This is a genomic window from Bacillus atrophaeus (genome assembly GCF_001584335.1).
GTDB classification, from domain to species: domain Bacteria; phylum Bacillota; class Bacilli; order Bacillales; family Bacillaceae; genus Bacillus; species Bacillus atrophaeus.
On record NZ_LSBB01000020.1, the window covers coordinates 572,575 to 687,917 of the forward strand.

115 protein-coding genes, 1 pseudogene, 2 riboswitches and 1 other annotated feature (2 of these 119 only partly in view) are annotated in these 115,343 nt (G+C 43.8%); of the genes and pseudogenes, 96 read left to right on the forward strand and 20 right to left on the reverse strand.

Going from position 1 to position 115,343, the window contains the following annotated elements:
• Positions 1–425: the 5' end (the start) of a ribonuclease J1 gene (gene rnjA / locus AXI57_RS16565; RefSeq protein WP_003329141.1), read on the reverse strand. Its footprint begins 1,243 nt before the window's first position; the window shows 425 of its 1,668 coding nt (coding positions 1–425); its start codon is at positions 423–425; the stop codon falls past the left edge of the window.
• A gap of 5 nt (positions 426–430) precedes the next feature.
• Positions 431–640, reverse strand: a complete 210-nt coding sequence (locus tag AXI57_RS16570; protein ID WP_003329140.1) for a DNA-dependent RNA polymerase subunit epsilon — start codon at positions 638–640, stop codon at positions 431–433.
• A 390-nt stretch (positions 641–1,030) separates the two neighbouring features.
• Here AXI57_RS16570 and AXI57_RS16575 point away from each other — a divergent pair, with 390 nt between their 5' ends.
• Positions 1,031–1,804 (forward strand): Cof-type HAD-IIB family hydrolase, encoded by a 774-nt coding sequence (locus AXI57_RS16575; RefSeq protein WP_003329138.1) that lies wholly within the window; start codon positions 1,031–1,033, stop codon positions 1,802–1,804.
• Positions 1,805–1,845: 41 nt separating this feature from the next.
• Here the strand turns inward: AXI57_RS16575 and def are convergent, their stop codons facing one another.
• The gene (gene def, locus AXI57_RS16580; RefSeq protein ID WP_003329137.1) at positions 1,846–2,400 is read right to left on the reverse strand and encodes a peptide deformylase; all 555 of its coding nucleotides are present in this window, start codon (positions 2,398–2,400) and stop codon (positions 1,846–1,848) included.
• Between the two features lie 107 nt (positions 2,401–2,507).
• Positions 2,508–2,675, reverse strand: coding sequence for a YjcZ family sporulation protein (locus AXI57_RS16585; RefSeq protein ID WP_061670710.1), 168 nt, complete (start codon positions 2,673–2,675; stop codon positions 2,508–2,510).
• Positions 2,676–2,901: 226 nt separating this feature from the next.
• Between AXI57_RS16585 and AXI57_RS16590 the strand changes: the two genes are divergently transcribed.
• The 5 genes from AXI57_RS16590 (at position 2,902) to lpdA (ending at position 8,991) form a co-directional block, all read left to right on the forward strand.
• A complete protein-coding gene (locus AXI57_RS16590; RefSeq protein ID WP_061670711.1) occupies positions 2,902–3,594 on the forward strand; it encodes a YkyA family protein in 693 nt (230 codons plus the stop codon).
• A gap of 417 nt (positions 3,595–4,011) precedes the next feature.
• Complete coding sequence (gene pdhA / locus AXI57_RS16595) at positions 4,012–5,127, forward strand: pyruvate dehydrogenase (acetyl-transferring) E1 component subunit alpha (protein ID WP_061670712.1); 1,116 nt, start codon at positions 4,012–4,014, stop codon at positions 5,125–5,127.
• Positions 5,128–5,130: 3 nt separating this feature from the next.
• Positions 5,131–6,108, forward strand: coding sequence for a pyruvate dehydrogenase complex E1 component subunit beta (pdhB, locus tag AXI57_RS16600; protein ID WP_003329133.1), 978 nt, complete (start codon positions 5,131–5,133; stop codon positions 6,106–6,108).
• 131 nt (positions 6,109–6,239) lie between these two features.
• On the forward strand, positions 6,240–7,574 hold the full coding sequence (gene pdhC / locus AXI57_RS16605) for a pyruvate dehydrogenase complex dihydrolipoyllysine-residue acetyltransferase (protein WP_003329132.1): 1,335 nt from the start codon (positions 6,240–6,242) through the stop codon (positions 7,572–7,574).
• A gap of 4 nt (positions 7,575–7,578) precedes the next feature.
• Positions 7,579–8,991, forward strand: coding sequence for a dihydrolipoyl dehydrogenase (gene lpdA / locus AXI57_RS16610; RefSeq protein WP_003329131.1), 1,413 nt, complete (start codon positions 7,579–7,581; stop codon positions 8,989–8,991).
• Positions 8,992–9,041: 50 nt separating this feature from the next.
• Here lpdA and AXI57_RS16615 read toward each other — a convergent pair whose 3' ends face one another.
• A complete protein-coding gene (locus tag AXI57_RS16615; protein WP_003329130.1) occupies positions 9,042–9,416 on the reverse strand; it encodes a hypothetical protein in 375 nt (124 codons plus the stop codon).
• 259 nt (positions 9,417–9,675) lie between these two features.
• On the opposite strand from AXI57_RS16615, the gene AXI57_RS16620 reads away from it, so the two are divergent.
• Together AXI57_RS16620 and AXI57_RS21055 are read left to right on the forward strand one after the other, a co-directional pair.
• Positions 9,676–10,500, forward strand: coding sequence for a polysaccharide deacetylase family protein (locus tag AXI57_RS16620; protein ID WP_061670713.1), 825 nt, complete (start codon positions 9,676–9,678; stop codon positions 10,498–10,500).
• A 139-nt stretch (positions 10,501–10,639) separates the two neighbouring features.
• A complete protein-coding gene (locus AXI57_RS21055) occupies positions 10,640–10,759 on the forward strand; it encodes a GapA-binding peptide SR1P (RefSeq protein WP_003329127.1) in 120 nt (39 codons plus the stop codon).
• Positions 10,760–10,804: 45 nt separating this feature from the next.
• Here AXI57_RS21055 and AXI57_RS16625 read toward each other — a convergent pair whose 3' ends face one another.
• Positions 10,805–12,277 carry an aminotransferase class I/II-fold pyridoxal phosphate-dependent enzyme gene (locus tag AXI57_RS16625; protein WP_003329126.1) on the reverse strand — a complete coding sequence of 491 codons (1,473 nt, stop codon included), beginning with the start codon at positions 12,275–12,277 and terminating at the stop codon, positions 10,805–10,807.
• A 180-nt stretch (positions 12,278–12,457) separates the two neighbouring features.
• Between AXI57_RS16625 and AXI57_RS16630 the strand changes: the two genes are divergently transcribed.
• Positions 12,458–12,724: a UPF0223 family protein gene (locus AXI57_RS16630; protein ID WP_003329125.1), complete on the forward strand. Its 267-nt coding sequence runs from the start codon at positions 12,458–12,460 to the stop codon at positions 12,722–12,724.
• A 36-nt stretch (positions 12,725–12,760) separates the two neighbouring features.
• Here AXI57_RS16630 and AXI57_RS16635 read toward each other — a convergent pair whose 3' ends face one another.
• On the reverse strand, positions 12,761–13,399 hold the full coding sequence (locus AXI57_RS16635; RefSeq protein WP_003329124.1) for a YktB family protein: 639 nt from the start codon (positions 13,397–13,399) through the stop codon (positions 12,761–12,763).
• 238 nt (positions 13,400–13,637) lie between these two features.
• Between AXI57_RS16635 and AXI57_RS16640 the strand changes: the two genes are divergently transcribed.
• The 3 genes from AXI57_RS16640 (at position 13,638) to AXI57_RS16650 (ending at position 15,223) form a co-directional block, all read left to right on the forward strand.
• Positions 13,638–13,826 carry a hypothetical protein gene (locus AXI57_RS16640; protein ID WP_003329123.1) on the forward strand — a complete coding sequence of 63 codons (189 nt, stop codon included), beginning with the start codon at positions 13,638–13,640 and terminating at the stop codon, positions 13,824–13,826.
• Between the two features lie 142 nt (positions 13,827–13,968).
• The gene (gene suhB, locus AXI57_RS16645; RefSeq protein ID WP_061670714.1) at positions 13,969–14,766 is read left to right on the forward strand and encodes an inositol-1-monophosphatase; all 798 of its coding nucleotides are present in this window, start codon (positions 13,969–13,971) and stop codon (positions 14,764–14,766) included.
• A 25-nt stretch (positions 14,767–14,791) separates the two neighbouring features.
• Positions 14,792–15,223 carry a GNAT family N-acetyltransferase gene (locus AXI57_RS16650; protein ID WP_141292138.1) on the forward strand — a complete coding sequence of 144 codons (432 nt, stop codon included), beginning with the start codon at positions 14,792–14,794 and terminating at the stop codon, positions 15,221–15,223.
• A 170-nt stretch (positions 15,224–15,393) separates the two neighbouring features.
• Here the strand turns inward: AXI57_RS16650 and AXI57_RS16655 are convergent, their stop codons facing one another.
• Positions 15,394–16,308: a class I SAM-dependent methyltransferase gene (locus AXI57_RS16655; protein ID WP_061670716.1), complete on the reverse strand. Its 915-nt coding sequence runs from the start codon at positions 16,306–16,308 to the stop codon at positions 15,394–15,396.
• Positions 16,309–16,691: 383 nt separating this feature from the next.
• Positions 16,692–18,257: a M4 family metallopeptidase gene (locus AXI57_RS16660; protein WP_061670717.1), complete on the reverse strand. Its 1,566-nt coding sequence runs from the start codon at positions 18,255–18,257 to the stop codon at positions 16,692–16,694.
• A 365-nt stretch (positions 18,258–18,622) separates the two neighbouring features.
• Between AXI57_RS16660 and AXI57_RS21480 the strand changes: the two are divergent.
• Positions 18,623–18,748 (forward strand): annotated as a pseudogene (locus AXI57_RS21480) (hypothetical protein); the annotation flags it as partial.
• A gap of 96 nt (positions 18,749–18,844) precedes the next feature.
• Positions 18,845–19,162 carry a zf-HC2 domain-containing protein gene (locus AXI57_RS16665; protein WP_061670718.1) on the forward strand — a complete coding sequence of 106 codons (318 nt, stop codon included), beginning with the start codon at positions 18,845–18,847 and terminating at the stop codon, positions 19,160–19,162.
• A 45-nt stretch (positions 19,163–19,207) separates the two neighbouring features.
• Here the strand turns inward: AXI57_RS16665 and AXI57_RS16670 are convergent, their stop codons facing one another.
• Together AXI57_RS16670 and AXI57_RS16675 are read right to left on the reverse strand one after the other, a co-directional pair.
• Positions 19,208–19,819, reverse strand: coding sequence for a hypothetical protein (locus AXI57_RS16670; protein ID WP_061670719.1), 612 nt, complete (start codon positions 19,817–19,819; stop codon positions 19,208–19,210).
• A gap of 277 nt (positions 19,820–20,096) precedes the next feature.
• Positions 20,097–20,285 (reverse strand): YlaF family protein, encoded by a 189-nt coding sequence (locus AXI57_RS16675; RefSeq protein WP_003329112.1) that lies wholly within the window; start codon positions 20,283–20,285, stop codon positions 20,097–20,099.
• Between the two features lie 115 nt (positions 20,286–20,400).
• On the opposite strand from AXI57_RS16675, the gene typA reads away from it, so the two are divergent.
• Complete coding sequence (typA, locus tag AXI57_RS16680) at positions 20,401–22,239, forward strand: translational GTPase TypA (protein ID WP_003329111.1); 1,839 nt, start codon at positions 20,401–20,403, stop codon at positions 22,237–22,239.
• Between the two features lie 55 nt (positions 22,240–22,294).
• The gene (locus tag AXI57_RS16685) at positions 22,295–22,612 is read left to right on the forward strand and encodes a YlaH-like family protein (RefSeq protein ID WP_003329109.1); all 318 of its coding nucleotides are present in this window, start codon (positions 22,295–22,297) and stop codon (positions 22,610–22,612) included.
• 166 nt (positions 22,613–22,778) lie between these two features.
• On the opposite strand, the gene AXI57_RS16690 is transcribed toward AXI57_RS16685, so the two are convergent.
• Both AXI57_RS16690 and AXI57_RS16695 read right to left on the reverse strand, forming a co-directional pair.
• Positions 22,779–22,985, reverse strand: coding sequence for a YlaI family protein (locus AXI57_RS16690; protein ID WP_003329108.1), 207 nt, complete (start codon positions 22,983–22,985; stop codon positions 22,779–22,781).
• 92 nt (positions 22,986–23,077) lie between these two features.
• Complete coding sequence (locus tag AXI57_RS16695; RefSeq protein ID WP_003329107.1) at positions 23,078–23,707, reverse strand: YhcN/YlaJ family sporulation lipoprotein; 630 nt, start codon at positions 23,705–23,707, stop codon at positions 23,078–23,080.
• A gap of 155 nt (positions 23,708–23,862) precedes the next feature.
• On the opposite strand from AXI57_RS16695, the gene AXI57_RS16700 reads away from it, so the two are divergent.
• Entirely contained in the window at positions 23,863–25,191 is a 1,329-nt protein-coding gene (locus tag AXI57_RS16700) for a PhoH family protein (protein ID WP_010788502.1), read from the forward strand.
• A gap of 8 nt (positions 25,192–25,199) precedes the next feature.
• On the opposite strand, the gene AXI57_RS16705 is transcribed toward AXI57_RS16700, so the two are convergent.
• Positions 25,200–25,685 carry a hypothetical protein gene (locus tag AXI57_RS16705; protein ID WP_061670720.1) on the reverse strand — a complete coding sequence of 162 codons (486 nt, stop codon included), beginning with the start codon at positions 25,683–25,685 and terminating at the stop codon, positions 25,200–25,202.
• A 103-nt stretch (positions 25,686–25,788) separates the two neighbouring features.
• Here AXI57_RS16705 and glsA point away from each other — a divergent pair, with 103 nt between their 5' ends.
• From glsA to pyc, 4 genes are all read left to right on the forward strand, one after another.
• Positions 25,789–26,718: a glutaminase A gene (gene glsA / locus AXI57_RS16710; protein WP_061670721.1), complete on the forward strand. Its 930-nt coding sequence runs from the start codon at positions 25,789–25,791 to the stop codon at positions 26,716–26,718.
• Between the two features lie 107 nt (positions 26,719–26,825).
• Positions 26,826–27,107 (forward strand): Fpa/YlaN family protein, encoded by a 282-nt coding sequence (locus AXI57_RS16715; protein ID WP_003329103.1) that lies wholly within the window; start codon positions 26,826–26,828, stop codon positions 27,105–27,107.
• A 205-nt stretch (positions 27,108–27,312) separates the two neighbouring features.
• Positions 27,313–28,524, forward strand: a complete 1,212-nt coding sequence (locus tag AXI57_RS16720; protein ID WP_013390500.1) for an FtsW/RodA/SpoVE family cell cycle protein — start codon at positions 27,313–27,315, stop codon at positions 28,522–28,524.
• Positions 28,525–28,595: 71 nt separating this feature from the next.
• On the forward strand, positions 28,596–32,045 hold the full coding sequence (gene pyc, locus AXI57_RS16725; RefSeq protein ID WP_061670722.1) for a pyruvate carboxylase: 3,450 nt from the start codon (positions 28,596–28,598) through the stop codon (positions 32,043–32,045).
• A gap of 279 nt (positions 32,046–32,324) precedes the next feature.
• Here the strand turns inward: pyc and ctaA are convergent, their stop codons facing one another.
• Positions 32,325–33,251 carry a heme A synthase CtaA gene (gene ctaA / locus AXI57_RS16730; protein WP_013390501.1) on the reverse strand — a complete coding sequence of 309 codons (927 nt, stop codon included), beginning with the start codon at positions 33,249–33,251 and terminating at the stop codon, positions 32,325–32,327.
• Between the two features lie 359 nt (positions 33,252–33,610).
• Here ctaA and cyoE point away from each other — a divergent pair, with 359 nt between their 5' ends.
• The 6 genes from cyoE to ctaG all read left to right on the forward strand — a co-directional run bounded on the left by cyoE (position 33,611) and on the right by ctaG (position 39,629).
• Positions 33,611–34,528, forward strand: a complete 918-nt coding sequence (gene cyoE / locus AXI57_RS16735) for a heme o synthase (RefSeq protein WP_003329098.1) — start codon at positions 33,611–33,613, stop codon at positions 34,526–34,528.
• A 249-nt stretch (positions 34,529–34,777) separates the two neighbouring features.
• Positions 34,778–35,848: a cytochrome c oxidase subunit II gene (gene coxB, locus AXI57_RS16740; protein ID WP_003329097.1), complete on the forward strand. Its 1,071-nt coding sequence runs from the start codon at positions 34,778–34,780 to the stop codon at positions 35,846–35,848.
• A gap of 33 nt (positions 35,849–35,881) precedes the next feature.
• Positions 35,882–37,750, forward strand: a complete 1,869-nt coding sequence (gene ctaD / locus AXI57_RS16745) for a cytochrome c oxidase subunit I (RefSeq protein ID WP_010788510.1) — start codon at positions 35,882–35,884, stop codon at positions 37,748–37,750.
• On the forward strand, positions 37,750–38,373 hold the full coding sequence (ctaE, locus tag AXI57_RS16750; RefSeq protein ID WP_003329095.1) for a cytochrome c oxidase subunit III: 624 nt from the start codon (positions 37,750–37,752) through the stop codon (positions 38,371–38,373). The genes ctaD and ctaE overlap by 1 nt, the downstream gene beginning before the upstream one ends.
• A 2-nt stretch (positions 38,374–38,375) precedes the next feature.
• Positions 38,376–38,708 carry a cytochrome c oxidase subunit IVB gene (ctaF, locus tag AXI57_RS16755; protein ID WP_003329094.1) on the forward strand — a complete coding sequence of 111 codons (333 nt, stop codon included), beginning with the start codon at positions 38,376–38,378 and terminating at the stop codon, positions 38,706–38,708.
• A gap of 27 nt (positions 38,709–38,735) precedes the next feature.
• Positions 38,736–39,629, forward strand: coding sequence for a cytochrome c oxidase assembly factor CtaG (gene ctaG / locus AXI57_RS16760; RefSeq protein ID WP_061670907.1), 894 nt, complete (start codon positions 38,736–38,738; stop codon positions 39,627–39,629).
• Between the two features lie 38 nt (positions 39,630–39,667).
• Here the strand turns inward: ctaG and AXI57_RS16765 are convergent, their stop codons facing one another.
• Positions 39,668–40,027: a YugN family protein gene (locus tag AXI57_RS16765; RefSeq protein ID WP_061670723.1), complete on the reverse strand. Its 360-nt coding sequence runs from the start codon at positions 40,025–40,027 to the stop codon at positions 39,668–39,670.
• A 145-nt stretch (positions 40,028–40,172) separates the two neighbouring features.
• Between AXI57_RS16765 and AXI57_RS16770 the strand changes: the two genes are divergently transcribed.
• The 10 genes from AXI57_RS16770 (at position 40,173) to coaD (ending at position 45,309) form a co-directional block, all read left to right on the forward strand.
• Complete coding sequence (locus AXI57_RS16770; protein ID WP_003329091.1) at positions 40,173–40,622, forward strand: CBS domain-containing protein; 450 nt, start codon at positions 40,173–40,175, stop codon at positions 40,620–40,622.
• A 96-nt stretch (positions 40,623–40,718) separates the two neighbouring features.
• The gene (locus tag AXI57_RS16775; protein ID WP_061670724.1) at positions 40,719–41,756 is read left to right on the forward strand and encodes a CAP domain-containing protein; all 1,038 of its coding nucleotides are present in this window, start codon (positions 40,719–40,721) and stop codon (positions 41,754–41,756) included.
• Positions 41,757–41,947: 191 nt separating this feature from the next.
• Positions 41,948–42,349, forward strand: coding sequence for a YlbD family protein (gene ylbD / locus AXI57_RS16780; RefSeq protein WP_003329088.1), 402 nt, complete (start codon positions 41,948–41,950; stop codon positions 42,347–42,349).
• 15 nt (positions 42,350–42,364) lie between these two features.
• Positions 42,365–42,604 carry a YlbE-like family protein gene (locus AXI57_RS16785; protein WP_003329087.1) on the forward strand — a complete coding sequence of 80 codons (240 nt, stop codon included), beginning with the start codon at positions 42,365–42,367 and terminating at the stop codon, positions 42,602–42,604.
• Between the two features lie 84 nt (positions 42,605–42,688).
• Positions 42,689–43,093 (forward strand): hypothetical protein, encoded by a 405-nt coding sequence (locus tag AXI57_RS16790; protein WP_003329086.1) that lies wholly within the window; start codon positions 42,689–42,691, stop codon positions 43,091–43,093.
• A gap of 53 nt (positions 43,094–43,146) precedes the next feature.
• A complete protein-coding gene (gene ricF / locus AXI57_RS16795) occupies positions 43,147–43,596 on the forward strand; it encodes a regulatory iron-sulfur-containing complex subunit RicF (protein WP_061670725.1) in 450 nt (149 codons plus the stop codon).
• A gap of 60 nt (positions 43,597–43,656) precedes the next feature.
• Positions 43,657–43,929, forward strand: a complete 273-nt coding sequence (locus AXI57_RS16800) for a YlbG family protein (protein ID WP_035175113.1) — start codon at positions 43,657–43,659, stop codon at positions 43,927–43,929.
• Between the two features lie 97 nt (positions 43,930–44,026).
• Positions 44,027–44,176 (forward strand): hypothetical protein, encoded by a 150-nt coding sequence (locus AXI57_RS21800; RefSeq protein WP_003329083.1) that lies wholly within the window; start codon positions 44,027–44,029, stop codon positions 44,174–44,176.
• Positions 44,177–44,264: 88 nt separating this feature from the next.
• A complete protein-coding gene (rsmD, locus tag AXI57_RS16805; protein ID WP_003329082.1) occupies positions 44,265–44,822 on the forward strand; it encodes a 16S rRNA (guanine(966)-N(2))-methyltransferase RsmD in 558 nt (185 codons plus the stop codon).
• A gap of 1 nt (position 44,823) precedes the next feature.
• Complete coding sequence (gene coaD, locus AXI57_RS16810; protein WP_061670726.1) at positions 44,824–45,309, forward strand: pantetheine-phosphate adenylyltransferase; 486 nt, start codon at positions 44,824–44,826, stop codon at positions 45,307–45,309.
• 16 nt (positions 45,310–45,325) lie between these two features.
• Here coaD and ylbJ read toward each other — a convergent pair whose 3' ends face one another.
• A complete protein-coding gene (gene ylbJ / locus AXI57_RS16815) occupies positions 45,326–46,552 on the reverse strand; it encodes a sporulation integral membrane protein YlbJ (RefSeq protein WP_061670727.1) in 1,227 nt (408 codons plus the stop codon).
• 176 nt (positions 46,553–46,728) lie between these two features.
• On the opposite strand from ylbJ, the gene AXI57_RS16820 reads away from it, so the two are divergent.
• Entirely contained in the window at positions 46,729–47,508 is a 780-nt protein-coding gene (locus tag AXI57_RS16820; protein WP_003329078.1) for a patatin family protein, read from the forward strand.
• A gap of 12 nt (positions 47,509–47,520) precedes the next feature.
• A complete protein-coding gene (locus AXI57_RS16825; protein ID WP_061670908.1) occupies positions 47,521–48,543 on the forward strand; it encodes a SepM family pheromone-processing serine protease in 1,023 nt (340 codons plus the stop codon).
• A gap of 16 nt (positions 48,544–48,559) precedes the next feature.
• Here AXI57_RS16825 and AXI57_RS16830 read toward each other — a convergent pair whose 3' ends face one another.
• Positions 48,560–49,807, reverse strand: coding sequence for a nucleotidyltransferase (locus tag AXI57_RS16830; RefSeq protein ID WP_061670728.1), 1,248 nt, complete (start codon positions 49,805–49,807; stop codon positions 48,560–48,562).
• Positions 49,808–50,013: 206 nt separating this feature from the next.
• Between AXI57_RS16830 and AXI57_RS16835 the strand changes: the two genes are divergently transcribed.
• From AXI57_RS16835 to gerR, 3 genes are all read left to right on the forward strand, one after another.
• Positions 50,014–50,532 carry a YceD family protein gene (locus AXI57_RS16835; protein ID WP_003329074.1) on the forward strand — a complete coding sequence of 173 codons (519 nt, stop codon included), beginning with the start codon at positions 50,014–50,016 and terminating at the stop codon, positions 50,530–50,532.
• A 21-nt stretch (positions 50,533–50,553) separates the two neighbouring features.
• Entirely contained in the window at positions 50,554–50,733 is a 180-nt protein-coding gene (gene rpmF / locus AXI57_RS16840) for a 50S ribosomal protein L32 (protein WP_003154457.1), read from the forward strand.
• A 151-nt stretch (positions 50,734–50,884) separates the two neighbouring features.
• On the forward strand, positions 50,885–51,478 hold the full coding sequence (gene gerR, locus AXI57_RS16845) for a sporulation-specific transcriptional regulator GerR (RefSeq protein ID WP_010788523.1): 594 nt from the start codon (positions 50,885–50,887) through the stop codon (positions 51,476–51,478).
• A 44-nt stretch (positions 51,479–51,522) separates the two neighbouring features.
• On the opposite strand, the gene AXI57_RS16850 is transcribed toward gerR, so the two are convergent.
• Positions 51,523–52,005: an N-acetyltransferase gene (locus tag AXI57_RS16850; RefSeq protein WP_010788524.1), complete on the reverse strand. Its 483-nt coding sequence runs from the start codon at positions 52,003–52,005 to the stop codon at positions 51,523–51,525.
• 165 nt (positions 52,006–52,170) lie between these two features.
• Between AXI57_RS16850 and AXI57_RS16855 the strand changes: the two genes are divergently transcribed.
• The 53 genes from AXI57_RS16855 to AXI57_RS17115 all read left to right on the forward strand — a co-directional run bounded on the left by AXI57_RS16855 (position 52,171) and on the right by AXI57_RS17115 (position 111,170).
• Entirely contained in the window at positions 52,171–53,067 is an 897-nt protein-coding gene (locus tag AXI57_RS16855) for a 2-dehydropantoate 2-reductase (RefSeq protein WP_061670729.1), read from the forward strand.
• Positions 53,068–53,137: 70 nt separating this feature from the next.
• A complete protein-coding gene (gene bshC / locus AXI57_RS16860; protein ID WP_061670730.1) occupies positions 53,138–54,757 on the forward strand; it encodes a bacillithiol biosynthesis cysteine-adding enzyme BshC in 1,620 nt (539 codons plus the stop codon).
• Positions 54,758–54,882: 125 nt separating this feature from the next.
• Positions 54,883–55,314 carry a division/cell wall cluster transcriptional repressor MraZ gene (mraZ, locus tag AXI57_RS16865; protein ID WP_003329068.1) on the forward strand — a complete coding sequence of 144 codons (432 nt, stop codon included), beginning with the start codon at positions 54,883–54,885 and terminating at the stop codon, positions 55,312–55,314.
• A gap of 68 nt (positions 55,315–55,382) precedes the next feature.
• Entirely contained in the window at positions 55,383–56,318 is a 936-nt protein-coding gene (rsmH, locus tag AXI57_RS16870; RefSeq protein WP_010788527.1) for a 16S rRNA (cytosine(1402)-N(4))-methyltransferase RsmH, read from the forward strand.
• A 39-nt stretch (positions 56,319–56,357) separates the two neighbouring features.
• A complete protein-coding gene (gene ftsL, locus AXI57_RS16875) occupies positions 56,358–56,711 on the forward strand; it encodes a cell division protein FtsL (RefSeq protein WP_003329063.1) in 354 nt (117 codons plus the stop codon).
• A 5-nt stretch (positions 56,712–56,716) separates the two neighbouring features.
• Positions 56,717–58,858 (forward strand): penicillin-binding protein 2B, encoded by a 2,142-nt coding sequence (pbpB, locus tag AXI57_RS16880; RefSeq protein ID WP_061670731.1) that lies wholly within the window; start codon positions 56,717–56,719, stop codon positions 58,856–58,858.
• Positions 58,859–58,995: 137 nt separating this feature from the next.
• Positions 58,996–60,915: a stage V sporulation protein D gene (locus tag AXI57_RS16885; RefSeq protein ID WP_013390506.1), complete on the forward strand. Its 1,920-nt coding sequence runs from the start codon at positions 58,996–58,998 to the stop codon at positions 60,913–60,915.
• Positions 60,916–61,100: 185 nt separating this feature from the next.
• Positions 61,101–62,573, forward strand: coding sequence for a UDP-N-acetylmuramoyl-L-alanyl-D-glutamate--2,6-diaminopimelate ligase (locus AXI57_RS16890; RefSeq protein WP_003329060.1), 1,473 nt, complete (start codon positions 61,101–61,103; stop codon positions 62,571–62,573).
• A gap of 122 nt (positions 62,574–62,695) precedes the next feature.
• Positions 62,696–63,670 (forward strand): phospho-N-acetylmuramoyl-pentapeptide-transferase, encoded by a 975-nt coding sequence (gene mraY / locus AXI57_RS16895; RefSeq protein WP_003329057.1) that lies wholly within the window; start codon positions 62,696–62,698, stop codon positions 63,668–63,670.
• A complete protein-coding gene (gene murD, locus AXI57_RS16900; RefSeq protein WP_013390507.1) occupies positions 63,671–65,026 on the forward strand; it encodes a UDP-N-acetylmuramoyl-L-alanine--D-glutamate ligase in 1,356 nt (451 codons plus the stop codon).
• Positions 65,027–65,085: 59 nt separating this feature from the next.
• Positions 65,086–66,186: a stage V sporulation protein E gene (spoVE, locus tag AXI57_RS16905; protein ID WP_003329052.1), complete on the forward strand. Its 1,101-nt coding sequence runs from the start codon at positions 65,086–65,088 to the stop codon at positions 66,184–66,186.
• A gap of 128 nt (positions 66,187–66,314) precedes the next feature.
• Positions 66,315–67,409, forward strand: coding sequence for an undecaprenyldiphospho-muramoylpentapeptide beta-N-acetylglucosaminyltransferase (gene murG / locus AXI57_RS16910; protein WP_061670732.1), 1,095 nt, complete (start codon positions 66,315–66,317; stop codon positions 67,407–67,409).
• Positions 67,410–67,441: 32 nt separating this feature from the next.
• Positions 67,442–68,353: a UDP-N-acetylmuramate dehydrogenase gene (gene murB / locus AXI57_RS16915; protein WP_010788534.1), complete on the forward strand. Its 912-nt coding sequence runs from the start codon at positions 67,442–67,444 to the stop codon at positions 68,351–68,353.
• Between the two features lie 126 nt (positions 68,354–68,479).
• Positions 68,480–69,265 (forward strand): cell division protein FtsQ/DivIB, encoded by a 786-nt coding sequence (locus tag AXI57_RS16920; RefSeq protein ID WP_003329049.1) that lies wholly within the window; start codon positions 68,480–68,482, stop codon positions 69,263–69,265.
• Positions 69,266–69,267: 2 nt separating this feature from the next.
• Entirely contained in the window at positions 69,268–69,963 is a 696-nt protein-coding gene (locus AXI57_RS16925) for a DUF881 domain-containing protein (RefSeq protein WP_061670733.1), read from the forward strand.
• Between the two features lie 22 nt (positions 69,964–69,985).
• Positions 69,986–70,693 (forward strand): DUF881 domain-containing protein, encoded by a 708-nt coding sequence (locus AXI57_RS16930; RefSeq protein WP_010788536.1) that lies wholly within the window; start codon positions 69,986–69,988, stop codon positions 70,691–70,693.
• A gap of 18 nt (positions 70,694–70,711) precedes the next feature.
• Positions 70,712–71,077, forward strand: a complete 366-nt coding sequence (locus AXI57_RS16935; RefSeq protein WP_003329046.1) for a small basic family protein — start codon at positions 70,712–70,714, stop codon at positions 71,075–71,077.
• A gap of 177 nt (positions 71,078–71,254) precedes the next feature.
• A complete protein-coding gene (gene ftsA, locus AXI57_RS16940) occupies positions 71,255–72,568 on the forward strand; it encodes a cell division protein FtsA (protein ID WP_003329045.1) in 1,314 nt (437 codons plus the stop codon).
• A gap of 35 nt (positions 72,569–72,603) precedes the next feature.
• A complete protein-coding gene (gene ftsZ / locus AXI57_RS16945) occupies positions 72,604–73,749 on the forward strand; it encodes a cell division protein FtsZ (RefSeq protein ID WP_003329044.1) in 1,146 nt (381 codons plus the stop codon).
• 327 nt (positions 73,750–74,076) lie between these two features.
• Complete coding sequence (locus AXI57_RS16950; protein ID WP_061670734.1) at positions 74,077–78,387, forward strand: S8 family peptidase; 4,311 nt, start codon at positions 74,077–74,079, stop codon at positions 78,385–78,387.
• A 224-nt stretch (positions 78,388–78,611) separates the two neighbouring features.
• A complete protein-coding gene (gene spoIIGA / locus AXI57_RS16955; protein ID WP_061670909.1) occupies positions 78,612–79,541 on the forward strand; it encodes a sigma-E processing peptidase SpoIIGA in 930 nt (309 codons plus the stop codon).
• A 62-nt stretch (positions 79,542–79,603) separates the two neighbouring features.
• Positions 79,604–80,323, forward strand: coding sequence for an RNA polymerase sporulation sigma factor SigE (gene sigE / locus AXI57_RS16960; protein WP_003329041.1), 720 nt, complete (start codon positions 79,604–79,606; stop codon positions 80,321–80,323).
• A 138-nt stretch (positions 80,324–80,461) separates the two neighbouring features.
• Positions 80,462–81,244 (forward strand): RNA polymerase sporulation sigma factor SigG, encoded by a 783-nt coding sequence (gene sigG, locus AXI57_RS16965; protein WP_003329040.1) that lies wholly within the window; start codon positions 80,462–80,464, stop codon positions 81,242–81,244.
• A 157-nt stretch (positions 81,245–81,401) separates the two neighbouring features.
• Complete coding sequence (locus AXI57_RS16970) at positions 81,402–82,196, forward strand: ABC transporter ATP-binding protein (protein ID WP_061670735.1); 795 nt, start codon at positions 81,402–81,404, stop codon at positions 82,194–82,196.
• Between the two features lie 10 nt (positions 82,197–82,206).
• A riboswitch (TPP riboswitch) is annotated at positions 82,207–82,312 on the forward strand.
• Between the two features lie 87 nt (positions 82,313–82,399).
• Positions 82,400–83,683 (forward strand): acetylornithine deacetylase, encoded by a 1,284-nt coding sequence (locus AXI57_RS16975; protein WP_371845781.1) that lies wholly within the window; start codon positions 82,400–82,402, stop codon positions 83,681–83,683.
• 76 nt (positions 83,684–83,759) lie between these two features.
• Positions 83,760–84,005: a YlmC/YmxH family sporulation protein gene (locus AXI57_RS16980; protein WP_010788542.1), complete on the forward strand. Its 246-nt coding sequence runs from the start codon at positions 83,760–83,762 to the stop codon at positions 84,003–84,005.
• A gap of 164 nt (positions 84,006–84,169) precedes the next feature.
• Positions 84,170–85,006, forward strand: a complete 837-nt coding sequence (gene pgeF / locus AXI57_RS16985; RefSeq protein ID WP_061670736.1) for a peptidoglycan editing factor PgeF — start codon at positions 84,170–84,172, stop codon at positions 85,004–85,006.
• Between the two features lie 6 nt (positions 85,007–85,012).
• Positions 85,013–85,705, forward strand: coding sequence for a YggS family pyridoxal phosphate-dependent enzyme (locus tag AXI57_RS16990; protein ID WP_061670737.1), 693 nt, complete (start codon positions 85,013–85,015; stop codon positions 85,703–85,705).
• A complete protein-coding gene (gene sepF / locus AXI57_RS16995; RefSeq protein WP_061670738.1) occupies positions 85,702–86,154 on the forward strand; it encodes a cell division protein SepF in 453 nt (150 codons plus the stop codon). The genes AXI57_RS16990 and sepF overlap by 4 nt, the downstream gene beginning before the upstream one ends.
• Positions 86,155–86,161: 7 nt before the next feature.
• Entirely contained in the window at positions 86,162–86,440 is a 279-nt protein-coding gene (locus tag AXI57_RS17000) for a YggT family protein (protein ID WP_003329033.1), read from the forward strand.
• A 59-nt stretch (positions 86,441–86,499) separates the two neighbouring features.
• Complete coding sequence (locus tag AXI57_RS17005; protein WP_003329032.1) at positions 86,500–87,276, forward strand: YlmH family RNA-binding protein; 777 nt, start codon at positions 86,500–86,502, stop codon at positions 87,274–87,276.
• Positions 87,277–87,370: 94 nt separating this feature from the next.
• Positions 87,371–87,865 carry a septum site-determining protein DivIVA gene (gene divIVA / locus AXI57_RS17010; protein WP_003329030.1) on the forward strand — a complete coding sequence of 165 codons (495 nt, stop codon included), beginning with the start codon at positions 87,371–87,373 and terminating at the stop codon, positions 87,863–87,865.
• A 61-nt stretch (positions 87,866–87,926) separates the two neighbouring features.
• Positions 87,927–88,157 (forward strand) — a binding site (T-box leader).
• A 56-nt stretch (positions 88,158–88,213) separates the two neighbouring features.
• A complete protein-coding gene (gene ileS / locus AXI57_RS17015) occupies positions 88,214–90,976 on the forward strand; it encodes an isoleucine--tRNA ligase (RefSeq protein ID WP_003329029.1) in 2,763 nt (920 codons plus the stop codon).
• A gap of 147 nt (positions 90,977–91,123) precedes the next feature.
• Positions 91,124–91,498, forward strand: a complete 375-nt coding sequence (locus AXI57_RS17020; RefSeq protein WP_010788549.1) for a TraR/DksA family transcriptional regulator — start codon at positions 91,124–91,126, stop codon at positions 91,496–91,498.
• A gap of 147 nt (positions 91,499–91,645) precedes the next feature.
• Positions 91,646–92,110, forward strand: a complete 465-nt coding sequence (lspA, locus tag AXI57_RS17025; RefSeq protein WP_003329027.1) for a signal peptidase II — start codon at positions 91,646–91,648, stop codon at positions 92,108–92,110.
• A gap of 1 nt (position 92,111) precedes the next feature.
• On the forward strand, positions 92,112–93,023 hold the full coding sequence (locus tag AXI57_RS17030) for an RluA family pseudouridine synthase (protein ID WP_061670739.1): 912 nt from the start codon (positions 92,112–92,114) through the stop codon (positions 93,021–93,023).
• 180 nt (positions 93,024–93,203) lie between these two features.
• Positions 93,204–93,749, forward strand: coding sequence for a bifunctional pyrimidine operon transcriptional regulator/uracil phosphoribosyltransferase (pyrR, locus tag AXI57_RS17035; protein ID WP_003329025.1), 546 nt, complete (start codon positions 93,204–93,206; stop codon positions 93,747–93,749).
• A gap of 170 nt (positions 93,750–93,919) precedes the next feature.
• Positions 93,920–95,224: a uracil permease PyrP gene (gene pyrP, locus AXI57_RS17040; RefSeq protein ID WP_003329024.1), complete on the forward strand. Its 1,305-nt coding sequence runs from the start codon at positions 93,920–93,922 to the stop codon at positions 95,222–95,224.
• Positions 95,225–95,377: 153 nt separating this feature from the next.
• A complete protein-coding gene (locus AXI57_RS17045; protein WP_061670740.1) occupies positions 95,378–96,292 on the forward strand; it encodes an aspartate carbamoyltransferase catalytic subunit in 915 nt (304 codons plus the stop codon).
• Positions 96,276–97,562 carry a dihydroorotase gene (locus AXI57_RS17050; RefSeq protein ID WP_061670741.1) on the forward strand — a complete coding sequence of 429 codons (1,287 nt, stop codon included), beginning with the start codon at positions 96,276–96,278 and terminating at the stop codon, positions 97,560–97,562. The genes AXI57_RS17045 and AXI57_RS17050 overlap by 17 nt, the downstream gene beginning before the upstream one ends.
• The gene (locus AXI57_RS17055; RefSeq protein WP_061670742.1) at positions 97,559–98,653 is read left to right on the forward strand and encodes a carbamoyl phosphate synthase small subunit; all 1,095 of its coding nucleotides are present in this window, start codon (positions 97,559–97,561) and stop codon (positions 98,651–98,653) included. Before AXI57_RS17050 ends, AXI57_RS17055 begins: the two co-directional genes overlap by 4 nt.
• A complete protein-coding gene (carB, locus tag AXI57_RS17060; protein WP_061670743.1) occupies positions 98,638–101,853 on the forward strand; it encodes a carbamoyl-phosphate synthase (glutamine-hydrolyzing) large subunit in 3,216 nt (1,071 codons plus the stop codon). The genes AXI57_RS17055 and carB overlap by 16 nt, the downstream gene beginning before the upstream one ends.
• Positions 101,850–102,620 carry a dihydroorotate dehydrogenase electron transfer subunit gene (locus AXI57_RS17065; protein WP_061670744.1) on the forward strand — a complete coding sequence of 257 codons (771 nt, stop codon included), beginning with the start codon at positions 101,850–101,852 and terminating at the stop codon, positions 102,618–102,620. Before carB ends, AXI57_RS17065 begins: the two co-directional genes overlap by 4 nt.
• Entirely contained in the window at positions 102,620–103,555 is a 936-nt protein-coding gene (locus tag AXI57_RS17070; protein WP_061670745.1) for a dihydroorotate dehydrogenase, read from the forward strand. The genes AXI57_RS17065 and AXI57_RS17070 overlap by 1 nt, the downstream gene beginning before the upstream one ends.
• Complete coding sequence (gene pyrF / locus AXI57_RS17075; RefSeq protein ID WP_061670746.1) at positions 103,524–104,243, forward strand: orotidine-5'-phosphate decarboxylase; 720 nt, start codon at positions 103,524–103,526, stop codon at positions 104,241–104,243. Before AXI57_RS17070 ends, pyrF begins: the two co-directional genes overlap by 32 nt.
• Positions 104,240–104,872 carry an orotate phosphoribosyltransferase gene (gene pyrE / locus AXI57_RS17080; RefSeq protein WP_003329015.1) on the forward strand — a complete coding sequence of 211 codons (633 nt, stop codon included), beginning with the start codon at positions 104,240–104,242 and terminating at the stop codon, positions 104,870–104,872. Before pyrF ends, pyrE begins: the two co-directional genes overlap by 4 nt.
• Positions 104,873–105,015: 143 nt before the next feature.
• Positions 105,016–105,121: riboswitch (SAM riboswitch) on the forward strand.
• Positions 105,122–105,351: 230 nt separating this feature from the next.
• Positions 105,352–106,053, forward strand: a complete 702-nt coding sequence (locus tag AXI57_RS17085; RefSeq protein WP_010788561.1) for a phosphoadenylyl-sulfate reductase — start codon at positions 105,352–105,354, stop codon at positions 106,051–106,053.
• A gap of 11 nt (positions 106,054–106,064) precedes the next feature.
• Entirely contained in the window at positions 106,065–107,129 is a 1,065-nt protein-coding gene (locus tag AXI57_RS17090; protein WP_061670747.1) for an inorganic phosphate transporter, read from the forward strand.
• A 48-nt stretch (positions 107,130–107,177) separates the two neighbouring features.
• The gene (gene sat / locus AXI57_RS17095) at positions 107,178–108,326 is read left to right on the forward strand and encodes a sulfate adenylyltransferase (protein WP_061670748.1); all 1,149 of its coding nucleotides are present in this window, start codon (positions 107,178–107,180) and stop codon (positions 108,324–108,326) included.
• A 12-nt stretch (positions 108,327–108,338) separates the two neighbouring features.
• Positions 108,339–108,932 carry an adenylyl-sulfate kinase gene (cysC, locus tag AXI57_RS17100; RefSeq protein WP_003329009.1) on the forward strand — a complete coding sequence of 198 codons (594 nt, stop codon included), beginning with the start codon at positions 108,339–108,341 and terminating at the stop codon, positions 108,930–108,932.
• A gap of 208 nt (positions 108,933–109,140) precedes the next feature.
• Entirely contained in the window at positions 109,141–109,914 is a 774-nt protein-coding gene (gene cobA, locus AXI57_RS17105) for a uroporphyrinogen-III C-methyltransferase (protein WP_061670749.1), read from the forward strand.
• 1 nt (position 109,915) lies between these two features.
• Positions 109,916–110,701 carry a sirohydrochlorin chelatase gene (locus AXI57_RS17110; RefSeq protein ID WP_061670750.1) on the forward strand — a complete coding sequence of 262 codons (786 nt, stop codon included), beginning with the start codon at positions 109,916–109,918 and terminating at the stop codon, positions 110,699–110,701.
• Positions 110,682–111,170, forward strand: a complete 489-nt coding sequence (locus tag AXI57_RS17115) for a precorrin-2 dehydrogenase/sirohydrochlorin ferrochelatase family protein (RefSeq protein WP_061670751.1) — start codon at positions 110,682–110,684, stop codon at positions 111,168–111,170. The genes AXI57_RS17110 and AXI57_RS17115 overlap by 20 nt, the downstream gene beginning before the upstream one ends.
• 98 nt (positions 111,171–111,268) lie before the next feature.
• Here AXI57_RS17115 and AXI57_RS17120 read toward each other — a convergent pair whose 3' ends face one another.
• Positions 111,269–112,981 carry an Rqc2 family fibronectin-binding protein gene (locus tag AXI57_RS17120; protein ID WP_061670752.1) on the reverse strand — a complete coding sequence of 571 codons (1,713 nt, stop codon included), beginning with the start codon at positions 112,979–112,981 and terminating at the stop codon, positions 111,269–111,271.
• Between the two features lie 124 nt (positions 112,982–113,105).
• On the opposite strand from AXI57_RS17120, the gene AXI57_RS17125 reads away from it, so the two are divergent.
• Positions 113,106–115,343 carry the 5' portion of a calcium-translocating P-type ATPase, SERCA-type gene (locus AXI57_RS17125; RefSeq protein WP_061670753.1) on the forward strand. It continues 435 nt past the right edge of the window, so 2,238 of the gene's 2,673 nt are visible here — the first part of the coding sequence; the start codon lies at positions 113,106–113,108; its stop codon lies beyond the right edge, outside the window.

Sequence of the window (115,343 nt, forward strand, 5' to 3'; positions counted from 1 at the left end):
TGAGTGGTTCTGAAGAAGGATACAGCTGTTTTTCTGAATTTAATAATATCGTCTTCACCGATAATATTGAGTTTCGTTTGTCTTAATAAACCATGCTCTTCAAGTTTATTCCGAAGTAAGCCGATCGCGAGTTTACCGCCGTAAACGGGAATATTAACTTGTCTGAGCAGATACGGAATGCCGCCAATGTGGTCTTCATGTCCGTGTGTAATAAACAAACCTTTAATTTTATCTTCGTTCTTAACTAAATACGTGTAATCGGGAATGACATAGTCAATGCCGAGAAGCTCATCTTCCGGAAACTTAATTCCCGCATCAATCAGAACAATCTCGTCTTGAAACTGCACTCCGTACGTATTTTTGCCGATTTCACCCAAACCTCCGAGGGCGAAAACAGCAGCCTGATCATTTTTTACAAATTTCATTCCGCTCATAACTCCAATACTTTAAAATTTTCGCTCTGTTTTTCGTATTCTAAAAAAGCACCGTCAACAGATTGAACAAATTCAATGTTATACTTTTTGTCTTTTAGCTTAGTTCTGACGTCTCTTTCTGATACGCCTTCAATATAAAGTGAAGCTGTTTTTTCACGAACAGGTACTTCGTCAGCCTTCTCTTGATAAAATACCTTATAAATCATCCAAATCTCTCCTTAAATGCCGTATGTTAGACTCGCTTATTCTATTATATTCGAAAACCGAATATAAGAAAAGTCTTGAGCAAAAAAGGACCATTCGAAAAACGAAGGATCCCTTGTCAGGCAATGCCTTTTTTACGGAGCATTCCGTTCCATTGTCGTCTTATTTTTTTGCGTAATCGGCGCAGCATCTGAAAACCTCCTTACAAAACATATCAACTAGGCCAATTCTCTTTAAGGATAGTATGCGGAGTTATGATGTGAATTTTCATGGGTATTTATGGGATTTGAATGAAAAAGTAAAGGAAATGGTTTGCCCGAAGAAAAACTTTCTGTATGATGGGAGTGGGAAAGCATGTACTAAGTGACAATGGGATAAAGGAGAAATCAGCCATGGATACGAAATTAATCTTTCTGGATATTGACGGAACAATATATGATCATGATAAAAATATACCTGAGAGTACAAGGGAAACAGTTGCGGCGCTTCAGGAGCGGGGGCACCATGTGTTTATCGCCAGCGGCCGTGCGCCGTTTATGGTTAAACCGATCTTGAATGAACTGGGGATCCATTCGTTTATCTCCTACAATGGACAGTACGTTGTCTTTGAAGGGGAAGTCATTTTTAAAAATCCGCTGCCTGAACAAGCGATCAAGCGTCTGTTAAAACAAGCCGGCGAAGGTAAGCACCCTGTTGTATTTATGGCGGAAGACGCCATGAAGACCAACACCGATAAGCATCCCCACGTATTCGAAGGGATCAGCAGTTTAAAGGCTCAGTATCCGGAACTGGATGAATTATTTTACGAGGGAAAAGAAATCTTCCAGCTCCTTTTATTCTGCCGCGATCATGAAGAAAAAGCGTATACGGCTATGAACGAGTTTGATTTCGTGCGCTGGCATGAGGTTTCCACTGATGTGCTTCCTCGCGGCGGATCAAAAGCGGAAGGAATTAAAAAAGTGATCGAACGGCTTCCTTTTGACATCAGCGATACATATGCGTTCGGTGACGGGCTCAATGACCTGCAAATGATTGAGTTTGTCGGAACGGGCGTTGCCATGGGAAATGCAGTGCCGGAATTGAAAGAAATCGCGGATTTTGTGACCAAACCCGTAGATGAAGACGGGATCGCGTTTGCTGTAAAAGAATTAGGGCTTTTGAAATAAAAAAAACGGCTGACACTACTGATGTGTCGGCCGTTTTTAATTTACCGTTCAATAGGGACTGCGTTGTCCGGTTCCCGAAATGGATTCTCTTTATCAATATGGTCATAAAACATCACGCCGTTCAGGTGATCAATTTCATGTTGAAATACAATAGCGAGGAAACCTTTTAACCGAATATCAATCTCTTCTCCTTCAAGCGTCGTTGCTTTCACTCTGATTCGGGCGTACCTGGGAACATAGCCGGGGATAGCCTCATCAACGGAAAGGCACCCTTCTCCGCTGGTTAAATAGCTTTTTTCAACCGAATGGCTGATGATTTTCGGATTAAACAGCGCATAGCTGTACAAGGTTCCTGAAGCGTCCTCAGCGTGTATCGCTATCATTCGTTTGTTTATATTGATTTGAGGCGCAGCGAGCCCCACTCCGGGCCGAAGCTGATGCTGTTCAGCCAGCACAGGATCTTGGCTGTTTTTTACAAACTCAATCATCTCAGCCAGCTGTTTTTTTTCTGTATCACTTGCAGGCAGCTGAACGTTTTCAGCAACCTCTCTGAGTGCGGGATGTCCGTCACGCACAATATTCTCCATAGTAATCAAGAAACTTCACTCCTAAAGCTTAATATGTAAATTATAAAGGATTTCTTTAGCGCGGCGCAACGAATCAAATAAGACCAGCCGTTTTAAGGCTGGTCAATCGTCCGCATTTAGCAGCCTAAATAAGCAGCGCCGACGATAATCAACAAGATAAACAATACAACGATTAAAGCGAATGTGCGTCCGTAGCCGCCTCCGCAGCCTCCACCGTACCCATAACCGCCGTACCCATAACCGCCGTAACTGCAACAGCCTCCGCCATATCCATAACCGTACATAAAAAAACCTCCTCTTGTAATTACGCGCAGCCTTTTTTGTAGGCATAGCGTCTACTATAACCTATGTAAAAGCACAGAAGTTGTATGGTCATATGCCCTGATTTTTCATTTTTTTTACTTCATTTTTTTGAGCGCCGAGACTCTGCATAAATGAGGACTGGTTTGTCGAAACATTCAATTACAGCTCAGCTATTGTCAAAATCCGCGAGAGATCCTATAGTAGAAAATGTCAAGATTGGGGGATTTCAGCGTGAAATTTAATAAAAAACACATATTTGCAGGGATCTGTGCGCTTGGCGCGTCAAGTGTGCTGCTGACCGGCTGTGCGGAACAGGATCCGGTTGAATCGCTGCATGACTCATTAGAAAAAGTCGTGCAGCTGGAAAAACCGTTTCAAAAAGAACAGAAGACATTAGAAAAGTTGGAGAAGGATGAGAATAAGCTGTACGACAGCGTAATTCAATTGAATATGGATGATTATAAAAAGATCGTCTCATTATCAAATCAGGCACTTGATAATGCCAGCAAGCGTGAGGAACATCTGAAAACCGAAAAGAGCAGTATTGACGATTCCAAAAAGGAATTTAAAACAGCAAAAGAATCGGCAGAAGATATTAAAGATGAGAAAATTAAAGAAAAAGCTGAAAATGCAGCTTCCTATATGGAGAAGAGATATTCTTCCTACAGCTCCATGTATAAGGAATATGAAAAGGCAATCAAACTGGACAAAGAACTGTATAAGCTTATGAAGAAAAAAGACTTGACATTGGATGATTTAGATCAGCAGATCGACAAAGTGAACACTTCCTATGATAAAGTACTCAAACAAAGCGAAGAATTTAATAAGCAAACGGAAAAATATAATCAAGCGAGAGAAGAGTTATATAACACTGCAGGGTTTGATGTGAAAAAGAGCTGACTGGTCAGCTCTTTTTTTATTTAAAAATGAGTTTCGCTAAATTTTTAATTTTCTATTGTAGTACAGCACTCTACTGTATACTAGTACAGTTTTAAAGGTGGGGAAACACAGGATGACCATTGAAAATATAAAGCGAATACATTTATTGAAAATCAATGATTAAAACGATTGACGGGTCTTCTTTGTTTAGTGTAAACTAATCCATGTTAAGTGATGTTGTATTAGTTTTTTTAAAACTACAAGATAATACAGTTCAGAAAAGAATGTGACTATCCTACATAAAAGGTTTTGGCAAACTGGGGATCGGCTAAAATATATACGACTTACTGCTAATACTTTAGGGTACCCTAAGTTTGTATGTATAAAAGGTATGCACGTCTAATGACTGTTTAAAAGAAAGGAAGAGGTGACTTTAGTATGGCTGCAAAAACGAAAAAAGCTATCGTTGACAGTAAAAAGCAATTTGATGCCATTAAAAAGCAGTTCGAAACGTTCCAAATTTTAAATGAAAAGGGAGAAGTCGTGAATGAAGCGGCGATGCCTGATTTATCTGATGATCAATTAAAAGAGCTTATGCGCCGCATGGTATTTACGCGTGTGCTTGATCAGCGCTCCATTTCATTGAACCGCCAAGGGCGTCTCGGTTTCTACGCTCCTACTGCCGGTCAGGAAGCTTCACAAATTGCAACACATTTCGCGCTTAAAAAAGAAGATTTTGTTCTTCCGGGATACCGTGATGTGCCTCAGTTAATTTGGCACGGCCTTCCATTGTATCAAGCGTTCCTTTTCTCTCGCGGACATTTCAGAGGAAACCAAATGCCTGATGATGTGAACGCCCTTTCTCCGCAAATCATTATCGGTGCGCAGTACATTCAAACTGCAGGTGTTGCACTAGGTCTTAAAAAACGCGGCAAGAAAGCTGTTGCAATTACTTATACTGGTGACGGGGGAGCTTCTCAAGGGGACTTCTACGAAGGAATCAACTTTGCCGGTGCTTATAAAGCCCCTGCGATTTTCGTTGTTCAAAACAACCGTTACGCAATCTCAACTCCGGTTGAAAAACAATCTGCAGCGAGCACAATTGCTCAAAAAGCGGCAGCTGCTGGTATTGTCGGTGTTCAAGTAGACGGAATGGATGCACTTGCTGTGTACGCTGCAACTGCAGAAGCACGCGAGCGCGCTGTAAACGGCGAAGGCCCGACTTTGATTGAAACTCTTACATTCCGTTACGGCCCGCACACAATGGCTGGTGACGATCCGACGAAATACCGTACGAAAGAAATTGAAAACGAATGGGAACAAAAAGATCCGCTTGTTCGTTTCCGCGCGTTCTTAGAAAACAAAGGCCTATGGTCTGAAGAAGAAGAAACGAAAGTTATTGAGGCTGCGAAAGAAGAAATCAAGCAAGCCATCAAAAAAGCGGATGAAGAACCAAAACAAAAAGTATCAGATTTAATCAATATTATGTATGAAGAACTGCCTTACAACCTTGAAGAGCAGTTAGAAACTTATACACAGAAGGAGTCGAAGTAAGCCATGGCGCAAATGACAATGATTCAAGCAATCACGGATGCGTTACGCACAGAACTGAAAAATGACGAAAACGTCTTAGTTTTCGGAGAAGACGTTGGTGTAAACGGCGGCGTATTCCGTGCGACTGAAGGTTTGCAAAAAGAATTTGGTGAGGATCGCGTATTTGACACGCCACTTGCTGAATCTGGTATCGGCGGTCTTGCCCTTGGTTTAGGCTTAAATGATTTCCGTCCGGTTATGGAGATTCAATTCTTCGGATTTGTATATGAAGTAATGGATTCAGTTTCAGGACAAATGGCACGTATGCGCTACCGTTCAGGCGGACGCTGGACTTCACCAGTTACGATCCGTTCTCCTTTCGGCGGCGGTGTTCATACTCCTGAACTTCACGCTGACAGCTTGGAAGGGCTTGTAGCTCAGCAGCCTGGTCTTAAAGTTGTTATCCCGTCAACTCCATATGACGCTAAAGGTCTTTTGATCTCTGCAATCCGCGACAATGATCCGGTTGTATTCTTAGAGCATATGAAGCTGTACCGTTCTTTCCGTCAGGAAGTTCCTGAAGAAGAGTACACAATTGAACTTGGCAAAGCTGATGTGAAACGTGAAGGAACTGATCTTTCCATCATCACTTACGGTGCAATGGTTCATGAATCATTAAAAGCTGCTGAAGAGCTTGAAAAAGACGGCATTTCTGCTGAGGTTGTCGACCTTCGCACAGTCAGCCCGCTTGATATTGAAACGATCATCGCATCTGTAGAAAAAACAGGCCGCGCGATTGTGGTTCAAGAGGCTCAAAAACAAGCCGGCGTTGCTGCTAACGTAGTAGCTGAAATTAACGACCGCGCGATCTTAAGCTTGGAAGCTCCTGTGCTTCGCGTAACAGCGCCTGACACAGTATTTGCTTTCTCTCAAGCTGAGAGCGTATGGCTTCCAAACCATAAAGACGTTCTTGAAACAGCCAGAAAAGTACTTGAATTTTAATCAAACTTCATAAAAAGGAGGAAAAGACTTGATCTTTTCCTCCATTATATAATCAGAGCGTGTGTTTCTGAATTTTCAATGCTTACGATTCAAACTTAAAATTGCTTAATCAAACTAGGAGGTCGAGAACTGTGGCATTTGAATTTAAACTTCCAGATATCGGGGAAGGTATCCACGAAGGCGAAATCGTAAAATGGTTTGTCAAGCCAAACGACGAGGTAGACGAAGATGATGTGCTTGCAGAAGTACAAAATGATAAAGCAGTAGTAGAAATTCCTTCACCTGTAAAAGGAAAAGTATTAGAATTAAAAGTTGAAGAGGGAACAGTTGCAACTGTTGGACAAACGATTATTACGTTTGATGCACCTGGTTACGAAGACCTTCAATTTAAAGGAAGCGAAGAGTCAGGCGACGCAAAAACTGAAGCGCAAGTTCAGTCAACTGGTGAAGCCGGACAAGACGTAGCTAAAGAAGAACGCGCAGAAGAGCCTGCTAAAGCAACTGGTGCCGGACAACAGGACCAAGCGGAAGCAGATCCGAATAAACGCGTTATCGCGATGCCTTCTGTTCGCAAATATGCGCGCGAAAAAGGCGTTGATATCAAAAAAGTAACAGGTTCTGGAAACAACGGACGTGTTGTAAAAGAAGATATTGACAGCTTCGTAAATGGGGGAGCATCTCAAGAGACAGCTGCGCCGCAAGAAACAGCATCGAAAGAATCTGCTGCTAAGCCGGCTGCTGCTGCACCAGCTCCTGAAGGCGAGTTCCCTGAGACACGCGAAAAAATGAGCGGTATCCGCAAAGCAATTGCTAAAGCGATGGTTAACTCTAAACATACTGCTCCTCACGTTACTCTAATGGACGAAATTGATGTAACAAACCTTGTTGCTCATCGTAAACAGTTCAAACAGGTTGCTGCTGATCAAGGAGTTAAGCTGACATACTTGCCTTATGTTGTTAAAGCTCTTACATCTGCACTTAAAAAATTCCCTGTTCTAAACACTTCAATTGACGATAAAACAGATGAAGTTGTTCAGAAGCATTACTACAACATCGGTATCGCTGCTGATACTGAAAAAGGCTTGTTAGTTCCTGTTGTGAAAAATGCTGATCGTAAAGCGATCTTTGAAATTTCTGATGAAATCAACGGCCTTGCAACAAAAGCACGTGAAGGTAAGCTTGCTCCTGCAGAAATGAAAGGCGCATCTTGCACAATCACTAACATCGGTTCTGCGGGCGGACAATGGTTCACTCCGGTTATCAACCATCCAGAGGTTGCAATTCTCGGAATCGGCCGCATTGCTGAAAAAGCGATTGTACGTGACGGCGAAATTGTAGCTGCTCCAGTCTTGGCTCTTTCTCTCAGCTTTGACCACCGTATGATTGACGGAGCAACTGCACAAAATGCGTTAAATCACATCAAGCGTTTACTAAACGATCCACAATTAATTTTAATGGAGGCGTAATGTTATGGTAGTAGGAGATTTCCCTATTGAAACAGATACTCTTGTCATTGGTGCGGGACCTGGCGGCTATGTAGCTGCCATCCGCGCTGCTCAGCTTGGACAAAAAGTAACAGTCGTTGAAAAAGCAACTCTTGGAGGCGTTTGTCTGAACGTGGGATGTATCCCTTCAAAAGCGCTGATCAATGCAGGCCACCGTTATGAGAATGCTAAGCATTCTGATGATATGGGTATCACTGCTGAGAATGTAACAGTTGACTTTACAAAAGTTCAAGAATGGAAAGCCTCTGTAGTTGACAAGCTTACCGGCGGTGTTGCAGGTCTTTTGAAAGGCAACAAAGTTGATGTCGTAAAAGGCGAAGCTTATTTTGTAGACAGCAATTCTGTCCGTGTAATGGATGAGAACTCTGCTCAAACATACACGTTCAAAAACGCGATCCTTGCAACTGGGTCTCGTCCTATCGAATTGCCAAACTTCAAATATAGCGATCGTGTTCTGAATTCAACAGGCGCTCTTGCTCTTAAAGAAATTCCTAAGAAACTTGTCGTTATCGGCGGCGGTTACATCGGAACAGAGCTTGGCACAGCGTATGCGAACTTCGGAACTGAACTTGTAATTTTAGAAGGCGGAGACGAAATTCTTCCTGGCTTTGAAAAACAAATGAGTTCTCTTGTGAAACGCAACCTGAAGAAAAAAGGCAACGTTGAAATTCATACAAAAGCGATGGCGAAAAGCGTTGAAGAAAAAGCTGACGGCGTAACAGTCACTTTTGAAGTAAATGGTGAAGAGAAAACCGTTGATGCTGATTACGTATTAATCACAGTCGGACGCCGTCCAAACACTGACGAGCTTGGCTTAGAGCAAGTCGGCGTTGAAATGACAGACCGCGGTGTCGTAAAAACCGATAAACAATGCCGTACGAACGTACCTAACATTTACGCGATCGGTGATATTATCGACGGACCGCCGCTTGCTCATAAAGCGTCTTACGAAGGTAAAATCGCTGCAGAAGCAATCGCTGGAGAGCCTGCAGAAATTGATTACCTCGGCATTCCTGCGGTTGTCTTCTCTGAGCCGGAACTTGCGTCTGTGGGATACACTGAAGCACAGGCGAAAGAAGAAGGCCTTGAAATCGTTGCTGCTAAATTCCCATTTGCGGCGAATGGACGCGCTCTTTCTCTTAACGAAACTGACGGCTTCATGAAGCTGATCACTCGTAAAGAGGACGGACTTGTTATCGGTGCACAAATCGCCGGAGCAAGCGCTTCTGACATGATTTCTGAATTAAGCTTGGCAATCGAAGGCGGCATGACTGCTGAAGATATCGCTATGACAATTCACGCTCACCCGACATTGGGAGAGATCACGATGGAAGCTGCTGAAGTGGCAATCGGAAGCCCGATTCATATTGTGAAATAATTGTTAGATTATACAACAAAACAGCCTCTGCTTAGGTGCGGAGGCTGTTTTTATTTTGCCAAAACATGCTGTAATGGCTTAATGATATCTTCTTTTCTTTTTACGCATCCCTCTATCTTCACTACAACATGACTTTGATCTACAACCATAAGTGTCGGGACGGTTTCTATTTCATCTTCCCATCCTTTTTTATCATCATAAACCTTCATATTTTCCACATGATCAGGATAATCCTTCTCTAAATCAAGAAGGGCGTCATAATAAGGAACTTCTTTATCTATATGGTCTTCATCAGAAAAAAACAGGATTTGAGTATGATGAATGCTGTCGACCCCGCTTTTTTTGACTGGGCTGATAGTCGAAAGAGTGCAGCCTGACAAAACCAATATCGTGATTACAATGGGGATTGCCGCGCGAAATAGCATCTATCTTTCTCCTCTGTTTAAGATTATTAAACTTGTATTTCACCATTGGTAAACTAGTTCTAGTCTATCATGAGAACCGTTTAATCCTTGGCTTGTTACCTAATTGTTATATAATTGAAACTGTTTTTAAAGACAGATAACAAAACCTTCATATGGGCTGTATGAGTGAGTCGTTTCAGGTGACACATTATTCTTCGTTCTGTTCAAATTTTTTCGTTATACTGAGGGAAAATATAAATTTGAAAAACGGAGGGTTTTGATGTTTAAAGCGTTTGTATTAATAACGATGATGCTGCTTTTGGCAGCCTGTAATTCTGAAACCAGTACAAATGAGGAAGGAAAAACAAACAAAACACATTCTCATGTGTCCGATAAGGAGAGCCAGCAGCAAAAAAACGAGAAGAAAAAAGCTGAGAAAGGCGATAAAGCCGAAAAAAAAGAAGCCAAGTATGAAATCAATCCTGACACCGCTTCTGTTCAGAAGCTGAAGGGAAATAAGGAAGAAAAGCCAGTTGTGCTCTTAACAATTGACGACGCACCTGATAAGCATTCAGCAGATATTGCAGATCAATTGCACAAACAGAATGCATCAGCAATCTTTTTTGTGAATGGACATTTTTTAAAAAATGAAGAAAATAAAAAAGCATTAAAGCATATTTATGATTTAGGTTTTATGATTGGCAATCATACAATGACACATCAAAATTTAAAGGATTTGTCAGAAAAAGAGCAAAAAGAAGAAATTCTCGGTGTGAATAAAATGGTCGAGGATGTAACCGGAGAAAAGCCTGCATTTTTCAGAGCGCCTTTCGGAAGCAATACAGATTATAGTGAGAAGCTGATTAAGCAGGAGGGCATGGTGAAAATGAATTGGACGTACGGGTATGATTGGGAAACAAAATACCAATCAAAAGATGCCCTTACTGATATCATGGTGAACAGCCCTTATTTAACTGACGGAGCTAATTTATTGATGCATGATCGGGAGTGGACAGATCATGCAATGCCGCAAATTGTGACAAAGTTAAGAGATAAAGGATACAAAATCATTGATCCAAGAGAAATAAAACAAGCGGCTGAATAACTCATTAATAAATATTTTTCATCCTCAAAAAATAAATGTGACATACAGTTTGTTGTTGACATTTTAAATGTGACATATTAATATAATAACAACAAAAGAAATTAAGCGTTTTCAAAAAAAGAGAAATGGGGAATGAGAGATGGGAACGATTGTTTGCCAAGACTGTAACGAAGCCATTCATTACTTTGAGGATGAGAAGGTTACAACGTTTTATGGAACGTGCTGCGGACAATGTCAGTGTCATCTTGAAGAAGAATAATAAAAGCATGCGGTGTAAAAGCCGCATGCTTTTTTGTTGATTATCTTATTGTATGGCTTTTTGTTCCTTTATAACCCGAATCATTTGCAGCGTGGAATCTTCAGGTCCTTGGACAGGAAGCCCTGCTTCAAGATTCTTAAATATATAGCTGACGTTTTCTTCTGTAATGATCTCGCCGGGAATAAAGATCGGAATTCCGGGCGGGTATACCATAACAAACTCAGCGATAATTCGTCCCGCAGACTCTTTTAAAGGGATGATTTCTGTATTGGCGTAAAAAGCGTCCCGCGGAGTCATCGCGAGTAACGGAATATTAGGAAGAAGAACTTCTGTTTGATTTTGTTTACACTCACTTGCTGAAGCTTGGCGGGCGATTTCTTCCAATGCCGTCACCAAACGCTCTGCATCATCAGTCCGGTCTCCGGGGGTGAAGATACACAAGATATTATACAAATCCGACAGTTCTACTTCGATGTTATATGATTCACGAAGCCATTTTTCTACATCGTGACCTGTAAGCCCCAAATCCTTAACGGAAATGATCAATTTTGTCGGGTCATAATGGTACGCCGCTTTTGAACCGATGATCTCGGAGCCTACACAATATATGCCTTCGATATGATTCAGCCGTTCTCTCGTTTTGCCGGCAAGCATAATGGTTTCTTCTATGAGCTGATACCCTTCTGTCGCCAGGCGTTTTCTTGCCACGTCTAAAGAAGCCAGAAGCAGATATGATGTGGATGTCGTGGTCATCATACTGAGAATGGTTTGGACTCTTTCTTTTGACACAAGGCCTTCTTTTATATTTAAAATAGAGCTTTGGGTCAGCGATCCGCCCAATTTGTGAACACTGGTTGCTGCCATATCGGCTCCGGCCTGCATGGCTGAAAGCGGCAATTGGTCATGGAAATGAATATGAACGCCATGTGCTTCATCTACAAGCACGGGCACATCAAAGGAATGAGCAAGCTCCACAATGCTTTTCAAATCAGCGGCCACTCCAAAATACGTCGGATTGATAACCAATAGTCCCTTGGCATCAGGATGCTCAGTGAGTGCCCGTTTAGCTGATTCCGGAGTGATTCCGTGAGATATTCCAAGTTCATTGTCAATTTCAGGATGAATAAAAATAGGAACAGCTCCAGAAAATACAATGGCTGTCATAATTGACTTGTGAACGTTTCGCGGAATGATGATTTTGTCTCCCGGTCCGCAAACCGCCATAACCATTGTCATTATGGCGCCGCTGGTTCCTTGTACAGAAAAGAACGTATGATCAGCGCCAAAAGCTTTGGCAGCGAGATCCTGCGCATCTTTTATAATACCCTTCGGCGCATGAAGGTCATCCAATGGTTCAATGTTAATTAAATCTATACTTAGCGCATTTTCGCCGATAAATTGTCTGAATTCAGGGTCCATTCCTGCCCCTTTTTTGTGGCCGGGAATGTGAAATTGGACAGGCTGTCTGCTTGCGTGATTTTTCAGCCCGGTATATAGGGGTGTATCATGTTGCGACAATTGTTTTCCCACCTTCTTCATAATACCTTAACGTTAGTGTGTGTTATATTTAGTTTGTCAAACCGATTTTAGACGTAAAACAAATGAATTATATTACGAACTTGAAAGAAAGTAAAGAACAATTTATGATCTAATAAGGCTGTTTCCTAAAAGGGAAGCAGTGAATAAGGAGTGAAGAAAATGAATTACCAATATCCGATGGATGAGGATTGGACAACAGAAGAAGCGGTGGATGTGATTGCTTTTTTTCAGCAGGTTGAATTAGCCTACGAAAAAGGGGCTAACCGTGAAGAACTGCTGAGTGCCTATCGGCGCTTTAAAGAAATAGTGCCGGGGAAAGCGCAGGAAAAAACGCTATGCAGCGAGTTTGAAGAGCAAAGTACATATTCTCCGTATCGTACGGTAAAACAAGCGAAGGGATCAGAAGAAGCGATCATTAAAATGTAAGAAAACGAGCCGGATGAAAGTCACGGCTCGTTTTTCTTATGCTTGCGTCACTTTTTGGGTCAGTCGGTACAAAAAGGCAAGCTGTTGAAATGCATCTTCAATTTTTGAAAGAAACTCCTGGTTATTCATCTGAAGCACTTCTTCTTTTTGAAGCTGAATGCCGCATAAGAGCTCGGCCTTTTTGATTGTTTGTAATCGTTCGAACAAGGTTTTGAGCTGTTCTCTGTCCATGTCTGATTGCTTGTACACGCCAGGTTTCGTATGATCGGCTGACCAGACAAAGCTTCCGGGGATTTTTTTTGTGATACTGTCTTGCTGTGCTTCGAGCAATTTTCCGTATTCCTCTTTAATCGGAGACTCATAAATAATCGCAAACCATACAAATACATGAGTTTCCCACAGCCCGATTTGAAAATGAGGCAGTTTTTTGTATCCTCTTTTACTGTTGGCAAACGCAACCCAGCTATCGGCAGGAGGGTTGACGGATCTTCTGGCATGCTTTGCGACATGGGGAAACATTTCGTCACCGGTTAGAGCGGATAAAGAAGGTGCGAAATGCTCTCCTAAAGCGGTCAGCTTCGGCCGGACTTGCTCTTTCAGCACCTCCATGCGGGCGTCCAAACCTTCTATAGTAAATGTGTTAAAGTCTTCTTCCGTAAAACGCATGTGTGTCATGATTTTCCTCCTTAAACTAAGTATTCATATTTTATCACAGTTAGAATCACCAGCAAAAACATTGAGCACGTTTTAATTGAAGGGAAATGTGGTAATCAATGAGTAGGTAAACACACAATTTTCAGAATCATGTTACAGCTGATTATAAGATTCATACGATATAAGAAGTATCATTAGTGATTTGGGAAAATGGGATGCTTTTTAACACACAAATGATCTCTGGAAGGGGCGAAAGACAATGAGGCAAGTTGTGAAAGAAGGGTTTAAGGAAGAGAAAAACAACCGTGAAGCTGTCTGGAGACTAGAGGTTGATTATGAATTGGCAACCCTGTATGAGGCTCTGCAAAAAGGCAATGATGAACAAATTGATCTGACTAAACGCAAGCTTGAACGTCTCAGAAAAGAATGGATTCGTCTGAACGGTTAAAAGCTATAGTAAAAACGAACCGCTTGACTGGTTCGTTTTTACGTGAGAAGGCATTTTTTTCATATTTCTTGCTTTTTTACCGTTATTATCAGTATGCTAGAGAATAAAGAAAAAGGTATACATAGAAAAGAGGTACGGCGACATGACAAATTGGACGGAAATTGATGAAATTGCGAAAAAGTGGGTAAGAGAAGCGGGCAGCAGAATAAAACAATCCATGAATGAAAATTTGACAATAGAAACAAAATCAAATCCGAATGATTTAGTCACAAATATTGACAAGGAAACAGAAAAGTTTTTTATTGACCGCATTCAAGAAACGTTTCCCGGCCATCGCATACTCGGAGAAGAAGGACAAGGAGACGAACTCCATTCATTGGACGGAGTGGTCTGGATTATCGACCCGATTGATGGGACGATGAATTTTGTACACCAGCAGAGACATTTTGCAATATCAATCGGAATTTTTGAAAACGGAAAAGGCAAAATCGGTTTAATTTATGATGTGGTGCATGATGAGCTGTATCACGCATTTAGCGGAAAGGGAGCTTATATGAATGAAACGAAGCTTGTTCCTTTACAGGAAACCTCCATTGAAGAAGCGATTCTTGCCATTAACGCTACATGGGTGACAGAGAATAGAAGAATCGATCCAAGCGTTTTAGCGCCGCTTGTGAAAAGAGTAAGAGGCACGCGTTCCTATGGCTCTGCCGCTTTAGAACTGGCTAATGTCGCAGCGGGGAGAATTGACGCTTACATTACAATGCGGCTCGCTCCCTGGGATTATGCAGCCGGCTGTATCCTGTTAAATGAAGTGGGGGGCTTATATACGACAATTGACGGCGAACCGTTCACCTTTTTAGAAAATCACAGTGTATTGGCCGGAAATCCTTCCATACATAGAACGATATTCGAAGAGTACCTGCATGCTGGAAAATAGATATTTTGAACAGGATGACCTCAGCTTGTTAGAAAAGCTTGCGGAAGCTCATCCTGCCTGGAAAGAGGAGGAGCTAGGAGAGAAGAAAGACGCAGCAAGCTATATGCTCTCCTATTCCATGTATAACGGGTCATGGCTTGTATGGGAAAAAGACGGTCTGCCTATTGCGGTCAGCTACCATCTTGAGTGGGCCCCTTCCAATGGAAAGCCGTGGCTTGGAACAGTGTTAGTTGACCCTGCTGAGGAAAAAAAGGGGTATGCCCGGACGATTATTGAACAGATCGGCCAAACGCTTAATGAAAAACATAAAGCGGTGTTTGCAGCGGTTCCGATCAATCGGAATGAATGGATACTGTTTGTGAGCCAATGCGGCTTTGAACAGTTGAAACTAGAGAAAGATGAGAATGGCAAACAATTTATCATCTTGGTAAAGCCCTTGGCGGAAGCTGATGCTTAAACCGCTTTTTCCAGGACTTTGAGAAGCTGCCGTATGAGTGACGGCAGCTTCTTTTCTTTAGGCTGTGTTTATCATGTTAGACGTGTCGGGCTGTGAATATGCAAAAATAATAAACAGCCTCCCAATCCTTAGCGAAAGAATGAGAGGCAAGTCTGTTACTAATTGAAATATTATTTTTTTACCGCATGGATATAATGAATTGTTTCAAATGCAGACAGATAATCCGTCCGATTAGTAAAGAAAAGATCATTGATCGCAGCTGGTGATAAATGTTCATAAATGAGCAAACCTGATTTTTCTAACATGTTTTCGATTTCATAATAAGTGAAACAAGATTTCATTGGTTCTCCACTTGCCGAAGCCATTTTCACCATATTTTCAACTCTATTAGACATTCCTTTTTCTTTAAAGAGTGTTTCGTCTGCAAAATCAAAAACGATAGAGCTTCCTGATGGGACCTTGGTAAATAAATCTTTAATTAACCTTGAATTTTCTTCTTTCGTTAAATAATAAGAAACGCCCAATAGGCTAAAGAAAGTTTTTTTATTTTCAAATCCTTCATCTATTAGTTGTTGATAAGAGAACTTATTGGTGAAGTCCATCGGAACAAAATGAAGATTACCCGGGATTTTAAAATGGGCATCATCCAACTTTTTCTTTTTAAATTCCTGTGTAGCCGGATAATCAATTTCAAATATTTCTAAGCTGTTTTTCAATTCAGGACGCCGCAAACAAAAAGTATCTAATCCAGCTCCAAGTATGACGTACTGTTTTAACCCTAACATTACCTCATGAAGTATTACTTTTTCGCAATACGCAGCACGTGCTAAGGGTGTTGGAGAAAGCTGGACTTGGGTAATCCATTTTAAAATTTCATCTGGATCATTTTGAAACCTTCGAGCAAGATCTTTGTTGAAGAACTGTATTCCTTGAATCATATTCTCACTGATGTCTGAAAACTCTTTTTGAGAAATTAGATCTTTAGCAATAAAATCATCGAAAATTTTTGGTGTGTCATATTTACTGTGATATGCTCGACCAAAAGCTGAAATTAAGGAAGTTAAACTGGACTCATTTTCCTTCATACAATGACCCTCCCGCATAAACAAAAAAAGATTCCCCTGGCCAGGAGAATCTTATTATACATATAAAAATTTTAATTTTCAATTATAGCATAAATAAATAATTTTGTCAATAAAAACTTATGTTTAAAAGTGTGAAATTAGCGTTTTTACAATTTCAAGCGTATGGGCTTGGGTAAAATCGAATTCGGCACCTTACTTTATACATCTTGATCTCCATGCATAATTATAATAGCCGGCACCTCGCGGGGCACATAGTCAGAGTTTGCTTTTGGGTTCTTCCAATAAGTTTGATCCCGTAGAATGAAAGAGGGGGAATCAATTAATTTTTAAAAAACAAAGCCTGAGACATTTGCATCTCAGGCTTTGTTAAGAGTTTCAAAGGATTACAAACCTACAGCATTCCAGGCAGCTTCCACCTTAGCGGCGTCAGTTGAGCCGTAAAGGTCGCGCGCAGATTGAATCAAGGCAGCCTTCGCCTCTTTGAAAGTGGAAGAAGGCGTGAGGTACGTTGTTAACGCACGGTAATAAATCTGCTGTGATTTAGAAACGCCGAGTTTTGTAATGGTATTGTAAGCAGCTTTGTTTGGAATTCCGCTGTTAGTGTGCACACCGCCATAATCACCTTCATCCGTATTCGGCAGGTTTTGATAGTCGGCATAATTGTCAGGCTGGTCATATTTAGTTGGATTTGACAGACTGCGGAGAGCCGGCTGGCTGACCGTAATGTCTTCACCTATATCCCAGTCTTCTGTATCGTTAAAATAACCAAATACGTCGGAGAAGGACTCGTTTAATGCCCCTGGCTGATTTTCATAGACAAGGTTTGCCGTTTCTTGTGTGACACCGTGTGTCATTTCATGCGCCGTCACATCCAATGAACCGGAAAGCGGGGAGAAGAATGATCCGTCGCCGTCACCATAAATCATTTGATCTCCTGTCCAGGCGGCATTATTATAACGGCTGCCGAAATGAACCGAAGAAACGATTTTGCTGCCTCTGTTATCATAACTGTTGCGTTTAAAATTAGAATAAAAATAATCATACACTTTACCCAAGTTATAGTGAGCATCAACGGCTGCCCGCTGTGATGAAGCTGTGAATTTATTTGTCGTGCTGGAGACAAGCGTTCCTGGAAGGCGGCTTTCTCTATTTTGCAAATCGTACGTGATAATTTGAGTGCCTGTTGGTTTTGAAAGGTCTCTTAATACATATTTGCCATTTTCTGAAGAGATATTAAGTGGCACCGTGGCTCCTTTTAAGGTTGTGCCTGTTCCTGTAGCAGCTACATGCTCTACTTTATTTTGCTGTTTTAATATTTTTCCTGTTTCAGCATCAACGATGACTTCCCAGTTTGCAGGTTCCGGTTCGATATAGCGAATCGTCACATCATAGGCGAGACGATAGCTGCCGTCCTCGGTTTTCACTGCTTTTAAATCTGCTTTGTTGCTGTTTCCGGCACTGCCGTTTGACACAGCATCTTGTGCTTTGCCTATTGCTTTGAAAGCCAGTGACAAAGCTTTCTCAGAGGACACTTTTTTACTATTCTCTGTTTTGGGAGCAGATTCATTGTGTAATTCTCCGTTAATCGCATAGACATTATCGGCTTTGTCGACGTGAATGATCACTTGTGAATCTTTAATAGGCACCCCATTAATAACGGGAGCATATCGAAAATGCTTGTACCCGAGGTTATCTGTCGTGCTTTCCACAAGCTTCAGCCTCTTGGAAGGATCACCTTTAAAAATGGCGCTGTTCTTTTTCAAAAACTGTTTTACAGCTGCGTCATTATTAGCAGCGAGCTCCGTTTGCGCTATTGCGTTTTTCGACAGGAAGTTCGTTTGATTCTCCTTAAGCTGATGACTTTCTGCAGCCTGAACTCCCGGAAGGCTGATTGACAAACTCATAAACGAAGCGGCGACAGCAACAGACAATTTCTTACCTAAACCCACAATAAATCCCCCTTTTTTGAAAAAACTGAAAAATCTTATATCATTATATTAAACGAGCATTCTAGGTTTCACAACAAAAATTAACATTACTAGACAAAATTGATATATTTGTCCTGTGTTTACTTTTGTTGAATAATATCGAAATAAGCCAAGTGTCATACGAGATGCGTTATTTGTGTTTGATTGAAAGACATTTGTGTTTTCTCTTTTTTTTCAATAAGCCGTTTGACGCTTTTTGTAAGCCTGTGCACATTCAGAGCATAAAAGAAAAGAGTTGTTTAGAGAGGGAGATTTTTTTGTTTTTATTGAAACTTTTTAATAAGTGATGTGTCTAACCGAATGAGGCCTTAATAAGATGTAAAGGATTGTTGGACATGTTGGAGTTATTCAGTCATTATATACTGCATTTTGAGCGGTATTTTATTTTAAGCAGGCAGAGCGTTTTGATTATTCAATGGTCAATCGTCGGGCTTGCCGCTTTATATGCTTTAAATGTAACAAAAGGTTTCGATTGAACACTTGGAGACAGCTAAGGATTTAGCACAAGATACTTTTATCAAGGCGTTTAACGGGCTTTCGCCTATCACATGTTTATTGATTGGGTACCGGCGCGAGAGAAATATTTTGTGAGAGATTTGCTCCCTTTATATATAGAAGGTGACTGCGGCAAAGAAACGGAAACGTTTATAAAAGGGCATATAAGCAGCTGTGAAGAGTGCGGAGAATTATATGAATTAATGAAGGAGCCTATTGAACTCGAATCAGCGGAGAACGAGGAAGTTGTCTTATTAGAGACAGAAGAAAAGCGATTTCAGCAAAGATATTATGGCCTGCTTCTGATAAAAGCGGCCTGCTGGTTCGGTGCTGTTTTTATTGCAATGCTCATCATAAAGCTGCTGATATAATATAAAAAGCGCCCGGCCGATAAGGACCGGGCGCTTTTTTGATGGTTAAGCCTCAGGGTGGAGCGCGTTATAAATAGCCGCCAACTGCTCTTGAGAAAGAGAACTGAAGAGCTTTTCATAAATTTTCACTTGTGCAGGTGAGGCACCCGCTTCGATTGCTGCATCAATATCAAATGAATATTCACCATCTGCTTCAACAATGGATGCCTGAAGAATTTGAATTTTATGAGAGAAGGAAGTAAAAATCTTATCGACAATAAGGGCTTCTTTTTCCGTGAAACCAAGCTCCTGCGCTTTCTCAACATCGAATTTGTACTCACCATCTTCTACATAAATACTCTGTGATACGATCTCAATGAATTCGGATGATGTATCCCAAATTTTCGCGATAACTTGAGCTTCTTCCTCGGTCAGACCCAATTCGACTGCTTTTTCACTGTCAAAAAAGTATTTGCCGTCCTTTTCATATATAGACTGATTTAAGATATCGATAAATTTTTCAAGATCCTCTTGGTTTACAACAGTATGATTCGCAACCGGTGTGCTGGAATTGAATGGTTTTTCACTGGCGGAAGCGTCAGGTCCGAACGCAAGCAAAGTGGCTGAAGTAAGAGCGGCAGTCGTTAATACGGCTTTTTTTAAGAATGGTTTGTTCATTTTTTTCTCTCCCTTTTTGTGAATGTTTTGGTTACATTCACCATTATAGGAGGAGAATGGTGTAATAAAAATGGGCTTTATGGTATTTTATGTCTTTTTCCGGCGGACTATTTGTTCTGTTAAAAAATAGGAATCTCAGCTGAATGAACTAACATCCTGAATTTATTTTGCGGCTTCCTGACTAGCTTTAGGGTGAGATAAGACTTAAAAAACACCGCTATAGAGAGCGGTGTTTTTTTCTTTCTTTGATTAATTTTTTCGCTGAACGGTAATGCTTTTAATCAAGCAGCCCTTGTTCGCGCATTTTTCTTTTTAAAGTGAATCCGCTTCCCATAACGGCACAGACAAGCAAGATGCTTCCAATGATGCCTAATGCGCTTTTTTCGGCGATTGAGACGCCGATCAGCATAATGCTGAAAACTGCCGCGAATGCAAATAATAATAAAACCCATTTGATCTTTTTCATAATCCGCCATCCCCTTTTTACATCTTCATCATAAGTTTACAGAAAAACGTGACGCTTTTAAAGAGGATGTGTGATATAATATGAAAGTTATCTATTTATTTTAGGAGATGAAAATGTGAAACTTCGAACAGATCTTCGCAACATCGCGATTATTGCCCACGTTGACCATGGGAAAACGACATTGGTCGATCAGCTTTTGCATCAGGCTGGTACGTTCCGTGCCAACGAAAATATCGCCGAGCGCGCTATGGACTCAAATGATCTTGAACGCGAACGCGGTATTACAATATTAGCGAAAAATACTGCGATTAATTATAAAGATACACGCATTAATATTTTGGATACTCCGGGACACGCAGATTTCGGGGGAGAAGTAGAACGTATCATGAAAATGGTTGACGGCGTATTGCTTGTTGTTGATGCCTATGAAGGCTGTATGCCGCAGACTCGTTTCGTATTAAAGAAAGCATTGGAACAAAACCTTAACCCGGTTGTTGTTGTAAACAAAATCGACCGTGATTTTGCACGTCCAGAAGAAGTAATTGATGAAGTTCTTGACTTGTTTATCGAGCTTGACGCTTCTGAAGAACAGCTTGAATTCCCTGTCGTTTATGCTTCTGCGATTAACGGGACAGCCAGCCTGGACCCGAAACAGCAGGATGAAAACATGGAATCTTTATATGAAACGATTGTAAATCATGTTCCTGCTCCTGTTGATAATTCTGAAGAGCCGCTTCAATTCCAAGTTGCGCTTCTTGATTATAACGATTATGTCGGCCGTATCGGAATCGGACGTGTATTCCGCGGGACGATGAAAGTCGGACAGCAAGTTTCCTTAATGAAGCTTGACGGAACAGCAAAATCTTTCCGTGTAACAAAAATCTTAGGTTTCCAAGGCTTAAAGCGTGTGGAAATTGAAGAAGCGAAAGCCGGAGATCTTGTGGCTGTTTCAGGTATGGAGGATATTAACGTCGGTGAAACAGTGTGTCCTGTTGAGCATCAAGAGCCGCTGCCGATCCTTCGCATTGATGAGCCTACTCTTCAAATGACATTTGTTGTGAATAACAGTCCCTTTGCAGGCCGAGAAGGAAAATACGTTACTTCACGTAAAATTGAAGAGCGCCTTCAAGCCCAGCTTCAGACAGATGTCAGCTTGCGCGTAGATCCGACTGCATCACCTGACGCTTGGGTGGTATCCGGACGCGGTGAGCTTCACTTGTCTATTTTAATTGAAAACATGCGTCGTGAAGGTTATGAGCTGCAAGTATCAAAACCTGAAGTTATCGTCAGAGATATCGACGGTGTCCGCTGTGAGCCTGTAGAACGGGTTCAAATTGATGTGCCTGAAGAGCATACCGGTTCTGTTATGGAATCAATGGGTGCAAGAAAAGGCGAAATGATTGATATGATCAATAACGGTAACGGGCAAGTCCGCCTGATCTTTACTGTGCCTTCCCGCGGCTTAATCGGATACTCAACTGAGTTCCTTTCATTAACGCGCGGCTTCGGTATTCTTAACCATACATTTGACAGCTACCAGCCGATGCAAAAAGGCCAAGTCGGCGGACGTCGTCAAGGTGTGCTTGTTTCAATGGAAAACGGAAAATCTACGGCGTACGGAATTCAAGGAATTGAAGACCGCGGTGTGATTTTTGTTGAGCCTGGTACAGAAGTATACGAAGGAATGATTGTCGGCGAACATAACCGTGACAACGACTTGGTTGTTAACGTAAGCAAAATGAAACAGCAGACAAACGTGCGTTCAGCTACTAAAGACCAGACAACAACCATTAAAAAAGCGCGCATCATGTCTCTTGAGGAATCTTTAGAGTACTTAAATGAAGATGAATATTGCGAAGTAACGCCAGAATCCATCCGTTTAAGAAAGAAAATCCTTAATAAAAACGAACGCGAAAAATCTGCTAAAAAGAAAAAAACAGCAGGATTGTCCTAATCCCTTGCAGAATTTGAAAAGGTAGTACCTGCACGTTATAGGGGAGGGAACCTTTTTGAATGAAGTGAGCGAACGCCTGTCGTTCTTCGCTGCTCTCTATAAAGTGGATGAGCAGCCGGGAACGGGCATGTGGCTGTTATACGGAACGATCTTTGTTTTGGCTGTTATCGTATTTAAACTCGGCTTTGCCAAGCGGCTTCCTATTTTAAAATCAGCCGTTGTCTACTTGTTTTTAGCGCTCGGCTGTACTGTATTAACCTTTTTGGGTGTGTTTTTGCCAGTCGCCGAGGGGTTGGTTGTGGCAGCGCTGATTTTAATCATATACAAAATCCGTTTGCATCAGTCGAAAAAAGAACAGTCGGCGGAATCGTAAATAAAAATGACTTAGCCAAACGGCTAAGTCATTTTTTTCTGACAAGAATGATAATCGTAATAGAAAGCGCCGGAAATGAGCGCGCATTTTTTATGTGAAGGCAATAAAGAACAATAGTGAAAAATCTGGCATGAGGCTGATATGCGTTTTATACACGGACCATGCCTCATTTTTTCACTTTTTCTTTTTTTGGTTGTCCAGGGTGAAAAGAGAAGCGCCCGGTGTTCAACCGTTCTTCAGTCCTGATTTTTATCCGTTCATGACATACTTGGCACATATATGTATGAATCGGGCGGTTTCGAAGCCGTTTCGCCATCAGTGTTTCATCATCAATTTGTTCAATTTTGTCGCAAATAGAACATTGAACCCTCATTGAATATCACCTCTTTCACTCTGAAAAGCATTATACCATGGATTGCCGTTTTTCGAAAAAAAAGAAAAAGCTTAAGCCGCTTGGCTTAAAGCTTAATCATTTTTGTTCTTTTTCATATGATTGTCTGATTGGTCGTTTTGTTCCTGATCCAGTTCTTTTTCCTGCTTTTGATTAAGTTGGTCATTATTATGTTCGGTCTGTGACTCTTTTTCGTTGTCTGTCACGTCGTTTGGCACTTCAGGGAGCACTCGGCCGACAATTGCAGCCAGTTCATCCAAAATGCCTGTGACCGGACGCCCGGCGGTGATTTCCCTGCCCATTTCCTGTAAACGGCTGACTGTGTCCGGGTCAGCAATGACAGCAGCATTGGCACCGTATGGGTCATTCTTTAAGGCTTGAGCGACAGAGTACTTGATGGTTTCAACTTTGCTTCTCTCCAAGGTGTCGTCCACATCAATGCCGACAACCGCGTATCTTCCAAGAACGATGGCTGTAGCATCTTTTACTTCAGGCACTCTCTCTGTGACCTTGACAAGGTGTTTTGCAATGTCTGGCCGGGATGTATTGTCTGCCGTTTCCTGTGAAGTGTTTTTCACGTGAATCGGTTTTGAATTTTCTTGTCTCGCGGAATCATTTTGAAGATGCTGCTTAGAGCCTCCCTGTTGGTTGGCACATGCTGACAGCACAAGAACAGCTTGGATGATGATAAAAAGAATTCGCACTTGCAGGTTCCCTCCTTGAAATGCATTCAATAATTTTATTGTTGAATTAACCTTCTATCTTTATTCACAAAAACATATATTTTAGCAGGCACTTCACCAATTTTCATCTAAGAGAAGCAGGAAGGACTTTGACCCTTATATCGGGAGGCTGAGACTTGAGTAAAATTTATGTGTTAGATACGAACGTATTATTGCAGGATCCTAACGCCATTTTTTCTTTTGAAGAAAACGAAGTTGTCATCCCTGCTGTTGTTTTAGAAGAGGTTGACTCGAAAAAACGGTATATGGACGAAGTTGGGAGGAACGCGAGGCACGTATCTAAGCTGATAGACGGATTAAGGCTGAAGGGAAGACTGCATGAACAAGTGCCGCTCGACTGCGGAGGAACGCTCAGGATTGAGCTGAACCACCGCTCTTTCCATCAGCTTCAAGAAATATTTATTGAAAAAACAAATGACAATCGCATACTGGCGGTTGCTAAAAATTTAAGTCTCGAAGAAGAAACAAAGGAAGAGGGACGGCCTGTCATTCTGGTCAGTAAGGACGTGCTGGTGAGAGTGAAAGCGGATGCGATCGGTCTCTTGGCTGAGGACTTCTTAAATGATCGGGTTGTGGACAATGATGACATGTATGCCGGCTATAAAGATTTGTATGTCAATAAAGAACTCTTCTCCTCTTTTTACGGGAAAAAAGAAATTAAGGCGAAGGATCTAAAGCACCACCGGTTTTATCCGAATCAGTTTGCGTTAATGAAGGATGAACTGGGCGGATCTTCTTCAGCGGTCGGCATAGCTGACAAAACCGGAACAATCGTTAAAAGGCTTGTGTTTGATGATGAGCACGTATGGGGAATCCGACCGAAAAATGTGCAGCAGACTATGGCTCTAGAGCTTTTGCTGCGCGAAGATATTCCGCTCGTCACCTTGACAGGAAAAGCGGGCACAGGCAAAACGCTTCTTGCTTTGGCGGCTGGGCTATTGCAGACCGAAGACTTAGGCATTTATAAAAAGCTCATTGTTGCAAGGCCAATCGTCCCGGTCGGGAAAGATATCGGGTATTTGCCGGGAGAAAAAGAGGAGAAGCTTAAGCCGTGGATGCAGCCTATTTTTGATAACTTGGAGTTTCTGTTCAACGCAAAGAAACCGGGAGAGCTGGAGGCCATTTTGGCTGGGATCGGTTCGATTCAAGTTGAGGCGCTGACATATATCAGGGGAAGGAGCATTCCGGATCAATTTATCATCATTGATGAGGCGCAAAACCTGACCAAGCATGAAGTGAAAACTTTGCTGACTAGGGTCGGGGAAGGCAGTAAAATCGTATTGATGGGTGACCCAGAACAAATAGATCACCCATATTTAGACAGTTTAAATAATGGTCTTGCATATGTGGTGGAACGGTTTAAAGAACAACATATTTCCGGCAGTGTCAAGCTTCTAAAAGGAGAGCGGTCCGGACTCGCCCAGCTAGCTGCGGATCTGCTGTAGCTTATGCCTTAGATAATCTCTAATTCTTTTAGGCCGGTGATCGGCTGCTCACGATTTGAGTGATCGGCAAAATAAATGTGAACGGGACCGTCCTCTTGTAACGGTTTGCCGGATTCACTAAAATGGACAATACTGTCCACTGCCTTATCCAGCGGAACAGAAATTCTTTCCGTATTGGTGATAAATACACATTGGACAGCAGATTCCAGTGGCTCGGCATTTTTCAGCACAGTGCCTAGTTTCATCGCAAAGCTGCCATTCATCAGTTTTTCTTTTTCGAACCGCTTTTCTGTTTTTAATGTCGGCGGGGCAATTTGCCCTTCCCTGATCAGACGCTCTGTATCGAGTGTTTCTTGCTCTTCCCCCGTTTGATAGCCTGTTGCGGATTCTTTATTCCAGCTGTCAAATGGGAACTTGCGGTCATCAAAAATCCAAACGCTTGGATCAATCGTAATCGGGTATGTAACATTGCCTTTTACTTGTATGATACTCATGCTTATGACCTCCTTCTCTCAAAAGTATAAAAGTTTTCGCATGAATTGTCACTTTACGTAACAAATTATGTGTAATGAACTGCTGAAGAGCGAGGGTGATTATATGGTATGCCGGCATAATGATGAGCTGGAAGCGTTGGTGCGAGAAGCGAAAAAAATGACAGGGCGGGGAAAAGTGGCTGATTATATTCCTGCATTGGCAGAGGCTGACGAGAATGACCTTTCTGTGGCGATATATTATACAGAAAATACATGTCTGTCAGCCGGTGATATAGAAAAAACATTTACTCTTCAAAGCATATCTAAAGTATTGTCGCTTGCGCTCGTGTTAATGGATTATGGTAAAGACAGGGTATTCAGCTATGTGGGGCAAGAACCGACCGGCGACCCGTTTAATTCTATTATAAAGCTGGAAACGGTGAATCCGAGCAAACCGTTAAATCCGATGATCAATGCAGGCGCACTAGTAGTTACAAGCTTAATCAAAGGAAAGACTGCAAAAGACAGACTCGATTATTTACTTGCGTTTATCAGAAGGCTTGCGAACAATGAGAAGATAACCTACTGCCAAAATGTGGCGGAGTCTGAATATAAAACATCTATGATTAATAGGGCAATGTGTTATTACATGAAACAATATGAGATCCTTCATGATGATGTGGAATCTGTGATGGATTTATATACCAAACAATGCGCGATTGAGATGAACAGTCTTGATTTGGCCAAAATCGGATGTGTATTTGCTTTAAACGGAAAACATCCTGAAACGGGGGAGCAAGTCATTCCGAAAGATGTTGCCAGAATTTGCAAAACTTTCATGGTGACATGCGGCATGTATAATGCAAGCGGAGAATTTGCCATCAAGATCGGAATTCCTGCGAAAAGCGGAGTATCAGGGGGCATCATGGGCATTTCGCCTTATGATTTCGGCATCGGCATTTTCGGTCCGGCCTTAGATGAAAAAGGCAACAGCATAGCGGGTGTGAAGCTTTTGGAATTAATGTCTGAGACATACAGGCTGAGTATTTTTTAATTTCGCTATTATCATGACATCTGCTTAAATCCTCTTGCAATTTCAGCTGATACCCTTTATGATAAATAGAAGAATTAGGTACTCGCCTGGGGAACGGAGGGATACTTTTGGCTTCAGAGATGATAGTTGACCATCGGCAGAAGGCACTAGATTTGCTGAAATTAGATGCTGAGAAGATTTTGAAGCTGATCCGAGTACAAATGGATAACTTAACGATGCCTCAATGTCCTCTTTATGAAGAGGTTTTGGATACTCAAATGTTCGGACTGTCGAGGGAGATCGATTTTGCTGTCCGCCTGGGATTAGTTGATGAAAAAGACGGAAAAGAGCTTTTAACCACATTGGAACGCGAATTGTCAGCTTTACATGACGCGTTTACAGGAAAATAAATGATAAAACTCAAACTCGATTAACGGTTTGGGTTTTTTTGTAACCGCGATTATAGGGATTCATTCACTTCGTTAAGACGGACTTTTTTTGCACAGTTCATCCGAATCTTATAGAGAATCTTCGTGCTGATTCATAAATTGTAGTAAAATAAAAAAGGTACATAAGCCAAGGAAGCAGGAAGCAGGAAGCAGGGAAGAGGATGTTATGTTAAAAAGAATGTTAAAATCTTATGATTACTCATTGATATTCGCAATTATTTTACTATGCGGATTCGGTTTAGTGATGGTATACAGCGCCAGTATGATTACCGCTGTTTCGCGCTACGGGGTGAACAGTGATTTTTTCTTTAATAGGCAGGTGCTGTTTTTCATAGCGGGAAGTATTTTGTTTATTATCATGGCGTTATTCCCGTACAAGGCGCTCGCCAATCAGAAATTTCAAAAAATAATGCTGCTCCTTTCACTCATCGCTTTATGTGCTTTGTTTATTTTTGGACATGTAGCCGGTAATGCGCAAAGCTGGTTTAAAATTTTCGGGATCAGCATTCAGCCCGGTGAATTCGTAAAACTGACAGTCATTTTATACCTTGCGGCTGTTTACGCCAAAAAACAAAGCTACATCGACCAATTATTAACCGGAGTGGCGCCGCCGGTGGTTGTCACAGTCATTATCTGCTCATTAATCGCCATTCAGCCCGATCTTGGTACAGCGATGATTATCGGGATGATTGCGCTGTGCATGATCTTATGCTCGGGATTCAGCGGAAAAACCCTATTAAAGCTTGTGGTCATGGGCGGAATCGTTTTGCTGCTCGTCAGTCCTCTCGTTTATTTTAATTGGGACAGCATTTTGACAGAAGGCAGATTAGCCCGTTTTGAAAGTTTTGAGAACCCGTTTAATTATGCGAATTCATCAGGACTTCAGGTTGTCAACTCATATTATGCGATCGGGTCGGGCGGGATTTTCGGTCTCGGGCTTGGGGAAAGCATTCAGAAGTATGGTTACCTGCCTGAATCGCATACCGATTTTATCATGGCCGTTATCGCTGAAGAACTAGGTGTTTTTGGAGTTTTATTTGTTATTTTTCTATTGAGCTTTATCGTTTTAAAAGGCTTTTATATTGCCCGCAAATGTGAAGATCCGTTTGGGAGCCTGCTTGCGATCGGGATATCCAGCATGATTGCCATTCAATCGTTCATTAACCTTGGCGGTGTCAGCGGGTTAATTCCGATTACGGGTGTGACGCTGCCGTTTGTCAGTTATGGAGGCTCTTCATTGCTCTTATTATTAGGCAGCACGGGGATTTTGGTCAATATCAGCATGTTTGTTGACTATTTCGAAAAAAAGAAAAAGAAAGAGGACTTGTCACCAAAGGGATTGAAAAAGAAACAGGTGAAAAAATCTGTTTATCTGTAAAAAACAATTGTATACATGGGAAGGATATTCCTTTATTATAGATTATTAAATGGGACAAGGGGGAGAGAATTTTGTCACAACAACAGTTGATACAAAAGGTTTTAGTTGCCAACAGAGGGGAAATCGCTATTCGGATATTCCGGGCTTGTACAGAGCTGAATATCCGTACAGTTGCGGTTTACTCAAAAGAAGATTCAGGTTCTTATCATCGCTACAAAGCAGATGAAGCGTATCTGGTCGGTGAAGGTAAAAAGCCGATTGACGCTTATCTGGATATCGAGGGAATCATTGAAATTGCAAAGAGAAACCAGGTGGACGCTATTCACCCGGGATACGGTTTCTTATCTGAAAATATACAATTTGCGAAACGGTGTGAAGAGGAAGGGATCGTCTTTATCGGACCGACTTCAGAGCATTTAAATATGTTTGGTGACAAAGTGAAAGCCCGTGAGCAGGCGGAAAAAGCAGGAATCCCTGTTATACCGGGAAGCGACGGACCAGCAGAAACCCTCGAAGCTGTTGAGCAATTCGGACAAGCACATGGCTATCCGTTCATTATTAAAGCTTCACTTGGCGGCGGCGGACGCGGTATGAGGATTGTAAGAAGTGAAAATGAAGTCAAAGAAGCGTTTGAACGTGCGAAATCTGAAGCGAAAGCAGCCTTTGGAAATGATGAAGTTTATGTAGAGAAACTGATCGAAAACCCAAAACATATTGAAGTCCAGGTGATTGGGGATAAAAACGGCAATGTCGTTCATCTCTATGAAAGAGACTGCTCCGTCCAAAGACGCCATCAAAAAGTCATCGAGGTAGCACCAAGTGTGTCGCTATCAAATGAATTGAGAGATCAGATTTGCGAAGCTGCAGTGGCGCTCGCTAAAAATGTTCAATACATAAATGCAGGGACAGTAGAATTTCTGGTTGCTAACGACGAGTTTTTCTTCATTGAAGTAAACCCGCGAGTACAGGTCGAGCATACGATTACAGAGATGATTACAGGAGTCGATATTGTTCAAACGCAGATTCTAGTTGCACAAGGGTACGAACTGCACAGCCGTGAAGTAAACATTCCTGAGCAAAAGGATATTTTCACAATCGGTTTCGCCATCCAGTCTCGTGTCACAACGGAAGATCCGCTGAACGATTTTATGCCTGATACAGGGAAAATCATGGCTTACCGCTCAGGCGGCGGCTTCGGTGTCCGCCTCGATACCGGAAACAGTTTTCAGGGCGCAGTTATTACACCGTATTACGACTCTCTGCTCGTGAAGCTGTCCACGTGGGCTTTAACATTTGAACAGGCATCAGCAAAAATGGTTCGAAACCTTCAAGAATTCCGGATTAGAGGAATTAAAACAAATATTCCGTTTCTTGAAAATGTGGCTAAGCATGAAAAATTCCTGACAGGCCAGTACGATACGTCCTTTATCGATACAACGCCTGAATTATTCGTATTCCCAAAACAGAAGGACCGCGGCACAAAAATGCTGACTTATATCGGCAACGTGACAGTTAATGGGTTCCCGGGGATTGGAAAAACAGAAAAACCTGCCTTTGACAAACCGCATACGGTTAAAGTGAATATTGATGAAGAGCCTAAAAAGGGCACAAAGCAAATTCTCGATGAAAGAGGTGCTGAAGGTCTGGCGAATTGGGTAAAAGAGCAAAAACCTGTTCTTTTAACGGATACAACATTCAGAGACGCCCATCAGTCACTATTAGCAACCAGAATCAGAACAAATGATTTGAAGAAAATCGCTAATCCTACGTCTGTGTTATGGCCTGAACTCTTCAGTATGGAGGTTTGGGGAGGCGCGACCTTTGATGTAGCGTACCGTTTCTTGAAAGAAGATCCTTGGAAGCGCCTGGAGGATTTACGCAAGGAAGTGCCGAATACGCTGTTCCAAATGCTGCTTCGTTCTTCAAATGCAGTCGGCTATACAAATTATCCCGACAATGTCATTCAGGAGTTTGTGAAACAGTCCGCCCATTCCGGCGTTGATGTGTTCCGGATTTTCGACAGTCTTAACTGGGTAAAAGGAATGACACTGGCAATTGATGCGGTGCGCAAAACGGGGAAAGTAGCAGAAGCGGCAATCTGTTATACCGGAGATATTCTTGATAAGAGCCGCTCTAAATATGATTTGGCTTACTATACATCTATGGCGAAGGAGCTTGAAGCAGCCGGAGCCCATATATTAGGCATTAAAGATATGGCCGGCCTGTTAAAGCCTCAGGCGGCATATGAATTAGTGTCTGCGTTAAAAGAAACAGTTGATATTCCGGTTCATCTTCATACGCATGATACAAGCGGCAACGGAATTTACATGTATGCGAAAGCAGCAGAAGCAGGCGCGGACATCGTTGACGTGGCTGTAAGCTCAATGGCGGGCTTAACATCTCAGCCGAGCGCAAGCGGATTTTATCATGCAATGGAAGGGAACGGCCGCCGCCCGAATATGAATGTACAGGGCGTTGAGTTGCTGTCGCAGTATTGGGAGTCAGTCCGTAAATATTACAATGAATTTGAAAGCGGAATGAACTCGCCGCATACAGAAATTTATGAGCATGAGATGCCGGGCGGACAATACAGCAACCTTCAGCAGCAGGCGAAGGGTGTAGGGCTCGGCGACCGCTGGAATGAAGTGAAAACGATGTACAGACGTGTAAATGACATGTTTGGCGACATTGTGAAGGTGACGCCATCCTCTAAGGTAGTCGGAGACATGGCCCTTTATATGGTGCAAAACAACCTGTCTGAAAATGACGTTTACGAAAAAGGCGAAACACTGGATTTTCCTGACTCTGTTGTGGAGCTGTTTAAAGGAAATATCGGCCAGCCGCACGGCGGATTTCCGAAAAAACTTCAAAAACTGATCTTAAAAGGCCAAGAGCCGATCACGGTCAGACCTGGTGAATTGCTTGAACCAGTATCCTTTGAAGCAATTAAACAGGAATTTAAAGAAAAACATGGGACGGAAATCACAGATCAGGAAGCAGTGGCTTATGCGCTCTACCCTAAAGTATTTACTGACTTTGTGAAAACGGCTGAAAACTATGGCGATATTTCCGTATTAGACACGCCCACTTTCTTCTACGGCATGACACTCGGTGAAGAGATCGAAGTTGAAATTGAACGCGGAAAAACATTGATTGTGAAGCTCGTTTCGATTGGTGAGCCTCAGCCTGATGCCACACGTGTCCTTTACTTCGAACTGAACGGCCAGCCGCGTGAGGTTGTTATAAAGGATGAAAGCATTAAATCTTCCGTTCAGGAGAAATTAAAGGCCGACCGGTCTAACCCAAATCACATTGCGGCATCTATGCCTGGCACTGTTATTAAGCTATTGACGGAAGCTGGAGCGAAGGTGGAAAAAGGTGATCATCTGATGATTAACGAAGCAATGAAAATGGAAACAACTGTACAGGCGCCTTTCTCAGGAACAATAACAAATGTACATGTGAAAAACGGAGATCCGATTCAAACAGGGGATCTTCTGCTTGAAATAGAAAAGGCTTGAGTGGCAAGAGTGTATATCTGATGATATACACTCTTGTTTTGATTTCCGGTAAAAGAAGTGTAAAAAAGGGAGAGAAACTTAAAAGAAGTAATCAAGTAGCTTCGCAGAGATATCAGGCTTACATTCAATACAATTTTGACAGGATGATCTCCCGAATAGAATTTCATTAGGACAGTGCTTGAATGGCGAAAGTTATCCGGATGAAGGCAAACAAGACCCAGAGCCATATCCCATAAAAAAAGGCCAGAGCTTTTTACCAGCTTTGGCCTTTTCTATAAATTAATTGTTCGATTGTTTTGATTCGTAGCGGAAGCGTGCAATTAATAATAAGAAATAACACAAAACGCCAAATAAGCACGCGATAAAGAATGAGTGGGCGAGTGCAAAGCCCAGCGCCATTTCGGAGTACACAATCATAATTCCTGAAAGCGCCTGTAATGTGACAAATGTCAGGCAGGCGATCCAGCCCCAAAAGATTTGTTTTTGCTCTCTATAAGAAGTGATGGCATGAACAGAGGCTACGATAATCCAGACAAACAGCAAAACGGCTGCCGCTCTGTGCCCCATTTGCACCCATTCTTGAAATTGAGTCGGGATGCCATTGTTCAGCCGGCTGCACAACGGGACATCCGGACATGCCAAGCTTGATTTCGTATGCCGGACGTAAGCGCCTGTATAGACGACAATATACGAATAGATCAGAATGCCTATCATATGAAATTGCATTTTCTTACCGATCTGAAGCGGTTTTACGAGTTTTCTAGCCGATTTATCAGCTTCAAATATCAGTAATGTTAATAGCAAAACTGAAGCGAAAGAAATCAGAGAAATTCCAAAGTGAAGCGCCATAATGAGCGCGTTTGATCCGAAGACGACTGCCAATGCGCCGAGCAGCGCCTGTAGAAACAAAAAGATAATTGACATGATAGCGAGAAATGTTGTCTCACGGAAGATAGGCGTAATTTTTCTCCATGACCAAAACGCCAAGCTAAGCACTAATATAATTGATACACCGCTTGCAAGCCTGTGGCTCCATTCTATAATCGAAGCGGGATTTAATTCAGGAAAGAATCGTCCGTGACAAAGCGGCCATTGTCTTCCGCACCCTTGGCCTGATCCTGTTTTGGTGACGAGAGCGCCGCCAATCAGCACGATGAGCATCACAAATGTTGTTAATACGCTGAGAGCTTTTAGTAACTTATTCATCAAGTATCCACCTTCTTAACTAACTGCTGCAATTTTATATACGTTCCAAGTGTAAGCGAAGATGTGTTCCGTGGCAATTCCCAGACCCTTTTGTTCACAAAAATATAATAGAATCCGGACTTCTGGAAATTGTACCCTTGATTATTCATGCGGGGTTTGATAGAACTAAGGTAACGGCATATTTAAAATGGTGAACGCCTTCATCTTTGGTAAAATTCATAAAAAGTTCACAAATAAATTCCTGTTTCTCGTTTAATATTTAAGAGGATGTTTTTTTACAAGGAATAATCTTGTATGATAGAGTTGCAGGTTCATGAAGAATAACCTGCTTTTAGGTTTGAGTAAGGGAGGTTTACGTTATGGCTAATTCCAGAATTTTAAATGATACAGCTATAGACGGACAAATTGAAGAAACAACAGCGTGGAAAGATTTCCTTTCCCTTATCAAAATAGGGATTGTGAATTCGAATTTAATTACAACCTTTACTGGAATGTGGCTTGCTTTTCATTTTTCCGGTTTAAGCTTTTTAGGCAATTTAAATACCGTGCTTCTCACATTAATCGGGTCTTCTTTGATCATTGCGGGCTCTTGCGCCATCAATAACTATTATGACCGGGATATTGACCATTTAATGGAACGGACGAAGGTAAGGCCGACGGTTACCGGGAAAATCCAGCCGAATCAGGCTTTGTGGTCAGGGATATTGCTGGTTGCCTTAGGGTTAATCATGCTGCTGATGACAACAGTAATGGCTGCGGTTATCGGATTTATCGGAGTATTTACTTACGTTGTCCTGTATACGATGTGGACGAAACGCCATTATACGATTAATACGGTTGTCGGAAGCGTATCCGGCGCTGTTCCGCCGTTAATCGGGTGGACGGCAGTTGAAGGAAATATCAGTGTACTGGCATGGGTATTATTCTTAATTATGTTTATTTGGCAAATTCCGCATTTCTTAGCTTTGGCAATTAAGAAAACCGAAGATTACAGGGCGGCGAATATACCGATGCTTCCGGTGGTTCACGGTTTTGAAGTCACAAAAAGACAAATTATTGTCTGGGTTGCCTGTCTGCTTCCTCTCCCGTTTTTCTTAGGGGGGCTCGGTCTGCCGATCGTGATCCTGGGGACCTTATTAAACATCGGCTGGCTTGTTCTCGGCTTGATGGGTTTCCGGATGAAGAACATTATGAAGTGGGCGACGCTAATGTTCGTCTACTCGCTTAATTACTTAACGATATATTTTGTCGCAATGGTCGTCTTTACCCTATTCTAAAAATATGGGCAGAGCCTTAATCTGCCGTTTCATAATACGAAAAGACAACTACGTAAACGCCGCCTTGACCTTTTTGCTTGATCAGGCGGCTTTACTTTTATACATAGATGGTATTTTGAGTAAAAAAACTCATATTTTAAGAAATGAGGAAATGTAAGTGCTTTATTCGGAGGGAGTCTGATTTGGCTGAAGAAAGAATCCTGCCTTGGATTTCCGCCTTGGTATTGATCAAAAAAGGGGTTGGGTGAAATGTTAAAGCATTGGCGTCTTATTTCATTATTAGCCTTAGTGCCGCTTGTCTTAAGCGGCTGTGGAAAACCGTTTTTGTCCACACTCAAGCCTGCCGGCGAGGTGGCTGATAAACAGTATTACCTGACAGTGCTTAGTACACTCATTATGGTCATTGTCGTCGTAGTGGTGTCCATCATTTTCTTTTATGTCATTGTGAGGTTCAGAAGAGCGCGGGTGGGAGAGAACACCATACCGAAACAAGTGGAAGGCAATCGCTTTTTAGAAATCACGTGGACCGTGATTCCGATTGTGCTGCTGATTGTTCTAGTCATCCCTGTCGTATTATATACGCTGGAGCTTGCGGATACATCACCGATGGATAAGAAAAACCGCAAAGCGGAGGATGCTCTCGTTGTGAATGTCAGAGCCAATTTATACTGGTGGGAATTTGAATACCCTGATTACGATATTGTGACGAGTCAGGAACTGATTGTACCGACCGACCAGCGTGTGTATTTTAACTTGAAAGCTTCAGATGTAAAACATTCTTTTTGGATTCCTTCGGTAGGGGGGAAGATTGATACAAATACGGATAACGAGAATAAATTCTTTTTGACCTTCGATTCAAAACGGAGTAAAGAAGCGGGAGAATACTTTTTCGGAAAGTGCGCTGAGCTTTGCGGACCTTCTCACGCGCTGATGGATTTTAAAGTGAAGCCGCTGTCAGCCGATGACTTTCAGGATTGGACGAAGGAAATGAAAAACTATAAACACACATCCGAGAACGAGCTGGCGACTCAGGGAGAAGAGCTGTTTGAGGAAAAGAATTGCCTGAGCTGCCATGCGGTAGAACCGAATGACAAACGTGCGGAAGCGGCAAGAACTGCGCCGAATTTGGCCAGCTTCGGGGAAAGATCAAAAGTTGCAGGCGTTAAAGATGCAAATAAAGAGAATGTGAAGGCGTGGCTGAAAGATCCCGAGAGCATCAAGCCGGGCAATAAAATGACAGGAACATATCCGGAACTGTCTGATGCTGAAATGGACGCGCTTTATGAATACTTAAAGGGATTAAAAGCAGGAAGCAAGTAAGGGAAGAAAGGGAGATATTGGGGGAGGTCACACATGTTGAATGCGCTTACAGAAAAGCGGACGCGCGGATCTTTGCTTTGGGATTATTTAACGACAGTCGACCATAAAAAAATCGCGATTCTTTATTTAGCGGCCGGGGGGTTTTTCTTTCTTGTCGGCGGGCTTGAAGCAATGTTTATCAGAATCCAGCTCGCTAAGCCGGGGAATGATTTTGTCAGTGCGGGATTATACAATGAAATCATGACGATGCATGGCACCACGATGATTTTCCTAGCAGCGATGCCGCTCTTGTTTGGTTTTATGAATGCGGTAGTACCACTGCAGATCGGAGCGCGTGATGTTTCGTTTCCGTTTTTGAACGCGCTTGGTTTTTGGCTCTTCTTTTTCGGAGGAGTATTCCTTAATCTCAGCTGGTTTTTGGGAGGGGCTCCTGATGCGGGATGGACGTCGTATGCGTCACTTTCGCTTCATTCAAAAGGGCATGGAATTGATTTCTTCGTTCTGGGTCTGCAAATATCAGGGCTCGGAACCTTGATAGCCGGGATCAACTTTTTAGCAACGATCATAAACATGAGGGCCCCGGGTTTGACGTACATGAGAATGCCTCTGTTTACATGGACGACATTTGTTGCGTCAGCACTGATTTTATTCGCTTTTCCGCCGTTGACAGTCGGTTTGGCCTTTATGATGCTTGACCGTTTGTTCGGAACCAACTTCTTTAATCCGGAGCTTGGCGGAAACACGATTATTTGGGAGCATTTATTCTGGATATTCGGACACCCGGAAGTATATATATTGATTTTGCCTGCTTTCGGCATTTTCTCAGAAATTATTCCGGTCTTTGCCAGGAAGCGATTATTTGGATATTCCTCAATGGTGTTCGCCATCGTGTTAATCGGTTTTCTGGGCTTTATGGTCTGGGTGCACCACATGTTTACAACAGGTCTTGGACCGATAGCAAACGCGATTTTTGCGGTCGCGACAATGGCCATTGCGATACCGACGGGAATAAAGATTTTCAACTGGCTGCTGACCATTTGGGGAGGAAACGTGAAATACACGACTCCAATGCTGTACGCGGTGTCGTTTATTCCGTCCTTTGTTCTAGGCGGTGTGACGGGTGTCATGCTGGCGGCAGCAGCGGCAGACTACCAGTTCCATGATACGTATTTCGTTGTTGCTCACTTCCATTATGTTATTATCGGCGGTGTTGTATTCGGCATCTTGGCCGGTGTGCATTTCTGGTGGCCGAAAATGTTCGGCAAGGTGCTGCATGAAACGATGGGGAAAATTTCATTTGTTTTATTTTTTATCGGTTTTCACCTTACTTTCTTTATCCAGCATTTCCTCGGGTTAATGGGAATGCCGCGGCGTGTTTTCACCTTTTTGCCCGGCCAGGGGCTTGAGGCCGGAAACCTGATCAGTACGATCGGGGCGTTTTTCATGGCTGCTGCTGTCGTTATCTTGCTTATCAACGTGATTTGGACATCAGTTAAAGGCGAATATGTCGGCAATGATCCTTGGCATGACGGACGGACGCTTGAATGGGCTGTCTCTTCACCGCCGCCGGAATATAATTTTAAGCAGCTTCCGTTTGTCAGAGGTCTTGATCCGCTTTGGATCGAAAAGCAGGCTGGAAACAAGTCGATGACACCGGCTGAACCGGTAAACGATATTCACATGCCGAACGGGTCGATTCTTCCGTTCATTATATCTTTCGGTCTTTTTGTCGCAGCGTTCGGGCTGTTATACAGATCAGATCACGCTTGGGGACTGCCTGTGATCTTTGTGGGCCTTGGCATCACCTTCTTTACCATGCTGCTTCGCTCAGTAATTGATGATCACGGCTATCATATTCATAAAGAGGATTTAGCCAATGATGATAAAGGAGTGAAGACATGATGCAAACAGAGGAACAACTGACTGCGGAAACCTTCCCCGCTTCTCCAGAAAAAGCAACACTGGAAGGGAAAAATAAATTTTTGGGCTTTTGGCTTTTCCTTGGCGGAGAGACTGTGCTGTTCGCATCTCTCTTTGCGACATTTCTTGCTCTCAGAAATTCGAATGCCAGTGATCCGCCGACATCAGAGATGTTTGATTTGTCACTTGTTTTTATTGCGACGATGCTATTATTAACGAGCAGTTTAACGAGTGTATATGCGATGTATCATATGAAAAACTTCGCGTTTGGGAAAATGCAGCTGTGGCTCTTATTAACACTCTTATTAGGGGCTGGTTTCTTAGGCGTCGAGATTTATGAATTCAAACATTACACGCATGAGTTTGGATTTACGATTACAAGCTCGGCACTCGGCTCATCATTTTATACACTCGTCGGCACACACGGCGCTCACGTAGCGTTTGGGCTGCTGTGGATCAGCGCGCTTATGATCCGCAATGCAAAACGAGGCCTCAGCCTGTATAACGCGCCTAAATTTTATGTCGCAAGCCTGTATTGGCATTTTATTGATGTCGTATGGGTATTTATCTTTACCGTTGTATATTTAATGGGGATGGTGGGATAAACATGGACGATAGAAAAGGCAAAGGGAACGTAAGTACAGATCTTGCTTATCGAAAAAAGAAAAATGCCGAGGAGATGAAATACCAAGTTTTATCCTTCGGTTTGATGATCGGTCTCACGCTTGTTGCGTTTTTGACTGTGGCTTCGGATGATATCGGAAATTGGTTTACGATTCCGTTTATTATTCTTCTGGCAGTTATTCAAGTGATTTTTCAGCTTTTTTACTTCATGCATATGAATCAGAAAGGACATGAAGCGCCGGCTTTATTTCTGTATTCAGGAATATTTGTCGCATTTATTACGGTGCTGGCTTTTGTCACCATTATTTGGTGGTAAAGCCGGCACGGCCGGGAGGTGAAGGTCATCAATAATCTGGAGATATTTGGGTTTCGCGCGATGTGGAGCCCTTATCTTTTTTGTTTTCTCGTGCTGATCACGGTTCTTTATTTTCTTTTGTGCAGACGGTTGTCTTCACGTCATGAACAGGTGACACGGAAAGAGAAGGCGCTGTTTGTCCTTGCAATGGCCTTTTTATATCTGGCTGAGGGAAGCCCGATTGATCTGCTCGGACATATTATGTTCAGCGCGCATATGGGGCAGATGGCGGTTTTATATTTGGTCGTGCCTCCGCTGCTGATTGCGGGAATTCCTGCGCAGGCATGGAGAAAGCTCATTTTTCATCCGATGGTTAAGCCTGTTTTTTCATTCTTCTCTGTGCCTTTAATTGCTTTACTCTTGTTTAATGGCCTTTTTTCAATCTATCATGTTCCGTTTATTTTTGATTTGGTGAAAACTGATTCGCTGTATCATACGCTGATGACTTGTCTGATCTTCATTACAGCCTTTTTTATGTGGTGGCCTCTTGTGCATAAGCTTAAGGAACTGCCGCAGCTTAGCGGGCTGATGAAACTCGGTTATATTATGGCCGATGGCATCTTGCTCACTCCTGCCTGTGCTCTCATTATGTTTAGCGGAACCCCTTTGTATGCAACATATACTGAACCGTCTGCCTGGGCGGAAGCGATGAAGCTTTGTGTTCCTGCTGACATGCTGGGGCAAATCCCGTTAACAGGTCCGGAAATGTTTAATACACTGCCGCTGGTGGAAGATCAGCAGCTTGGAGCTGTCATTATGAAAATCATACAGGAAATTGTGTATGGCACCTGCTTAGCTATTATCTTTTTTCAGTGGGTGAAAAAGGAGAGGGAAAAAGACGGACAAGAGGAACCGCCGTATATTCAGCATCATTTATCGTAAAAAGGTACAGCATGAAAGGCTGTACCTTTTTTTAGAGCCTACAGTTGAACGGTTTTTAAGGTATCGGATATTTCCTGAATCAGCGATTTGCTCTTTGAAACGACTTGGATCGGAAACTCTTCTGCGTCTCCATACTCCACACCGTGCGGATAATAATGCTTGCCTAATAAAGGGGTCATCAATTCAATGACAGCTTGGCCTCTTCCGATATCTCCCTCTACCGCATAACCTTGAATGCGCAGATAAAATGTTCCCTCAATCATCGAAAACTTCTTATCATATGTCACTCTTTCATAATCCCATTGACCGGCTCGAACCAGCCCCTTGCTTTCCATCAGATCATCCAAGCGGCTAAGCTCGGCCTTTACCCCTTCAAGTCCGCTTTCCGTAAATTTCAACCGCGACCCCTCCTTATAAAATTTACCTTTCCTGACAATCATAGTATGAAAACATGAAACTTTCAATGGATCTTCTTGTGTTGAAAGTATGTAAAAAACAAAACTTGACGACAATGTCAGTAGAATAAAGGAGGAGGTTTTCAGGATGACAAAAATAAAAGAACTGATGACGGCTGACTTGCAATATTGCACTGTATTAGATAATGTATATGAAGCTGCGGTAAAGATGAAAGACGCAGATGTAGGAGCTGTTCCTGTAGTTGACGAAGATGGAGAAACACTTGTTGGTATTGTCACAGACCGTGATTTGGTATTAAGAGGAATCGCTTCGAAAAGACCTAATTCTCAAAAAATAACCGATGCTATGACAAAAGAGCCCGTCAGCGTTGAAGAAGACACATCAGTGGATGAAGTGCTTCATTTGATGGCGGCCCGTCAGCTCAGAAGAATACCTGTGACAAAGAACAAGAAGCTGGTCGGTATTGTGACGCTTGGCGATCTGGCTTTGTCTGAGCAAACAAATGAACGTGCAGGCAGTGCATTATCTGATATATCCGAAGATGATGAAAACGGCCGGCAAGGTTTTGTTCATTAACACATATTTCATTGACATAAAAAATAGGCTGTATTGTAATTGAATCATGTAAACTGTACTCGATGCAGACGTGAATCAATCTTGGGAGGTGGAAGGTTGAAAAACATAGCAAGAGCTCTCGTTATTCTCTTGATTATTGCCGGAACCTATGTTCTGTTTATTCAATATGGATCTGTTCCTGAAAAGAAAACAAATGACAGCGAACCGAAAGTATCAAATGAGGAAACGGAAAACGGCAAGCGGATCAAAATGCCGACATCAGGCTTACTGTCGTTGATGGGCAAGTCAGCAGATGAATTGAAGGAAAAATTGGGAGAACCGGAACGTAAAGATCCGTCCGCATATGATTACGAATGGTGGGTCTACAACAAGGGAAAAGACCAATATGTTCAAATCGGCGTTCTGAACGATAAAGTTGTCACCTTGTTTGCTTCAGGAAACGGTATAAATGCCAAGCCGTTTCAAATCGGCGAAACAACAGGGGAAGTATTTAAGACCACACAAGTTGCACCGTTTGTGAATGTGGAATACAAAGGGAATTCCTACAGATTTGAATTTTCAGAAGAAGATATCAATACCCGTCCTACCGTAAAAGTGGGAAAAGTATATGTTCAGCTATATATGGACAAATTTGAGGGCAGCCTGTCAAGCATTCGTGCGTTTGATGCTGAAACCTTTGTGAAGCAAAGGCCTTATGAGGTTGTGTACCGGGGAGAATTGATTGAGCCGAAAACGGTTTCGGACAAAGAATGGGAAGAAATAGAGGATACGAGCGAACAGCAAATCCTCGATTTGACCAATGTCATTCGCGTAAAGCATGGTTTGGCAAAGCTGGCATGGGATGAACCGACCGCACAAGTGGCTTTTGGACATAGTGAGGATATGAAGGATAATGATTATTTCTCCCATGTTTCCAAAAAATACGGAACGCTGAAAGACCGTTTGGAAAAAGGCGATGTGGAGTTTCAGCAGGCAGGGGAGAATATTGCTTATAACTATGTGGACGGCCCGGCTGCTGTTGAGGGATGGCTGAACAGCGAGGGCCATAGAAAAGCGCTGTTAAATGAGGATTATACGCACCTCGGCGTCGGAGTAGATCACAAATATTATACCCAAAATTTCATCAAGCAATAGTCAGACAGATTCGGACCGCGGGAGGTTACACTCCCGCGGTTATTTTAGATTATGGCCTGTTGCTTCGTGCGCCAAGAGAAGATGACAGAAAGCGGCAGTCATTCTCCATTTTTCTATGAATTTAGGCGAACACAATCCATCCCGGCCCGATACATTATAGTAGGCATATATTTACGAGGGGGGTGAGGATTGTGGCGAATCAACATGCTCATCAGTCAATCAATGATTTTAAACAATTTGTCAAGAAGCATCCAAAGCTGATAAAAGAAGTACGAAAAGAAGAAAGAAGCTGGCAGGACGTGTATGAAAATTGGGTGCTGCTCGGTGAAAACGATCCGATATGGGACCCATATAAAGATAAACCGGCCGAGGGTCAAGAAGCGGTGCCTGAAGCGGCCGATAAATATGATTTTGTCTCCAAAATGGTGACAGCAGTGAAAAAAATGGATGTCAATCAAATGAATGAACAAATTAATAAAATGAGTCAGTCGATCTCATCATTGCAAAATCTCCTCAGCCAGTTCTCAGGCAGCGGGTCCAAACAATCTCAAACAGGCTCTGGACAACATCCTTTTTCTTTCAGAAAGGATTAATAAAGGGGTACATTCATGCGTAAAGATGTTCAGGAATTTATAATGGCTGATGAAGAACGGAGACGGTTCATAAGAGAGCAGCCGATATGGTACCGGAGACTCGGCAGAAATCCGGATGAATTGGCTGCCTTTCAGCTGGCAATGATGAATTACTATGAAAAAACCATTCCGCATCGGGTCCATCAATTTACAAACGGCCTTCAAATGGCGCAAATGATGGTGCAGATGTTTCAGGCTATGCGTACTCAAGATTAGAAGACCCAGATCAGGGTCTTTTTTATTCATAAAATGGTCTCCGGCAGCAAAAGCTACTCTCAGATGATAAAAAGGAGACCTTCTATGAAAATATTGTGGTGTATATGTGTGTTGTGTATGGTGACGGCTGGCTGTTCGGTTCATAAACCGGTTCCGAAAGGGGAGCTGGGGAAAACAGCTGCACTGGAAGCTCAGGCGCATCCAAAAGAGCTGCAAGGCGAATGGCTTACATATAAAATAAAGGATTCCCGTGTTTACGTGGAATGTATGCTGAACGATTTCCACTTTAAAACGGGGCCGGCATCAGTCAGAGACAAGCAAGGCTATTTAGCGGTTTACGCAGACGGAAAGAAACTAAGAAACGAGTATACTGCGGCATTTATCGTCAGACACCTGTCCAAAGGGAACCACAGGCTGACCGTAGAGGTAATCTCCCGCCACCCTGAATACAAACAGATCTCAAAAACGTGGGACGTATTCATTCGCTAGACATTTTCCAATTGGATGGTTTCGTGGTAAACTAACAACTGGAGGTGCGTGCTATGTATGCAACGATGGAATCCGTGCGGCTTCAAAGTGAGGCGCAGAAGCTTGCCGGCATGATTCTTCAGTCAGAGACGGCTGAAAATTACCGTAATTGTTATAAGCGTCTCCAGCAAGATGAAGAGGCAGGCCGGATTATTCGTTCCTTTATGGACATAAAAGACAAATATGAATATGTGCAGCGATTTGGCAAATATCATCCTGACTATAGAGAGATTTCCCGAAAAATGAGGGAAATCAAACGGGAGCTGGACCTCAATGACAAAGTGGCGGACTTTAAGAAAGCGGAGACTGAGCTGCAGTCAATTCTTGATGAAGTCAGCATAGAGCTTGGGACCGCCGTTTCCGAACATATAAAAGTTCCGACGGGAAACCCTTACTTTGACGGTCTGTCTTCTTGCGGAGGCGGCTGCGGTTCAGGCGGCGGCTGCGGATGCAAAGTATCCTGACGAGACGAACAGTCTCGTCTTTTACATAACAAGACAAGAAAAATCAGGCAGGTGATTGAATTGGAGAATAAACGCCAAGGTATGATTGTATATCTGCATTCCTTGAAGCAGAGTAAAATGCTGAGAAAATTCGGGAATGTCCATTATGTCTCAAAACGTTTAAAATACGTTGTGCTGTATTGCGATATGAATCAGCTCGAAAGAACGATGGACAAGATATCCTCCTACTCTTTTGTGAAAAAAGTAGAGCCTTCCTATAAACCGTTTTTGAAATTAGAATTCGAATCAAAACTTGATAAGGCGAAAGAATACGATTATAAAATCGGCATTTAGCCAAAAAAAAATCCCCGCAGACATCTGCGGGGTCCTTCTATTCCTTAACATGTTAAGGGAGAAGGCAAAGGGAGAGGAGAAACCGGAGGAAGAACTTATGGGGAAACGTAAGTCTTCTCCGCGGTTGGCAACAACATCCCAAAAGATGCTGTTGCATGTAGTATGGACATATAGCAGCCGCGCTATACATAAAAGAGAAGAAATTCTCGCCGGATTGGCGCTCATTGTGAGCGTGATAGCTTTATGATAAGATAGTGTTGGTTTTTTAAAATCATTTACATACGGCTTTTTGCCGGACTGGAAACCTATAAGCTTGAGAAAAAGTGGTGTGGAAGATGAGAGTAATTTCTGGATCAAAAAAAGGCCGCGCGCTAAAAGCTGTGCCGGGCACATCAACAAGACCGACAACTGACAAAGTAAAGGAATCTATTTTTAATATGATAGGCCCTTATTTTGAAGGGGGCAGAGCGCTCGATTTGTTTGCAGGAAGCGGAGGCCTCGGGATTGAAGCCCTTTCGCGCGGATTTGACCATTGCGTTTTTGTCGATCGTGAATTTAAAGCGATCCAAACCGTAAAGGCGAATTTAAAAACATTAGATTTGATAAAATCGGCGGACGTTTACCGTAATGACGCGGAACGTGCCTTGCATGCCGCTGCGAAAAGAGAGACAGGATTTCATGGCATCTTTTTAGATCCTCCGTATAAGGAGCAAAAGCTGAAAGCGCTTTTAAGCTCGATTGACGAACATCAGATGCTGGAAGATGACGGATTCATCGTGACAGAGCACGACAAAGGCGTTGAACTTCCGGAAACCATCGGCGGACTTGTGTTGGCGAGACAGGAAATGTACGGGCTTACAGGAGTGTCGATTTATAGAAAAAGGGGGGAGTAAGGTGGCGAGTATAGCTGTTTGTCCCGGCAGTTTTGATCCTGTGACCTACGGGCATCTGGATATTATCAGACGGGGAGCCGGCATTTTTGAACAGGTTTATGTATGTGTGCTGAACAATTCTTCGAAGAAACCGTTATTTACTGTAGAAGAGCGGTGCGAGCTGCTGAGAGAAGTCACAAAAGATATACCGAACATAACGGTTGAGACCTCACAGGGACTGCTCATTGATTATATGAAAAGGAAAAATGCAAAAGTCATATTAAGAGGATTGAGAGCTGTATCGGATTTTGAATATGAGATGCAGGGGACATCAATGAATCGTGTATTGGATGAATCCATCGAGACCTTTTTCATGATGACAAACAATCAATACTCATTTTTAAGCTCAAGCATTGTAAAAGAAGTCGCAAAGTATAAAGGCTCTGTGTCAGAGCTTGTTCCGCCGGAAGTCGATCTTGCGCTTCAATATAAGTTCAATAAAGGATGAGGCTGTTTTTAAGCTCTCATCCTTTTTTTTCACTGTTCGTTAATCGATATGAATAAATCAGTACATATGATAACAGCGCTCCTAACGTGACCGCAGGGCCTGACGCCACGAGAAAATTCCAGCCGCTTATGAACGCTTCCTGTGCGGCAGGCTTTTGGAGAGGCTGAAAGACATGATGATACGGCTCTTCTAGAGCGGTATAGAGAGGCTTCCATAAAATGATAATAAATACAGCCGCATAAATGCCCTGTAAAATACGCGCAAAGAAAAATGGTTTAAACCGGATATCCGTGTCTGACAAAATACCCGCCACCTGTGCCTGTACCGAAAAACCGCTGAATCCGAGAATAAAGCTGACGATGATTGCTTTTTGTAAAAGCCCCGCATCGGATTCACTGACAAGCTTGCTGCCGAGAGTGATTTCAAACATACCTGACAAAAGGGGAATGTCCAGCTGGGCGGGAAGCTGAAAAAGTGAAAGCACCGCTTTTGTGAAGATGGACAGAATATCAGTTAATTGAACGACTGACAATAAGCGGTTGAACACAGAGAATAAAATGATGAAGCCGCCTACCATAAGAAGCGTTTGGACAGAAGAGGTCACCGCATCACCCAAAATTTTTCCGAGGGGCCTTTTTTCTGCCAAGCGAGCGGTGTGAAGGGCAAGAAATGCATCTTTTAGAGAAGGAAAACGCACGGCTCTATGTCTCATCGTGCTATCTTCTTCTTTTCGCCCATAGGAACGCATCGTCAAACCTACGGCTAAATTTCCGAGGTAGTGGGCGCAGGCTAAGAGAATCCCTAAAGATGCATTATGAAAAAAACCAACAGCCACGGCGCCAAATATAAACAAAGGATTTGAAGAGTTTGTGAAAGAAACAAGGCGTTCTGCTTCAACTCTGGAAATCTGCTTTTCTTGCCGAAGTCTCGCAGTAAGCTTTGCTCCAGCCGGATTGCCAGATGCCATACCCATGGCCAGCACAAATCCGCCGACACCCGGCACACGAAAGATCGGCCGCATGAAAGGCTCAAGCAGCAGGCCGACAAACCTGACGATCCCAAACCCGATTAATAGTTCAGAAAGAATAAAAAACGGCAGCAAAGACGGAAAGACAACTTCCCACCACATAGCAAGTCCTGTTTTAGAGGCATCAAATGAAGCCTGCGGGTGTGATATGACAGTCGCTGTCAAAAAAATAAAAAACGAAGCAATTAAAAAAGTATTTATCTTCGACAAGTTCATTCTGACCTCCCCGACGCTAAAAATGCACACAAATTTATATCATGATAAAATAAGTAACAGACCTTAGAGCGGCCAAACCACATCCTGTCCCAATGGCCCTTTGTACTAATATACGAGCATAGGGGTTCAGTTTAGACCATAGAATTCGTATATAGGGTGTCGGAGGGGGAAATGCGTTGGCCAAACCTAAAATCGGGTTAGCACTCGGCTCGGGAGGAGCGAGGGGACTGGCTCATCTCGGAGTGCTTTCAAGTTTACATAAGCATCAAATTCAGGTTGATATGATTGCAGGAAGCAGTATGGGAGCTTTAGTGGGCAGTTTTCATGCCGCGGGACATGATGTAGAGACAATGAAAAAAGTCGCCAAGGCATTTAAAAAGCGGCTGTATGCCGATTATACGATGCCTAAGCTCGGTTTTTTGAAAGGCGACCGCGTCAGGCAGCTCGTACACGCTTATACATTCGGCAAGCCTATTGAAGAGCTGCAAATTCCGTTAGGTATTGTCGCGTGCGATTTACAGACAGGCGAAAAGGTAGTGTTTCACAAAGGCTCTGTGTCAGAAGCGGTGCGGGCAAGCATAAGCATACCGGGCATTTTTGTTCCGCAGCGGATGGATGGACGCCTTTTGGTAGACGGCGCGGTAGTTGACCGGATTCCGGTTTCTGTCGTGAAGGATATGGGAGCTGATATTATTATCGCTTCGGATGTATCACGGGTCAGAAAAACAGAAAAAGCGGCACATATTTTTGACGTAATCATGCAAAGTATGGATATATTACAAAATGAATTGGTCCGCCATCAAACGATTGCCGCAGATGTCGTCATTCGCCCTTCTCTTGAAACACATAGCTCAAGCTCTTTTGCAAACATTGAAGACATGATCCATGCCGGTGAAAAAGCAACAAACGGACTGATCAGGCAGATTAAACAAGAAATAGAGAATTGGGAGGGCTAAAAGTTGATACATATGAAGAAAAGACATTTCCGGTGGATGCTCGTCATCCTCATTCTGATTGTCGCTGTTACATTCATCAAGCTTCCATACTACGTGACGAAACCGGGAGAGGCGACAGAACTTGCCTCGCTCGTTAAAGTGAAAGGAGGCTATCCGGAAAAAGGAAGCTTATCCTTAATGACTGTGAAAGTAGGCCCGGCCAACCCCTATACATATCTATGGGCGAAGATACATCCGTATTATGAAATTGTCCCGGACGAAAGCATTAAGCAAGAAGGCGAATCGGATGAAGAATATATGAAACGCCAGGTGCAAATGATGAAAAGCTCACAAGAAAATGCCGTCATTGCAGCCTATCAAAAAGCGGGAAAAGAAGTGAGCTACTCTTTTAACGGCATTTATGCAAGCTCTGTTGTAGCAAATATGCCGGCCAAGGGAAAAATTGAAGTCGGAGACAAAATTATCAGCGCCGACGGAAAAACCTATCAGTCCTCAGAGAAATTGATCGACTATATCAGCAGTAAAAAACCAGGGGACAAGGTGACCTTTAAAATTGAAAGAGATACAAAAGAAAAAACAGTTACACTCGCGCTGAAGGCATTCCCGGAGGAGCCGGGCCGAGCCGGCATAGGTGTGGCTTTATACACTGACCGGAATGTAAAGGTAAAGCCGGATATTGATTTTAAAATTGAAAATATCGGCGGGCCGTCAGCAGGTTTAATGATGTCGCTAGAAATTTATAATCAGCTCACCAAAACGGATGAAACAAAAGGCTATAATATTGCCGGAACAGGAACTATTGATGTCGACGGCAAGGTAGGCCCGATCGGCGGTATTGATCAAAAGGTAGTGGCGGCAGATAAAGCCGGCAAAGACATTTTCTTTGCGCCAAACCAAAATGGCGCCAGCAATTCCGATTTTAAAAACGCAGTAAAAACAGCAAAAGACATTGATTCGGATATGAAAATCGTTCCGGTTGACACGATGCAGGATGCGATTGACTATTTGAATAAGCTCAAAGCAAAAAGCACCTGATGATTCAGGTGCTTTTTTATGAACTCAAAAAACGCTTTTCATCCTCATCGTAGCGGATGGGCGCATGCGCATATTCCTGGTCATTAAAAACGGTTCTCTGCGGCTCGTTCATAGGCAGGCTGTAAATCCGGCTTGCCCTTATATCTAAATCGAGGGCGGGGTGGGAAAATGAAGACAGCTTGCTGATGAGCGGAACGGAAAGCTTTTTTTTCTGTTGTGATAAAAAGGCTTGTCCTTTTTTTGTCATGCCGAGCAATCTGATATAAGGAATTTCGGAATCTTCAAGAAGCCGGTGCATATCTTGTTTTCTCGTTCTCATTAATATATGCGTATTCATGCGCTGCAGTCTCGTCCACGTATAGCGTTTTGTTTTCAGAAGTTCCATGTACTCTTGATACGAACGCGCTTTTCTGATTGAACGAAGGATTCTGTGTTCGAGTCCTTCTTCTACTTCGTAGATTTGCTGCAGTTCCTGCGCTGAAAGAGTAGTGAGACTGTATTTTAAATAAGAAAAATAAGACTCTGAAGAATGCCGCAGACCGAATGTTTGGACATAATCTTCTAATTCCCGTATAGAGGCGGAAGGAAGAAAGCCGCCGCAGGTATCAAGACCTTCTTCTTCAAGCGCTTTGCGAATGCTTGTCGCGCTTGCGATACGGGTTTCCCCTTTAGGCAGGTCGGCATCATGATAATCCGAAGAAATACGGGCTGTGGTATACGGCTGCATAAGGGAACCGATCTCTTGAATGGATTTCACATAGTGATAGCCGAGAATGTTATTCGGCTTCGACAAGTCCAGCGTATTTTCCTCCTTTAGAATTGTTCTGAAAGCAGCAGCCGCCGCCGAAGGATAACTGGCTCCCCGTTGCAATTCTTCTTTTACACATTGGTGAAATAAGTCTTCATGTTCCTGAAAGACTTTGGCTGTTTCAAAAAAAGGAGCGATATGTCCGGTCTCGCTTCCGAAAAAGAGAGACTCGCAGCCTAAATGATGCAATATCCTGACGCTGCCCCCGGCGAACGTTTCCGCTTTTTGAACGGCATACATATAAGGGAGCTCAACAACAAGGTCGACGCCGCTTTGAAGAGCCATTTTCGTTCGGGCCCATTTTGATACGACCGCCGGTTCCCCGCGCTGCAAAAAGTGTCCGCTCATAACAGCAACCGCCGCTGTGCTTTCGGTTTCCGTTTTTGCTTTTTGGGCATGATAAAGATGCCCGTTATGAAAGGGATTATATTCAACAACCAATCCGACTGCTCTCACATTTATCCGCCTTTCTTGCTATGAATGAAAACGTATGGTACATTTGCAAATGAAATACTTTTCACAGCTGTTTTGTTAAGTGTATGCATAGCATATTCAGCTGTCAACGGCGCTTTAATGACAGCATTATGCTGTAAAGAAAAAATATTGACAAAAACATTGATAAAAGCTATAATCATGTTTGTTGCTTTCCTGAGGTGATACAAATGAAATGGACGATTTATCAGCTGCATCAAATGGCAAAAAAGAGTTTTGAGTTTGATGAAACAGTTGAGTTAAATGAGATGACAACATTGAATTCTGACATTCGCAGCATTTCTCCCGTCCGGGTGAAAGGAAGAGCGGATATTGAATCCAAACAGGTTTCGTTTGACTTTACGATTTCAGGCGAAATGATTTTGCCATGCTCAAGAACACTTGTTGATGTTCCGTATCCATTTACAATTTCAACAAAAGAACTGTTTATATTTCATAAGACGGATGATATAGAAGATGAGGACGTGCAGATTGTTGAAGACGATACTATCGACTTAACTCCGATCGTAAAAGAAGAAATTCTTTTAGAAATCCCTATGCAAATCTTTTGTGAATCTGTTCAAAAAGAAGGAGCTGCTCCTCAAGAAGGAAAGGATTGGCAGGTTATTTCGGAAGAAGACAAGAAAAATCAGGTCGATCCGAGGCTCGCAGGTCTTGAAAAGCTCTTAAAACAAGATGATGAATCTTAACTCTTTAAGGAGGTGGGAATAATGGCTGTACCTTTTAGAAGAACTTCTAAAATGAAAAAAAGATTGCGCCGTACACATTTCAAACTTAATGTACCTGGTATGACAGAATGTCCGTCATGCGGAGAGATGAAATTGTCTCACCGTGTATGCAAAGCATGCGGATCATACAACGGCAAAGACATAAATGTAAAAAGCAATTAATGAATGAGAAAAGCATGGGAGAATAACTCCTGTGCTTTTTTTCTTTTTCTCTTCAAGCCGGCTCCCGGAAAATTTGTGAGTGCAAATAGTCTATCTAATCTATTATCCGCATATGTATGAGGTAAATGAGCTAACTTGGAGGGAGATCGCATTGACCATTACGAGACAAGATGCTTGGACACAGGATGAAGATTTGCTGCTGGCGGAGGTGGTGCTTCGCCATATTCGCGAGGGCGGAACACAGCTTTCCGCATTTGAGGAAGTAGGAAGGGCGCTGACCAGAACGGCCGCCGCCTGCGGATTTAGATGGAATTCATTTGTGAGGAAACAATATCAATCAGGCATAGAACTTGCTAAAAAACAGCGAAAAGAACTGAGAAAGCAAATCGGTGTTCACGCCGCTAACATGCCTGATACGGTAAAGCAGGCTCCGCCCGTAACTCCAGAAAGAAATAGAGATCTATCTATACAAGATGTCATACAATTTCTCGAACAATTTAAAGAAGCGCCATCCGCACAAGAATTTCATCATGAAAGAGAAAGGCTCACAGAGCAAGTAAACGCGCTGCAAAAAGAACTTGAGGACTTACGCAGTGAAAATCAAACGCTGCGGAATCAGCTGGAGATGACAGAAGAGGATTACAAGGCCTTGATCGACATCATGGACAGAGCGAGGAAAATGGTGGTGTCCAAAGAAGACGGGCGAAACAAAAAATCAAACCAAGGCTCATACGAACGCATCTGAAAATGAACCGGCCTTTTGGGTCCAGCCCGGCCGGTTTTCTTTTGTTATGCCGTTTCCCCTGATGTCATTTCCCCATCCATGTCCGGATGCCAGATTAAAGGATTTTCTCCTTTGTCACGCGCCATGTCGTATTTCACCGGCTCAAAATTCATTTTATCCCAGAAGCCGGTTGACTTCATTCTTGGATTTGTCCGGATCGGCATGCGGAAGGATTTTGCAAATTCAACAAGCGTCGTTCCATAGCCGTTTTTCTGATAACCTGGCAGAACCTCGAGCTTCCAAAGCTCTAAATAATCTTGATGATGTTCAAAATAAGGATTTGATTTTCCATTTGCCTGATATAAGCTCATTCGTGCGACAAGTGTATCCCCGAAATAAATCCCGTAAAACGGCGAGCTGCTGTCGTTTTCAATGATGTTTTCTTGAAGCTCTTCAAGCATAGACAGCTCCTGCATCCCGTATTCCTTGAATTTCTTGAACTCTTCAAGTGTTTTGTAGTTAATGAGCAAGCGCTCTACCTTCATCATGCTTATTTCCCCCTTTGTTGTCATTCTATTTATATTGTAAACGCATTATCCAAAAAATCCAAATATTAAGATTCTGATTATTCTGCAGGAAGTGAAACCTCTGACAAGTAATTCGGCAAGACATCTGCTATGATAATACGTAAAAGTAAAATAGGGTGTGACATTGTGAAAATAGGAATTATCGGCGGGGGGGCGGTCGGCCTCTTGTGTGCCTGCTACCTATCCTTGCATCATCAGGTGACCGTTCTGACGAGACGCGCCGAACAAGCGGAAGCCATCTGTTCTGACGGCATCTGTCTATATAAAGAAGGGAGAGAGTATAGCGGAGAGTGCGAAGCGGACACTGAAATCAATTCATCTTATGACCTGCTTCTTGTCACTGTCAAACAACATCAGCTCGGAGCTGTTTTTCCGAAACTGGATCAAATAAAAGAAACAAACATTTTATTTTTGCAAAACGGTATGGCTCATATCCATGAGATTCAGAATTGGAGGACCGCCCATTCGCTTTATGTCGGCATTGTGGAACACGGTGCTGTCAGGAAATCAGATACGGCTGTTGAACACACCGGTTTAGGTGCGGTAAAATGGAGCGCGTTCGGTCATTCATCGCCAGAATCGCTGCATCCCTTTTTTCAACAAGAAACGCCGGGATTCCCGATCGTTTATGAAACTGATTGGCACCGTCTTTTAACGGGGAAACTGATCATAAATGCCTGCATTAATCCGTTAACGGCTCTTTTGCGTGTGAAAAATGGGGAACTGCTGGCATCTCCGGCTTATTTCTCATATATGAAAATGATATTTCGTGAAGCCTGTACAATTTTAGGTCTGAAAGATCGGGAAAAAGCCTGGGAGCAGGTGTGCGCAGTTTGCGAAAATACAAAAGACAATTACTCTTCTATGCTTGTTGATGTATATGCCGGCAGGCTGACAGAAGCTGATGCCATTATCGGCTATCTATTAAAGGAAGCAGAAATCGGCAATCATGATGCCATTCATTTTGAATTTCTGTACCGCAGCATTACTGCTTTGCGGCAAAAACCAGACAAAGTCTTTTGAGCTTTGGAGGGAACATGCTATACTCATTTCGGAAAACTAACTATTTATTGGAGAAAGGAAGTTCCAGAAGATGCAGCTAACTGAACTTTCCATCAAGAGTCAAAATGTGTTTGTACAGCACTATATAGATGGAAAAGAAGAAATGTCTTCTTTTTTTGATTACAATATTCACAACTCAGGCATGTGGCGTGAAAGACTTGATGACGTGTCAGCACGTACCTATGCCAGAGAGGAATTAGCAGACTATTTATCCTCTTATCACAGCAAATTTGATTCCGTCGCCATGCAAGCGTCTATCGAGAAAATAAAGGACCCATCAAGTGTCGCTGTGGTAGGGGGACAGCAGGCAGGGCTTCTTACAGGGCCGCTTTACACGATACATAAAATCATTTCAATCATTGTTTTTGCAAAGCAGCAGGAAGAGGAATTGAAAGTGCCTGTCATCCCGCTGTTTTGGGTTGCCGGAGAAGACCATGACCTGGAAGAAATTAATTATGTGCATACGTCAGAACAAAACAGCCCTGTGAAGAAAAAGCTGCCCCAGTCCTATTGGAAAAAATCTTCAGCGGCAAATACATCGCTTGATCAAGAGAAATGTGCTATGTGGATTGATGAAGTGTTTGCCTCTTTTGAAGAAACAGACCACACGAACACGCTCATTGAACATGTTAAACGATGTTTAAGGGATTCAACGACCTTTACGGACTTTTTCGAGCATCTGATCGCCGCTATGTTCCAGGAAGAAGGGCTTGTCCTCTTAAATTCGGGAGATCCGGGAATTAAAAAGCTCGAGACCGCTATGTTCCAAAAGATTTTGCGCCTTAATGACGAGCTGGCTAATTCAGTAGCAGAACAGCAGCTTCTTATGAATCAAACGGGCTATCAGCCGATTATTGAGTCTGGAAAAGATCAGGCAAATCTATTTTATGAATACGAAACAGAACGCTTTTTAATCGAAAAAGATAATGCCGGGTTTATCGTCAGAGAGCTTGAACTGACATGGACAGAAGATGAGCTTTACATTCATATGGAAGAAAATCCGGAGAGATTCAGCAATAATGTTGTGACGAGACCGCTGATGCAGGAGTATCTCATTCCCACTTTAGCATTTATCGCAGGTCCCGGAGAAGTGAATTACTGGGGAGAGCTCAAACAGGCATTCGGTTTAATGGATTTTAAAATGCCGCCGGTGGTGCCGAGGCTGAATATTACGATAGTTGAGCGCCATATTGAGAAAAAGCTGTCTGAACGGAACATTTCTTTGAAAGAAGCGATTGAAGGCGGCACAAAGAGCCAAAAAGACGCTTACTTTGAGAGTCAGATACCAGAGCAGTTTACCGAGGTTCTCAATAACGCGAAAGCAGAAATAGAAACCATCCATAAGAATATCAGACAGGAAGCGCTAAAGGTGGATTCGAGCATGGCGCCTTTATTGCAAAAGAACGCCGCTTTCATCCAAGACCAGCTCCGATTTTTGGAACGGACGGTCACCAAACGGATTGAAGAAAAAGAAGGCTATGTGCTGAGGGACTATGAAAAAATACAAAACAGCATCAAACCGCTTCTTGCTCCGCAAGAACGAATATGGAATATTATGTATTATTTAAACAGGTATGGTCCAAAATTCTTCACAACATTCAAACATCTGCCATTTTCTTTTCAAAACCAACATCAAGTTGTCAAACTTTGAAATAAAGTTTTAATAAACCCTGACTAGTTCAGGGTTTTTTTTTATACATAAACAGTGTAAAATAAATGTGTGGAGAGAAGTGGTGAATAGTGGTGAGTTAAGGGGAGAAAGTGGGGCTAGAGATCATGTTTATGGGTGAATACCAGCATACTATTGATGCAAAAGGCCGCATGATCGTACCTGCTAAATTCAGAGAAGGCTTAGGTGAGCAGTTTGTGCTTACCAGAGGGCTTGACCAATGCCTCTTCGGCTACCCTATGCACGAATGGAAGCTGATTGAAGAAAAGCTGAAAGCTCTTCCTCTTACAAAGAAAGACGCCCGCGCGTTTACCCGCTTCTTTTTTTCAGGCGCGACTGAATGCGAACTGGACAAGCAAGGCCGGGTAAATATTGCATCATCACTATTGAATTACGCCAAACTGGAAAAAGAATGTGTTGTCATCGGGGTTTCGAATCGAATTGAATTGTGGAGTAAGGTAATTTGGGAACAATACACAGAAGAGCAAGAAGATTCATTTGCTGAAATTGCTGAAAACATGATTGGGTTTGATATATAATGAATCTTCGTGCATAACACTCTAACACAATTTCAATTCATCCTGATAAAAGGTGGGACCAACACACTATGTTTCAACACAAGACAGTACTTCTTCGTGAAACCGTTGACGGTTTAGACATCAAACCGGACGGTACCTATGTAGACTGCACCCTTGGCGGAGCGGGGCACAGTACATATTTATTACAGCAGTTATCCGAAAAAGGGCGTTTAATCGCTTTTGACCAAGACGACACAGCATTACAGCATGCAAAAGAAAAACTGTCCGGATATAAGGGACAGCTCATACTTATTAAAAGCAACTTCCGTTATTTAAAAGACTGTTTGAATGAACAGGGGATTACAGAGATTGACGGTGTTTTATTTGATCTGGGGGTATCTTCCCCGCAGCTGGATACGCCAGAACGCGGCTTCAGCTATCATCATGACGCGCCATTAGACATGAGGATGGACCAGTCGGCCCCGCTTACGGCAAAAGAAGTCGTAAATGAGTGGCGCTATGAGGATCTTGTGCGGATTTTCTTCAGATACGGAGAAGAGAAATTCAGCAAACAGATAGCGAGAAAAATTGAAGAGGCAAGAAGCAAGTCGCCTATTCAAACAACGGGCCAACTGGTCGATCTAATAAAAGACGCAATTCCCGCTCCGGCCAGACGAAGCGGAGGGCATCCGGCGAAACGGGTGTTCCAGGCCATCAGAATTGCAGTAAACGATGAGCTGAAGGTTTTTGAAGAGGCGCTTCTTCAAGCAATTGAAGTGCTAAAGCCAGGGGGAAGGGTATCTGTCATTACCTTCCATTCTCTTGAAGACAGAATATGTAAAGCGACGTTTAAGGAAATGTCGTCGCTTCCGGAACTCCCGCCGGGACTGCCTGTCATACCGGAAGAATTTGAGCCTGAATTAAAGCTTATAACACGAAAACCGATTACAGCTTCAGAAGAAGAGCTTGAAGAAAACAACCGAGCTCGCTCAGCCAAGCTTCGCATCGCGGAAAAACGAAAATAACGAACTGCGAACGCAAACTTAAAAGGAGGTCATCAGCCTATGAGTAATTTAGCTTACCAGCAAGAAAAACAGCAGCGGCATACGTTAAGCCCGGAAAAAAAGGTTATTGTCAAAAGAAGGGCTTCCATTACACTCGGAGAAAAAGTTTTGCTCGTCCTATTCGTTATCGCCGTACTCAGCGTTTCACTCTTTATTGTATCGAAAGCGTACGCGGCATATCAGACGAATATCGAGGTGCAAAAACTAGAAGAGAAAATTTCTTCTGAGAACAAGCGGATTGGTGACCTCGAAAAAAATGTTGCTGATTTAAGCACACCCGAACGCATTATGGACATTGCCGAAAAGAATGGCTTGAAGCTGAAAAACAAAAAAGTGAAAAACATACAGGAATGATTGAAATGCCAAAAAAGAATAAATTTATGAACAGAGGAGCAGCGATACTCAGTATTTGTTTCGCTCTCTTTTTCTTTGTTATTTTAGGAAGAATGGCATATTTACAAATAACAGGAAAAGCAAACGGAGAAGTACTTGCGACAAAAGCGACCGAACAGCATGAAAAGAAACGGACCATTGAAGCAAGCCGCGGCTCTATATTAGACCGAAACGGCAAAGTCATCGCTGAAGATACGGCCACATATAAATTGGTTGCTGTCCTTGATAAGAAAATGACAACTGACATTAAACATCCGCAGCACGTCAGTAATAAAGAAAAAACAGCGGAGGAACTTTCGAAAGTCATTGACATGGATAAGGGTGACATTCTTGATATTTTAAATAAGGGTGTGAAACAAGTCGAATTCGGATCTGCGGGCCGGGATATATCATTTTCGCAAAAAGAAAAAATCGAAAAGCTCAAGCTTCCGGGAATCTCATTTTTGCGTGACACGAAACGCTACTATCCAAACGGCGTATTTGCATCCAATTTAATCGGCTATGCCGAAGTCAATGAACAAACAAGCGAAATTCAAGGTGCAATGGGGCTTGAAAAGGTGCTGAACAAGTACTTAAAGGAGCAAGACGGATATGTGACTTACGAAAGTGACAAATCCGGCTGGAAACTCCCGAACAGCAAAGAGAATATCACTGCACCAAAAAATGGTGACAATGTATATTTAACCATTGATCAGAAAATTCAAACCTTTTTAGAAGACAGTATGACAAAAGTGGCGAAAAAATATAACCCGAAGAAAATCATGGCGGCAGCCGTTGACCCGAAAACGGGCAAAGTGCTTGCGATGGGACAGCGGCCGAGCTTTGACCCGAATACCCGGGATGTGACGAATTATTACAATGACTTAATTTCATATTCGTTTGAGCCCGGATCTACGATGAAGATTTTTACGCTTGCAGCTGCTATGCAGGAAAATGTGTTTAATGCCAATGAAAAGTATAAATCTGGAACGTATGAAGTAGGGGGAGAACTTGTAAGAGACCATAACTATGGTGTAGGTTGGGGGAAAACAACATATCATGATGGCGTATTAAGGTCATCTAATGTTGCTTTTGCAAAACTGGCCAATGAAAAGTTAGGTTATTCACGGCTAAATGAATATCTCCATAAGTTCAATTTCTATCAAAAAACAGGCATTGACTTGCCAGGAGAAGCATCGAGTAAAATTAACTTCAAATATGAATTTGACAAAGCGTCAACTGCATATGGACAAGCTTCTGCCGTCACGCCGATTCAGCAGCTGGAGGCTGCAACAGCGATCGCCAATGACGGTAAAATGATGAAGCCTTACGTTATCGATCATATCGTTGATCCTGACACGAAGAAAACCGTTTATCAAAATAAGCCTGAATCAGCAGGAACTCCAATTTCAGCGAATACTGCTAAAAAAGTCCGCAATATATTAGGTGAGGTGGTTTCATCTGATATCGGGACTGGAAAACCTTATCAAATTGAAGGCTTTGATGTAGCGGTAAAAACAGGCACAGCGCAGATTGCCGGACAAAACGGTTATTTATCAGGGCGTGATAATTACATTTTCTCCGTAATGGGGATGGCGCCAAAAGATGACCCTGAACTGCTTATCTATGTTGCGGTGCAGCAGCCGCAATTAGAAAATGACGAAACTGGTTCCAATCCGGTATCTGAAATTTTTAATCCGACGATGAAGAACAGTCTGCACTACCTGAATATTGAACCGACTGAAACGTCTGATTCAGAACAGGAAAAAACAAAGGCTCAAACCATGCCTGATTTGACTGATCAAAGAGTGTCGACCGCTCAGCAGAAAGCAAAAAGTGAAAATCTCACACCGGTGGTCATCGGCAGCGATGTTGCGGTGAAAGAGCAATACCCGAAAGCGGGCGAGGAAGTCCTGACAAATCAGAAGGTCTTTTTGAAAACAGACGGAAAGATGAAAATGCCTGATATGTCGGGCTGGTCGAGAAGAGAGGTTCTTCAATTCGGCAAGGCTTCCGGTATTCATATTGAGGTGAACGGGCAGGGATACGCCGTAAGCCAAAGTGTGAAAAAGAACAAAGAAATAAAAGAAAACACCGTGATCAAGGTGAAGTTTGAAAATCCAGAATAACTGAGAAAGAAAGCTTGCTAACGGCATAATCCGCTGTTGCAGGCTTTCTTTTTTTTATCCCTCTGTGAGAGCGCCGTTCTACCTGTCCAAGCTAAGGCATAAAATGAAACAAGCCTAAATAAGGAGTGAACGGTCTCTTGCGCGTCTCGAATGTAACGGTTAGAAAACGTTTATTATTTGTTTTGCTTTTTGGAGTGATCGTGTTTCTGATCATTGATACAAGGCTCGGCTATGTTCAGTTCGTTCTGGGCGACAAGCTGACCTCGCTGGCAAAGGATTCTTGGAGCCGAAATCTTCCGTTTGAGCCGGAGCGGGGAGAGATTCTAGACCGAAACGGCGTAAAGCTGGCCACGAATAAAAGCGCGCCGACCGTGTTTGTCGTGCCGCGCCAAGTTCAAAATCCGGTCAGCACAAGCAAACAGCTGGCGGCAGTCTTAAATATGTCCGAAGAAAAAGTATACAAGCATCTGACAAAGAAAGCCTCAATCGAAAAAATTACCCCTGAAGGCCGGAAAATTTCGAATAAAAAGGCGAAAGAAATCAAAGCGCTTGATTTAAAAGGCGTTTACGTGGCGGAAGACAGCATCAGGCATTATCCGTTCGGAAGCTTTTTATCTCATGTGCTCGGCTTTGCGGGCATAGATAACCAGGGGCTGCTCGGCCTTGAAGCTTATTATGATGATGATCTAAAAGGGGAAAAAGGCTCAGTAAAGTTTTATACCGATGCTAAAGGGAAAAAAATGCCTGATGAAGCAGACGACTATACCCCGCCAAAAGACGGGTTGGACATGAAGCTGACGGTGGATTCAAAGGTTCAGACCATTATGGAAAGAGAGCTTGATAATGCGGAGGCGAAATACAATCCCGACGGTATGATCGCTGTTGCCATGAATCCGAAAAACGGTGAAATCCTTGCGATGTCAAGCCGGCCTGATTTCGATCCGGCTGACTATCAATCGGTTGATTCGTCAGTGTATAACCGCAATTTGCCGGTATGGAGCACGTATGAGCCGGGTTCAACCTTTAAAATCATAACGCTCGCTGCTGCTCTTGAAGAGCAAAAGGTCAATTTAAAAAGAGATCAATATTATGATAAAGGCCACACAGAGGTTGACGGAGCCCGTCTCCGGTGCTGGAAAAAAGGCGGTCACGGCCTGCAGACCTTTCTTGAGGTTGTCCAAAATTCCTGCAACCCAGGTTTTGTCGAGCTAGGCGAGCGGCTTGGAAAGGAAAAGCTGTTTAAATATATCAAGAGCTTCGGCTTCGGCCAAAAAACCGGGATTGATTTGCAAGGAGAAGGAACCGGGATTTTATTTCCTCTTGATAAAGTAGGTCCTGTTGAGCAAGCTACAACAGCTTTCGGGCAGGGAGTATCCGTTACGCCGATTCAGCAGGTAGCGGCTGTATCTGCCGCTGTAAACGGAGGTACGCTTTATACCCCTTATATTGCGAAAGAATGGATAGATCCGGTAACAAAGAAAACCGTAAAAAAACAATCGCCGGTGGCAAAGAAACAAGTTATTTCTGAGGAGACATCAAAACAAATCAGATATGCGTTAGAAAGCGTAGTAGCCGAAGGAACCGGGCGCAACGCCTTTGTTGAAGGCTATCGTGTCGGAGGAAAGACGGGAACGGCGCAAAAGGTAAAGGACGGAAAGTATCTTGAAAACAACCACATCGTTTCATTTATCGGTTTTGCGCCTGCTGATGATCCGAGTCTTGTCGTATATGTTGCAGTAGATAATCCGAAAGGCACCATTCAGTTCGGGGGTACCGTCGCTGCCCCAATTGTTGGGAATATCATGAGAGACAGTCTCCCTGAGATCGGCGTAAAGCCGAGAAAAAATCAAATTGAGAAAAAATATCAATGGTCCGACACAAAATCAATAGAAGTTCCGAATGTTGTAGGGATGTCTGTCTCGGATCTTGAATCGCTGCTTGTCAACTTGCAAATTGATTCCTCAGGTAAAGGAAGCAAAATTGTGAAACAATCACCGGCAGCCGGAACGAAAGTAAAAGAAGGCTCAAAAATTCGTGTTTATTTGAGTGAAGAATGAGTGAAATTCGAGGCAGCCGATTGAATCCGGCTGCCTTTTGGTTTGGATAAGAAAAAAAGCTTATAAGTTTCAAGATTAGCTGGATGTATCCTTTTTTTTACGCTAAAATATGAACTGTATGTTTAAAAGTATAAACATGGCTTTCATGATAGAAGAACGAATAGAATTTTGAGAGGTTTGATACGATGAAACTAACAAAGCTGCTTACATACTTAACAACCGAACCTTCTGTAAATGACTTTCATGACCCTGATATTACGTCAATTGAGATGGACTCCAGGGAAGTAAAGACAGGGAGTCTTTTTGTGTGTGTAAAAGGTTATACGGTGGACGGGCATGATTTTGCGCAAAAGGCTGTTGAAAACGGAGCGTCCGCCATTGTGGCTGAAAGAGAACTTGATGTCAGCGTTCCCGTGACCATTGTCCGGAACTCACAGCGCGCGCTCAGTGTATTGTCGGATGCGTTTTACGGCCAGCCGACGAAACAGCTTCAGCTGATTGGAATTACCGGGACAAACGGAAAAACATCTACGTCACATATGGTGGATGAAATTTTGAAAAAGGCGGGGAAACGCACAGGTCTGATCGGAACGATGTATATCAAGATCGACGAAGAAACGTTTCCCGTGAAAAACACAACACCGGAAAGTGTCACGCTGCAGAAGACATTTAAAAAAATGAATGATAACCATGTGGACACTGCGATTATGGAAGTATCCTCTCATGCTTTGTCCATGGGAAGAGTCCACGGCTGTGATTACGACATTGCGGTATTCACAAATTTAACGCAGGATCATCTGGACTATCATAAAACGATGGATGAGTACAGGCAGGCAAAGAGCCTTCTGTTTTCACAGCTGGGCGGCGCGTTTAACCATGAAAAGCCGAAGCGGGCCATCCTGAATGCTGACGATGAGGCAAGCGCGTATTATGAAAAGGTGACTGCAGCACACATCTCTACATACGGAATTAAAAATGACGCTGATGTAATGGCAAAACACATCAAAACAACCGCACAGGGCACGAGCTTTGAACTGGTTACAAACAAAGGCACAAAGCCCATCACGATTTCGCTCGTCGGACAGTTCAACGTGTACAACGTGCTGGCTGCCGTTGCGACATGTATTGCCGCCGGTATCCCATTTGAAACGGTTGCTGAGGCTGTCGAAGAATTGCACGGCGTAAGAGGACGTTTTGAATTAGTCAATAAAAATCAGGAATTCCCTGTCATTGTTGATTACGCCCATACCCCTGACAGTCTTGAAAACGTTTTGAAGACGTGCAAAGACATGACAGAAGGTAAGGTTTTTGTTGTTGTTGGCTGCGGAGGAGACAGAGATAAAACGAAACGCCCGAAAATGGCAAAAATCGCTGTTCAGCTTGCGGATGAACCGATTTTTACATCAGATAATCCGAGAAGTGAAGACCCGCTCGCGATTTTAAGAGATATGGAGGCAGGGGTTGAGAACGAATACTATCACAGCATCGCAAACCGCGAGCAAGCGATCTTTTTTGCGATTGCCAATGCCAGAAAAGGCGATGTCGTACTGATTGCGGGAAAAGGGCATGAAACCTATCAGCAAATCGGTGCAGAGACATTCGATTTTGATGACGCCGAAGTAGCAGCAAGAGCGATTGTCGAACTGAATAAAAATTAGATCAATCATAGGAAAGAGATGTTAATGAATGATGGAATTAAAAAGATTTTCACATATGGAAAAAAAACGTGAATATGATAACTACGTATGCCGTTTGAAAGAAACAGGAGGAGACAAGAACAATGCTTGAGCAAGTTATTCTATTTACAATTATAATGGGATTTTTAATCAGCGTTCTGCTCTCTCCGATTCTTATCCCGTTTTTAAGAAGACTGAAATTCGGCCAGAGCATTAGGGAAGAAGGACCGAAATCACATCAAAAAAAATCAGGGACGCCGACGATGGGCGGTGTCATGATTATATTATCTATTATTGTTACTACGATTGTTATGACGCAAAAATTCTCAGAGATCAGCCCTGAGATGTTTCTTTTGCTGTTTGTTACACTCGGCTACGGGCTGCTCGGATTCTTAGATGACTATATTAAAGTTGTCATGAAACGCAACCTTGGCTTAACGTCAAAACAAAAGCTAATCGGGCAGATCATTATCGCCGTTGTGTTTTATGCAGTCTATCATTACTGCAATTTCTCAACAGACATTCGTCTACCGGGAACAGATCTGTCATTTGATCTTGGCTGGGCTTACTTTATCCTTGTCCTCTTTATGCTTGTGGGAGGATCAAATGCGGTCAATCTGACTGACGGTCTTGACGGCCTGTTATCAGGGACAGCTGCCATTGCGTTTGGAGCTTTCGCTATTTTAGCGTGGAACCAATCACAATATGATGTTGCGATTTTCTCGGTTGCCGTTGTAGGAGCGGTATTAGGCTTCCTCGTATTTAACGCGCACCCTGCTAAAGTGTTTATGGGAGATACAGGCTCACTTGCATTAGGAGGGGCCATTGTCACTATTGCGATCTTAACGAAGCTTGAAATTCTGCTCGTTATTATCGGCGGCGTATTCGTCATTGAAACATTATCGGTTATTTTACAGGTCATCAGCTTCAAAACGACAGGGAAACGTATTTTTAAAATGAGTCCGCTTCACCACCATTATGAGCTTGTCGGGTGGTCTGAATGGAGAGTTGTTGTCACATTTTGGACTGCGGGACTTTTGCTTGCCGTTTTAGGAATTTACATCGAGGTGTGGTTATAAGTGGAAAAAGAACAAGTGTTACAGAATCAGCATTTTTTAGTCCTCGGACTGGCGAAAAGCGGATATGCGGCAGCTTCTATTCTTCATGAGAAAGGGGCTTACGTTGTTGTGAACGATCAAAAGCCATTTGAAGAAAACGAGCCCGCCCAGAAGCTTTCGAATAAAGGAATTGACGTGATTTGCGGCGAGCATCCGACGTCCCTTTTTGACCAGCACCGCATTACGGTACTGATTAAAAACCCGGGCATTCCATATGAAAATGTCATGGTGCAGGAAGCGGAAAAAAGGGGTATTCCGGTCTGGACGGAAATAGAACTTGCCTATTATGTAACGGATGCAAAATTTATCGGAATCACAGGTTCGAACGGAAAAACAACAACAACAACGCTTATTTATGAAATGCTGAAGGCTGATTCTCAAAAAGCGCTGATCGCTGGAAATATCGGGACAGTCGCAAGCGAGGTCGCTTATCATGCTGACGGAGATGAATGGATCGTCACGGAGCTTTCTTCTTTTCAGCTTATGGGGACTCATGCGTTCAGACCGCACATCAGTCTTATTCTAAACGTATTTGACGCCCATCTTGATTATCACCATTCGAGAGAAAACTATGAAAAAGCGAAGCAGAACGTATATTTGCACCAGCTGGAATCAGACACGGCCGTTGTCAATCAAGATGATGAAACTGTTGTACGTCTGGCGGAAGCAGGAAAAGCAGCCTCTCTTGCATTTTCAGCAACAAAGCCGCTTGAGCGAGGCGCATGCGTAAAAGACGGAATGATCTTGTTTGATAACGAAGCCATACTTTCTTTGGAAGATGTCGTACTGCCCGGCGCGCACAATCTTGAGAATATTTTGGCCGCCGTTGCGGTTGTCAAAACGGCGGGAGCGTCTAACGAAGCGATCAAAAAGGTCCTTACAAGCTTTACAGGCGTAAAGCACCGCCTTCAATACGTTACAACGATTCAGGACCGTAAATTTTATAACGACAGCAAAGCAACGAACGTATTAGCGACCAGCAAGGCGCTTTCCGCCTTTGAAAAACCGGTTCTTCTCCTTGCCGGCGGGCTTGACCGCGGTAACGGTTTTGACGAACTAAAACCTTATATGCAAAATGTAAAAGCGATTCTTACTTTCGGCCAGACGGCTCCTAAACTCGAAAAACTCGGGGCTGAACTGGGAATACAACATGTCAAACGTGTCGATAATGTTGAACAAGCAGTATCGGCGGCGTTTGCGCTCTCAAATGAAGGGGATGTCATCCTGTTGTCACCGGCTTGCGCAAGCTGGGACCAGTTCAAAACATTTGAAGAACGCGGTGACATGTTTATAGACGCCGTGCATATGCTTAAATAAGGGCTTGTCTGGCAGGATACGGCAGCCCTAATGACTTTATGCTTGGGGTGTCGATCGCTTTGACAACAAAAAAAACAGCGCCTGATTTATTATTGGTCATCATTACGTTATTGCTATTAACAATAGGTTTAATTATGGTGTACAGTGCGAGTGCAGTGTGGGCGGATTATAAATTTGACGATTCATTTTTCTTTGCGAAACGGCAGCTGCTGTTTGCCGGAATCGGAGTTATTGCTATGTTTTTTATTATGAATGTTGATTATTGGACATGGCGGACTTGGTCTAAAATGTTAATGATTATCTGTTTTTTTCTGCTGCTGCTTGTGCTTATACCAGGCATAGGCATGGAGCGGAACGGATCCAGAAGCTGGATCGGCGTCGGCGCGTTCAGTATTCAGCCTTCTGAGTTTATGAAACTTGCGATGATTGCGTTTCTTGCTAAGTTTCTGTCAGAAAAACAAAAAAACATTACATCGTTCAGACGCGGGTTTGTGCCGGCGCTTGGAATTGTTTTTTCGGCATTTCTTATCATTATGTGCCAGCCTGACCTTGGAACGGGGACAGTGATGGTCGGGACTTGTATCGTTATGATTTTTGTCTCAGGAGCACGCATCGCCCACTTTGTCTTTCTCGGGCTGATCGGTCTCAGCGGATTTGCAGCGCTGGTTCTGTCGGCACCGTACCGAATTAAGCGGATTACCTCATATTTAAATCCGTGGGAAGATCCGCTTGGCAGCGGCTTTCAAATCATTCAGTCGCTATATGCTGTCGGACCTGGGGGATTGTTTGGAATGGGTCTCGGCCAAAGCAGGCAAAAATTCTTTTACCTGCCGGAGCCGCAGACAGACTTTATCTTTGCGATACTGTCGGAAGAACTGGGCTTTATCGGAGGATCACTCATTCTGTTATTGTTCAGCGTGCTTTTGTGGAGAGGAATCAGAATCGCACTCGGGGCGCCCGACTTGTACGGCAGCTTTGTTGCTGTCGGCATTATTTCCATGATTGCCATCCAAGTCATGATCAATATCGGCGTTGTCACCGGTCTTATTCCGGTAACCGGCATCACATTGCCATTTCTAAGCTATGGGGGCTCATCTTTGACTTTGATGCTGATGGCTGTAGGCGTGCTGCTGAATGTGAGCCGGTATTCGAGATATTAATACAAATCTTTAACAAGCGCAAAAAATAATTATATAATCATGCTGTGAGTGAGAAAACAAAAAGCCAATAACCCTGTCCACAAAACAGGGTTATCGCTATGTTATAGAGAAATAGGGGGAAGAGGTTTATGCGTATTGCAGTTAGCGGAGGCGGCACAGGAGGACATATTTATCCTGCGCTTGCTTTTATTAAAGAGGTGCAGCGACGCCATCCTGATGTGGAATTTTTATATATCGGTACGGAGAACGGCCTTGAGAAAAAAATCGTTGAGCGGGAAAACATTCCGTTTCAATCAATTGAAATTACCGGCTTTAAACGGAAGCTTTCATTTGAAAATGTGAAAACCGTTATGCGCTTCTTTAAAGGTGTTAAGAAAAGCAAATCGTATTTAGCGGATTTTAAGCCCGACGCAGTGATCGGGACGGGCGGCTATGTGTGCGGACCTGTAGTATACGCCGCTTCTAAAATGGGGATTCCGACAATTATTCATGAGCAAAACAGCCTGCCGGGCATCACCAATAAGTTTCTTTCTAAATATGTTAATAAAGTAGCGATTTGTTTTGATGAAGCGAAATCGCATTTTCCAAGTGAGAAAGTTGTATTTACGGGAAACCCGAGAGCTTCTGAAGTCGTCTCAATAAAGACGGGCCGGTCATTAGCTGAATTCGGGCTTACAGAAGATAAAAAAACCGTTTTAATCTTCGGCGGAAGCAGAGGCGCCGCGGCGATTAACCGCGCGGTAGTTGAGATGCAGGAAGCGCTGAAAACGAGAGAATACCAAGTGCTGTATATTACGGGAGAAGTCCATTTCGAGAAAGTCATGGGCGAGTTGCAAAGCGCGGGCGGCGCAGCAAGCAATATGGTGACAAAGCCATTTTTGCATCAAATGCCTGAATACTTAAAGGCGATTGATGTAATTGTGGCAAGAGCCGGAGCAACGACGATTGCCGAAATTACGGCGCTCGGCATTCCGAGCGTGCTCATCCCGAGCCCGTACGTCACGGCGAATCATCAAGAGGTCAACGCACAAGCGCTCAGTCAGCATGATGCAGCCATTGTGCTGAAAGAAACAGAACTCAGCGGTGATAAGCTGATCAATGCGCTTGACCGGATTGTACTGGATGAGGATACCCTTAAGAACATGAGTGAGCGGACGAAATCACTCGGCGTACCGGATGCGGCTGCCCGTCTTTACAACGTGTTGGAAGAACTAAAAAAATAAGAGAAGAGCAAACGGAAATGCGGAGGTTTACGATGGAGAAAGTGATACAAGAATTAAAAGACCGCGAAGTCGGCAAAGTTCTGGAAAACGAACCGCTCGCGAATCATACAACAATGAAAATAGGTGGACCTGCCGACATTTTGGTCATCCCAAATCGTGTGGAAGCCGTAAAAGACATTATGGACATTATTAAAAAGCACGACATCAAATGGACGGTCATCGGCAGAGGATCGAACCTTCTCGTTTTGGATGAAGGGATCAGAGGAGTCGTCATTAAACTGGGCGCAGGTCTTGACCATTTAGAACTGAATGAGGATCAGGTCACTGTTGGCGGGGGCTATTCAGTTGTCCGCCTTGCAACATCAATGAGCAAAAAAGGTTTGTCAGGACTGGAATTTGCGGCTGGCATTCCAGGGTCAATCGGCGGGGCTGTGTATATGAACGCCGGAGCGCACGGTTCTGATATGAGCGAGATTCTTGTGAAAGCCCATATTTTATTTGAGGATGGCACAATTAAGTGGCTGACCAAAGAAGAGATGGAGTTTAGCTACAGGACTTCTGTTTTGCAAAAGAAACGTCCCGGCGTTTGCCTTGAGGCGGTTCTGCAGCTTGAGCAAAAGGACCGTGAAGGCATCGTGCAGCAAATGCAAAACAATAAAGACTACAGAAAGAATACGCAGCCGTATTCAAGTCCTTGTGCCGGAAGCATCTTCAGAAATCCGCTTCCGAACCACGCCGGAAACCTTGTGGAAAAGGCGGGGCTAAAAGGGTATCAAATCGGCGGAGCAAAAATATCGGAAATGCACGGGAATTTCATTGTCAACGCCGGCGGTGCATCTGCAAAAGACGTGCTTGACCTTATTGACTATGTGAAGAAGACCATACGTGAACAATACGAGATTGATATGCATACAGAGGTTGAAATTGTCGGCGAAAATCGCTGACTCATTCTCTGACTCAAGCAGTCATGTGATATACTTTAAGCAAATGACAAACGGCATCATAGTATGCCGTTTGTTTTGGATAAGACAGACTTAACAGCTGTTTCATTTGAATGAGGTGAACAGACAATGAGACCGGATCATGAAAGAGAAAAAATCGTAAATATTGAAGAACGGATTCCCAAAATAAAAGAGCAGCGAAAGCAGAAGGCAAATCGCCGCCTCATTTCGTTTATTCTGCTTTTTTTTGTCATGACACTTATTATTGTGTATTTGCAAACGCCTATCAGCAAAATCTCATCAGTCGCCATTTCCGGCAATGAAAATGTAACGAAACAGGAGATTCTCTCGCTGTCGGATATTAAAAACGGTGATACTGAATTCTGGAGTTTGGACAAGAAAAAAACAGAAAAAAAGATCCAGCAAAATAAATTAGTAAAAAAAGCGCAAATAAGCAAATCTCTTCCCAACAAAATCAACATCTCTATCGAAGAATATAAAGCAATTGCTTATTTACAAAAAGACAATGTATATTATGAAGTGCTGGAAAACGGCTCTGTACTGCCGAATGAAGTGACGCCGGACGATGCCGGCCCTATTTTGGTGAACTGGAAGAATACCAAAAAAAGAATTCAGATGGCTAAGCAGCTGGATGCTTTGTCAGAATCTCTTAAACAGTCGATTTCTGAAATTTACTATACGCCTACGAAAATGGATAATAACCGTATTAAGATGTATATGAATGATGGATATGTGGTCACAGCGTCTCTTAAAACTTTTGCAGACCGTATGAAAACCTATCCTTCTATCATTTCTCAGCTGAAAGGCGATAAAAAAGGGATTATTCATTTAGAAGTTGCTACTTATTTTGAAGAATTTGGCAAAAACAACTCTGATGATAAAAAGGAAGATTAGAATTGAAAGGCAAATCAGCCGTCATCATATCTCTTGTCATGCTCATCGTAGGTTTTCTCATTTCTTTTTCATATCAGCTTACAAAAGATAATAAGAGTACGAATGCTGAGTCAGAAGAGTGGAAAAAAGAATACGCTTTGCGGGACGAGCTGTTAAAACAGGAGAAACAAAATAAAGAACTGAAAAAAGAGCTGTATGAAAAACAGTCAAAGGTCCGGCAGACAGAGAATAAGCTTAAAAAAGAAAAAACAGAATACTACAATGTGCTGGAAGATGTAGAAAAATACAGAATGTACGTTGGTGAGGTCGGCGTGAAAGGGGAAGGCGTCCAAGTAACGCTGGAAGATGCCTCTTACATACCTGAAGGGGAAAATGTTAACAGCTACATCGTTCATGAGAGCCACATTTTCCAAGTGATGAATGAACTGTTTATCTCAGGAGCGTCAGCCGTTTCGATCAATGGACAGCGGCTGACGCATGATTCTTATATCAAATGCAACGGACCGGTCGTGACAGTCGACGGCGTGCAGCACCCGGCTCCATTTGTCATTTCCGCGATTGGAGATCCTGACGTGCTGATTCCTGCATTAAACATTGCCGGAGGGCTGATAGATCAGCTCAGCATGGACCATATTTCTGTAACGGCCGAGAAAGAAAATGACATTCAAATGGAGGCACTTCTGAAAAACAAAGAGTGACCGAAAAAGCGGGTGAATATGCTTGAAAACAAAGCCCTCCTTCATAAGTATTACAGTGCTGATGGTGATATTCGGCTTAATGCTGTCAGTGCAGTTTAATTCATTGAAAAAACCCCAAGTACGTGATACAAGAGACATTTGGGAAATCAGGGAAGAACTTACGGCGGAGCAGAAAAAACAAGAAAGCCTTCTGGCGGAAATAAACAAATATGATAAGCTGCTGAATACGTATGACCAGCAGGAAGAAATGTCAAAAAAAACAGCGGTGAATAATACCCTTCAGAGCTTAAAAAAAACAGCGGGATTAACCGATATTACAGGTAGCGGAATTGCCATCAGCATCAGTCCGCTTTTTTCTGAAAGCCTGACAGGTGAGCCGGCCGGAAATCCGCCGCCGGATTTGCTGAAAAAGCTGATCAATGAACTGAATTCCTTTGGTGCTGAACATATTTCAATAAATGACAGAAGAGTCGTCAACAATACCGTGATTCGGGATATTAATGGCACAACAAAAATTGACGGATACAGCCTTGACCATTACCCTCTGACAGTGAAGGTGATCGGCACCGATGCTGACAAGCTGTACAGCAGGGTGAAGGCGTCTGCCCTTGAGGACATATTTGCCGGTGAAAATTTAGAATTGAAGACAGGCCGAGCAGAGCAAAACATAAAGGTGAAGGCCTATGACAGTGCGATTGAGGTGCAGCAGCTGAAACCGCTTAAAGATTAAAAAAGGAGGAGAGTCGTCATGTGGCTGCCGGTTCTTGGACTGTTGCTCGGAATTACAATCGGTCTGATGACAAATTTTACGATACCAAGTGAATACTCAAATTATCTGTCGCTCGCAGTGCTTGCCGCACTCGATACACTGGTAGGCGGAATAAGAGCTCATTTACAAGGTGTCTACGATGAATTGGTATTTGTTTCCGGTTTCTTCTTTAATATTATTCTGGCAATAAGTTTAGCTTTTCTAGGAGTCCATCTTGGTGTAGACTTATATTTAGCAGGTATTTTCGCATTTGGGGTCAGATTATTTCAGAATATAGCCGTTATCAGAAGAAATCTACTAACAAAATGGACTGTTTCTAAAAAAAATAAAAAAAATGTGATATAAAAGAGGATATACATAGGATATAACGAATATTTTGAGTAAACATAAATGATGAAAAGTCAGATAGAAAGAATATTCGGATGTTATTTTTTGTTACACACTTGTAAAGCCACATTCATTGTATTGTTGTTCCGCAAATAATAGAATAGAAATGATCGAAATGTGAGGAGGTGCCATAGAATGAACAACAATGAACTTTACGTCAGTCTTGACATCGGTACGTCCAATATAAAAGTGATCGTCGGAGAAATGACAGATGATTCCCTTAACATTATCGGTGTGGGAAATGTACCGTCTGAAGGGATAAAAAAAGGCTCAATCGTTGATATAGATGAGACCGTTCATTCTATAAGAAAAGCGTTTGACCAAGCTGAAAGAATGGTAGGTTTTCCGCTTAGAAAAGCCATTGTCGGCGTTAATGGAAATTATATCAATATTCAAGATACGAACGGTGTTGTAGCAGTTTCAAGCGAGAATAAAGAGATCCATACAGAAGACGTTCGCCGCGTAATGGAAGCGGCTCAGGTTGTGTCGATACCGCATGAACAGCTGATTGTTGACGTTATTCCCAGACAGTTTATCGTTGACGGAAGAGATGAAATTACCGATCCGAAAAAAATGCTTGGTGTCCGCTTAGAAGTAGAAGGCACGTTGATTACCGGATCAAAAACCATTTTACATAATTTGCTCCGCTGTGTTGAACGCGCCGGTATTGAGATTACAGACATTTGCCTTCAGCCGCTTGCAGCAGGTTCGGCAGCCTTATCAAAAGACGAGAAGAACCTTGGTGTCGCTCTTATTGATATAGGAGGGGGATCAACGACAGTTGCGGTGTTCGAGCAAGGGCATCTCACTGCCACCCATGTGATTCCTCTCGGGGGCGAAAACATCACAAAGGATGTCTCGATCGGTTTGAGAACATCTACTGAAGAAGCCGAAAGAGTAAAAAAACAATTTGGACATGCCTACTATGACGAAGCCTCTGAAGACGAAGTGTTCGAGGTCTCTGTCATCGGGACAAACCAAAAACAAACTTTTACTCAGATGGAAGTGGCAGATATCATTGAGGCGAGAGTCGAAGAGATCCTGCAGATCGTTTCCTCCGAGCTTCGCGGCATGGGAATTAACGATCTGCCCGGCGGCTTTGTACTCACAGGAGGCCAAAGCGGAATGCCGGGGGTTCTGTCACTGGCTCAGGACGTTCTGCAAAACAACGTCAGAGTGGCAAGCCCTAATTATATCGGTGTAAGAGACCCCCAATATATGACGGGAGTAGGCCTGATCCAATTCGCTTGCCGGAATGCTAGAATTCAGGGCAGAAGAGTCGGATTCAAAATGCCGGAAGAAGCTGTACAGGAAATCGCAGTCTCAACAGAGGAACAGCATCATCGAAAAGAAGTGCAGCAGCGGCCAAAAGGAAAACAAAAAACACAAGCCGAAAACAACAACAAACAGAGCAAAATGAAAAAATTATTAAGCATGTTTTGGGAATAGATTTATAGTCATTCGGCAGATTAGGAGGATTTAGCATGTTGGAGTTCGAAACAAACATAGACGGCTTAGCATCAATTAAAGTAATCGGAGTAGGAGGCGGCGGAAACAACGCGGTCAACCGAATGATTGAAAATGAAGTGCAAGGAGTAGAGTACATCGCGGTAAATACGGACGCACAAGCTCTTAACCTGTCAAAAGCAGAAGTGAAAATGCAAATCGGCGCAAAGCTGACTCGGGGACTTGGTGCGGGCGCCAATCCTGAAGTCGGAAAAAAAGCCGCAGAAGAAAGCAAGGAACAGATTGAAGAAGCGTTAAAAGGCGCTGATATGGTGTTCGTAACGGCCGGAATGGGCGGCGGAACCGGAACAGGAGCCGCACCAGTTATCGCTCAAATCGCGAAGGATTTAGGCGCGTTAACGGTTGGTGTTGTCACAAGACCGTTTACATTCGAAGGACGGAAAAGACAGCTGCAGGCAGCAGGCGGCATCACATCAATGAAAGAAGCAGTTGACACGCTGATTGTCATTCCTAATGACCGTATCTTAGAGATCGTCGACAAAAACACACCAATGCTGGAAGCGTTCCGTGAAGCGGATAATGTTCTCCGTCAAGGTGTCCAAGGTATATCTGATTTGATCGCCACTCCGGGATTGATCAACCTTGACTTCGCCGATGTGAAAACGATTATGTCCAACAAAGGTTCGGCCCTCATGGGAATCGGTATTGCTACAGGGGAAAGCCGTGCCGCAGAGGCAGCGAAAAAAGCGATTTCCAGCCCTCTTCTTGAAGCAGCAATTGACGGTGCTCAAGGTGTGCTTATGAACATTACAGGCGGAACAAATCTCAGTCTTTATGAAGTACAGGAAGCAGCGGACATTGTCGCTTCTGCATCTGATCAAGATGTAAACATGATTTTCGGTTCTGTTATTAATGAGAACCTAAAAGATGAAATTGTCGTTACGGTAATCGCAACTGGTTTTATTGAGCAAGAGAAGGACGTTACAAAACAGCAGCGCCCTTCATTAAACCAAAGTATAAAACCACAGAACCAAAGCGTTCCGAAACGCGAGCCGAAACGTGAAGAGCAGCAGCAGCAAAACACAGGCCGCCACACTTCACAGCCGGCAGATGATGCGCTTGATATTCCTACATTCTTAAGAAACCGCAATAAACGCGGATAAATCAAAAAGACAAAACCATTCGGTTTTGTCTTTTTTTTTGTACTTTTTTATTATCTTATCTGTAACTCCTTCATTTGATCTCCATTTTAAGGTCTTTATTATTACGTCTTCAGTTGCAATAAAATCAAACAGGTCAATTTACCTATAGGTAATTTATGACAATATATTCATTTTAACTTATATGGAAATGCCGTGACAGAAAACGACAATATCTGTATATGGATTTGTCTACAGTTAACATACAGCAATGATTAGACAAGCTATCTCACATTTAAAGGAGGGTCGACATTTTTTAGACAGGTATTGCAGAAGAAGGGGGATAAAATATTGAGGAAAAAAACGAAAAACAGGCTGGTTAGTACTGTCTTAAGCACTGTAGTAGTGAGTTCGCTTTTGTTTCCGGGGGCAGCCGGAGCCCAAGGCAGTAAAGAGGCAGCAACTGTAAAGCAAAAGGTCAATTCTGCTGAGTCGATCCAAAATAAAATCTCTAAATCGCTAAAAAGCAGCTTTAAAAAGGATGACAAAGTAACGTTTTTGATCAAACTCAGGGACAAAGCCGATACAAAAAAAGCCGCTAAGGCGGCTGAAAAAAATGCGAAATTAAAGGCGATGTCCAATGCAAAAACAGAGTATCAAAAACGCTCCGCCGTTGTATCTTCACTAAGAATGACAGCTGATGAATCCCAAGCAGATGTAAAGAAATACCTAGAAGAGCAAAAAAGCAAAGGAAACGCAGGTGATATCCATTCTTACTATGTTGTAAATGGAATCGCTGTACATGCTTCAAAAGATGTCATGGAAAAAGTTGCGCAATTTCCTGAGGTGGAGAAAGTGCTGCCAAACGAAAAAAGACAGCTGTATAAGTCCTCTTCTGCCCCTTTCAACTTGAAAAAAACACAAAAAGCAGTGAAAGCCACTGATGGTGTCGAATGGAACATAGATCAAATCGATGCGCCAAAAGCATGGGATCTTGGCTATGACGGCACGGGAACAGTCGTTGGGTCTATTGATACGGGCGTCGAATGGGATCATCCGGCCCTAAAAGAAAAATACCGAGGTTATAATCCGGAAAATCCTGATCAGCCTGATCATGAGATGAACTGGTTTGACGCTGTATCGGAAGAAGCGGCTCCTTTTGACGATCTTCAGCACGGAACCCATGTGACAGGCACGATGGTCGGTTCCGAACCGGATGGCTCAAATCAAATCGGTGTGGCGCCTGGCGCTAAATGGATAGCGGCGAAAGCATTTTCAGAAGATGGGGGAACAGACGCTGACATCTTGGAGGCGGGTGAATGGATGCTGGCTCCTAAAGATGCAGACGGTAATCCGCATCCGGAAATGGCTCCTGATGTCGTCAACAACTCCTGGGGAGGCGGTCCCGGTCTTGACGAGTGGTACAGGGACATGGTGAATGCATGGATAGCTGCTGATATTTTCCCAGAATTTTCAGCGGGAAATACAGATCTATTTAACCCGGGCGGTCCCGAGTCAATCGCCAATCCTGCCAATTATCCGGAGGCCTTTGCGACAGGTGCGACCGATATTAATAAAAAGCTCGCTGAATTCTCGCTGCAAGGTCCTTCTCCTTATGATGAAGTCAAGCCGGAAATTTCAGCACCGGGAGTGAACATCCGATCTTCTGTGCCGGGCCAAACATATGAAGGCGGATGGAACGGTACATCAATGGCAGGACCGCACGTTTCAGCTGTAGTCGCCCTGTTAAGGCAGGCGGATGCTTCGATTTCAGTCGATGAAATAGAGGAAGTACTGACAAGCACGGCAGAAACGCTGACTGATTCCGCATTCCCTGACTCACCGAATAACGGCTACGGCCACGGGCTTGTGAATGCATTTGATGCCATCTCAGCCGTGACAGATGGATTAGGGAAAGCAGAAGGCCAAGTATCTGTTGAGGGAGACGATCAAGAGCCTCCCGCATTTCAGCATGAAGCAGCGGATGAAGCCTATGAAGGAGCCAATCTTCCTCTCTCTGTGACAGCGGAAGACAATGTGAGCGTGACATCTGTTAAGCTTTCCTACAAGTTTGATGAAGGAGAATGGACGACGCTTACTGCCAAACGCACTAGCGGAGACCATAAGAAAGGAACTTACCAAGCTGACATCCCAAAAATAAATGGGACATCGTTAAACTATAAATGGACAATTCAAGATTTCGGCGGAAACATCGTTGAATCAGATACCTATGAAGTGGCTGTTAAACAAAGCATAACAGCTGGTTACAAGCAAGATTTTGAATCGAAGCCGGGCGGATGGTCAAGCTACGGAACCAATAACAACTGGGAATGGGGAGTGCCGGCATCAGGCCCTGATGCAGCAGCTTCCGGAGAAAAAGTCTACGGTACCAATTTGGCCGGGAAATATGCAAATTCCGCTAATATGAATTTGACAATGCCGCCAATCCAAGTGCCGGACTCGGGAAAATTGTTTCTTCAATTTAAAAGCTGGCACAACATTGAAGAAGATTTTGATTACGGCTATGTGTTCGTTCTTCCTGAAGGGGAAACCGAATGGGTCCAGGCCGGAATATACAATGGACAAACATCAGGCTGGACCGATGAGCAAATTGACTTATCGGCTTACAGCGGACAAAACATCAAAGTAATGTTCAACCTCCAAAGCGATGAAAGCATTGCAAAGGACGGCTGGTACATTGATGATGTTCAGCTGGCAGATGCGTCTTCAGGCAAAACAGCTAAAAAGAATAAACTGGGCGTCCAAAAGCCGACAGAAAAACAAAAGAAAAAAGCGGTAGATCCTAAAAAAGCTGAGCCGGCGGCTAAAACAGCGGTGAAGCAAAGCGGGAAAAAAAGAGATAAGTCGCCAAATCTTCTGCCGCTCAGAGCGCAAGTCAGTGTATTAGAAACCGGAAAATCTACTTACTCTAATGAAACAACAGGGCAATACACGCTTTCACATAAGGCTGGAGACTATACACTTAAGGCGGAAGCATACGGTTATCAATCAAAAACGCAAAACATTATCATCAAGGCAGACCAAACCGCGCAGGCAAACTTTACATTAGAAAAATTAAAAACGGGAACCTTAAAAGGCACTGTTGTTAATCATGTAACGGGAGAGCCGGTAAAAGGGGCGTCTGTTTATGTTATGGAGGATGCAGCCATTGAACCGGCTGTGACCAACGAACAAGGTGAATATTCATTAGAAGCTTATGAAGGCTCATATACGATAAAGATTGCGGCTAAGGGTTATTACAGCAATGAATTTTCTCTAGATTTGAAAGGGAATGTCACAAAGGAGACAGAGCTCAAACCGTTTGTCGGCTATCCTGGAGAAATCGGCTATGATGACGGAACGGCGGAAAACGCGAATGCCTTTTTAAATGCAGGTAATGGCTGGGCCGTTAAAATGACATTAGCCGATGGGAAAGAGAAAGGCATACTCACTGGCGGTTTATTCAAATTTTGGGATACCGAATGGCCTGATCCAGGAGGAACAGAATTTAAAGTAGAGGTATTTGATGCGAGCGGAAAAGATGGAGCGCCCGGAAAGAAAATTGCCGGACCGTTTAACGCTGATGCGCTTCGCAACGGAGAGTGGACAAAAGTTGACCTAAGTTCGAAAGGGATTATGGTAGATAAGGAATTCTACCTTGTCTATATCCAAGCAAAACAGAATCCTTATGTGCCTGGACTGGCGAGTGATGAGAACGGTCCGTATTCAGACCGGAACTGGGAGTATTCGGACGGCAGCTGGACAAAATCGACTAAGGAAGGTGGAAACTTTATGATCCGCGCCTTGGTTGATTACGAGCTTCAAGTGCCTGAAATCACATCTCCGGCTGATAAATCATTTACAAATAAAGAGAACGTAACTGTAAAGGGGAAGGCTTCACCCGGCACAACCGTTCATCTCTATAATGGAGACCAAGAAGCAGGAGAAACGAAAGCTGACACGGATGGTACATTCCAAGCAGACATTACTCTCCGAGAGGGAGCAAATACTTTAACCGCGACGGGATCAACGGACAGCGGAACGACAGAACCATCCAGTGCGGTAACAGTCACCCTTGATCAGCAAAAGCCTGAAGTAACAATTGATAATCCAAAGAACGGCGACAAAATCAATAAAGAAGCTTTGACTGTAAAAGGAAAGGCTGAAGATGACAATCTGGAATGGGTAAAAGTTAACGGCAAAAAAGCAACGATCTCAGACGGAACGTATTCAGCCCGCATTCTATTAGAAAATGGCAGCAACGAAGTGAAAGTCACCGCTTCTGATGCAGCAGGCAATAAAACAACCAAAAAAGTTGTTGTTGACGTGAACTATGATCAGCCGGTCATTACTGGCTTAGTGCCTGGGCAGGATAAAACGTTAAAAGCCGGTGAATCGGTGAAAATCGCATTTTCGAGTGCAAAGGATTTAGATGCGACATTTGTTATTAGAATGCCGCTGACGAATGCAAGAGCAAGTGTCCAAAACGCAACAGAACTGCCATTAAGAGAAATTTCTCCGGGGCAATATGAAGGATACTGGACAGCGACTTCTTCTATTAAAGCAAATGGCGCCAAAGTTGAAGTGATTGTAAGAGACGATTATGGCAATGAAACGAGGCAAGTTGCCAAAGGTAAACTTTATATTAATGAAGAAAAATAATCATGAAACGCTGCCGTCATAGGCAGCGTTTTTTATTTGGATAGCCATCCTCCACAATTAAACATTCTAATTCCGCATTCTCGACAAATTAAGCAGATATCCCTTAAAAATTGTATTTCTCTCTCAACATTAATTGACAGACTTTCCCACAGAGCTTGCTTTATACTTATGAAACAAGAGAAGAAAACAGCGTTGTGAAAGATAAGAGAAGAAAGGGGTCAGATGTGAAAATCTATTTAGATGTCATTTGGCTGTTGAACTTTTGTTTTGATTCTCTTTTGCTTTTGCTGACGGCGTTTATTTTAAAACGCCACGTAAAAAAAAGAAGAGTGATATTCGGGGCCTTTATCGGTTCCAGTATCGTGCTTTTCATGTTTACTCCGATCTCGCCGTTTGTAGAGCATCCTGCAGGTAAATTGGCTTTTTCGGTTGTGATTGTGCTTGTTACTTTTGGATTTAAACGATTTCGATTTTTCTTTCAGAATTTGTTTTCCTTTTATTTCGCAACATTTCTAATGGGAGGAGGAATTATCGGCGCCCACTCTTTATTACAGACAAGGTCGGTTATGCAGCACGGTGTTATGATTACAAATCAAACCGGTTTTGGCGATCCTGTCAGCTGGATGTTTATAGTGGCTGGATTTCCCGCGATATGGTTTTTTTCTAAGAAAAGAATCGAGGATATTGAGACAAAGACGATTCAATATGAAGAGCGTGTCAGACTTCAAGCAGATATAGGAGGACAGACGCTTCACGCTAAAGGGCTTGTTGATTCAGGAAACCAGCTGTACGATCCGCTGACGAAAACACCTGTCATGATTATTCATATTGATAAGTTGGAACCTATACTTGGAGAGAAAGAGACACATTTGATCCGAAGCTTCAGCCCGCTTGAAGTCATTGATCAGTTTGATGATTCATTCCGCTATTTAGATAAAATCAGGCTCATCCCTTATCGGGGCGTGGGGCAGGATAATCAATTTTTATTATGCCTGAAGCCTGATCATGTCACCATCTATACGAAAGATGAAATGATCGCTGCGGACAAATGCTTAATCGGCATCAGCACCGCCGCTCTGTCGGCTGACGGAGAATTCGACGCGATCATTCATCCGAAAATGCTGTCCGGCAAAGCTGTTAAGCATGTGTCGTGATGTTCTTAAATGTCCGTTATTTATCATACTCAAAAAGCGAGGCATTTAGAAGGGAGAGGAAGATGAAAAAACTAAAATTAAGGTTGACGTATCTTTGGTATAAGTTACTGATGAAACTTGGTTTAAAAAGCGATGAAGTGTACTATATCGGTGGAAGTGAAGCACTGCCGCCGCCTTTGTCTAAGGATGAAGAACAAGTTCTTCTGCTGAAGCTGCCGAGCGGTGATCAGGCAGCTCGCGCAATTTTAATTGAACGCAATTTGCGTCTGGTGGTTTATATTGCCCGGAAATTTGAAAATACCGGAATAAATATTGAAGATTTGATAAGCATCGGGACCATTGGTTTAATCAAAGCCGTTAACACCTTTAATCCAGAAAAAAAGATCAAGCTGGCTACATATGCCTCAAGATGTATAGAAAATGAAATTTTAATGTATTTAAGAAGAAATAACAAAATCCGTTCAGAAGTGTCTTTTGATGAACCGCTTAACATTGATTGGGACGGCAATGAGCTTTTGCTTTCAGACGTACTCGGAACGGATGATGATATCATCACAAAGGATATTGAAGCGAATGTTGATAAGAAGCTTCTGAAAAAAGCGCTTGAACAGTTAAACGACAGAGAAAAACAAATTATGGAACTCCGTTTTGGCCTTGTCGGAGAGGAAGAAAAAACGCAAAAGGATGTAGCGGATATGATGGGAATATCGCAATCCTACATTTCGCGCTTAGAAAAAAGAATCATCAAAAGGCTGAGGAAAGAGTTTAACAAAATGGTGTAAAAAAATTTTAAAACGCAACCCTTGATTTTACAGGGTTTTCCTAATCAACTGTATTTTTCTGCCTGATCATCGTGCATATTTTTCCCACCCAAGGAGATACTTAACTTTGTACAGCAGCTCCTGTAGGGAGGGAAAAAAGTGTCGAGAAATAAAGTCGAAATCTGCGGGGTGGATACCTCCAAATTACCCGTACTCAAGAATGAAGAAATGAGAAAGCTGTTCAGGCAATTACAGGATGAAGGCGACGATTCAGCGAGAGAAAAGCTTGTTAACGGCAACCTGCGCCTTGTCTTAAGCGTCATTCAAAGATTTAACAACAGAGGAGAATATGTTGATGACTTATTTCAGGTCGGCTGCATCGGACTAATGAAATCCATTGATAATTTTGATCTAAGCCATAATGTTAAGTTTTCAACATATGCTGTACCGATGATTATCGGAGAAATCCGCAGGTATTTACGCGATAACAACCCGATACGCGTCTCTCGGTCGCTGCGGGATATCGCATACAAGGCGCTTCAGGTAAGAGAACGGTTGATCAGTGAGACAAGCAAGGAGCCGACAGCAGAGGATATCGCCAAAGTCCTTGAAGTACCGCATGAAGAAATTGTGTTTGCGCTGGATGCCATCCAAGATCCGGTTTCTCTCTTTGAACCGATTTATAATGACGGCGGGGATCCGATTTATGTCATGGACCAAATCAGTGACGAGCGCAATAAAGATACACAATGGATTGAAGAACTCGCTTTAAAAGAAGGCATGAGAAGACTGAACGACAGGGAAAAAATGATTTTAAGAAAACGCTTCTTCCAAGGGAAAACACAAATGGAAGTGGCAGAAGAAATCGGCATTTCCCAAGCGCAGGTTTCGAGGCTTGAAAAGGCGGCAATCAAACAAATGAATAAGAACATTCATCAATAATGGGCATGATGAAGCCTTTAAAGCAAACCCTTGCTTTAAAGGCTTTTTATATTGGGGGGGACGCAGGCAGTTTACGTTTCGGAAAAAGTAAGGTATCCTAGTTCGTACAAAGTTTTATGAAAATTGAAACAGTTCAGTGGTGAAAAGGAGGGCCATAATGATTTTACAGCTTGACCGCGTATCGTTAAAACGAAGCGGGAAATGGATTCTAAAAGATATAGATTGGAAAGTGCAGCAAAACGAAAATTGGGTGCTTTACGGCTTAAACGGCGCGGGAAAAACGGCGCTCTTAAATATGCTTTGCTCTTATTATTTTCCGACTTCTGGAGACATGCAGGTGCTCGGGCATGAGTTTGGGAAAACTGAGCTTGGTGATAAGCTCAGACGAAAAATCGGACTGGTGTCTGCCGGCCTTCAGCAAAAATTGTACCCGGCAGATTCAGCATTTGAAATTGCGCTTAGCGGAGCGTACGCTTCAATTGGCTTATATGAAACACCGAGTAAAGAAATCAGAGAAAAAGCTATCAATCTTTTAAAAGATTTGGGAGCCATCAGCTATGCGGACCGCCGTTATGAAACGCTCTCTCAAGGAGAAAAACAAAGGGCGCTGATCGCGAGAGCGCTCATGGCGGACCCTGAACTGTTAATATTGGACGAACCGGTGACAGGCCTTGATTTTATGGCGCGGGAAAACCTGTTAGACACGATTACATACATCGCAGGAAAAGAAAATGCTCCGTCGATTCTGTATGTGACTCATCATGCGGAAGAAATTTTGCCTGTATTCGATAAAGCCCTTCTATTAAAAGAAGGAGAGGTATTTGCAGCAGGCGATATAAAGGAAATGCTTTCTGACGATTTACTTTCATCATTTTTCGATATGCCGATCGACGTATTATGGAATAATGGCCGTCCGTTTTTAACAAGAGCCCAACAAACCACAAATGCCTGATAATTAAATATATTCATCCTAGGGGTGCTTATCTTTGAGCTGAGAGAGACGTGTGTCTTAACCCTGATTGACCTGATCTGGATCATGCCAGCGGAGGGAAGCGGTGAAAAAAAGCGGAGTACGCAGCACGTCTGCGCTCCGCTGCTTTCATGAGCCGTTTCATATACAATGAAGCGGTTTTTTATATGACAAAAAAGGAGCGAATGACATTGAATAAACAAATAGATGTTTTATTGCAAAAGGCCGAGGAACAAAAGAATGAACTGATTGAGCTTGCGAAAACATTAATTGCTTTTCAAACACCGGCGCCGCCGGCCAGAAACACAGACAAAATTCAATCATGGATTGCCGGGTTCTTGAATGAAATGGGCTTTTCTATTGACAAGTGGGAGGTTTATCCGGGAGACCCCAATGTAGTGGGTGTTTTAAAAGGAACAGATTCAGGCAGCCATCAAAGCTTAATTATTAACGGGCATGTGGATGTGGCTGAGGTGGATGAAGAAGGCTGGGAGCATGACCCGTTTCATCCTGTTGAAAAAAACGGCTGTTTGGTTGGCAGAGGTGCAGCTGATATGAAGGGCGGGATGGCGAGTGTGCTTTTCGCTTTAAAATTGATTCGTAATGCGGGGATTGATCTGCCGGGAGATGTGATTTTACAATCTGTCATCGGGGAAGAAGTAGGAGAGGCCGGCACTCTGGAGTGCTGCAAACGAGGTTACCGCGCCGACTTTGCCGTTGTTGCTGATACAAGCAATCTGCATATTCAAGGACAAGGCGGCGTCATCACGGGCTGGATCGAATTGAAAAGCCGCCAGACCTTCCATGACGGCACAAGGCGGAACATGATTCATGCGGGCGGAGGAACCTTTGGGGCAAGCGCGATCGAAAAAATGGCTAAAATCATACACGGGCTTGGCGAGCTGGAGCGCCACTGGGCGATTATGAAAAGCTATCCCGGCTTTAAGGCCGGCACGAACACGATCAATCCGGCTGTAATAGAAGGCGGAAGACACGCGGCTTTTATCGCGGATGAATGCCGTTTATGGATCACCGTGCATTTTTATCCGAATGAAACGCATGAGGAAGTAGCGGCGGAGATAGAGGATCATATTAATCGATTGAGTGATAGTGATGTGTGGCTGAGAGAAAATCGACCTGTCTTTACGTGGGGAGGCTCTTCCATGATAGAAGACAGAGGAGAAATTTTTCCCGCTCTTGAAGTTGACCCGCACCATCCTGCTGTTTCAGAGCTTACAGCTTCACACCGTCATATTAAACAAACAAATCCGGTTATAGATGTTTCCCAGTCAGTAACAGACGGCGGCTGGCTTTACAACGCAGGAATTCCGAGTGTCATTTACGGTCCCGGAGATTTGCACAATGCCCATGCCGTAAATGAAGAAGTAGCAATTGAGCAGCTCGTTGATTATACGAAGATTATACTAAGCTTTATTATCAAATGGTGCAGCACCCGCAAAGAACAATGAAATTTACACATGCTTGACAAGGTTCAGCCATCCCGTTCATATAATAAGAAAAAGAACGGACAAAGGACGTGATGGAATGATCAGCATTTCTGAATTTCAGGTAAAGGATGTTGTGAATGTATCTAACGGCAAAAAATTAGGAAGCATCGGTGACATCGACATAAACGTCACCACTGGAAAAATTCAAGCCATCATTCTCGGCGGAAATGGAAAAGTGCTTGGTTTTTTCGGAAAAGAAGAGGAAATGATCATTCCTTGGCGAAATATAGTTAAAATCGGGGAAGATGTCATCCTGGTTCGTTTGAGTGAACCGAAAGACTGAACGCTTTTGCAGCGCTTTTTCTGTTAAATGCCGGAAAACCCGCTTCCTTCCGGCACATTTATTCATTAAATTTGAAAAACGCCGCTAAACGAATGCATAAAGATGTGGTAAAATAAGTGGGAAATTACACATTTCAATAATGTTTGTCGAAAGGTTGGATCATCATGAATACATACCACCCATTCAGTCTCACCACCCCCTCGACACTCATGATACAAGACTGGAATCAAACGAATCAAAAAAACGCAAAGATCATTGCCGGATTTACTACGAAAAACGGCGGTGTCAGCAAGCCGCCTTTTGAATCGTTAAATACAGGATTGCATGTTCATGACAAAGATGCAGATGTTGTTGAAAACCGAAAAAAAATCGCCGGGTTGTTTGATACTGATTTACAATCATGGGTATTTGCCGATCAGACACATGAACATCATGTCCGAAAAGTGACGCATGAAGACGGCGGAAAAGGGGCTCGCAAGTACTCATCCGCTTTTAAAGCAACGGACGGGCTCTATACATGCGAAAAGAATGTATTTATGGCCTTATGCTTTGCCGATTGTGTGCCCCTGTTTTTTTATGACCCGGTCAGATCGCTTGTCGGGATCGCCCATGCCGGGTGGAAAGGGACTGTGAAACAGATCGGCCGGGAAATGGTCAAACGCTGGACAGATGAGGAAGGCTCCCGGTTATCGGATATACAGGCTGTCATCGGCCCGTCTATCAGCGCCGGCTGCTATACGGTTGATGACCGTGTCATCACTGAAGTCAACGCGCTCCCTTTTTCCGTGGAACACGCCGTGAATGAGACGGGACCGGGGAAGTACCAGCTCGATTTGAAGGAATTAAACAGACTGATTCTTATAGAAAGCGGCATCAGTAATGAAAATATTTCAGTGAGCGGGTTATGCACCGAAAAAGAACACCCGCTGTTCTTTTCTCACCGCCGGGATCAGGGAAAAACGGGACGGATGATGTCCTTTATCGGAATGAAGGAGGCATAAAAGATCTTGCGTGTAATCGACAATTTACGACATATAAACGAACGAATAAACGAAGCATGTAACAGATCAGGCCGCTGCTCCGATGAAGTTACAATTATCGCAGTCACTAAATATGTGTCAGCTGAAAGAGCGCAGGAAGCGGTGGATGCAGGCATTTCAAGCCTGGGCGAAAACCGTGATGCCGAACTGCTTCGCAAGCAGGTTATTGTAAAAGGTAATCCGGATTGGCATTTTATCGGCAGCCTTCAGTCAAGGAAGGTGAAAGCTGTCGTCAATAACGTGTCACATATTCATTCCTTAGACAGACTGTCATTAGCTTATGAAATTGAAAAACGCGCAACAGGGCCTGTACGCTGTTTTGTGCAGGTCAATACGTCGCTTGAACCGTCCAAGCACGGAATGAAACAAGAAGAAGTCATCCCTCTGGTTCAGGAGCTGGCCGGCTTTGAACATATCATCGTGGACGGTTTGATGACAATGGCTCCGCTGACTGAGGATAAAGAAAAGATTAGAAGCTGCTTTCGGGCGCTTCGCGAACTCCGCGACCAAGTTCAAAAGCTTAAACAGCCGAATGCTCCGTGTACGGAACTGTCGATGGGCATGTCAAATGATTTTGAAATTGCCATAGAAGAAGGCGCGACTTATATTAGAATCGGCTCATCGTTAGTCGGAAATGAAACAGGGGGTGTACAGCAATGAGCATGAAAAATAAATTTAAAAGCTTTTTCTCAATGGATGATGAAGAATATGAATATGAATATATTGATACAGAGCATGATACACATGAAGAACAAGACCAAAAAGAAAAGGCGGCTTATCCTAATAAGACTGCCGGCAAACAAAATGTGGTAAGCTTGCAAAGTGTCCAGAAATCCTCTAAAGTAGTGTTGAGTGAGCCCCGTGTCTACGCGGAGGCGCAGGAAATAGCTGATCATTTAAAAAACAGACGCGCAGTTGTCGTCAACCTGCAGCGAATTCAGCATGACCAGGCGAAAAGGATTGTTGATTTTTTAAGCGGGACGGTTTATGCCATCGGCGGCGATATTCAAAGAATCGGATCGGATATTTTCCTTTGCACGCCTGACAATGTAGATGTATCAGGGACGATTTCTGAGCTTATGTCTGAAGACGAACATCAGAGGTGGTAAAGCGCAGATGATCCTTTATCAAATTTTTTCAGTTTTAAGCTTATTAATATCTGTTTATTCATGGGCTCTGATCATTTATATTTTCATGTCCTGGGTTCCGAATGCGAGGGAATCTTCAATCGGACGATTTTTAGCGAATATTTGCGAGCCGTATCTTGAACCATTCAGAAAAATCATTCCCCCGATTGCTATGCTGGATATCTCTCCGATCGTGGCGATTATTGTGCTGCGATTTGCGACCGGCGGCTTATGGGGTCTTTACCGAATGATTGCAATGTATACGTAAGCGACAGTTTGATAGAGGCTTGGCAGCAGCCAAGCCTCTTTACATAGAAGGGAAAGACGATGAGCGATATTTATCAGCATTTCAGAAAAGAGGAGCAGCCTTTTATTGATCAGGCGCTTGAATGGAAAAGAATCGTCCAGGAGCAGTACAGGATGAAACTGACCGATTTTTTGGATCCGCGTGAGCAGGTTATCGCTGCCTCTGTTATAGGACAAGCAGATTCTGTAGGGCTCGCCTTGTTCGGCGGCTATGACGGAGCTGAACGGAAAAGGGCTCTTTTATACCCTGATTATGCCAATCCGGAGGAAACCGATTTTGGCCTGCAAGCGTTTGAGGTCCACTACCCCGAGAAATTTGTCAGCATTGATCATCGGTCCTTGCTGGGCTCTTTAATGGGGATTGGCTTAAAGCGGCAAAAGTTTGGGGATTTGGTGTTTGCAGAGTCGGCTGTGCAATTGATCGTCACGGCTGAAACGGCGGATTTTGTCGCAGGTCAGCTCACCCAGGCGGGCAAGGCTAAAGTCAATCTTGAGAAAATTAGTTTGTCAGACCTTCAAATCCCCGCTCGTGATGTCGAAATAAGGGATGACACAGTTTCTTCTTTAAGGCTCGATGCCGTTTGCGCTTCAATGAGCAGGCAGTCACGGCAAAAAGCGCTGACACTTGTGAAAAACGGCCTGGTCAAGGTGAATTGGAAGGTAGTCGAAGATCCATCCTATCAGCTGGCGGAGGGAGATATGCTTTCCATCAGAGGATTCGGCCGATCCAGTTTAACCAAAATTGAAGGAAAAACGAAAAAAGACAAATGGAGAGTCACATTTGAAAAACAAAAATGAGTCGATTTTTCAGTTTTTTTCTCCATCTGTGCGATATTTGCTTTATAATGTGAACTAGATAACTGTACTGAAATGTAAAAATGGAGGTGGCATTATGCCATTAACGCCAAATGATATCCACAACAAGACTTTTACAAAAAGCTTTCGCGGATATGACGAAGATGAAGTAAATGAATTCCTCATGCAAGTCAGAAAAGATTATGAAATTGTTCTTCGTAAAAAAACGGAACTTGAAGCAAAAGTAAACGAGCTTGATGAACGAATCGGGCACTTTGCGAATATTGAAGAAACGCTTAATAAATCAATCCTGGTTGCTCAAGAAGCAGCGGAAGATGTAAAGCGCAATTCACAAAAAGAAGCAAAGCTGATCGTTCGGGAAGCAGAAAAGAACGCAGATCGCATTATCAACGAATCTTTGTCAAAATCAAGAAAAATCGCTATGGAAATTGAAGAGCTGAAAAAGCAGTCTAAAGTGTTCAGAACACGTTTCCAAATGCTGATCGAAGCCCAGCTTGACCTTCTGAAGAACGATGATTGGGATCATCTTCTTGAATACGAAGTGGACGCGGTGTTTGAGGAAAAGGAATAATTCTCTGATTTTCTTGACATTTTCTCAGCTTGTCGAATATAATACGTTCATAAATTCAGATGAAAAGACGATTGAAAGGGACAGTCATGTTTCAATTTGGCTTTTGAAGCGACTCGGGGATGGTGTAAGCCTGAGACAGCCGGAGACATGTAGATCAGCCCTTAAGTTTCCTTTCTGAACTGACAGTAGGAAAGGACGTTCCATCACGTTACGATGCTCGAGAGGAAGAAGCGTGTGTTTCCCGTTTCTTCTAAAAGGGTGGTACCGCGAGATAAGCTTTCTCGTCCCTTATGGGATGAGAGGGCTTTTTTTATTTTCTGAAAAAATTTGTTTGATGGAGGAATGGAAATGGATTACAAAGATACGCTCTTGATGCCAAAGACAGATTTCCCGATGAGAGGGAATTTGCCAAACCGCGAACCTGAGATGCAAAAACAATGGGAAGAACAGGACATTTACCGTCTTGTACAAGAACGGACAAAGGATCGCCCGAAATTTGTTTTGCATGACGGACCTCCGTACGCAAACGGCGATATTCATATGGGCCACGCCCTCAATAAAATCTTGAAAGATTTTATCGTCCGTTATAAATCAATGAGCGGCTACAATGCGCCTTACGTACCCGGATGGGATACACACGGTCTGCCGATCGAAACGGCGTTAACGAAAAACAAAAAAGTAAAGCGTAAGGAAATGTCAGTTGCTGAATTCCGAAAGCTGTGTGAAGAATACGCTTGGCAGCAAATTGAAGGCCAGCGTGAGCAATTCAAACGTCTCGGTGTCCGCGGCGACTGGGAAAACCCATATGTAACGTTAAAACCGGAATACGAAGCACAGCAGATCCGTGTTTTTGGCGAGATGGCGAAACGCGGCTACATTTATAAAGGACTGAAACCGGTTAACTGGTCACCTTCAAGTGAATCGGCTTTGGCTGAAGCGGAGATCGAATATCAAGACAAACGCTCTGCATCCATTTACGTTGCTTTTGCTGTAAAAGACGGAAAAGGCGTGCTTGAAAACGGAGAACGCATCATCATTTGGACAACAACGCCTTGGACGATCCCGGCAAACCTTGGGATTTCGGTGCATCCTGATCTTGAATACAGCGTGATTTCAGTCGGTGGCGACCGTTTTGTCGCAGCAAGTGCGTTGGTTGAAAATGTAGCTTCGGCTTGCGGCTTTGAACAGTATGAAGTCTTAAAGACGTTGAAAGGTAAAGAACTCGAGAATATTGTTGCGGAACACCCGCTTTATGGCAGAGATTCTCTCGTTATGCTTGGCGACCACGTGACGACAGATGCCGGAACAGGCTGTGTTCATACAGCGCCGGGTCACGGGGAAGATGACTTTATCGTTGGCCAAAAATACGGCTTAGACGTGCTTTGCCCGGTTGATGAAAAAGGTGTTATGACAAGCGAAGCGCCTGGTTTTGAAGGTATGTTCTATGATGATGCAAACAAAGCAATCACTCAGCAGCTTGAAGAAAAAGGCGCGTTAATGAATCTTGAATTCATTACTCACTCTTATCCGCATGATTGGAGAACGAAAAAACCGACAATCTTCAGAGCGACCGCGCAATGGTTTGCATCCATTAAAGATTTCAGAACAGACCTGCTTGACGCGATTAAAGAAACAAAATGGGTTCCTGAATGGGGCGAACAGCGCTTGCACAATATGGTGCGTGACCGCGGCGACTGGTGTATTTCCAGACAGCGCGCATGGGGCGTTCCGATCCCGGTATTCTATGCTGAAAATGGCGAGCCGATCATTACAGATGAAACAATCGAGCATGTATCCGCACTATTCAGAGAGCACGGTTCTAACATTTGGTTTGAAAAAGAAGCGAAAGATCTTCTTCCAGAAGGATTTACACACCCTGGCAGCCCGAACGGCAAGTTTACCAAAGAACAGGATATTATGGATGTTTGGTTTGATTCAGGTTCCTCCCATCAGGCGGTGCTTGAAGAACGCGACGATCTTGTCCGTCCGGCTGACCTTTACCTTGAAGGCTCAGACCAATATCGCGGCTGGTTCAACTCATCGCTTTCAACCGCAGTTGCCGTAACAGGCCAAGCGCCTTACAAAGGTGTTTTGAGCCATGGATTTGCTCTTGACGGAGAAGGCCGCAAGATGAGTAAATCAATCGGAAACGTCGTAGTTCCTGCTAAAGTAATGAAACAGCTTGGAGCCGATATTTTAAGATTATGGGTATCTTCTGTCGATTATCAGGCTGACGTTCGTGTATCTGACGCGATCTTAAAGCAAGTCGCCGAAGTATACAGAAAAATCCGCAACACGTTCCGTTTCCTGCATGGCAACCTGTTTGATTTCGACCCGAAAGCCAATGCCGTTGCTGTAGAAGATCTTCGTGAAGTGGACCAATACATCTTGGTGAAACTGAACAAACTGATTGATAAAGTGAAAAAAGCGTACGATGAATATGAATTTGCGGTTGTTTACCACAGTATCCATAATTTCTGTACTGTAGAATTAAGCTCATTCTACCTAGACTTTGCAAAAGATGTCGTGTACATTGAGCATGCAGATCATCCGGACAGACGGAGCATGCAGACGGTTTTCTATGAAACCCTTCTTGCATTAGCGAAGCTGACTGCGCCGATTTTGCCGCATACGACAGACGAATTATGGGCGCACCTCACATTTGTGGAGGAACAGAGCGTTCAGCTGACTGATATGCCGGAAGCTGTCGCAATTCCTAATGGTGAAGCGGTAGAAGAAAAATTTGACCATTTTATGGAATTGCGAAATGATGTCTTAAAAGCGCTTGAAACAGCCCGGAATGAAAAGATCATCGGCAAGTCGATGGAAGCGAGTTTGACACTTTATCCGAATAAAGCTTCACAAGAACTATTGTCTGCGATCAAAGAGGATGTGAAACAGCTGTTTATCGTTTCTGAACTGACGATCAGCGAACAGGAAGCGCCGGCTGATGCTCAGAGCTTTGACTCAGGCAAAATCGTCGTAGAAAAAGCAGAGGGTGAAATGTGTGAACGGTCCCGCGTCATCTCAAAAGATGTGGGCGCCAATCCGAAATACCCAACATTATCGCTCCGCAATGCGGAAATTGTTGAAAAGTACTATCAGAAATAATCAGTCAAAACGTCCGGCGGATGCCGGGCGTTTTTTTGTATACCAGGGCTGACATGGATTAGAACGAAAGGAAAAATCTTATGTGCTTCATTTGCAGGCTCTCGGGCAACAATATAGGTATTACGTTATGAGCAGGAGTTGTGATGGATGAATGATCAGCTGACCGCAATTTATACGGAACTTCTTCTGATGAAAGAAGAATTACAGTCAAGATTATTTGAGTATTCTTGCTTTCAGGTTTCTGCAGCCGCCGAATCCCCAATCAATGATAATCAAAAAGCAACTCTGATCTACCACATTAAAGAAGAACTGCAAGACGTCCTTCTCGCCTTGTCAAAATTCGAGTCAGGAACGTTTGGCTGCTGTGAAGCGACAGGAGCGCCGATCCCGCTTTCTAAACTGGCTGTTCTTCCCACAGCCCGAACAGCAGACGACTTTCTTTATTCTGTCCAATTCGAAAAAAAAACGCTGCCGCTATGGAAAGCAAGTGATATAGAATATGATCAGGCGCTGTATGAATAACAGCGCCTAAAAAATCGCACAAATCTTACAACAATCAATTCAGCACGCTCACAGCGCCTGATGGCAAGCGGATATTCCTTTACTCCTGGGCTTTTTATTGATAAAATGCATAAAGGATTAAAGTAACCGGACAATGGAGGAACGTTTGTGCTGTATTACGTTATCGCACTTCTTATTATCTTAGCCGATCAATTAACAAAATGGCTTGTCGTGAAAAATATGGAACTCGGGCAGAGCGTCCCGGTGATTGATCATGTGTTCTATATTACATCCCACCGCAATACGGGGGCCGCTTGGGGCATTTTAGCCGGTCAGATGTGGTTTTTTTATTTAATCACGGTTGCAGTTATTATCGGGATTGTTTATTACATACAGCGCTATACAAAGGGGCAGAAGCTTCTCGGCATTTCTCTCGGATTAATGCTTGGGGGAGCAATCGGCAATTTTATTGACCGTGCCGTCAGACAAGAAGTCGTGGATTTCATTCATGTCATCATCGTAAATTACAATTATCCTATTTTTAACATCGCAGATTCCTCTTTGTGTGTCGGCGTTGTGCTTTTATTTATACAAATGCTGTTAGACAGCGGGAAAAAGAAGAAGGAGCAATAGCATGGATCAATTTGAGATAACCGCTTTGCCGGAACAAAAGAGTGAGCGGATTGATAAATTTCTGGCTTCTGCTGAGAAAGACTGGTCGAGAACCCAGGTTCAGCAATGGGTAAAGGATGGGCATATCGAAGTCAACGGCAGCCCGGTGAAAGCCAACTATAAAATGCAGCCTGGTGATCAGGTGAAGGTTACGGTGCCGGAGCCGGAAGCGCTTGATGTGCTTGCTGAGCCGATGGACCTGGACATTTATTATGAGGATCAGGATGTTTTGGTTGTAAACAAACCGAGGGGGATGGTCGTGCATCCGGCCCCGGGCCATGTAACAGGAACACTTGTAAATGGGCTGATGGCGCACTGTAAAGACCTTTCGGGAATTAACGGCGTGATGCGTCCGGGAATTGTTCACCGCATTGATAAGGACACATCAGGTTTATTAATGGTTGCAAAAAACGATATGGCGCATGAATCACTTGTGAATCAGCTTGTTCATAAAACAGTTACCCGTAAGTATATGGCTGTTGTTCACGGAATTATATCGCATGATGACGGAACGATTGATGCACCTATCGGAAGAGACAAAAAGGACCGCCAAAGCATGACGGTCGTGCGGGAAGGCAAAAATGCCGTTACCCATTTTCATGTCCTTGAACGCTTTCAGGATTTTACCTTGGTGGAGTGTCAGCTTGAAACGGGCAGAACCCATCAAATTCGCGTTCATATGAAATATATCGGTTTTCCTTTAGCAGGAGATCCGAAATACGGACCGAGAAAAACAATTGACTTTAACGGTCAGGCTCTCCATGCGGGTATTTTAGGTTTCCAGCACCCAAGAACAGACAAATACATTGAATTTGAAGCGCCGCTTCCGGATGATATGACGAAACTTATCGAAAATTTAAGGAAAAGTCGTTGACAGTTGAATTCTTTTCTGAAATAATAAACGAAGCTGAATAGATTCTTTAACACAGTCCAGAGAGGCTGAGAAGGATAACGGATAGGTCAGGATGCGTGTATCATCATCACGCAGCTTGCCCTTAAACCCCTCTCTGCCTTGGCAAGAGGGGTTTTTTAATGAATTGTGAGGTGTCTGCAAATGAATCAGAAAGCTGTTATTCTTGATGAACAGGCGATAAGACGAGCCTTGACAAGAATCGCCCATGAAATGATTGAACGCAATAAAGGAATGAATAACTGTATTCTTGTCGGCATTAAGACAAGAGGCATTTACTTAGCGAAGCGCCTCGCCGAACGAATCGAACAGATAGAAGGAAACGCTGTGACAGTCGGGGAAATTGATATTACGCTGTATCGCGACGACTTATCAAAAAAAACGAGCAATGAAGAGCCGCTTGTCAAAGGGGCCGACATACCGATTGATATTACGGATCAAAAAGTGATCGTAGTCGATGATGTGCTGTATACAGGAAGAACCGTCAGAGCAGCGATGGACGCGCTTGTTGATGTAGGCCGTCCGTCTTCCGTCCAGCTCGCCGTTCTGGTAGACAGAGGGCATAGGGAGCTGCCGATCCGGGCTGATTATATCGGCAAAAATATTCCGACCTCAAAGGCTGAAAAGGTTATGGTTCAGCTCCATGAAGTGGACGAAACAGACCTTGTAGCCATTTATGAAAATGAATAGCATACCTTTTTAAATGCAATCCAGTGAGTTTGCAAAGAGGTTTAAACAAAGCCGAACGACGAATGCGGCCGGCTTTGTATACCTCTTTGCGCAAAAAAAGCAAAGAGGTTTTTTAATATAAAGAATTTGAGTCATCCTACAACGAAGGCTTCTATCAGGAGGAAATTGTCATGAGTAAGAAAAAAGTAAACTTAGGCGTTAGGGATGTACCAAAACCTTTTTCATGGCTGACATTCAGCCTGCAGCACTTGTTTGCGATGTTCGGCTCCACTATACTTGTGCCGAAGCTTGTCGGAATGAGCCCGGCAGTCGCGCTGGTGACAAGCGGAATCGGAACGCTTGCATATCTGCTGATTACGAAGGGACAAATACCGGCTTATCTCGGTTCATCCTTCGCCTTTATTTCACCGATTATACTGGTGAAAGCAACGGGAGGCCCGGGCGCAGCAATGGTCGGCGCCTTCTTGGCGGGAATTGTGTACGGACTGATTGCCTTGATGATCCGGCAGCTCGGAACCGGCTGGCTTATGAAGCTTCTCCCTCCTGTCGTCGTCGGGCCTGTCATCATCGTCATTGGGCTTGGCCTTGCCGGCACGGCGGTAAACATGGCAATGTATGCTGATCCGAACGCAAGTGAACTTCAATACAGCTTAAAGCATTTCAGTGTAGCCGGCGTTACCTTGGGGATCACCATCATATGCGCCATCTACCTGAGGGGATTCCTTAGCCTGATTCCTGTGCTGATCGGAATTATCGGCGGATATCTGTTTGCGCTGACTCAAGGCATTGTCAACTTTCAGCCGGTCATTGACGCAAAATGGTTCGCTGTGCCGGAATTTATCATTCCATTCAAGGACTTTACGCCGTCTGTCACGCTAGGAATCATCGCGGCTATGGTGCCGGTGGCCTTTGTTACCATGTCTGAGCATATCGGGCATCAAATGGTGCTGAGCAAGGTTGTCGGACAAGATTTTATTAAAAAACCGGGACTGCACCGCTCTATCATGGGAGACAGCGCGGCGACAATCATCGCCTCCTTGATCGGCGGCCCGCCAACAACGACATACGGAGAAAACATCGGCGTCCTGGCGATTACCCGAGTATTCAGCGTCTTTGTTATCGGCGGCGCGGCAGTCATTGCGCTCTGCTTCGGATTTATCGGAAAAATTTCTGCGCTGATCAGTTCGGTTCCCTCAGCTGTCATGGGAGGCGTGTCCTTCCTGCTGTTTGGCATCATTGCTTCTAGCGGTCTGAGAATGCTGATCGACAACAAAATTGATTATGAGAACAACCGAAATCTTATTATCACATCCGTCATTTTGGTTATCGGTGTAGGCGGAGCATTCATTCAAGTGTCTGAGGGAGGATTTCAGGTGTCAGGCATGGCGCTGGCGGCTATCGTCGGAGTCATCTTAAATCTAATCCTTCCGGACGCAAAAGAAGAACAGGCGGACACCGCCGACCAAAATCATTGATAAGAAAACCTTTTAATGAAAGTCCAGAGAGGCTTGGAAGGGTTATGAAGAGAAGAAAGCTGCACGCTCCTCCTCTATTTAACCGCACCCCGAGTCTGTTAACAGACCGGGGTTTTTTTACGGCCTTAAAGTTGAAACGAAAGGGGAAAGAAAATGAATCATTTAACGACAATGAGTGAATTAAGCCCTGCGGAGATTGAAAACCTGATTTATGAAGCCAAAGCGCTCAAAAATGGAAAAACAGACACCCACCTTGCAGGGAAATTCATTGCTAATTTGTTTTTTGAACCAAGTACAAGAACACGATTCAGCTTTGAGGTAGCGGAAAAGAAACTGGGTATGAACGTGCTGAACCTTGACGGAACGAGCACAAGCGTACAAAAAGGCGAAACACTTTATGACACGATCAGAACGCTTGAATCCATCGGAGTAGACGCATGTGTGATCAGGCATAGCGAAGACGAGTATTATAAGGAGCTAATCGGCCGGGTGAATATACCGATTTTAAATGCGGGGGACGGCTGCGGTCAGCATCCGACCCAATCATTGCTTGATTTAATGACCATCAACGAAGAGTTCAATTGTTTTAAAGACTTGACTGTTTCCATCCACGGCGATATTAAGCACAGCAGAGTCGCAAGATCGAATGCGGAAGTATTAACAAGGCTCGGTGCGCGCGTTCTTTTCTCTGGTCCGGCTGAATGGCAGGATGAACAAAATCCATTCGGCACCTATGTTTCAACTGACGAAGCGATAAAGTCTTCAGACGTTGTCATGCTGCTCCGCATTCAAAATGAAAGACATCAGTCCGCTGTCAGTCAAGAGGACTATTTGAAAAGGTTTGGTTTGACGATGGAGAGGACGAAAAACATGCAGCAGCATGCGATCATCATGCATCCCGCCCCCGTCAACAGGGGAGTGGAGATAGATCCTGAATTAGTAGAATCAAAAAAATCAAGAATCTTCAGGCAAATGGAAAATGGCGTGTTTATCAGAATGGCAGTTTTAAAAAGAGCGCTTGAAACAAATGTGAAAAGGGGAGAAGCAGATTATGTCATATCTCATTAAAAACGGCTGGGTACTAGGCGGAAATGGTGAAAAAACAGAACAGGATATTCGGGTAATTGGAGAAAAAATTTCAGAAATCGGAAAGCTGGAAGTAAAAGAAGGCGAAACAGTCATTGACGCAAATGGTTTATTCGTATCACCGGGACTGGTGGATCTTCACGTTCACTTCAGAGAGCCGGGCGGAGAGAAAAAAGAAACCATTGAAACAGGAGCAAAAGCAGCAGCGCGCGGCGGCTTTACAACAGTAGCGGCGATGCCGAATACACGACCGGTCCCTGATACGAAGGAGCAAATGGAATGGGTGCAAAACCGCATTCAAGAGACGTCTTCTGTCAGAGTTCTTCCTTACGCTTCTATTACGATCAGACAAATCGGCGATGAAATGACAAACTTTGAAGAGTTGAAAGAAGCCGGTGCATTTGCCTTTACAGATGACGGCGTCGGTATACAGACAGCAGGAATGATGTATGAAGCGATGAAGCGTGCAGCTGCCATTGACAAAGCGATTGTCGCGCATTGCGAGGATAACTCCTTAATTTACGGAGGCAGCGTCCATGAGGGATCCTTCTCGAAAGCAAACGGGCTAAACGGCATTCCTTCTGTGTGTGAATCGGTTCATATCGCCCGCGACATTCTCTTAGCAGAAGCGGCGAATTGCCACTACCATGTATGCCATATCAGTACAAAAGAATCCGTCCGAGTCGTGCGTGACGCGAAAAAAGCGGGCATTCGCGTAACGGCGGAGGTTACGCCTCACCACTTGCTGCTCTGTGATGAAGACATTCCCGGGCTGGACACAAACTATAAAATGAACCCGCCGCTGCGCGGTGCGGAAGATAGAGAAGCACTGATCGAAGGACTTTTAGACGGAACGATCGACTTTATAGCAACCGACCATGCGCCACATACAGAAGAAGAGAAAAACACAGAAATGAAGCTTGCTCCATTCGGTATTGTCGGCTTGGAAACAGCGTTCCCGCTTCTTTATACACATTTTGTAAAAAACGGGCGATGGTCGCTGAAGCAGCTTGTTGATTATATGACGATAAAGCCTTGCGAAGCATTTAAACTGCCATACGGAACACTTCAAGTCGGCCAAACTGCAGATATCACAGTAATTGATTTAGAAAGAGAAGCAAGTATTGATAAAGAGACATTCCTGTCAAAAGGAAAAAATACACCATTCAACGGTATCAGCTGCTACGGCTGGCCAGTCGCAACGATCGCAGCCGGAAAGCTTGCTTATGAAGAAGGGAGACTTGTCAAATGATCAGAAGATTAGTACTTGAAAACGGAGCGGTGTTCGAAGGAAAAGCATTTGGGAGCTTAGAACACAACATGGGGGAAGTCGTTTTTAACACAGGAATGACAGGCTATCAGGAAATCCTGTCAGACCCTTCTTACTGCGGGCAAATCGTCACATTAACCTATCCTCTCATCGGCAATTACGGCATTAATCGAGACGACTTTGAATCGATTACGCCGTTTGTAAAAGGATTGATTATAAAAGAATTATGTGAACTGCCTTCAAACTGGCGGTCAGCTTACACACTTCATGAATATTTAAAAATGAAAAACATTCCGGGATTACAAGGAATTGATACGAGAAAGCTCACGCGAATGATTCGCACAGCAGGCGCTTTAAAAGGAACCTTCGCTTCAGTGGATGAGTCGGTTGAAGAGGTGAAAAAAAGACTGAAAGAAACTGAGCTTCCGAGAAATCAAGTAGCACAAGTATCCGCGAAAACGGCATATCCAAGTCCTGGGCGCGGCAAACGGATTGTTCTTGTGGATTTTGGAATGAAACACGGCATATTAAGAGAATTAAACAAACGAAAATGCGATGTTATCGTCGTGCCTTATAACATAACAGCAGAAGAAGTGCTACAGCTGAAGCCGGACGGAATCATGCTTTCCAACGGACCGGGAGATCCGAAAGACGTCCCGGAAGCGATTGAAATGATTAAAGGCGTTCTCGGTAAAGTTCCGCTGTTCGGTATCTGCCTTGGCCACCAATTATTCGCATTGGCATGCGGAGCGGATACAGAAAAAATGAAATTCGGCCACAGAGGATCAAACCATCCGGTGAAAGAACTTGCAACCGGAAGAGTAGCCTTGACGGCGCAAAATCACGGCTATACGGTATCTTCCATTCTACAGACAGAACTTGAAGTAACACACATCGCCATCAACGACGACACGATTGAAGGGTTAAAGCATAAGACAAAACCTGCATTTACGGTGCAATACCATCCGGAAGCTTCACCGGGACCGGAGGATGCGAATCATTTATTTGACAGATTTATCGACATGATCGAAACAACAGAGAAAGAAGGGGAAGCGGTATGCCAAAACGCGTAGACATTAATAAAATTTTAGTAATCGGATCAGGCCCGATCATCATCGGCCAAGCAGCAGAATTTGACTATGCGGGTACGCAGGCTTGTCTTGCTTTAAAAGAAGAAGGCTATGAGGTCATTCTTGTCAATTCAAATCCTGCCACCATCATGACGGACACGGAAATGGCTGATCGGGTTTACATTGAACCGCTCACACCTGAATTTCTGACGAGGATCATCAGAAAAGAACGCCCTGATGCCATTCTTCCTACTCTCGGAGGACAAACCGGATTAAACCTGGCTGTCGAACTATCTGAACAAGGCGTCTTGCAAGAGTGTGGCGTAGAAGTGCTCGGCACCAAACTTTCTGCGATCCAGCAGGCGGAGGACCGCGACTTGTTCAGAACGTTAATGAATGATCTGAATGAACCAGTTCCTGAAAGTGACATCATTCACTCATTAGAAGAAGCAGAAAATTTCGTGAGCAAAATCGGATTCCCAGTCATTGTACGCCCCGCATATACATTAGGCGGCACAGGAGGAGGTATCTGCTCCAATGAAATCGAGCTGAAAGAAATTGTAGAAAACGGCTTGAAGTTAAGTCCTGTTCACCAATGCTTGCTTGAAAAAAGCATTGCCGGCTATAAAGAAATTGAATATGAAGTGATGAGAGACAGTCAGGATCACGCCATTGTCGTTTGTAATATGGAAAACATTGATCCGGTCGGAATCCATACCGGAGACAGTATAGTAGTCGCGCCGAGCCAAACACTCAGCGACCGCGAATATCAGCTTCTGCGAAACGTATCATTAAAACTGATCCGCGCGCTCGGTATTGAAGGCGGATGTAATGTGCAGCTTGCTTTAGATCCTGACAGCTTCCAATACTACATCATTGAAGTGAACCCGAGGGTCAGCCGTTCGTCAGCGCTGGCATCAAAAGCAACAGGCTATCCGATCGCAAAGCTTGCAGCTAAAATCGCAGTCGGCCTTTCCTTGGATGAAATGATGAACCCGGTTACGGGAAAAACATATGCGGCATTCGAACCCGCTCTTGATTATGTCGTCTCTAAGATTCCGCGCTGGCCTTTTGACAAGTTTGAATCGGCAAACAGAAGACTCGGCACACAAATGAAGGCGACAGGAGAAGTGATGGCGATCGGCCGCACACTTGAGGAATCGTTACTGAAAGCCGTCCGATCACTTGAAGCTGATGTCCACCACCTTGAATTGAAGGATGCGGCAGACATTTCGAACGAGCTGCTGGAAAAACGGATTAAAAAGGCGGGAGATGAACGTTTATTCTATCTTGCCGAAGCATACAGAAGAGGCTACACAGTCGAACAGCTTCATGAATTCTCTGCCATTGACGTGTTTTATTTGCATAAGCTCTTCGGTATTGTCGAGTTTGAAAAAGAGTTGAAAGCAAATGCCGGCAGCCTGGATGTATTAAAAACAGCAAAAGAGCTTGGTTTTTCCGACCAGTATATCAGCCGCGAATGGAATATGCCGGAAGCAAAGCTTTACAGCTTAAGAAAACAAGGCGCAATCACACCGGTTTTCAAAATGGTTGACACATGTGCGGCTGAGTTTGAATCTGAAACGCCTTACTTCTACAGCACATACGAGGAAGAGAATGAATCAGTCGTGACACCGAAGAAAAGTGTTGTTGTTCTCGGGTCTGGGCCGATTCGCATCGGACAAGGCGTGGAATTCGATTATGCGACCGTGCATTCTGTCTGGGCAATCAAGCAGGCGGGCTATGAAGCGATTATCGTGAATAATAACCCGGAAACCGTATCAACGGATTTCAGTATTTCGGATAAGCTTTATTTTGAGCCGCTGACTGTAGAAGATGTCATGCATATCATTGATCTCGAGCAGCCGCTGGGAGTTGTAGTGCAATTCGGCGGGCAAACTGCGATCAACCTTGCTGATGAACTATCAAACCGCGGGGTAAAAATTCTCGGAACATCACTGGAAGACTTGGATCGTGCGGAAGACCGGGATAAATTCGAACAGGCGCTGGAAACATTGCAAGTGCCGCAGCCGCTGGGCAAAACAGCGACCTCAGTTGAACAAGCGGTGAAAATCGCAAGCGATATCGGTTATCCGGTTCTCGTCCGTCCTTCTTACGTGCTTGGCGGCCGGGCAATGGAAATTGTCTACCACGAAGAAGAGCTTCTTCATTACATGAAAAATGCAGTAAAAATCAATCCGCAGCACCCGGTATTAATAGATAGATATTTGACTGGCAAAGAAATTGAAGTGGATGCGGTATCTGACGGCGAAACAGTTGTGATTCCGGGAATCATGGAGCACATTGAGCGCGCAGGGGTCCATTCGGGCGATTCGATTGCTGTTTATCCTCCGCAATCTCTGACGGAAGACATTAAGAAAAAAATCGAACAATATACCATCGCATTGGCTAAAGGACTTAATATTGTCGGGCTTCTCAATATTCAATTCGTTCTTTCAAAAGGCGAAGTATATGTTCTCGAAGTCAATCCGAGATCAAGCAGAACTGTTCCGTTTTTGAGCAAAATCACCGGAATTCCGATGGCGAATCTTGCAACAAAAGTTATTCTCGGACAAAAACTGGATGAGTTTGGCTACAAAGAGGGGCTTCAGCCGGAACAGCAAGGCGTATATGTAAAAGTGCCGGTGTTCTCCTTCGCGAAGCTGAGAAGAGTCGACATTACACTCGGCCCTGAAATGAAGTCAACAGGTGAGGTCATGGGCAAAGATTCTACAGTCGAAAAGGCGCTGTACAAAGGTCTGATCGCCTCAGGCATTCAAATTCCTAACTATGGTTCCGTTCTCTTAACTGTAGCGGATAAAGACAAAGAAGAAGGGCTTGCCATCGCGAAGCGCTTCCACGCGATCGGCTACAACATTTTGGCGACGGAAGGAACGGCAGGATATTTAAAAGATGCGTCCATCCCTTCGAAGGTTGTAGGGAAAATTGGTCAGGACGGGCCGAATCTTCTTGATGTCATAAGAAGCGGAGAAGCGCAATTTGTCATCAATACGCTCACAAAAGGAAAGCAGCCGGCAAGAGACGGATTCAGAATCAGACGTGAATCAGTGGAAAACGGCGTTGCCTGCCTGACATCTTTAGACACGGCAGAAGCTATCTTGCGAGTATTAGAAAGCATGACGTTTCGGGCGGATCATATGCCGGCGGTCAACTCTAACCAGGAGGCGGCAATCTCGATATGAAAAAAGCGTATTTAACCGTTCGTTCCAATGAAGAAGTTGCAGACCGAATCTATCAAATGGTGCTGAAAGGGGATCTTGTCCAGACGTTTACAACGCCCGGGCAATTCCTGCACCTTAAAGTGAGCGAAGCGGTGACTCCGCTTTTAAGAAGACCTATCAGTATTGCTGATGTTGATACAGAGAGGCATGAAGTAACGATTATTTACCGAAAAGACGGAGAAGGGACGGGGCTTTTATCTCTAAAGCAGCAAGGAGACCGTGTAGATGTCCTCGGCCCTTTAGGCAACGGATTTCCCGTTAACGAAATCGAAGCCGGAAAAACAGCTTTATTAGTAGGGGGAGGCGTCGGAGTCCCGCCTCTCCAAGAGCTGTCAAAACGCTTGAAACAAAAAGGCGTAAAGGTGGTTCACGTTTTGGGCTTTCAGTCAGCTAAGGATGTATTTTATGAAGAGGAATGCCGACGATACGGAGACACGTATATAGCGACAGCCGACGGGACTCATGGAACAAAAGGTTATGTGACCGATGTAATCAGGGAGCAAAATCTCGAATTTGACGTGCTTCTCAGTTGCGGTCCCACACCAATGCTGAAGGCATTAAAGCAAGAATACGCCCATAAAGAGGTTTATCTTTCAATGGAAGAACGGATGGGCTGCGGAATTGGGGCGTGCTTTGCCTGCGTGTGCCATACAAACAAGAGCGAGACATCATATGTGAAGGTCTGTCTTGACGGTCCGGTATTCAAAGCTCAGGAGGTGGCGCTGTAATGTTAAAGGTGGAATTGCCGGGGCTTCAATTAAAAAATCCCATCATACCGGCTTCAGGCTGTTTCGGTTTTGGTAAAGAATTCGCCCGATTTTATGATTTATCTTGTCTCGGAGCGATTATGATCAAAGCAACGACAAAGGAGCCGCGTTTCGGAAATCCTACTCCTAGGGTTGCCGAAACAGGCGCTGGCATGCTTAATGCGATTGGTCTGCAAAACCCGGGTCTCGAAAGCGTATTGCACAACGAGCTGACCTGGCTTGAACAATTTGATACACCTATCATTGCAAATGTGGCCGGTTCTCAAGTTGAAGATTATGTTGAAGTGGCGGAGCAAATCAGCAAAGCGCCTAATGTAAATGCGCTTGAACTGAATATTTCCTGTCCGAACGTAAAAACCGGCGGAATCGCCTTTGGAACAAACCCGGCAATGGCCGCAGAATTGACAAAGGCGGTAAAAAAAGTTTCCCAAGTGCCTGTCTATGTGAAGCTTTCCCCAAATGTCGCCAACATCGCAGAAATTGCGGTTGCGATTGAAGAGGCTGGGGCTGACGGTCTTACTATGATTAACACCTTAATCGGTATGAGGCTAGATTTAAAAACAGGCCGGCCGATTTTAGCCAATAAAACGGGAGGGCTTTCAGGTCCTGCGGTAAAACCTGTAGCGATTCGGATGGTATATGAGGTCAGTCAGGCCGTCAATATTCCGATTATTGGAATGGGAGGCGTTCAGACAGCTGAAGACGCGTTTGAATTCCTTCTGGCAGGAGCCAGCGCTGTCGCTGTCGGAACTGCCAACTTTGTAAATCCTTTTGCATGTCCGGAAATCATTGGGCAGCTCCCTGATGTTTTACAGAAATACGGATATCAATCAGTGGTAGAATGTATTGGAAGGAGCTGGAATGATGAACAAAAACCTGCCTATCGTCGCGCTTGATTTCGCCACAGCAGAAGAAACATTGGCCTTTTTACAGCCCTTTCACAATGAACAGCTGTTTGTGAAGGTTGGAATGGAGCTTTTTTATCAAGAAGGGCCGCGTATTATTAAGCTTCTGAAAGAACGCAATTGCGAGCTGTTTTTAGATTTAAAGCTCCACGACATTCCGACTACTGTAAATAAAGCAATGAAACGGCTGGCCGGTCTTGGGGTAGATCTCGTCAATGTTCACGCGGCCGGCGGCAAAAAGATGATGGAAGCCGCAGTTGAGGGATTGGAAGAAGGAACGGCATCAGGCAAAAAACGCCCGTCACTTATCGCGGTTACCCAGCTGACAAGCACATCAGAACATATGTTGAAAGAAGAACTTTGGATTAAAAATCCTCTTTTAGAAACAGTTGTGCATTACAGCAAGCAGGCCGAAGAGAGCGGATTGGACGGCGTGGTATGTTCGGTTCACGAAGCAGGAGCGATTTATGAACAAGTATCGCCGTCATTTCTCACCGTGACACCGGGCATTCGGTTGTCTGAAGATGCCGCAAATGACCAGGTCCGCGTGGCGACGCCCGCCGTTGCAAGAGAAAAAGGATCGTCCGCTATTGTGGTCGGGCGGTCTATTACAAAAGCGGACAACCCGGTAAAAGCTTATGAAACAATCAGACTCGAATGGGAGGGTATCAGTCAATGAAACAAGTCATCGCCAAACATCTGCTAGATATTGAAGCTGTATTTTTACGCCCGAATGAGCCTTTTACATGGGCAAGCGGCATTTTATCTCCTATTTATTGTGACAACCGTCTCACTCTGTCATTTCCTGAGGTGAGAAATGATGTGGCCCAAGGCCTTACTCAGCTTGTCCGGCAGCAGTTTCCTGAAGCTGAGATGATCGCGGGGACAGCAACTGCCGGTATTCCCCATGCCGCCTTGGCCGCCGATCGCCTGAAGCTGCCAATGTGTTATGTGAGAAGCAAGCCGAAAGCCCACGGCAAAGGAAACCAAATTGAAGGAGCCGTAGAAAAAGGCCAAAAAACGGTAGTTATTGAGGACTTAATTTCTACAGGAGGCAGCGTGCTTGAAGCAGCAGCTGCTTTACAGGCAGCGGGATGTGACGTGCTTGGCGTGGTATCTATTTTCACATATGGTCTTCCTAAAGCAAGTGAAGCCTTTGAAAAAGCAAAGATACCGTACTATTCACTGACAGACTATGACACGCTGACAGAAGTAGCCCTTCAAAATGAAAAAATTCACTCAGCAGATTTAAAAAAGTTGCAAACATGGAAATTGAATCCCGAGTCAAAAGATTGGATTAAGCAATAAATCAACATATCATTTGAAAAAAACATGAGTAAATCACAGGTAAAACAGGCCATTTGGCCTGTTTTTTTATTTTCATTAATCCTATAAAAAAACTCGGGTTGACTTTTGTTAGAATTGTGCTAAAATTTAATACAAATCTAAAAAACTTATCAAGAGCGGCTGAGGGACTGGACCTATGAAGCCCGGCAACCTGCATAAAATGTAAGGTGCTACTTCCAGCAAAATGTATTCCATTTTGGAAGATAAGGGCGCATGCAGTTCCTTTCTTTCTTTCCGCTGGATTGAAAGTTTTTTATTTTAAGAGAGGCAAGGAGGGACTGCCAAGTGGGGGTTGGCAACAGCCGGAAATAGCACCTTTCTGGAAAAGGTGTTATAAAACAAACCATACTTACTCTTTATCCTGATGTTTAAAATCACTATTGGTAAAGACAACCGGCAGAAAAACGACTGTTTGTTTGTCTCCGAAAGGAGGAAGAAAAATGTTTACGTATGAAACTTGGGAAGAGCCGACTATTACATTTCAAGAAGATGATTCTTATAAAGGTGCGCTGTCAGTATTAAAATGGGCGTACGGCCATTACGGCGATCAGCTCGTTTACGCATGCAGCTTTGGTATTGAAGGAATCGTCCTCATTGACTTAATTTATAAAGTGAAAAAAGATGCGGAAATCGTCTTTCTTGATACAGGCCTGCATTTCAAAGAAACGTACGAGACGATTGAGCGTGTCAAAGAACGTTATCCGGGCCTGAATATCATTTTGAAAAAACCGGATCTGACTGTAGAAGAGCAAGCGGAGGCCCACGGAGATAAGCTGTGGGAACGGGAGCCCAACAAGTGCTGCCATATCAGAAAAGTTGTTCCATTAAGAGAAGCGCTTTCAGGTCATCCGGCATGGCTGTCTGGATTACGCCGGGATCAAGGACCAAGCCGCGCCAATACAAACTTCTTAAATAAAGATGAAAAATTCAAATCAATTAAAGTATGCCCGCTTATCCATTGGACATGGAAAGACATTTGGAGATATACCTCCAAGAATGAATTAGATTACAACCCATTGCACGATCAAGGATATCCAAGCATAGGCTGTGAGCCTTGCACCTCACCGGCGTTTACTGCGGAAGACCTGCGTGCCGGCAGATGGAACGGTTCGGCGAAAACGGAATGCGGATTGCATGAGTAAGGAGCTGCGCAATGGAACTAGCCGCTATTTTATTTAGCTTGTTTTTCGCAATCAATATCGGAGCAAGCGGCGCTGCGGCTTCAATGGGAGTTGCTTACGGATCAGGAGCTGTCAGAAAGAAACTGTACGCTTTGCTCATATGTGCGGCCGGGGTGTTATCGGGTGCCGTCATCGGCGGCGGCGAGGTTGTGAAAACAATCAGCTCTGGCATTATACCGGAACAATCGATTACATTGACAATTGTTTGTATTATTATCGGCGCTGCGGCATTATCGCTCTTTACGGCTAATGTACTGGGGATTCCTTTATCAACAAGTGAAGTAACGGTCGGAGCAGTTGTCGGTGTAGGAGTAGCATATAAAGTATTGTTTCTGAACAATTTACTCATGATCGTTGTATTTTGGATTCTCGTTCCGTTTGTCGCATTTTGTTTCACATTTTTCGTTTCAAAGCTGTTTCAATTCTTTAAGATTGAAGTGAAATCTTCCAGAAAGCAAAAAACACTTGGGATTATCCTGTTGTTTGCCGGATTTTTCGAAGCCTTTTCGGCAGGAATGAACAACGTCGCCAACGCTGTAGGCCCGTTGGTTGCCGCAGGTGTCTTAGATGTAACAAAAGGTACCCTGTACGGGGGGATATTTGTAGCGCTTGGAGCACTGTTATTAGGCGGGCGTGTATTAGAAACCAACGGCAAGAAAATAACGAAATTTTCAAAAGGGGAAGGCATTCTGCTATCCGGAACAGGAGCCGGACTGGTCATCATCAGCTCTGTATTCGGTCTGCCGGTGCCGCTCGCACAAGTCACGTCTTCGTCTATTATCGGAATTGGAATGGCGAAAAACGGGCCCAATGTATTTCATAAACAAGTGGTAAGAACCATGCTGAAAGTCTGGGTTGTCTCGCCGTTTTTATCATTATCCACATCGTATCTGCTTGTATCCCTGTTCCTGAAAGGGGATTATTATTCAGTCTTTATGATGGCCAGCGTGCTTTTAGCAGCCGGCGGCGCAGTCAGTCTGATGAAAGCTATCCGTAAAGAGAGCCGCTCGGTTCATGAGCAGGGCGGAGGAATTTAATTATTAATCTGAGTTTATTTATCTGTTAACTAGGAGGAAATATAAATTATGAGTTTAGCACCGCACGGAGGAACATTAGTTAATCGTGTAAATGAGATGTATAATGTGAAAGAGATTCAGAAAGAAATAGAGCTTGATTTAATTTCATTTGCTGATTTAGAACTGATTGGGATAGGCGCATACAGCCCGATTGAAGGCTTCTTCACTGAAAAAGACTACGTGTCAGTTGTTGAAAACATGCGTTTGTCATCTGGTGTTGTCTGGTCTCTTCCAATTACGCTGCCGGTTGATTCGCAAAAAGCGGCAGAACTTGAAATCGGTGAAACTGTAAAGTTAACGTATGAAGGAGAAACATACGGCGTCGTTCAGATTGAAGACTTGTATGTGCCTGATAAACAAAAAGAAGCTGTGAATGTTTATAAAACAAATGATCGTGAGCATCCGGGTGTGAAAAAACTTTTCAGCCGCGGCGATACGTATGTCGGTGGGCCGATTACGCTGATTAAGAAAGCTTCAAAGCAATTTCCAGAATTCACGTTTGAACCGCAGGAGACGAGACGCCAGTTTGCTGAAAACGGCTGGAAAACGATTGTTGGATTCCAAACGAGGAACCCGGTTCACAGAGCGCATGAATATATTCAAAAGACAGCGCTGGAAACAGTAGACGGTTTGTTTTTGAACCCGCTTGTCGGAGAGACAAAATCAGACGACATTCCGGCTGATGTGCGTATGGAAAGCTATCAGGTGCTGCTCGAAAACTATTATCCGAAAGATCGTGTGTTCCTTGGCGTATTTTTAGCTGCGATGCGTTATGCAGGTCCAAGAGAAGCCATCTTCCACGCACTCGTAAGAAAAAATTATGGCTGCACCCATTTCATCGTCGGCCGCGACCACGCCGGCGTCGGCGACTACTACAGTACTTACGAGGCTCAAGAGCTTTTCGAACAGTTCACACCGGAAGAACTCGGCATTACGCCAATGAAGTTTGAGCACAGCTTTTTCTGCGAAAAATGCGGAAACATGGCGACTGCGAAAACATGCCCGCACGGCAGGGAGCATCATGTCATTTTATCCGGCACAAAAGTGAGGGAAATGCTCAGAGACGGTATCATGCCGCCCGCAGAATTCAGCCGGTCTCACGTTGTTGAAGTATTGATCAAAGGATTAAAGAAAAAAGAAGAAGCAGGCGTGTCCTAAGGAGGAGCAACTTTGACGAATCGTGATATCGTATGGCATGAAGCCTCAATTACAAAAGAAGAATATCAGCAAAAAAATAAACATCAAAGCTCTATTCTCTGGCTGACAGGGCTGAGCGGTTCCGGCAAATCAACAATCGCTAATGCGGCAGCCCGCGAACTGTTTGAACAGGGCTATCAAGTGGTTGTGCTCGACGGGGATAATATCCGCCACGGCTTAAACAATGACTTGGGCTTTTCTGACGAAGACCGAAAAGAAAATATCCGCAGAATCGGAGAAGTTGCAAAGCTTTTCGTTCAGCAGGGCACCATCGTGATTACAGCTTTTATCTCGCCGTTCCGTGAAGACCGCAAGCAGGTTCGCCAGCTGGTTGATGAGGGCGAATTTTATGAAATCTACATTAAATGCGACCTTGATATTTGTGAACAAAGAGATCCGAAAGGCCTTTATAAAAAAGCGCGAAACGGTGAAATTCCGTTTTTTACAGGCATTGATTCACCGTACGAGGAGCCGAAAGCGCCGGAGCTCGTTCTGGATTCAGGACAAAATGAGCGCGAAGAGTGCAAAAAGCAGCTGATCGAATTTGTGAAAAAGAACCTGAACTAAAAGGATAGGACAGAATCAATTTTATTTGTGAGATGTCAAGTTCACAAATAGGAAAGACAATTTCATCTTTGCCAGCTTTATGGAGCTCGTGCCGCTGCGAATGAAATTGAATGAAGACGATCTGACTGAAATCTGTCTGGCTGAAAAGAATAACATACGGAACGATATAAGTTCTGGAAGATTTCGAACTGATCGGGGGGAGTTGCTGATGGGGAAAGTATATATCGTTGGAGCAGGTCCCGGAGACCCTGATTTACTGACGATCAAAGCACTGAAAGCCATTCAAAAAGCTGATGTGATCTTATACGACAGATTAGTAAACAAAGATATTTTACAATATGCTAAAGAACAAGCCGACCTGATCTACTGCGGAAAGCTTCCGGATCTTCATACCATGAAGCAGGAAACCATCAATCGTTTTCTGGTGAAGTATGCTAAAAAGGGAAAAACTGTTGTAAGGCTGAAAGGCGGAGACCCTTTTGTGTTCGGCAGAGGGGGAGAAGAAGCGGAAAGCCTTGCCGAACACGGGATTCCTTTTGAGATTGTGCCGGGCATTACCTCAGGCATCGCAGCACCGGCTTACGCCGGCATTCCCGTCACTCACAGGGATGCAAGCTCAAACGTGGCGTTTGTGACAGGGCACTATCAAAAAGAAGAAAACTTTGAGGAAAAATGGAAAGCGCTGGCGACAGGTATTGATACCCTTGTCATCTATATGGGAATCAAAAATGTCAGGCAGATTGAAAGGCTTCTTCTAGAAAACGGGCGTGACGGCGCGACACCGGCAGCCTTTATCCATTGGGGCACAACGGATAAACAAAAATCTGTCATCTGTACATTGGATACTCTTTCAGAAACAGTGATAAATAAAGACATCAAGAATCCGAGTTTAATCGTCATTGGTGATGTTGTGAATTTTCATTATAAGCTTGAATGGTTTGAATCAGATGTAAAAAAACAAGATTTGAGCGAGGCGCTGTAATATGAAACAAGCAGTATTATACGTTGGTCATGGAAGCCGGCTGAAACAGGCGCAAAAAGAAGCGGCAGCATTTTTACAAGGATGCAAGGCGCATGTCTCCGCGCCAATTCAGGAAATCAGTTTTTTAGAATTGCAGGAGCCGTCAATTAAGACGGGCTTTGAAGCATGTATAAAGCAAGGTGCCACTCACATAGCGGTGGTGCCTCTGCTTCTTTTAACGGCAGCTCATGCAAAGAAAGATATTCCCGAAGAAATTGCGTGCGCTGCCGCCCGTTATCCTGCAGTCAACATCACATACGGTAAGCCGATCGGGGTAGACGATGAAGTGGTTAAAGCAGTGTGCAATCGTTTAGAAGAAACAGGTGCTCCTTATGAAAACGCACGAGTTGTGCTGATTGGCAGAGGGAGTTCAGATCCCGCCGTGAAAAAAGATGTCACAGAAATCGCCGAGCGCCTTCAACGGATGGCGCCTGTCAAAGAAGTAATGCCCTGTTTTTTAACCGCGTGCAAACCGAATTATCGGAACGTTTTTTCACAATTGAAACAAGGTGACGGCACTCCGGTCTTTGTTGTGCCGTACTTGCTGTTTACCGGTATGCTGATGAGTGAGATTGAGAAAGAAGTGAAAAAGCTTCGAGACGTTAATCCGCATATCTATCTCGCCGCATATCTCGGTTTTCATCCTCATGTAAAAACCGCCTTTTTACATCGTGTGAATGAAACCATAGAAAATCAAAACGGTCAGTTTTATTTTGACAGAGGTTTATATGCTGCCGCTTCACATTAGCCTGCGTGACAGGAAGGTCGTAATAGCGGGCGGCGGAAAGATTGCCCTGCGCAGGGTGAAAACGGTGCTTACCGAAGGGGCGGATATCACCCTGATCAGTCCGCGCGCGCTGCCTGAAATCAAGGTGATGGCAGAGGAACATCAGATCCGTTGGATACCGCGGAAAATTGACCAAGAAGACCTCCGCGAGGCATTTCTGATTATTGCCGCTACAGATGACGCAGGCGTCAATGAGCAGATCGCAAAGAACGCCTCTCCTTCTCAGCTTGTCAATTGTGTGAGTGCCGCAGAGCTTGGCAACGTGTATATGCCGAAAATCGTCCAAAAAGGGCATATTAAGGTTTCAGTTGCCACAAATGGAGCCAGTCCGAAGCACACAAAGCTGCTTGCAGAAAAAATTGATCAGCTGATTGACGAGGAATGTATTCTTGAGGTTGAGAGACTATATAAAAAAAGAAGAAATACATAAAGAACTGCCGCATACACGGCAGTTCTTTGTCGTTGATCAAATTGCGAAGCAGCAGAGCGAAAGAATGCTATGCTGTCAGCCCTTACACCTACAAAACATCAGCTTTTTTTCAGCTGGATCACGACATCAGCATCTGGTGTTACAAACACGGTATGCTGGCTGTCATAAGTGACAAAACCGGGCTTTGCTCCGTTTGGCTTTTTCACATGTCTGATCTTTGTATAATCCACCGGAACAGAGCCGGATTCTTTTGCTTTAGAAAAATAGGCTGCGATCGTAGCTGCTTCAAGGATGGACTGCTCATCCGGATCACTGTTTCGGATCACTACATGAGAACCAGGGATATCTTTGGTATGCAGCCAAATATCGTCTCTTGCAGCGGCTTTTGTTGTTAAATACTCATTTTGTTTATTGTTTTTCCCGACTAAAATCGTAAGTCCTGTTGAGGATTCATATGTTTCTAGAACAGGCGTGTGCTGCTTTTGTTTTTTCTGTCCTCTTTGCTGCTTAGGCCGCAAATATTTTCCTTCCACTAGCTCTTCCCGTATTTCACTTATGTCTCTTGGAGAGGCGGAGGACAGCTGCTGAATGAGCTGATCAAAGTATTCAATCTCTTTTTCTGCAAGGCTGATCTGTTCTTTTACGACAGCAACTGAGTTCTTCGCCTTTTGATACTTTGTAAAGTACGCCTGCGCGTTTTCGGAAGGCGTTTTGTTCGGATTCAGAGGAATGGTGATGAGCGGGCTTTCCTCTTCATAATAATTTGTGACATCGGCCTCTTTATCGCCTTTTTTCAGCCTGAACAAATTGGCTGTCAGCAGTTCTCCATAGAGCTGATATTCTTTTGCGTTCTCGGAATGCTGAAGTGTTCTTTCCAGTTTCTTGATTTTATTTGCGTTCTTTTTCCGTTCGTTCGCCACAAAACGTTCAAGATCCTGAGCCTGCTGTTTCACCCGGTCACGCTCTGCTTTTCCAAAATAAAAACGGTCTAACAGTTCACTGAGCGAATCGAAACGGCGTCCGTCCCCTTTCAGGTGGGTCAGCTTAAGAAGATAGAAATATTCCTTCCCGTTTGCCGTTGTAAGTTCTGGTGCGAACTTACACTCTTTCATTGTGCCAAAGAGATCCAAAAGCGCTTTAGGCAATGTAACTTTGTTTGCGAGCCCGGCCCTGAAAACAGCTTCTTTTGCAAAAAGCGGGGAGACGCCGGAAAACGTATCAACGATCTGTTTGTCAAGCTTGCCTTCCTGAAAGCTGAGATGCCGCAGAATATCATCCTCAGTTGCCTCCAAAGGAGACATCTTATTTTGCGCGGGCGGCACTTTATAATCATAACCCGGCAGCACGGTCCGGTAGCTGTTAACAGACGGTGATAAATGTTTAAGCCCGTCTATGATGGTATTTTCAAGCCCGTCCGTAAGAATAATATTGCTGTGGCGGCCCATAATTTCAACATAAAGCTTACGGACGGTTTCATCCCCGATTTCATTCCGGCTTTTAATATGGAATATCATAATTCTGTCCATGCCTGATTGTTCAATGCTTTCAATAAAGCCTCCCTCGATGTGCTTTCTCAGCAACATACAAAACATAGGCGGCTCGCTCGGATTTTCATACGTCTGATTTGTCAGGTGCACCCGTGAATAGCTTGGGTGGGCTGATAATAATAATTTTTGGTTTTTTCCGTTGGCCCGGATATGAAAAATTACATCATGTTTAAAAGGCTGATGGATTTTTGTAATCCGTCCTCCTGTAATCCGTTCATTTAATTCGTGTGTCATTCCGTATGTAAACATGCCATCAAACGACATATGCAAAACACCCTCTTCTTATTAAATCCTGCATTCGATAATTATAGCATGAAATGGGACGAGTCAGAATAAGCTTGCTTATAGAGTGATATCTCTAAAGAAAGCAGGGGAGTGGACGAGTCGAATGAAGTTTCATGAAATGGAACAAACCGATTTGGTAGAAGCAACAAACACGTCCATGAAACAGGGTTTAACAGAGAAAGAGGTGAAAAAGCGCCTCGAAACGCACGGGCCGAACGAGCTGCAAGAAGGCAAAAAAACATCAGCGCTTGTTTTGTTTTTCTCACAGTTTAAGGATTTTATGGTGCTTGTGCTGCTTGCGGCGACTCTCATTTCCGGTTTTCTGGGCGAATATGTAGACGCAATCGCCATTATTGCGATTGTATTTGTCAATGGTATACTTGGGTTTTTTCAAGAAAGGCGCGCTGAACAATCGCTGCAAGCTTTAAAAGAGTTATCGACACCGCATGTCATGGCGCTCAGGGAGGGAAGCTGGGCGAAAATCCCTTCAAAAGAGCTTGTGCCCGGTGATATTGTGAAATTTGCAAGCGGCGACCGAATTGGCGCAGATGTCCGGATTGTCGAGGCGAAGAGCCTTGAAATTGAAGAGTCCGCATTAACCGGAGAATCCCTGCCGGTTGTCAAACATGCGGATAAGTTGAAAAAGCCCGATGTCTCGCTTGGTGATATTACAAATATGGCCTTTATGGGGACGATCGTCACGCGAGGAAGCGGTGTCGGCATTGTTGTAGGCACAGGAATGAAGACGGCTATGGGAAAAATTGCTGACATGCTTGAATCAGCGGGAACTTTTTCTACACCGCTGCAAAGAAGGCTGGAGCAGCTGGGGAAAATCTTAATCGTCGTTGCTTTGCTGCTGACCGTTCTTGTCGTAGCTGTCGGCGTCATTCAAGGACATGACCTGTACAGTATGTTTTTAGCCGGTGTGTCATTGGCAGTAGCCGCCATTCCGGAGGGGCTGCCGGCAATCGTCACAGTGGCTTTGTCACTCGGCGTACAGCGGATGATTAAACAGAAATCGATTGTCAGAAAACTGCCTGCCGTTGAAACGCTCGGGTGCGCGTCTATTATTTGTTCAGACAAAACGGGCACCATGACCCAGAACAAAATGACAGTCACACACGTTTGGTCAGGCGGGAAGACATGGAATGTATCAGGAGTCGGTTACGAGCCGAAAGGGGCTTTTACACTTAACGGAAAAGAAACAAGCGCAGACCATCATAAACCGCTTCAGCAGATGCTATTATATGGCGCGCTGTGTAACACATCGATTATTGAGAAAAAAGACGGCGAATATATTCTTGACGGCGATCCGACAGAAGGGGCTCTTTTGACGGCAGCAAGAAAAGCTGGCTTTTCTAATGACTTTGTACAATCTCATTACCGGGTGATAGAAGAGTTTCCGTTCGATTCCGACCGCAAGATGATGACTGTCATCGTGGAGGACAGGGACAAAAAACAATACGTGATCACCAAAGGCGCGCCCGATGTACTGATGCAGCGTTCCGCCAACATTTTTTACGGCGGATCGGCTGAGCTTTTTACTAAAGGGAGAAAGTCAGAAGCGGATGCCGTATTGAAAGATTTGGCTTCGCAGGCGCTCAGAACAATCGCTGTTGCCTTTAAACCGCTGAAAGCCGGGGAAAAACCGACGATGGAGCAGGCTGAAAAAGACCTGACCTTGCTTGGGCTTTCCGGCATCATTGATCCGCCGCGGCCGGAAGTCAGACAGGCAATTAAAGAATGCCGGGAAGCGGGAATTAAAACGGTCATGATAACAGGAGATCATGTTGAAACCGCCAAAGCAATCGCGAAAGATTTGCGCCTGCTTCCGAAACGCGGAAAAATCATGGACGGCCAGATGCTCAATGAGCTTTCATCCGAAGAGCTTGCAGGTGTTGTCGATGACGTGTATGTATTTGCCCGTGTATCGCCTGAACATAAGTTGAAAATTGTAAAAGCGTATCAGGAAAACGGCCACATCGTCGCCATGACAGGTGACGGAGTAAATGACGCCCCTGCCATCAAACAGGCTGACATCGGCGTGGCCATGGGTATTACAGGAACAGATGTAGCGAAAGAAGCCTCATCGCTCGTTCTCGTCGATGATAATTTCGCAACCATCAAATCAGCGATTAAAGAAGGCCGGAATATCTATGAAAATATTAGAAAGTTTGTCCGGTACCTGCTGGCATCAAATGTCGGAGAAATTTTAGTCATGCTCTTTGCCATGCTCTTGGCACTGCCGCTGCCGCTGGTGCCGATTCAAATTTTGTGGGTGAACCTGGTGACGGACGGACTGCCGGCCATGGCGCTCGGGATGGACCAGCCGGAAGGCGAC

Bases quoted from the DNA above. Each gene is read 5' to 3' on its own strand.
- mraY (WP_003329057.1), top strand. From the start codon at position 62,696: ATGCTTGAGCAAGTTATTCTATTTACAATTATAATGGGATTTTTAATC.
- ftsA (WP_003329045.1), top strand. From the start codon at position 71,255: ATGAACAACAATGAACTTTACGTCAGTCTTGACATCGGTACGTCCAAT.
- pbpB (WP_061670731.1), top strand. From the start codon at position 56,717: ATGCCAAAAAAGAATAAATTTATGAACAGAGGAGCAGCGATACTCAGT.
- divIVA (WP_003329030.1), top strand. From the start codon at position 87,371: ATGCCATTAACGCCAAATGATATCCACAACAAGACTTTTACAAAAAGC.
- AXI57_RS16615 (WP_003329130.1), bottom strand. From the start codon at position 9,416: ATGCTATTTCGCGCGGCAATCCCCATTGTAATCACGATATTGGTTTTG.
- AXI57_RS17070 (WP_061670745.1), top strand. From the start codon at position 102,620: ATGTTAAAGGTGGAATTGCCGGGGCTTCAATTAAAAAATCCCATCATA.
- AXI57_RS16670 (WP_061670719.1), bottom strand. From the start codon at position 19,819: ATGAACAAACCATTCTTAAAAAAAGCCGTATTAACGACTGCCGCTCTT.
- ftsL (WP_003329063.1), top strand. From the start codon at position 56,358: ATGAGTAATTTAGCTTACCAGCAAGAAAAACAGCAGCGGCATACGTTA.
- AXI57_RS17115 (WP_061670751.1), top strand. From the start codon at position 110,682: ATGCTGCCGCTTCACATTAGCCTGCGTGACAGGAAGGTCGTAATAGCG.
- ileS (WP_003329029.1), top strand. From the start codon at position 88,214: ATGGATTACAAAGATACGCTCTTGATGCCAAAGACAGATTTCCCGATG.
- ricF (WP_061670725.1), top strand. From the start codon at position 43,147: ATGTATGCAACGATGGAATCCGTGCGGCTTCAAAGTGAGGCGCAGAAG.
- AXI57_RS17090 (WP_061670747.1), top strand. From the start codon at position 106,065: ATGGAACTAGCCGCTATTTTATTTAGCTTGTTTTTCGCAATCAATATC.
- AXI57_RS16635 (WP_003329124.1), bottom strand. From the start codon at position 13,399: ATGACACACATGCGTTTTACGGAAGAAGACTTTAACACATTTACTATA.
- ctaF (WP_003329094.1), top strand. From the start codon at position 38,376: ATGGACGATAGAAAAGGCAAAGGGAACGTAAGTACAGATCTTGCTTAT.
- ctaA (WP_013390501.1), bottom strand. From the start codon at position 33,251: ATGAATAAGTTACTAAAAGCTCTCAGCGTATTAACAACATTTGTGATG.
- AXI57_RS16620 (WP_061670713.1), top strand. From the start codon at position 9,676: ATGTTTAAAGCGTTTGTATTAATAACGATGATGCTGCTTTTGGCAGCC.
- AXI57_RS16790 (WP_003329086.1), top strand. From the start codon at position 42,689: ATGAAAATATTGTGGTGTATATGTGTGTTGTGTATGGTGACGGCTGGC.
- AXI57_RS16785 (WP_003329087.1), top strand. From the start codon at position 42,365: ATGCGTAAAGATGTTCAGGAATTTATAATGGCTGATGAAGAACGGAGA.
- AXI57_RS16570 (WP_003329140.1), bottom strand. From the start codon at position 640: ATGATTTATAAGGTATTTTATCAAGAGAAGGCTGACGAAGTACCTGTT.
- AXI57_RS17000 (WP_003329033.1), top strand. From the start codon at position 86,162: ATGATCCTTTATCAAATTTTTTCAGTTTTAAGCTTATTAATATCTGTT.
- AXI57_RS17110 (WP_061670750.1), top strand. From the start codon at position 109,916: ATGAAACAAGCAGTATTATACGTTGGTCATGGAAGCCGGCTGAAACAG.
- AXI57_RS21800 (WP_003329083.1), top strand. From the start codon at position 44,027: ATGGGGAAACGTAAGTCTTCTCCGCGGTTGGCAACAACATCCCAAAAG.
- mraZ (WP_003329068.1), top strand. From the start codon at position 54,883: ATGTTTATGGGTGAATACCAGCATACTATTGATGCAAAAGGCCGCATG.
- AXI57_RS16630 (WP_003329125.1), top strand. From the start codon at position 12,458: ATGAATTACCAATATCCGATGGATGAGGATTGGACAACAGAAGAAGCG.
- coxB (WP_003329097.1), top strand. From the start codon at position 34,778: ATGTTAAAGCATTGGCGTCTTATTTCATTATTAGCCTTAGTGCCGCTT.
- AXI57_RS17085 (WP_010788561.1), top strand. From the start codon at position 105,352: ATGTTTACGTATGAAACTTGGGAAGAGCCGACTATTACATTTCAAGAA.
- AXI57_RS16720 (WP_013390500.1), top strand. From the start codon at position 27,313: ATGTTAAAAAGAATGTTAAAATCTTATGATTACTCATTGATATTCGCA.
- bshC (WP_061670730.1), top strand. From the start codon at position 53,138: ATGCAGCTAACTGAACTTTCCATCAAGAGTCAAAATGTGTTTGTACAG.
- glsA (WP_061670721.1), top strand. From the start codon at position 25,789: ATGGTATGCCGGCATAATGATGAGCTGGAAGCGTTGGTGCGAGAAGCG.
- rsmD (WP_003329082.1), top strand. From the start codon at position 44,265: ATGAGAGTAATTTCTGGATCAAAAAAAGGCCGCGCGCTAAAAGCTGTG.
- AXI57_RS17020 (WP_010788549.1), top strand. From the start codon at position 91,124: ATGAATGATCAGCTGACCGCAATTTATACGGAACTTCTTCTGATGAAA.
- AXI57_RS16935 (WP_003329046.1), top strand. From the start codon at position 70,712: ATGTGGCTGCCGGTTCTTGGACTGTTGCTCGGAATTACAATCGGTCTG.
- AXI57_RS16640 (WP_003329123.1), top strand. From the start codon at position 13,638: ATGAGGCAAGTTGTGAAAGAAGGGTTTAAGGAAGAGAAAAACAACCGT.
- AXI57_RS17005 (WP_003329032.1), top strand. From the start codon at position 86,500: ATGAGCGATATTTATCAGCATTTCAGAAAAGAGGAGCAGCCTTTTATT.
- suhB (WP_061670714.1), top strand. From the start codon at position 13,969: ATGACAAATTGGACGGAAATTGATGAAATTGCGAAAAAGTGGGTAAGA.
- AXI57_RS17120 (WP_061670752.1), bottom strand. From the start codon at position 112,981: ATGTCGTTTGATGGCATGTTTACATACGGAATGACACACGAATTAAAT.
- sat (WP_061670748.1), top strand. From the start codon at position 107,178: ATGAGTTTAGCACCGCACGGAGGAACATTAGTTAATCGTGTAAATGAG.
- AXI57_RS16705 (WP_061670720.1), bottom strand. From the start codon at position 25,685: ATGAGTATCATACAAGTAAAAGGCAATGTTACATACCCGATTACGATT.
- ftsZ (WP_003329044.1), top strand. From the start codon at position 72,604: ATGTTGGAGTTCGAAACAAACATAGACGGCTTAGCATCAATTAAAGTA.
- ctaD (WP_010788510.1), top strand. From the start codon at position 35,882: ATGTTGAATGCGCTTACAGAAAAGCGGACGCGCGGATCTTTGCTTTGG.
- AXI57_RS16980 (WP_010788542.1), top strand. From the start codon at position 83,760: ATGATCAGCATTTCTGAATTTCAGGTAAAGGATGTTGTGAATGTATCT.
- rpmF (WP_003154457.1), top strand. From the start codon at position 50,554: ATGGCTGTACCTTTTAGAAGAACTTCTAAAATGAAAAAAAGATTGCGC.
- pyrP (WP_003329024.1), top strand. From the start codon at position 93,920: ATGAGTAAGAAAAAAGTAAACTTAGGCGTTAGGGATGTACCAAAACCT.
- cyoE (WP_003329098.1), top strand. From the start codon at position 33,611: ATGGCTAATTCCAGAATTTTAAATGATACAGCTATAGACGGACAAATT.
- pyrF (WP_061670746.1), top strand. From the start codon at position 103,524: ATGAACAAAAACCTGCCTATCGTCGCGCTTGATTTCGCCACAGCAGAA.
- AXI57_RS16850 (WP_010788524.1), bottom strand. From the start codon at position 52,005: ATGATGAAGGTAGAGCGCTTGCTCATTAACTACAAAACACTTGAAGAG.
- AXI57_RS16825 (WP_061670908.1), top strand. From the start codon at position 47,521: ATGAAGAAAAGACATTTCCGGTGGATGCTCGTCATCCTCATTCTGATT.
- AXI57_RS16975 (WP_371845781.1), top strand. From the start codon at position 82,400: ATGACATTGAATAAACAAATAGATGTTTTATTGCAAAAGGCCGAGGAA.
- AXI57_RS16665 (WP_061670718.1), top strand. From the start codon at position 18,845: ATGTTTATTGATTGGGTACCGGCGCGAGAGAAATATTTTGTGAGAGAT.
- AXI57_RS17045 (WP_061670740.1), top strand. From the start codon at position 95,378: ATGAATCATTTAACGACAATGAGTGAATTAAGCCCTGCGGAGATTGAA.
- pyrR (WP_003329025.1), top strand. From the start codon at position 93,204: ATGAATCAGAAAGCTGTTATTCTTGATGAACAGGCGATAAGACGAGCC.
- AXI57_RS16590 (WP_061670711.1), top strand. From the start codon at position 2,902: ATGTCAAGATTGGGGGATTTCAGCGTGAAATTTAATAAAAAACACATA.
- AXI57_RS16970 (WP_061670735.1), top strand. From the start codon at position 81,402: ATGATTTTACAGCTTGACCGCGTATCGTTAAAACGAAGCGGGAAATGG.
- murB (WP_010788534.1), top strand. From the start codon at position 67,442: ATGGAGAAAGTGATACAAGAATTAAAAGACCGCGAAGTCGGCAAAGTT.
- carB (WP_061670743.1), top strand. From the start codon at position 98,638: ATGCCAAAACGCGTAGACATTAATAAAATTTTAGTAATCGGATCAGGC.
- pdhB (WP_003329133.1), top strand. From the start codon at position 5,131: ATGGCGCAAATGACAATGATTCAAGCAATCACGGATGCGTTACGCACA.
- AXI57_RS16835 (WP_003329074.1), top strand. From the start codon at position 50,014: ATGAAATGGACGATTTATCAGCTGCATCAAATGGCAAAAAAGAGTTTT.
- pyrE (WP_003329015.1), top strand. From the start codon at position 104,240: ATGAAACAAGTCATCGCCAAACATCTGCTAGATATTGAAGCTGTATTT.
- AXI57_RS16920 (WP_003329049.1), top strand. From the start codon at position 68,480: ATGAGACCGGATCATGAAAGAGAAAAAATCGTAAATATTGAAGAACGG.
- AXI57_RS16690 (WP_003329108.1), bottom strand. From the start codon at position 22,985: ATGAGGGTTCAATGTTCTATTTGCGACAAAATTGAACAAATTGATGAT.
- AXI57_RS16675 (WP_003329112.1), bottom strand. From the start codon at position 20,285: ATGAAAAAGATCAAATGGGTTTTATTATTATTTGCATTCGCGGCAGTT.
- pgeF (WP_061670736.1), top strand. From the start codon at position 84,170: ATGAATACATACCACCCATTCAGTCTCACCACCCCCTCGACACTCATG.
- AXI57_RS16585 (WP_061670710.1), bottom strand. From the start codon at position 2,675: ATGTACGGTTATGGATATGGCGGAGGCTGTTGCAGTTACGGCGGTTAT.
- sepF (WP_061670738.1), top strand. From the start codon at position 85,702: ATGAGCATGAAAAATAAATTTAAAAGCTTTTTCTCAATGGATGATGAA.
- AXI57_RS17050 (WP_061670741.1), top strand. From the start codon at position 96,276: ATGTCATATCTCATTAAAAACGGCTGGGTACTAGGCGGAAATGGTGAA.
- AXI57_RS16890 (WP_003329060.1), top strand. From the start codon at position 61,101: ATGAAACTAACAAAGCTGCTTACATACTTAACAACCGAACCTTCTGTA.
- sigE (WP_003329041.1), top strand. From the start codon at position 79,604: ATGAAAAAACTAAAATTAAGGTTGACGTATCTTTGGTATAAGTTACTG.
- AXI57_RS16655 (WP_061670716.1), bottom strand. From the start codon at position 16,308: ATGAAGGAAAATGAGTCCAGTTTAACTTCCTTAATTTCAGCTTTTGGT.
- murG (WP_061670732.1), top strand. From the start codon at position 66,315: ATGCGTATTGCAGTTAGCGGAGGCGGCACAGGAGGACATATTTATCCT.
- ylbJ (WP_061670727.1), bottom strand. From the start codon at position 46,552: ATGAACTTGTCGAAGATAAATACTTTTTTAATTGCTTCGTTTTTTATT.
- cobA (WP_061670749.1), top strand. From the start codon at position 109,141: ATGGGGAAAGTATATATCGTTGGAGCAGGTCCCGGAGACCCTGATTTA.
- AXI57_RS21055 (WP_003329127.1), top strand. From the start codon at position 10,640: ATGGGAACGATTGTTTGCCAAGACTGTAACGAAGCCATTCATTACTTT.
- ctaE (WP_003329095.1), top strand. From the start codon at position 37,750: ATGCAAACAGAGGAACAACTGACTGCGGAAACCTTCCCCGCTTCTCCA.
- AXI57_RS17055 (WP_061670742.1), top strand. From the start codon at position 97,559: ATGATCAGAAGATTAGTACTTGAAAACGGAGCGGTGTTCGAAGGAAAA.
- AXI57_RS17030 (WP_061670739.1), top strand. From the start codon at position 92,112: ATGGATCAATTTGAGATAACCGCTTTGCCGGAACAAAAGAGTGAGCGG.
- AXI57_RS17065 (WP_061670744.1), top strand. From the start codon at position 101,850: ATGAAAAAAGCGTATTTAACCGTTCGTTCCAATGAAGAAGTTGCAGAC.
- pdhA (WP_061670712.1), top strand. From the start codon at position 4,012: ATGGCTGCAAAAACGAAAAAAGCTATCGTTGACAGTAAAAAGCAATTT.
- rsmH (WP_010788527.1), top strand. From the start codon at position 55,383: ATGTTTCAACACAAGACAGTACTTCTTCGTGAAACCGTTGACGGTTTA.
- AXI57_RS16575 (WP_003329138.1), top strand. From the start codon at position 1,031: ATGGATACGAAATTAATCTTTCTGGATATTGACGGAACAATATATGAT.
- lpdA (WP_003329131.1), top strand. From the start codon at position 7,579: ATGGTAGTAGGAGATTTCCCTATTGAAACAGATACTCTTGTCATTGGT.
- AXI57_RS16770 (WP_003329091.1), top strand. From the start codon at position 40,173: ATGACAAAAATAAAAGAACTGATGACGGCTGACTTGCAATATTGCACT.